Here is a 115,343-nt window from a genome sequence, read left to right as displayed (position 1 = left end):
TCATGCATTTCCGAAGTCGCGTCTCGCGTGGGCCCTATTAGGTGGGCCGCCATCACGTATGCACACAACTTGCTGGAGGGACTCGCCTCGAGGAGGGTTGTCCGTCTGCTGCCGCTGTTCGTTTGCCATGGGCTCTTCTCCGATACCCGCTGCCGGGCGTGTCGCACGTCCGGCGGCGCAGGAAAAGTCGCCTTTCGCTTCCCGGGGGAAGTGAAGGCGCATAAGTCCATGCTCGCTTTACCAGCGCCGCATTCTTTCGCAATCTGCTGCCGGTTCCCAGCGGGCCTTATCAGCAGTGCGGCGAATACGCCGTGTTAAAGCAACCCGGCTATTAAAACATGTCCCCCGCCCGGAACCAAAATTCACCCTGGGGCGTTGAAAGATCAGCCGCTCAAGACCGAGCAGCTGTAGGGTATACGTTGTTCAGTAACCCAACCCTCTACTAAGGAGCACTACATGTCCGATAACAATAAGCAGAACGAAAACGCCAAGGGCAAGGCCGTCGAGGCCACCGGTTCCACCGAGATCGAGCGCTCCGCTGGCGGCCCCGGCCGCACCGTCATCGAAGACAGCGTTGTTAACACCATCGCCGCCATCGCTGCCAGCGAAGTTTCCGGCGTCTACGCGCTGGGTTCCGGCTCCGCTTTCACCGACGCCGTGCGTAACCGTATGCCCGGTGGCGCTGTCCCGAACCAGCACGGTGTGACCACCGAGGTCGGCAAGACCCAGGCTGCCGTCGACGTTTCCATCGTCGCCGAGTACGGCGTTGCCATCCACGAGCTGGCCGGCGCTATCCGCAAGAACGTCACCGACTCCATTGAGCGCATGACCGGCCTCGAGGTCACTGAGGTCAACATCACCGTTCACGACATCCACCTCGAAGACGCCGACGTCCCCGGCGTTGAGGAAGAGACCAACGAGTCTCGGGTGAACTAAGTATGACCAAGCCCGTCGGCGCTTCGGACGCGGCTGAGTACGAAATCGACTCAGACCGCGCCGAGGCCATCTCTCAGGCGGTGCTCGAGCTGCCCTACGTCTCGGACCTCGATAATGGTTCGTACGGCGAAGTTGCGATGCTCTTTCCCCGGCGCCGTGTCGCCGGGCTTCGTGAGCAGGACGGAACCCTTGAGGTTCACGTCAAGCTAGTGGTTGATGTCGAGTCTGCTGGCGATATTCGCCAGCAGGCCGACGAAATCCGCGCTGCCGCTCGAGGCGCCCTTTCCAACGGCGATGACCGTCCTATTGACGTTGTCCTCGCTGCTATCACGACTGCTTCTCAGGAGCAGTCCTCTTCCGGAGGTACTCAATGAAACTGTGGTTAGGCATGATTGTCGGCCTACTGCTGACCCTTATCACCGTGACCGGGGGCTTCGACGCGTTCATCCTCGGCATCGCCCTGGCCGCCATCGGTGCCATCATCGGCGCCCACATGGACGGCATGATCGATCTGCGTTCGGTCTTGGGTTCCCGCGGCGGCAACGGCAGGGGCTAAGCCCATGGCCGAAGTTAATGTTTCCGCGGGTGACGGTCCGGGCGTAACCCGGATCAACACCCGTGCCCTCGACAGATTGGCTCGCGCAGCTATTGCCTCAGTGCCCGGCACAATCGTCGAATCAAAGGGCGGCGGTATCAACTGGTTTGGTACCGACCTGCCCAAGATCGATATCAGTGCCGACGCTACCGGCGCCGTGGTGACTGTCGAAGCCCGTATTGCTGTGCGCTGGCCCTGCCCGGTCGGCCGCGTTGCCCAGTCGGTGCGCGACAGCATCATCACCTGGTTCGATGAAGGCGCTGGCGTTCGCGCCAATTGCGTCAATGTTCAGGTCGAAGCAGCTCGTCCGACCGCCGGCTACGTGCCGGTGTCCCGCGAGCAGCTCGACGCGCGTAGTAATTCCCCGGACTTCGAGCAGCCCCATATTCCTGCTCACCCGGAGATGCACCCGCCGGCCCCGCCGGCTGCGCGCACGATCCGGCACCCCGATATCCGCAGCGTTGCGGTGACCCACCCGGTCACTATTCCGGAGCACGCCCCACTCAAGCAGGTCACGGTGCTGTCCCAGCAGCCGGCCCGCTCTGTGTCGGCGCCCGCCCCGGTTGAGGTCCGGAAACCTGAGGTTATTTCTCACCGCACAGTTGATTCCGTATCCGCGCCCGCTGCCGATGACCTGCGAAGCCCGCAGATTCATCGTCGTGAGGCGAAGTCGGTATCGGCTGCGAAGCCGGTGGAGGTCTACTCCCCCACGGTTCCCGCCCCGCGTGCGCTGCGTTCCCCGGAGATCATTCCCGGTCGCCGTGTCTCGCAGAATTACAACCAGCGCGCTGCGCAGTCAGAGGAGGTCTAAGCGATGAAGGAATTAAAGCCACCGAAGGCTTTGCCCGCATCCCTGTTCTTCTCCCTGCTGTTCATGGTGTTGCTCATCGGTGCGGCCGTGGTTGCTATCCACGACCTGCTGGTGCGCTATGACGTTGCTGGTCGGCCCGAGTGGTTCGAGTGGTTCCTCAACGAGGTGCTCAGCCAGGACTACCGCTGGTTGATTTACACCATTCTTGTGGTGTTCATCATCCTTGGTGTTTTCTCGGTTTTGGCTGCTCTGAAGCCGCGTCGTAAGACGCATCTGCAGACCAATGCCGCACACACCTGGATTCGTCCGATGGATGTGGCTCGCCGCTGCTCGCTGCGTGCCCGTTCGGTTGCTGGTGTATTCACTGCAACCACCGTCGCGAAGCCGAACTCGGTCAAGGTGTCGGTGCATTACGCCGGCAATGACCTTGCTGGCGCTAAGCAGGAAATTGAGCAGGTTGTGACCGACGAGGTCACCACCATCCTGGCTAAGCCGCCGAAGGTCCGTGTTCATATCGCTTCGAAGACGGAGGTCGCACGATGACCAGTACGACTGTTTTCCTCAACCGGTTCGCCGCGTTCCTGCTCGGAGCCGTGCTGCTAGCCGCCGGCATTGCTGGCCTCTACTTCGGTGTCGATGAAGTCATCGATCTGCCGAAGGACGTCGCCTGGTGGGTTCTGCTCATCATCGCCATCGCCAGCATTGTGATTGCGCTCTGGCTGTTCGTGATCAATGTGTCCCGCAAGTCCATCGATACCGTCATTGACGGCGCTTCTGATGGCACTGGCACGCTGATCTACGACCCGAAGATCATTGCCGACGCTGTTGCCAAGGAGCTGGAAACGGCTCCCGGTGTGCGTCGCGCCAATGGTACGACCAAGGTCATTCAGGGCCGTGACACCATTACGGTCACCATTGACCAGCGGCACCGCGCTGACCCGGCTCCTGTCCTCCAGGCATGCGAGCAGGCTCATAAGAATATCCTCGAAGCAGTGGAGAACCCCATCGCGGTTCGCTTCCTGCTTCGCGTCGACGCTGACGACTAATGCTCACGCAGCGACACTAAGCCGCTCTGGCTGCACCACAGCCCCCGTGCTCTTTGCACGGGGGCTGTTCTGTATCCCCAGGTGCCCACAGATGAGGTCTACACGCCCCACACAGCGGCTTTAGAAGACATCCCAGGGCAACTACTCACCCGAGGGTGGCATGCCGGGCTGGTGGGCTGCACAGGACCGCCGGGTAAGGCAGAGGGCTAGAGCCCAAGGTGGCCTCAGAGAGGCCCTGGACATACGAAAACCACCCGCGCCCTGGTGGGGCAACGGGTGGTGAACGTTGTCGCTAGGTGCGGAGCACCTCGCTAGACCAACAGTCTTACTTGTTGATCTTGGTGACGCGACCGGCGCCGACGGTGCGGCCACCTTCGCGGATAGCGAAGCGCAGGCCCTCGTCCATGGCGACCGGCTGGATCAGGGTGACGGACATGTCGACGTTGTCGCCCGGCATGACCATCTCGGTGCCCTCCGGCAGCTTCACGACGCCGGTGACGTCGGTGGTGCGGAAGTAGAACTGCGGGCGGTAGTTGTCGAAGAACGGGGTGTGGCGGCCGCCCTCATCCTTGGCCAGGATGTAGACGGAGCCCTCGAACTCGGTGTGCGGGGTGTAGGCACCGGGCTTGGCGATAATCTGGCCACGCTCGATGTCCTCGCGCTTGATACCGCGCAGCAGCAGACCACAGTTGTCGCCAGCCTCGGCGGAGTCCAGCATCTTGCGGAACATCTCGATACCGGTGACGGTGGTCTTCTGGGACTTTTCCTTGATGCCGAGGATCTCGACCTCGTCGTTGACGTTGAGCTCGCCGCGCTCCACACGACCGGTGGCGACGGTGCCACGACCGGTAATGGTGAAGATGTCCTCGATCGGCATCAGGAACGGCTTGTCGGTCTCGCGGACCGGGTCCGGGATGTTCTCGTCGCAAGCTTCCATGAGCTCGACGATGGACTTGGTCCACTCAGCGTCGCCCTCGAGAGCCTTCAGAGCGGAGATGTGCACGATGGGGGCATCCTCATCGTAATCCTGCTCGGCCAGCAGCTCGCGGACCTCCATCTCGACCAGCTCGATGATTTCCTCATCATCAACCATGTCGCACTTGTTCAGGGCGACGAGGATGTAGGGAACACCAACCTGGCGAGCCAGGAGCACGTGCTCACGGGTCTGCGGCATCGGGCCGTCGGTTGCGGCGACGACGAGGATGGCACCGTCCATCTGAGCAGCGCCGGTAATCATGTTCTTGATGTAGTCGGCGTGACCCGGGGCGTCGACGTGGGCGTAGTGGCGCTTCTCCGTCTGGTACTCAACGTGGGAAACGTTGATGGTGATGCCACGTTCCTTCTCCTCCGGCGCCTTATCGATGGCGTCGAAGGCGAAAGCCTCATTGAGCTCCGGGAACTCTTCGGCCAGCACCTTGGTGATGGCGGCGGTGGTGGTGGTCTTGCCGTGGTCGACGTGACCGATGGTGCCGATGTTAACGTGCGGCTTCGTACGCTCGAACTTCGCCTTCGCCACTGTTAGTCCTCCTGGACGTCATGTGGCCACGACTTTCGTAGCCACGGAATTGTGGGAGCCTACGCATTGGCGCATCCAAACCCCGTTGGGGTGGATTCTCACCGACCCAGCGAAGCCGGATGACGGCATGCGTAGACGTATGTCTTTATTGCCGGTTACCCAATACTAGGGACACGGCCGGTTCATTTCAAACCGCGTATCTACCGACGTTTTCGCCGGCTGATAGCGCCCGCTTCCCCGCAATCAGCAGGGGTAACGGCCGGCTTGAGAACCGTCTCGATTATGAGGCGGTGCCCAGCGGGCCGCTACCCGCCGCCACCTGGAAAACCAGGTGACGGGGGCGGCGTTAAATTACTTACTCACCGGTGCGCTCGGAGATGATCTCCTGAGCAACCGAGGAAGGAACCTCCGCGTAGGAGTCGAAGATCATGGTGTAGTTGGCACGACCCTGCGTCTTGGAACGCAGGTCGCCGACGTAACCGAACATCTCCGACAGCGGCACGAGGGCCTTCACGGCCTTCACACCAGCGCGGTCTTCCATGGAGTTGACCTGGCCACGGCGCGAGTTGATATCGCCAATGACCTCACCCATGTACTCCTCGGGGGTGATGACCTCGACGGCCATCATCGGCTCGAGCAGCACCGGCTTGGCCTTCTGCACGGCTTCCTTCATCGCCATAGAACCGGCGACCTTGAAGGCCATCTCAGAGGAGTCAACCTCGTGGTACTGGCCGTCAAGCAGGGTGGCCTTGATATTGACCAGCGGGAAGCCAGCGACGGTGCCGTACTGCATGGCGTCCTGAATACCGGCGTCGACCGACGGGATGTACTCCTTGGGCACACGACCACCAGTGACCTGGTTGTCGAAGAGGTAAATCGGGGAAGCGCCTTCCTCGACCTCTTCGGCATCGGGGGTGTACGGCTCGAGCGCGATGATGACCTTCGCGAACTGGCCGGAACCACCGGTCTGCTTCTTGTGGGTGTACTCATACTTCTCGACCGGCTTGCGGATGGTCTCGCGGTAGGCAACCTGCGGGGCGCCCACATTGGCCTCGACCTTGAACTCGCGCTTCATGCGGTCCACCAGGACGTCGAGGTGAAGCTCGCCCATACCGCCGATGACGGTCTGGCCGGTCTCGTCGTCAAGACGCACGGTGAAGGTCGGGTCCTCTTCAGCCAGGCGCTGAATAGCGGTACCCAGCTTCTCCTGGTCGGCCTTCGACTTCGGCTCAATAGCAACCGAGATCACCGGGTCCGGGAAGGACATGGACTCCAGCACAACCGGAGCGTCGGGAGCACAAAGAGTGTCACCGGTGGTGGTGTTCTTCAGGCCGATGAACGCGTAGATATTACCGGCCGAAGCGTCGTCAACCGGGTTCTCCTTATTGGCGTGCATCTGGAACAGCTTGCCGATGCGCTCCTTGTGGTCCTTGGTGGAGTTGAGCACCTGGGCGCCGGGCTCCACGTGACCGGAGTAGACGCGCACGAAGGTCAGCTTGCCGAAGAACGGGTGGGCCGCAATCTTGAAGGCCAGGGCCGAGAACGGCTCCTTCGAGGAGGGCTTGCGGTTCATCTCGACGGACTCATCGCCCATCTTGTGACCGTGCACCTCACCGACGTCCATCGGGGTCGGCAGGTAGTCGATGATGGCGTTAAGCAGGGGCTGGATGCCCTTGTTCTTGTACGCCGAACCACACAGCACCGGGTAGATCTCGGAGTTGATGGTCATCTTGCGGATGCCGGCCTTGAGTTCTTCAATGGTGAGTTCCTCGCCACCGAAGTACTTCTCCATGAGCTCTTCGTCGGACTCGGCGACGTGCTCCACGAGCTTCTCGTGGTACTCCGCGGCCTTGTCCTTGAGGTCATCGGGGATGTCGGTGATGGTCGGCTCAGTACCGATCTCGGTCTTGCCGGGCCACATGTAGGCCTTCATCTCGAGCAGGTCGACGACACCGTCGAAGTCATCCTCGGCACCAATGGGCAGCTGCATAACCAGCGGCTTGGCGTTGAGGCGATCGACGATGGTGTCGACGGTGTAGTAGAAGTCAGCGCCGAGCTTGTCCATCTTGTTGACGAAGCAGATACGCGGGACGTCGTACTTCTCAGCCTGACGCCACACCTGCTCGGACTGGGGCTCCACGCCCTCCTTACCGTCGAAGACGGCGACAGCGCCATCGAGCACGCGCAGGGAGCGCTCGACCTCGACGGTGAAGTCGACGTGACCCGGCGTATCGATGATGTTGATCTGGTTGTCTTCCCAGAAACAGGTCACGGCAGCAGACGTAATCGTGATGCCGCGTTCCTTCTCCTGCTCCATCCAGTCGGTGGTCGAGGCACCATCGTGCGTCTCGCCAACCTTGCGGTTGATGCCGGTGTAGAACAGGATTCGCTCGGTCGCGGTGGTCTTACCGGCATCGATGTGAGCCATGATGCCGATATTGCGGACCTTGTTGAGGTCCTTCTTGACGGGAAGTGCACCTTCAGCCACTAGATTCCCCACTCATTTCAGGTTTTGCGGCGGCGTACCAGCCGGTGTGCTGGCAACCACCTCGGTTGCGTTGCTTTATTCATGTTGCCACCAATTTCCGGTGGCGGCGCGTTGACCGCGTCCGGCCGAGGCCGACCGGTACTCGCCGATCCGACCCTGAAATGGGCCGCAACCGACGCTATCAGCGCTATTACCAGCGGTAATGCGCGAAGGCGCGGTTGGCCTCTGCCATCTTGTGCGTATCCTCGCGACGCTTCACGGAAGCACCGAGGCCGTTGGAGGCATCGAGGATTTCGTTGGCCAGACGCTCGGTCATGGTGTTCTCACGACGCTGGCGGGAGAACATCAGCAGCCAGCGCAGCGCCAGGGTGTTGGAGCGGCCCGGGCGGACCTCAACGGGCACCTGGTAGGTGGCGCCACCAACACGGCGGGAGCGCACCTCGAGGGCGGGCTTGACGTTCTCCAGGGCGCGCTTGAGGGTGAGCACCGGGTCGGTACCGGTCTTCTCACGAGTCATCTCCAGAGCGCCGTAGACGATGCGCTCAGCGGTGGACTTCTTGCCGTCGAGCAGCACCTTGTTGATGAGCTGGGTCACCAACGGGGAGCCGTACACGGGGTCATTGACGACGGGACGCTTCGGGGCGGGACCTTTACGAGGCATTCTTACTTCTCCTTCTTCGCGCCGTAGCGGGAACGGGCCTGCTTGCGGTCCTTAACACCCTGGGTGTCGAGGGAACCTCGGACGATCTTGTAGCGCACGCCCGGCAGGTCCTTCACACGACCGCCGCGGACGAGCACCATGGAGTGCTCCTGCAGGTTGTGGCCCTCGCCCGGGATGTAGGCGGAAACCTCGATACCGGAGGTCAAACGCACACGCGCGACCTTACGAAGAGCCGAGTTCGGCTTCTTCGGGGTGGTGGTGTACACGCGGGTGCACACGCCGCGGCGCTGGGGCGAACCCTTCAGCGCGGCGGTCGAGGTCGCCGACTTCTTGTCGTGGCGGCCCTTACGGACCAACTGCTGAATAGTGGGCATGAACCGTCTTTCTGTAGGTCTGGCCCACCTGGCACGACCGGAGTCGCACCACGGGGGCGCTTAATTGGTTCTTCAAAATATGTGTTTGCAGTGCGCTTTTAGGACGCGCGTAACCCAGTCAGCCGCTCTCGCTGGCCTACTGGGTGTAAGTCACTGCTCCCAAACGCTCTTGGGACTAATCAGGCAGAGTAGCGCAACCAGCGTCGATTACCCAAAACGGCTGCGCTGCCACCCCTGCCCCACTCAGGGCTTGCCGACGTTAAACTCGCAGGCCATTGCGGGTTAATGTCCACAAAATGGGGTCTAAACACCGAAATGGTGCAATGCCCTTACTCGCATCCACGCGGGAGCCCTTCGGCGGCGCCCCGAGCGCCGAGGTCGCGAAATACCGAAATGATGTCGGCGCGTCCCGGTAGCAGGACTCGATGGTGTAGACCACATCGTGGGCATTGAGCCGCAGCAACATGGACCGGATTTCCGCGTCGAGCAGATGTGAATCCGCGGCACCGAATTCCAGATCACTATCGCGCCGGTAGGCCGCCCCGTAGTTGGCCATAATCTCAGTCCAGTCGGTATCGCCGCTGAACTCCAGTTCCTGCAGGGTGTCGAATTTCGACAAGGCCACCGCCAAGGGCGGCCGGGCCCCGCCAAGCACCCGCAGCAGGTTATTCAGCACTGTCACGGGGTCCCCGCCCACATGCGGCATGACCACCCGCCCCTTCAAATAGGTGCGGATTCGGCGCACCCCCAGCGGGTCAAAGAGGAACAGCACCGTGTCGGCATGCTGGAAAAACTCCAGCGCAGATGGGTTATCAGGCAGTTGTTCTAAGTCCTCGCCAGCCACATCGCGCAGCACCAGATAGTGTTTGCGCTCACCGCCACCGCAGTCCCAATTACCGATATCGAAGATCAGCGGATCGCGGTGATAGGCGTCGTCGGCAGCCATCCGTGGGGTGGGCCGCAGCAACCCCATTTCGGCGAAAAGGGAATGCTCATAGTGGTCGCGGTAGCGTTGGCCGGTATCCCCCATCGGAATGAGCGGCAGATGGTGTTTCTGCAGCAGCCGGGCTAGTTGTTTGACCACCACGGCGATATACAAGCTCTTGCCCGACGCCCGCGCCCCGGCCATTGCAATGCATATGGTGCCGCTATCGCCCCAGTCAGCCGGCAGGCCCTTATTCTGCTGCAAAAACTGCAGGTACCGGGGGTCACGAATTTCTTTGAAGGTATAGGGGCAGCGAGTTACCGCCCCGGCGGCAGTGGGCATAGTCACTGGCGGTCTCCTTCCGACGTCCCAGGCAGGGCAGTCAGCACCGCGTCGATGAGGTGTTCGGCACCGCAGATATCACCGTCGGCAAGCGCACGCGCAAGCTGCTTATCGACGGCGACCTCAGTGCGCCCGGCAACAGTATCGGCATCACCCAGCACAAGCGCCACCGCACTGGTGGCCCCGGAGCGAATCGCGGCAGGCACAGCGTCCGACACACACCACACCAGCGCCCCAGCACCGCCCTGCGGCTGCTGGCTGGGCAGGTTTTCCAGCGCACCGATCCGACACCGCCCGGCGTGGATTTCCTGGCGCACCACACCAATAAGTTCTGCGCCGGTATCGACGTGGTGAGTGCTGCCGCGACTGTGCACCTCAATGCTGGGCACCTCGGGCAGGGCGGCGATAGTGCCGGCAATGATCTCGGCGGCATAGTCGACCATGGCGGCGACATCAGGGCTCATCATCGACGCGGAAGCGTCCACATGCACAACCACCGGCACGCCGCGCCCGCCGGCCTCGCCGAGGCCAGACCCAGCCGCACCAAGGCGTGCCCGCAACCCCGCACGCACAGTCGCCGCCGGCCCCTCGATAGTGCCGCCGCCGGCACCGGGGGCCGCCACCTGCAACTGGTCCCCATCGACTGTGAGCGTGCCAAGAATGTACTCACCGCACCCATCGACCACAGCGCGGGGCAACTCCACCCCAGTCGCACCTGGGGTACCGAGGCGGCCACGCACCACCCGGGCCAATACCGCCTGGTTGGGACCGAAAACCCCACCGGATTCGGGCCGCACCACAATCTCGAGCACCCCTGTCGGGCGGATGATCTTCACCGCCGAGGCACTCACCCGGTTCACCGTCGCAGCGCCGCGAATATCCACCACAACAGGCTCAGTGCCGCCAATCGGGTGCGCTTCGACATGCACCATTCCACGGGCACTGATCGCAGTAGCCCGGCCAGGGCGTAAAGACATCATCGACATGGTGTTTTCCTCAGTTATCCAGTCAGCCGATCATAGGCGGCCTGGGCAAGCAGTCGGCGCCCATTCGGGCCGGGGGCAGTGGCGAGTTCACCAAGCGCGGCACCTGCGGCCGGGTCGGCGCCAAGACACTCCGCCACGGACGCGGCAACCCCAGCCCGCTGCGCGGCACTGACATATTCGGCGCGCCACCACGGCAAATAATCCACCCCACTGGTGGCGCCATCCCGGCACATCTCCACCAACGCCGCGGCGAGAATCCGCTGCTGGGCGCGCTCGACAAGGGCATCACCGGCCGGGTCAAGGCGCAAAATATCACCCAGCAGGCCGACGCGTTCACCATCAGCACCACACAGGTGCGGGTCAGCGATAACGCTGCGCAGCGTATCCGCACTGATCGCGCGGACCTGCGCGGCAACCAGCGGCGCAAGCGAACACGCCGGTGCGGGATCGGCCGTGGTACCGGCGCGAACACACCGCAGCGGCTGGGCTAGTTCCTGGCGCAATTCCGGACTCGCCTCGGCTACCGCAGCAAGCATTCCCGCCGGGTGCGTGGCGAGCCCACCACCGCCCCCGCTGGCCCCGGTACTCGCAGCCACTGCATCAGCGGCGCTGAAACAGATATTGACCAGCAACTCTGACCACTCCGAGACCTCCAGCTCGGTGCCATCGCTGAGCACAGTGGGCCGCTGACCGTAGATTCCAGTCGCAGGAGAAACAGCGGTATCAACAACAATCACACCAGGCTGGCGGGACGCTTGCGCCATATCCTCCGGCGGGATCGCCACAAGACGCAGATCCTCGTGCAATAACGCGTCCAGGCTGGTTGCACGCTGCCACGAAGAAAACGATATTTCTCGCGCTACCTGCGCCGATGTTGTGTGCAGCAGGGCCGCGATCCATATTTCGGCCTGCTGCGGCGGGCAGGCGATGGCAACCACTGCCCCACTGACCCACGCATCGATAATCGCCGCTAAGACAGCACGCCGGTCCACCGGCCCAGGATCGAAAATAAAAGACCAGACAGCTGCCGCGTCGGCAAGCGGGCCGTCGGCAGGCACCACCGCATCCGGGCGCGCGGCATTGACCTCCACCACCCCGAACGGCGTGCGCAGACAAGGACTGTGGAAACCATCACTAGGCCGCCATTGCCCGGCGGCATTACCGCGCACAATATGGGCCTGGGTATAAATATTGCCCGCACGGCCCGAACCATCCGCCCCAGCCGGAACAGAATGGAAAAACACCCGGTCAGCGCCTCCCCACGGCGCCGGCAGCCACGCGGTGCGACGCGGCAAGCACGCCACCTCAGCAGCCGAAGGATAAGCGGGGATGGGGGTCGTGGTCGCCAACCTGGTCGGCGCCCATTCGGCCAGCCGGGCGATCTCGTCAGGCTGCAACCCCGCCGAGTGGTGCCCCACCGACCACCCACTGGCGTGGCTGGCGTAGGTCAGTACGTCTACCCCGCTCATCGCCGCTTCCCCCACCTGCTGGGCGGCTGGTAAATCCCGGCCGCGGCATCATTATCGACCAGCACCCGGCGGCGGGTGGTGGCGCCGGGCTCATCATCAGCAACGAGGAATAGGCGGAAGAACTGGCCCGGGCGCATCCCACTAAGTGCACTAGCAGGCACCAGCCACGTCGCGGCGGCGGACTGCCCGCCGGCACCAGAAGTCACCCCCGGCAACGTGTCCGGGGCGAGCACCGTCCCGGCCGGCCCGCTGGGCTGGCCGGTGTCTGGGTCCACCGGGATGACCGTGCACACCCCCGCCCCATCGTCGGCGGCGTCGGCAATGCACAACGGCAACCGGTCGGGGTGGTGCACTAACTGCAGCCGGGGCGGATTTACATCAGCAGAACTGTCCGTCCACACCTGAATCCGCAGCGCAGTCGGGTCGGTCAGCATCCGCCACCGGTAGCGACGCAGCCCCGGATAACTCAGCACCGTCGGCTCCGCACTGGTGGTGCGGCCCTGGTACATCACATACGGGGTGAGGATAACGTCATTGCCGTATGGGTTGAGGCCCAGGCGCACCCCACTGTTGTTCTTATAGTCATCGGGTTCTAGGTCAGCTACCCGACGTCGTTGCCCGCCGGTACCGGCCCCCAGATCAGTGATGTCAATACTGACGAAATCCGCGCCCCGCGGCCAGGCGAAAGACACCACCTGAGTATCGATCCGCTCAGCGATCCGGGCCGCAGAAATCGGCTGGACCTGGTGCAAAGCCACCGTGGGGCCGACCGCAACCATCTCCCCGACCTCAGTGACCGGGGTGATATAGACAACCGACCAGGCCTCGGCGGTATCGGCATCGACCGGCCAAATGGTGTCCGCATCGACTGGGGCGCCTTCTTCGCGCGGGCCGACAGTGACCTTCGTCGTGCCTGCGGCGGCAAAAACCTCATCGCGGGCAAGCGCATCAGCAGAAATCGGGCCCTGGCTGAGATCCTCATGCGGATGCCGCTGTGTGAGGTAGACACTGACCGAACCCGCCGGTGGGGCGCACCACGACAACACAATCCGGTCATCGCCGCCGTGCTGCTCGACATCATAAAAATCCAGGCTGACCGGCCGCGTTACCGCCGGAATATCCGCCCTGTGCACAGTACTGGGCTCCCCCAGGTGCCAGCCGCCACTTAACCGCACCACCGGGGTGAACACATACCGCCACGTCCCGCCGCGGGTGGGAGGCCGGTGCGCAAAAGAGGTCTCCTGCACCCCAGAGCCCAACAGGAACTCCGGGGCGTCGGCGGGCTGTGCCGAACCGGCAGGGCTGGCGTGCACCCGCACCGACCAATCAGGCGGCATCGGCGCCCACGACCCCTCAACAACACCCTGGCTGGCGGCGAGCGTAATCGCGCGCACCGGGGCGACGGCGATGGCGTAGCCCACTAACTGCGGCTGGGCGCCGAGGGCGGCGGCGATATCGGGCCCCTGGTGCACCCACACTTGGAAATGCCGGAAACTAACCCCACTGACCTGGGGTTCAACATAAATATGGCCAGTGGTGCACAGCACTTGCTCCCCGGCTTCGGGGGATAATTCCTGCTCCCCGTCCCCGGCAATGACGCGGTAGATGACGTAATCGTGGTCCACCCAATCCGGTGTGTCCCACCGCAGCACAACCTGCTCGGCCCCGCCACTGCGATACGTGGTGAGCGCCAATTCAGCGGCGGCGGACACAGTGGCGCTGTGGTCATAGTCGGCAAAGAGGCTGGGGTCGACGGTGAGGACATCATCCGGGTCCACCGCAGGGGCACTGGACGCGGCGGATACGAAATCCGCCAGCGCCTCGGCGACCTTATTGCGTGCCGACGCAGCCGGCGCCGGCACCGGCACCGGGCCTTCCTCCGGGGTTGGGGTGGGGGTTGGGGTGGGTTCGTGTTCCGGTGTGGCCGCAGGTTCACCAATACCTAACCGCTGCGCCAATGCCGGGGCTAAATGCTGATATCTCGGCGGCAGCGTGCGCCGAATGGCCTCAGTGGAGGTAGCGCCGAGGGCCGCGACCTTATCGATCAGGTACTGCGGCATCCGGGACAGCTCAGCACCGGACTCGGCGGGCCGCTGCGGCTGATGGGGACTGGGCACTGGTGGCACCTCCTAGGGTTAAAACAGGCTGTCGCGCTGACCCGGCAACTCCAAGTCCGGCTCGGCGGTGTGCTGCACTGTAGCCCCAGTGAACCATTCCGGCCGGACACTATGGCCACACTGCACCACAGTCACCGCCTGGGACAGCGTCGCCGCTCGTGGCGCCGCCCCGGACCCGGCGGATAGATCCGGGTAGCGGGCGCACACACTCGCCGCGGGGTCGACCTCTACCGCGCCATGATTGGCGCCACGAGCAGAAACCGCGCCACGGAAAAATCCAGCATCGGTTGTGCCCAGAACGTCGGCAAGCACATCGGCTCGGGAAAGCTCCACCGGCTGGCCATCATCAATGCTGCGCACAGACTCCAGCAACGCCTCGGCCTGCCCAGAGGACACATAACTGGCCACCGCCGGGGACCACACCTGGGCACTATCGCCACGCGGCAGACCATCATCGCTGGCGACTTCCGCCAGCCGGCACAGCACCGAATGCGCACCGGCAGCCGGTTGGCCAAATAACTCCGAACGGCTCGGCACGAACTCGCCGCGCTGCTCCAACTCCGCACTGGCCGCCGCAAGCAGATCAGCAACAGCTATATCCGCCCAATCCGGGGTGAATACCGTCGCCCGGAGGTCCTGCACAGCCCGGCGCATAGCAACAGCATCCGGTTGCGCGGTGCCAATAATGCTGGCCCGAGGCAGCCCCGCCGTCGGCAACAGCGCCGGACGCTCCTCAGCGCAACCAGCACCGAAGGGATGGTGGATGGCCCGGCCAATAATGGTGCTCCACACCTGATGCTGCCGGTAAGCCGCCGCAGCGCGCTCAAGGTCAGTCACGGCAGCAACGAATGCGCCAGCAGCTGCACTGTGCCGGCGCCACACAGCCCGCCGACGTGACACGCGGTCCACCACCGCATCTCGGCCACGGGCGAAAATAGCCAGCTCAGCCAGCAACGCAATAACTGTGGCCACACCCGCAGTGCCCACACCAGCCGCGAACGCCACCCGGGGGCTCAGCAGCGCCGCGGCCAGGCACCCCACCACCACGACCAACCACACCAACAGCACCGCCCGCATGGTGCGCGCCAAGCCACGGTGGGCGGCAGCGTCATCATCACCGGCGAAAGCCCCAAGTGCGGCGCGGGTGGTGAGCACGTCCTTATAGGCCGCGCGGGCGCGGTCCTGGCCGTCCTGGATCGCACCACTTAGACGTTGGCCCACCTGCCAGGCGAAACTCGATGCGTGCTGCTGGCGCCAATTGGTGAACTCGCGTTTTTTCGTGGCAATGGACTGGTCAGTGGTTTGACTGGCCGCGTATTGCAACGCAGCAGCGTAATGGGCGGCCCCATGCGGGTCGACCGGGCTAATAGTTGTCGGGCCGAGGGAGTCCCCCAGCAGCTCCCGCAGGGTTGGGTGGTCGCCGGAAAAACTATCGGCCACATCGGGGGCGGCCAGACCAGGCCGGGGCACCACAACGGGATTGGTATTGCTATCGCGGACCGGCCCGAGACTACTGTCGCGTTCCTTGCCGTCCACCAGGCTTAACGTGGTTGCGGTGTAGGTGCGCCACAACGCTGGCGCAGTCGGGGGCGGCCCGACGACGATGGCGTCACTGGTGCTCAACTGCTCCCGTAAGGACGCGGCCGCATCAGCAACACTGTGCAGGCTCTGTGGGCGCGAACTGGTAAGCACCCGCACGCACGGGTCGGGAGCGGCCGACTCCTCAGCAATACCCAGCGCCCTATGGACCGCGGTGCTGGTTTCGCAATCAGCGGTGGCGGTGGCGGTGTCGAACCACCGGCCTGAGTTACCCAGCACAGCACCGGTGACGTACTCAGTGAATTGGCTAAAAAACCCATCCGCGCCGGCATCGACCCCACCGGGAACAGTGGTCTGGGGTGGCCGGGCGCCTTCGGTCTCAGCGCGGGCCATAAAAGAATCAGCAACCCGACGGTTAAGTTCTGCCGGATTATCGGCGGTAACGATATGGCGACCATCGGCCAGGCGCGGCTGCGGCACCGCTGAGCGCACGTCCAACACCCGCTCCCGCAGTTCCCGCTCGACCTCGGTGGCATCAATATGGCGGTGGAATACCCGCACCAGGCGGGCCGATTCCGCATCAACACCCACCTCCCCAGTCACCGGTGAGGTCTGCGCATCACACACCGGCACCCCGGTGCTATGCGCCCATAATCCCGTCATCCCCACCACAGCAGGGGTGACATAGCGGGCCAAAGCATCCGGACCATCGGCGCGGTACTGCACCTCCCGGGCCGCATCCGGCGCCTCACTGTCCTCCGGGGACACCACCAATAACGTCCACCCAGGCATGGTCGTCGGCGGCTGCTGCGGTAGCGGCAACCGAGGCAGGTACAGATGCACCCGCCGCGCCGCGGCCGGCAAAATATGGTCAATGGCGTCGGTGAAGCCACGCACCCCCGCGGTATCCAGCGTCGAACCGGCCCCATCAGGCTCATCGAGAGCAATGAGCACAACCCGGCCCCGGCCCATCGCGCGGGTGGCGTGGCTTAGGCTCATCCGCCGTACCTGGGCGCCGCCTGCCTCGGCATGCGCAATGCACTCCACCGCCGCTGGCCCTGCCGGGTCCCCGGTGGGATCGACCCAGTACACCGGTGTGGTTAGCCCTAGCGCCGCCATATCCAGCAGACATGACCGCACCGCGCGTGGGCCCGGCCCAGCGCCAAGAACCACAATCGCATCGGACATCAGAACAGGCCTCCGCCGAAGTCCACCCCATCCGGCCCGCCCGGGTCGACCGCGAAGCTACCCGGAACCCCCGGGGCCTGCTCTGGCCGGGTCGCTAAATCCGCGGCCCGGTCCAGGCGGCCCAATAAATCAGTGGCCATACCGAACACATCATCAGCTAAGTCCCGGTACAGCGGCATCTTCGAGGCGTACCGACGGTCGCGCACCTGCGCCCACGGGCGAGCCTGCTCCTCCTGGCCGGGCAGGGCCGCAGCCGCCGCACCGGCCCGGAAATGCGCGGCATTATCACGAGCGGTCTGCAGGGCCTGGCGGGCTGCATCGCGCCGCTGCTCTAATGTCGCGCCCAGCGGACTGCCGGTGGAAAAACGCGGGTCCTCACCAGTACGCAACCACTGCGCCAACAACCTGGTGGCGCTGTGCTCAATGGCACCGGTGGTCGGCTCCCTCGGATTATCGTCATATAACGAGCGCAGCAGGATATAGGGCCGCAGGGAGTCCCCCACCCGGCCACCAACCGGCGCGGTCTGCACATCGGCATAAGCCAACAACACTGACTCAATAATCGCCGGCATCCAGTCGAACCGAGCCTGGAACCGTGACGGCGGGGTCAACAACTGCGGCGGGAAACTCACCCACTGCCCGCCCGAGGGGGTCGCTGCCGGGTCATAAATATGCGCCGCCGCCGTCGGGGTGCCCTCATCAACAATGGTGATCCGGCCAGTAATCATGCCCACAATCCAGCCAGCCACCATCGCCCGGCGCGCATCATCAGTCAACGGCAAGGCAGCCGGCAGCGGGCGGGCGCGGCGCAGATTCCAGAAACCCTCGGTGAGCTCACCGCGAGTACTCCAGTCCTCCATGATGTGTGGGAACAGGGAACTAAACACCACTGGTGAGTAGTTCGGGTAGGAACCAAACACATCAATGCTGAACACCTTGCGGTCATCAGTGCACGCATTATCGAAGGTCGTCAGCGTCGCCTCATCGCGGTACTTATCGGCCACAATGACATCGCGCAGGTCAGTAGCGGCATTGAGCCCAGCCAGGGGGATTTCAGAAAAGTTGAAGTGGTACTCCTCCGCGGACACACCATGCGCCAGACCCAAGGTGGCGGTATCGACCGCAGCCAGCGGCCGGGCCAGGCGCATTGCCTGCACAAACGCGCCCCGCAACCGGGTGACGCGAGCATCATGCTCGGCCTCATTACTGGCCGTGCTCGGGCTCAAATAGGAACGCAGGTCCACACTAATGAACCGGTCGAAAGGCTGATCCGGGCGGGCAATCCACGCCCGCGTGCGCTCCATCAGATCACGCGGGCGCAGCCGGGCGGAAAACCGCGCCGGGCGGGCCTCCCGCTTGTCCTCATTTATCGGTGAGGCCACCAGGTGCTTCGACACCCAACCACTGCGATTGCCGACGGTGATATCGCCCGGCGGTGGGCACAAGGTGTCATGCGGGGCCCGCCGCGCGCCCTGGGTATGCCACTGGCCGGCGATAACCTCCCGGGCGGCGCGGTCAACGGCCTCATCCAGGCTGCGCAGGTCCGGGTGTTCGGCGCGCATTGTGGCGATGAGATGATCCTCATAATCGGCGGCGAACCGGCTGGTATCGCTGACCACAATCTCATTGGCGCTGCCGACGAAACGACGGTTGATCTGCTCATCAGTATCAGCCGGCCAGGCATTGGGTTCGTCAGTGGCAACGTCGGCAAGATTGACGTGCACATCCTGCACCGCCGCGGCCCGGGCCAGGTCAGCGTGCAGGGCATCGAATTCGCGGCGCAGCGGGGCGAGAAGCTCCGGGCGCAGATCCTCAAGCACCGGCACCAGCTGGGCGGCGACCTGCCCCAGGTGATAGTCCTCAAACTGGTCCTGGTAGGCCGCGGCGATAGCGTCGGCAAGCTGGGCGGAGGAAGCTATCGTGCCCCGACCAGACAGCGGCTGCAGCTGCGCCTGAACCTGCGGACCAATAGCGGTGGGGTTCATCCCCCGGCGACTATCGGCAAAGGCCTGCACCGCCGGCAACAGTTCCTCATTGACCAGCGCGGTAACGCGGTCCAATGCCTCACTAGCGCAGGGCACGCCGGTGGTGGACAGCACAGTTTCCATCTGCTCGACCACAGCGTCGGCGAGGAAATCCGCGAAAGCGTGCACTGCGGCATAGGCATTATCCGCCAAGGCGGTATCGACCGGGCGGGCCAGATCCGCCAGGCGGGTGCGCACCAACGCGGCCCATTCGGTGGACTTCATCCCATCACCAGCCGGCAATACATCACGCACCTGGCGGGTTGCGTGGGTGGCCGCCGGGCGGGCGTAGCGGGTGGTGAAGGTACGCGCCAACCACTGTTCGGTGTCCTCAGCCCCCATGCCCCGGTCGAGCCGCTGCGGCAGGGAACAGTTGCCCAGCACGTCGGCAAGCACATCGGCGACCCTGCGGTCGAGCTGTTCTTTTCCGGTGGCCGGATCGGCGGGGTCGATATGGCCGCGCCGTAACCGATCGAAAGCCGCCCGGGCGAGGCGTTGGGCACAGTATTCGGCATAACGGTCGCGTCCCATGGACAGTTGGGCGTAGCCCAGTGAGCCCCACGGAACCTTGTCCCAGGCCACCTTGCTGGGATTACCCCAGCCCAGCACGGACCGGTTACCCGCAGTGGAACCCGTATTCGCCAGGGCATAGGACTTGAAATCTGAGGACGCGGTCTGCGAAGAAACCAGGGCGGCAAGCGCGCGCGCCAACCCGCGGTAGATGGCGTTGGGGGTGCCGTCGCCGAAACGGGCGCGTTGGCCACCCATGCGGGCACCAATGGGGAACAGGCGGGCAAAAGTGCTGTCCTGCGGGGCTCCGGGGAGCCCCATCGCGGAGTACAGGGCCCGGTCGTGGTCAGCGCCGGCACCGGTCTGGGCGGCGAAGGCCTCCCCAAACATTGCCAAGGCATTCGGCCAGGACCCGACCATCTTGTCGCGCGGAATGGCCTCGAACACCTCCGGGGTGAGCATAAAAATCGCGGTGTGCGCGGGTTTCACACTGCCCAGGGTGGACAACAGGCGGGCGACATCGAACACCATCGACGCACCGGAGCCACCAGCCATCGAACCAATAATGATGGTGACTGGCTGGTCATCGCTGGAATCACTGTGTTTGCCGGTGATGGCGTAATTGAGGTCGTTAAGTTCCTGGTTGGTGGACACCAGGTTGAGCCGGTCAATGGCGGCGGTGAGTTCGCGCTGAATTTTGGCGAAATTCTGGATGGTGAGGATGCGGCCAATACCGCGGTACTGGCCGGCACCATCACTGATGGGCGTATTGAGGTCCTCGGGGTTGCGGGTGGCCCAGGTGGCGATCTCACCGAGCGCCCCGGACGCCCCGAGCTGCTCAGTAAGGCCCTGTTCGAAGTCGTTGTAATGCAGGCGGCTGCCGATATCGATATAGGCCCCACCGGCCTGGGCGACATTGGGTAGCCCGTCCGGGCCGGCTTCGGGCACCAGGGGGACGTCAATAGAGACGAACTGCCACGCCGCGGGCAGGGTGCTGCGTTCGGGGTCGACCTGGCGCATGTGGGCCTTGAGCTGGTCCATCATGTAGGCCTGGGTTTTAGCGCCCGAGCCGCCGCAACCAACGACGAGGTATTTCTGCACGATTGTCCCTTCCTTGGGTTTGCCTACAGCTTGGCACCGACGTGGGCCTAGCGACGACCAGAATCGCCGAACGGGTTGGGCCCATTGTCAACGAAACCACCGGTGCGCCTGGCCGGGGCGGTGGGTTCAGGGGCCTGCGTGGCTTTGTCGCCGATCGTTTCCAGACGCTGCGGGGCGTGGGCACGGATATCGGCGACGATAGCGGCTAGCGCCTCGCGCCGGATTCGCTCATCCACTGCCACCACCACTTCCCCAGGCAGAACGAACCAGTGGTTGTGTACCGCCAGCGGCAACTGGGCAGCACCGGCATGCCGGGCACCATCATCGGCAATAGACGGGGTGTGCTCGGCTACTGCCATCGGCGGGCGCAGCGGGTTCAGCCCGCCACGCACCCGCACCTGGGTGCCGGCAAGGTTAATGGACCGGCCGGTGCTGGTGGTGCGTGGGGCGCGCACCACCTCATCGAAGTCGACGGTGAAGACTCCCCCAGTATCGGTGCGCACTAATTCTCCGGCGTGCCGACGCACTGGGATGCGCAGCGCCAGCACGCCCGGGCTGCGCGGAATCCGGCCAGCGAGGTATTTCATGGCGTAGAGCACCACCAGCGGGATGGCCAGCGCCAGCACCAGGGCACCAACTAAGGCGATCCCGAAGACAGTGGTGTTGATGGGCGCGCTGAGCGAACCACGCAGCGGCAGCTGGACGACCTCGGTCGCCCCGGATTCGGAGTCCTGGGCGGTGACCTCAAGCGCGGAGTCAGCTATCACCCGGTCGATGGGATCAGCAGTGCTGGTACGCACAATGATGGTGCCGGTTTCCCCGGGGCCGAGGGTGAGCGGGGCGGCTGCGTCATGGTCGGAGGTGTAGTTCACCACGGCATCACCGACGCTGAATTCCCCATCGTCGATCCACACCGCACCGGGGCCGGTGAACTCGATGGGCGTACTGGCCTCTACTCCGGTCATCTCCAACACAACCGAGCCAGGAAGTTTCGGCGCAGTAGCTGGTGCCACCGAGATAGGTTTTCTAAAAGTCAGCGGCTTCAGGGCAGTGCCAGGCACACCTTCACCTCCGGCGGTGGTGATGAATAAGCTCAGTTCGAGCACCCCGGCCGCCCGGCCGTCGATACTGCTGAACTCGACTTCGCCAGCACCTGAGCGCAGGTCTACCCCACGGGCGATATCGACCGGTGCGGAACCGTCATCTGGGCGCAGCACCGCATCCAGGCGGGCTTGCCCAGCAAAGGCGCGTACCTGCCCGTCGGGGTCGCGGACCTCCACGGGGAGGGAATCGCTACTCGACACGCTCATGGTCTCGGTGTCTTCCGCACCGGGCACAACCAGGGAAAGACCCGGGATGACGGTCAGCACCGCCCGGTAGGTCATCTGCTCAGCACTAGCGTCGGCAATGCGGTAGCCGAAGCTCCACTGCCCTGCCCACTCCCCATCGGCGGCGCGGCGCAGGTCAGCATCCACCATGCCGGGCACCTCAGCATTGCGCTGCACAGTGACCTCAGCGCCTGCGATGCGCTGGGCACCGTCGGCAAGGTCTACTGGTTGCCCACCGGGCGGGGTGAGCGTCGGAATGAGCGCACCCATGGCGATGGTGCGGTCCGGTTGGACGGATAGGCGCACCGGCTGGGTCGATTCGTCGAGGGTGAACCGGTACGGGTCGGTGGCGGGCCCACCATCGCGGACATCATGGGCGCCGTTGGGGATCATGCGGCGAAAAGCGGCGTAGAGCGCGGCGGGCTCATCGGCCTGCAGGTGCACACCATTAGGGGCCTCAGCAGAGCACTGCCCCGCTGCGATGGGTTGCATGGTTTCTGCGGTGTCCGGGCCCAGCCCGATGGTGAATACCCGAATGCCGCTGGAGCGCAGTTTGGCCACCGGCCCGTCGGCTGCGCAGACCGGTTCCATGGGCTGGCCGTAGCTGCTGGCGGTGGGTTGGCCGTCGGAGAAAAACAGCACCGCCCGGCAGGTGCTGGGTCGTTGGGATAGGTCCCGGAAAGCCCCGGCTAGGCCTGCTTCGTAGTTGGTGTATGAACCGTCGGTGCGCTCGGTGAATTCCGCGATAGCAGCGTCGATATTGCTGCCTTGGTCTGTGTGGCGCAGCGTCGTCCAGCCACTGTGGGTGCGGTAATCATCGGCGAACCCGGCAATGGCGACGGAGATATCGGCCCCGGTGGCCGCTGCGTGGGCGGCCATATGGTGAGCGAAGTCGGTGGCCGCCTTCACCCGCACCGCTGATGGGTCGGTGGCTTGTTCCCCAGCGAAGCCGACCAGGGATTCGGATTCGTCCATGACGATGAGAATGTCTGCGGCATGGGCACCGGCGATACACCCAGCGAAAGCCTCTGGGGCATCATTGGGGGCGGGCTGGGCGCTCGCCCCACCAGCAGTTATCGCGCCGACCAGGACTCCGGTGGCCGCTAGCGCCAGTACGCGCCGTGCAGTGCGCTTCAGCATTACAGCACCCCTGTCTTTGCTGCCCACATGGCGATCTCGATGGCGGTGAGCACCACACCGGCCAGCCCCACCACAATCGCTACCCGGTACAACCATTCTTGGGCTGGGGTCGACAGGTAGGGGCCGGCGGCTTGGCGTTGGGTGTCGGCGATGGTGTGCACACCAACGAGCACAAACGTCACCACACCAGCAAGTATCCACCCGGTCAACGCCAGTACGGCCCACAGGGAATCGGTGGCGGTGGCGACCATCGGCGCGGCCGCCCCCAGGCACACACCGATCGCGGCGCTGACTATGGCTGCGCTGACCCAATGCCACGGCCCGGTTATGACCTGCAATGGCGCACTACTGCGGCCTGCGCCTGCGTCGGCGTCGGCGAAGCGGGAGAAACTTTCCGGCTGTGCGGGCTCACCAAACTCTGCCACCTGGGCCTCCTTCACAATCGGCGTCCGCTATTCGCAGCTTTGGGTTTAAGGGTATGTGACCAGCGCCTGCCCAGCCGTGATTTCCCTCGCACCGGGGCTGTGCTGCTGCTACTGAACTACGCTAGAGGTATGGCTACTGATGACGGCAAGAGTCGCCCGCTGCGCGCGAGCGATGATCAGCGCAGCATTGTGCTTGATGAATTAGCCCAGGCCTACGCCCGCGGCCAGCTCACGATGGAGGAGTTCGAGCAGCGCAGCGCGGAGGTGACCGCCTCAGTTACGGTTTCTGATCTCACTGACTTGCTTGCCGACGTCCACGCCGACCCGGATCGCCTGCTCAGCCCGGGCACGGCGGCCTACTCGGACAGGGTGGCGTTGCGGGCGACGCCGACTTTCCCGGTGCAGTCGCAAGCCGCTGCTTCGCTGCCGGTGACTGGGGAAAATTTCGGCCCGACGACCACCGTCGCGTTTTTTTCTGGGGCGGAGCGCACCGCGTCGTGGAACCTGCCGAGGAAGCACACGGCGTGCACACTGTTTGGTGGCGTGGATCTTGATCTCACCAATGTGAGCCTGGAGGCCCAGGAGACCACGGTCAATGTGGTCGCCGTGATGGGCGGGGCGGACATTATTGTTCCCGATGATGTGCGGATCGCGATGGACGGTGTCGGGTTGTTCGGGGGGTTCGATTGTTCGGATCAGGCGGGGGCGCGGCCTATGTGTGAGGTGGCCTCAGATGCGCCGCTGATTCGGTTTACTGGTTGGGCGGTGCTGGGCGGGGTGGATATTGTGCGCCGCCCGGCCCGTCGTTAAGCACTTATCCCGCATAACAAAAATCCGGCCCTGCCTCGATAGTTGAGGCGGGGCCGGATTTTTTGTGCTTAGGCGCTAGGCCTAGTCCATCGGGATATCGTCCAGCGGGACGATCCGGTCAGCGCGGTCGCCGAAGGTATCTTCGTCGCCGTAGAAGCCTTCACCGTACGAGGTGAACGGCACCGCAGCCTGGCGGGCTGCTTCTTCGGTCGGCTCGACGGCGATATTGCGGTAACGGGCGATGCCGGTACCAGCCGGGATGAGCTTACCGATGATGACGTTCTCCTTGAGGCCGATGAGCCGGTCAGAGCGCTTATTGATGGCAGCGTCGGTAAGCACGCGGGTGGTCTCCTGGAAGGAGGCCGCGGACAGCCAGGAATCAGTCGCCAGGGAGGCCTTGGTGATACCCATGATCTCCTGGCGCATCTGGGCGCCTCGGCCACCGGACTTGATGGCCTCACGGGAGGCGTTCTTAGCCTCGGCGTGCTCAACCAGGGAGCCCGGCAGGAACTCGGTATCACCGGCGTCGATGACGGTGACGCGGCGCATCATCTGTCGGACGATGACCTCGATGTGCTTATCGTGGATAGCCACACCCTGGTCGCGGTAGACCGACTGGACCTCTTCAATGAGGTGACGCTGCACACCGATGGCGCCGCGGGTAGCGAGCACCTCATGCGGGTCGGCGGCGCCCTTGGTCAGCTGGAAGCCACGCTCGACATGGTCGCCGTCGCGCAGGGAACGGGTGCGGCCCTCGATGGTGAGCTCAGCAAGGCCCTGACGCTTGGACAGCTTGTCGTAAACAACCTCTTCGGAACCGTCGTCGGGGACGATGGTGACGGTGAAGAAGTGGTCATCCTCTTCCAGGCGGATACGGCCAGTCGCCGAGGCCAGCGGGGCAACATTCTTCGGCACGCGGGCCTCGAACAGCTCCTGGACTCGGGGCAGACCACCGGTGATGTCGCCACCGACGCCACCCTGGTGGAAGGTACGCATGGTCAGCTGGGTACCCGGCTCACCAATGGACTGGGCGGCCACAATGCCCACAGCCTCGCCGATATCGACCATCTTGCCGGTGGCCATGGAGCGGCCGTAGCAGGTGGCACAGACGCCGGTGGCGGTGGTGCACTTGAGCACGGAGCGGACCTTGACCGAGGCGATGCCGTGGTCAAGCAGCGCGCGGATATGCTCCTCGTGCAGGTCAGTACCCTTTTCCAGGATGGTCTTGCCGGACTCGTCCACCACGTCGGCGGCCAGGTAGCGCGCCAGCGCGGAGGTCTCCACGTACGGGTTGCGACGCATCTCGCCGGTCGGCTTGCCGTCGGCACCCAGCACCGGGTCGGCGATCGGGATCTCGACGCCGTCGGAGGTGCCACAGTCCTCTTCGCGGACAATGACGTCCTGGGCAACGTCGACCAGGCGACGGGTGAGGTAACCCGAGTCGGCGGTACGCAGCGCGGTGTCAGCCAGGCCCTTACGGGAACCGTGGGAGTTGTTGAAGTACTCCAGCACCGACAGGCCCTCACGGAAGGAGGTCTTAATCGGGCGGGTGATGTACTCACCACGGGGGTTGGTGACCATGCCCTTCATACCGGCCAGGGAGTGAATCTGGCCCATATTGCCGGCCGCGCCGGACTTCACGATCATCGGGATCGGGTTGTCATCCGGGTACAGCTTCTCGACCTTCTCGCCAACCTCGGCAGTAGCTGCCTTCCACAGGTTGACCAGCGAGTCGTGACGCTCGGACTTGGACAGCTTGCCGCGGCGGAACTTCTTCTCCACGGTGTTGGCGCGCTGCTCGTAGGAATCAAGCAGTTCAGCCTTATCCGGCAGCACCAGCACGTCGGCCATGGAGATGGTCACACCGGAGCGGGTTGCCCAGTAGAAACCGGCGTCCTTGAGCTTGTCGACGGTCTGGGCGACGGTGATCATCGGGTACTTGGCGGCCAAGTCGTTAATGATCGCAGCCTGCGGCTTCTTCGCCATCACAGCGTCAACGAACGGGTAGTTCCACGGCAGCAGGTCATTGAACATGACGCGGCCGAGCGTGGTGTGCGCGGTCCAGGTCTGGCCCTTCTCCCAGCCGTCGGGGAACTGCTCGGCTTCGATCTCTGCGGTCGGACGCAGGTGCGAGATACGCACCTTGATCGGCGACTGCAGGCCGATAGCACCACGGTCGAAGGCCATGATGGCTTCGGCCGGGTTGGCGTACACGCCCTGCTCCGGGGAGTCCTCGGTGGCCGGCTGGTAGGAGCCGGGCAGTTCGGGCTTTTCCAGAGTCAGGAAGTACAGGCCGGTGACCATATCCAGTCGCGGCATAGCCAGCGGCTTACCGGAGGCCGGCGACAGGATGTTGTTCGAGGACAGCATCAGGATGCGGGCCTCGGCCTGGGCCTCTGCCGACAGCGGCAGGTGCACGGCCATCTGGTCACCGTCGAAGTCAGCGTTGAACGCCTCACAGGCCAGCGGATGCAGCTGGATGGCCTTGCCTTCAACGAGCACGGGCTCGAAGGCCTGGATACCCAGGCGGTGCAGGGTAGGTGCACGGTTGAGCAGCACGGGGTGGCCGGTAATAACGTCGTCAAGCACATCCCACACCTCGGGGCGCTGACGCTCAACCATGCGCTTGGCGGACTTGATGTTCTGCGCGTAGGACTTGGCGACCAGCTCCTTCATAACGAAGGGCTTGAACAGCTCAAGAGCCATCAGCTTCGGCAGACCACACTGGTGCAGCTTCAGCTGCGGGCCGACGATAATCACGGAACGACCGGAGTAGTCCACGCGCTTACCGAGCAGGTTCTGACGGAAACGACCCTGCTTGCCCTTGAGCAGATCCGACAGCGACTTCAGCGGGCGGTTACCCGGGCCGGTGACGGGGCGACCGCGACGACCATTATCGAACAGGGCGTCGACGGACTCCTGCAACATGCGCTTCTCGTTATTCACGATGATCTCGGGGGCGCCGAGGTCAATCATGCGCTTGAGGCGGTTATTGCGGTTGATCACACGACGGTAGAGGTCGTTGAGGTCCGAGGTGGCGAAGCGGCCACCGTCGAGCTGCACCATCGGGCGCAGCTCCGGCGGGATCACCGGGATGCAGTCGAGAACCATAGCGGCCGGGTCATTGCCGGACTGCAGGAAAGCAGCGACAACCTTCAGGCGCTTCAGGGCACGCAGCTTCTTCTGGCCCTTGCCGTCACGAATGACAGAGCGCAGCTCCTCGGCCTCAGCGGCCAGGTCGAAGTTACGGATCAGGGTCTGGATGGCTTCTGCACCCATACCGCCGGTGAAGTAATCCTCGTAGCGGTCGACCAGCTCGGTGTAGATACCCTCGTCGAGGATCATCTGCTTCGGCTGCAGCTTGGCGAAGGTCTCCCAGATTTCGTCGAGACGCTGGATTTCGCGGTCGGCGCGCTCACGGATATGGCGCATCTCGCGGTCCGCGGCGTTCTGCACCTTCTTGCGGGCATCGGCCTTCGCGCCAGCTGCTTCGAGCTCGGCGAGGTCGTTTTCCAGGACCTGGGCGCGCTCAGCGAGCTCCTGGTCGCGGTCATCTTCGACCATCTTCTTGTCGACGAGCATGTCGGCTTCAAGAGTCTGCAGGTCGGCGTGGCGAGCTTCCTCGTCCACGCTGGTGATGATGTTGGCCGCGAAGTAAATGATCTTCTCAAGATCCTTCGGAGCCAGGTCCAGCAGGTAACCCAAGCGCGACGGGACGCCCTTGAAGTACCAGATGTGGGTCACCGGGGCGGCGAGCTCAATATGGCCCATGCGCTCACGACGAACCTTGGACTTGGTCACCTCAACGCCACAGCGTTCACAGATGATGCCCTTGAAGCGGACGCGCTTGTACTTGCCACAAGCACACTCCCAGTCCCGGGTGGGACCGAAGATGCGCTCACAGAAAAGACCGTCCTTTTCCGGCTTGAGCGTGCGGTAGTTGATGGTCTCCGGCTTCTTGACCTCACCGCGAGACCAACGACGAATGTCGTCGGCAGTGGCGAGCCCAATACGAAGCTCATCGAAGTTGTTAACGTCGAGCACCTGAATATCCCTTTCCCCCCGCGGCAATAATTATTGCTTTTCGTGCGGGGGATGATGTCGTGCGTTCGTGCGTGACTGTGTTTGTGTGCTTTGTGCTGTAGCGCGTCGGCTGACCGCGCCGAACTCTGCCCGGTTAGGCGGAGTCGGCGTCGGTCCGCTCATCGCGGGACAGGTTGATGCCCAGGGAAGCCGTGGCGTGATCCAGCTCTTCGTCGTCGGTGGTACCAAGTTCCACCGGGACGCCGTCTGCGGATAGCACCTCGACGTTCAGGCACAGCGACTGCAGCTCCTTGAGCAGCACCTTGAAGGACTCAGGTATACCCGGGTCCGGGATGTTATCGCCCTTGACGATTGCCTCATAGACCTTCACACGGCCGACGACGTCGTCAGACTTGATGGTCAGCAGCTCCTGCAGGGTGTAGGCGGCGCCATAGGCCTGCATGGCCCAGACCTCCATCTCACCGAAGCGCTGGCCACCGAACTGGGCCTTACCGCCCAGCGGCTGCTGCGTAATCATCGAGTACGGGCCGGTGGAGCGGGCGTGAATCTTCTCATCAACCAGGTGGTGCAGCTTCAGCATGTACATGTAGCCAACAGACACCGGGAAGGGGAACTTCTCGCCGGAGCGGCCGTCGAACAGTTCGGCCTTGCCGTCCTTATCGACGAGCACCTCACCATCGCGGTTCGGGCGGGAGGAATCCAGCAGGCCAGCAAGCTCTGCGTTCTCCGCACCGTCGAATACCGGGGTGGACACCAGCGAATTAGCCGGCACATCGTGCAGCTCCTGCGGCAGGCGGGAAGCCCACTCCGGATCTCCTTCGATGGACCAACCGGCCTTAGCCAACCAGCCGAGGTGGACCTCGAGGACCTGGCCGATATTCATACGACGCGGCACACCGTGGGTGTTCAGGATGATGTCGACCGGGGTGCCGTCCGGCAGGAAGGGCATATCTTCCTGCGGCAGGATCTTGCCGATAACGCCCTTATTGCCGTGGCGGCCGGCCATCTTGTCGCCGTCCTGGATCTTGCGCTTCTGGGCAACGTAGACGCGAATCATCTCGTTGACACCAGGTGCCAGATCGTCGTCATCATCGCGAGAGAACACGCGCACGCCAATGACCTTGCCGGACTCACCGTGCGGGACACGCATGGAGGTGTCACGCACCTCGCGGGACTTCTCACCGAAGATGGCGCGCAGCAGGCGCTCCTCCGGGGTCAGCTCGGTTTCACCCTTCGGGGTGACCTTGCCGACGAGGATATCGCCGTCGCGCACATCGGCGCCGATGCGCACAATGCCGCGGTCGTCGAGGTCACGGAGCATGTCCTCGCCGACGTTGGGGATTTCGCGGGTGATTTCCTCAGGGCCCAACTTCGTGTCACGAGCATCAATCTCGTGCTCCTCGATATGAATCGAGGTGAGGATGTCATCTTCAACCATGCGCTGGTTGAGGATGATGGCGTCCTCGTAGTTGTGGCCTTCCCACGGCATGAATGCCACGAGCAGGTTCTTACCCAGAGCCATCTCACCATTGGAGGTGCCCGGGCCGTCGGCAAGCACCTGGCCAGCCTCGACACGGTCACCCATATTCACCAGGGGACGCTGGTTATAGCAGGTTCCCTGGTTGGTGCGCTCGAACTTGCGCAGCATGAAGGTATGGCGGCCGCCCTCATCATCCATGATGGTCATGAAGTCAGCGGACACAGTCTCGACCACGCCATCGACCGGGGCGATGATGACATCGCCGGCGTCGTATGCGGCGCGCTGCTCCATGCCGGTACCGACATAGGGAGCCTCGGCACGCAACAGCGGCACAGCCTGACGCTGCATATTCGCACCCATCAGGGCACGGTTAGCGTCGTCGTGCTCAAGGAACGGAATCATGGCGGTAGCCACCGACACCATCTGGCGCGGGGAGACGTCCATGTAGTCAACGGTGGAGGCCTTGACGACCTCGACGTCGCCGCCCTTAATGCGCACCGGCAGGGTCTCGTCGGTGAAGCGACCATCGGGGCCGACCGGCGAATTCGCCTGGGCGACCACGTAGCGGTCCTCTTCATCGGCGGTGAGGTAGTCGACCTCATCGGTGACCACACCGTCAACAACGCGGCGGTAGGGGGTTTCGATGAAACCGAAGGGGTTCACGCGGGCGTAGACCGACAGCGAACCAATCAGACCAATATTCGGGCCCTCAGGGGTCTCAATCGGGCACATACGGCCGTAGTGGGACGGGTGCACGTCGCGGACCTCAAGGCCGGCGCGCTCACGCGACAGGCCGCCGGGGCCCAGCGCAGACAGGCGGCGCTTGTGGGTCAGGCCAGACAGGGAGTTGTTCTGGTCCATGAACTGCGACAGCTGCGAGGTACCGAAGAACTCGCGGATGGCAGCGGAGACCGGGCGCACGTTAATCAGCGTGGTCGGCTGGATGGATTCAACATCCTGGGTGGTCATCCGCTCGCGGACGACGCGCTCCATACGAGACAGGCCAACGCGGACCTGGTTCTGGATCAGCTCACCGACGGTGCGCAGACGGCGGTTGCCGAAGTGGTCGATATCGTCGACCTCGACGGGAACTTCCTTGCCGTCCGGGCTGGTCATGGTCTTATCACCTGCGTGCAGGCGGACCAGGTACTCAATAGTGGTGGCGATGTCCTGCTCGGTGAGGGTCATCTCCTTACCGGCCGGGTCGAGACCCAGCTTGCGGTTGACCTTGTAGCGGCCGACCTTGGCTAGGTCGTAGCGCTTGGCCTTGAAGAAGTTGTTCTCCAGCAGGGCCAGCGCGGACTCGCGCGTCGGCGGCTCACCGGGGCGCTGCTTGCGGTAGATCTCCAGCAGGGCCTCATCGGTATTGGCCACACCATCGTTTTCGAGGGTGGCCATCATGATCTCGGAGTCGGAGAAACGCTCGCGGATCTCTTCAGCGGTCCAACCCAGGGCCTTCAGCAGCACGGTGACCGGCTGACGGCGCTTACGGTCGATACGCACGCCGACGGTGTCCCGCTTGTCGACGTCGAACTCGAGCCACGCACCACGCGACGGGATGATCTTCACCGAGTGCAGCGGGCGCTCGGTGGACTTGTCCATCGTCTCGTCGAAGTAGACACCCGGGGAACGCACCAGCTGCGAAACAACGACACGCTCGGTGCCGTTGACGATGAAGGTGCCCTTCTCGGTCATCATCGGGAAGTCGCCGATGAAGACGGTCTGGCTCTTGATCTCACCGGTTTCGCGGTTGGTGAACTCAGCGGTGACGTACAGCGGCGCCGCGTAGTTGATGTCCTTGTCCTTGCATTCGTCCACCGTGTTCTTCACGGAGTCGAACCAGGGGTCGGACAGGGTCAGGGACATCTTCTGGGAGTAGTCCTCAATTGGGGACAGCTCTTCGAGGATGTCTTCGAGACCACTGGTTACCTGGGCCTCGTCGCCCAGTTCGGCGGCGCGACGGGCGCGCCAATCAGGGGTGCCGATGAGCCACGCGAAAGATTCGCGCTGAAGATCGAGCAACCCCGGAACGGAGATAGGTTCGCTAATCTTTGCGAACGAGTACCTCTTCGAAGCTCCGGGGATTGGGGTCACTGCCTTGGTCTGGCGGGAGACTGCCAAGATGCGTCCTTCCAGCACCTCACGCGGAAGCAAATGACGTCGCGTGCGACGCCCCGTTCCGCTGGGTTTAAGCGTTGAGTAAGCAGGAATTGAATCAGCGTGCGCAGCTAACCATGGCCATACAGACACATGGCGAAACCATCCGAATTAACGGATCAAGAGACACTACGGCACACCTAATTCCAGCGCAACGGACAATGCTATAGCAAAGACGCCGCTATGTCTACTTGACGTAGCGGCACGATTGCCTAGGCCTTAAAAGTGGCTCAACAACGGGTAACGCGAAAAGCGCTGCGGGGTGTGCCGGATAACCGAACTGCGTTATTCACCGTTGTCGCCCGACTCCCGGCGCAGCACGCCAAAGAGCCCGACGAGCGCCAAGATAGCACCGATGACACCAATAACGATGGCCCACACGCTGGTGTTGGGGGTATCAGCAACATCGGCAGCCTGCTCCAGGGCCGCAGTCGAGGCCGTCTGAGGCATCCGGCCATCAAATTTCATCGCGGTAGCAACCCGCTGGCCATCCTCATCTTCCCACCGGGCATCAAGGTCCTCAGCGAGGTCGACGACCAGGCCAGAGGTGCGCTCCACCCACCAGTCACGGGTACCGGAGTACTCCAGATGCACCGGGGTGCCATCAATCTCCCCCTGAGTAATCACCGACTGATAGCGCTTCGAGATATCGGTGGGGGCAATGGTCTGGGTGAAATGCAACACCTCAACGCCCTCGCGGTCCTCAGTGCCCACAAACTCAGCCTCAACGGGCTGCCTCAGCGTGTAGTCAAAGACCGGGTAGTTGCGCTGCTCCACATTGGCGGGGAACTTCGCCCAACTACCGTTCATATCGACTTCCTGCTGCACACCTAAAGGCTGATCGCTAATCGTGGCGGGGCCGGTGGCTTCTCCGGTGAGCCGGTCAATGGTGTACGTCCACACACTGGCATTAACCAGGCCATCAAGCGGGTCCTCTGCGGTCGTCTGATCCGTGATCCGAGTCATGGACACCCCCACCCGTAAGGTGACGGTCTTTTCGTCGGCAGGCTCAATGAACTGCGCGTGGAACTGGCGCCGCACCGGGCCGGTGACCTCTTCCACTTCCCCACCAGGGGCGACCTTGGCGGTCACCGCGTCCTCAGCGACAAGCTGCAACGTGGTGTCCTGCAGGTTCAAGGGCACCTTTGGTTCATCATCAATGACCCGGGGAATAGCGAAGGCCGCGACGATAAACGCCACACCAATACCGATGAGCAAGACGGAGAGCACACGACCGCGAGAAAGCATGACGCCACTCTAGCTGGGTTTGTGGTGTTTGCGAACCATACCCGGCCATTTCTGTGAATCGTTTTCTGAATGCACAACACCCCCGCCACGACCGGAAATCCGGTGGCAGCGGGGGTGTGTAGCCAATGGGGTGCCCGCGTGGGGCATCCCGCAGAGGTGGCAGGTCCTACTTGAGGGAAACCTTGGCGCCGGCCTCTTCGAGCTTGGTCTTGGCGGCCTCGGCGTCGTCCTTGGAAGCGCCCTCGAGGATAGCCTTCGGAGCGGACTCAACGAGCTCCTTGGCTTCCTTCAGGCCCAGGCCGGAGACGAGCTCGCGGACGACCTTAATAACGCCGATCTTCTTGGCGCCGGCATCTTCGAGAACGACGTCGAACTCGTCCTTCTCCTCAGCGGCCGGGGCGTCAGCACCGGCAGCGGCAACAGCGGCGACCGGGGCGGCGGCGGTGACGTCGAATTCTTCCTCGAAAGCCTTCTTGAACTCGGTGAGCTCAACGAGGGTCATTTCCTTGAAGGCCTCGAGCAGTTCATCAGTGGTGTACTTAGCCATGAGTGTTCTCCTGTAAAGAATGATGCGGCGAACGTTGCCGCAGATGTGTGATGTGCGTGGGCCGGGCCCGAGTTACTACTTCTTCTCTTCCAGGGCCGCTGCGAGGCGGGCCACGGAGGAGGTAGGAGCATCGAGCAGGCCGGCGACGTTCGCCAGAACGCCATTGAAGGCACCAGCCAGCTTTGCCAGCGTGGTTTCGCGGTTGTCCATCTCCGCGAGGGCACCGAACTGTGCGGCGTCAATAGCCACACCGTCGACGTGACCGCCCTTGATGACGAGCTTCTTATTGTCATCGGCGAACTTCTTCATCGCCTTCGCAGCGTCGACTGGCTCGCCCTTAATAAAGGCAATAGCAGTCGGGCCGGTCAGATGCTCGTCCAGACCCTCGACTCCCGCTTCAGCAGCGGCGAGCCGGATCATGGTGTTCTTGGCGACGGAGTACGTGACATCGGAGCCAAGTGCACGACGCAGCTCAGTGATTTCAGCAACGGACATGCCGCGGTATTCGGTCAGCACGGTCGCGTTGGCTTCGTCGAACTCCTGCTTCAGGGCCGCAACAGCGGCCTTCTTGGTTTCGTTAACTGCCATGGGTACTCTCGCCTCCTTCCTGGTGTCGGTTATTCCGCCGACGAAGAAGGCCCTACCATGCAAAAACGCCCCGAGCGCAGCGGAAAGCGTCGGGACGCGAGAATCTCGTGTCTACGTTCTTCCCCTACGCGGGCCGCCAACACAGCGTTGGACCTTCACCCCACAAGGATGTGCGGGGAACCGGCGGTCTTCGGTGAATGTGCGGTGACGGAACACCACCTCGGTGCTGTCCATCACGATGCGTTGCGAACAATACCGCGCCACACCATAGAACACAAAATCGCCCCGACTGCGCATAACGGCAGTCGGGGCGATAGGGCCTGGCACCCAGGCGCGGCGGGGAGGGGTTTTAGGCCTCTTCGCCGGTGTAGTTCTTCACGACGGTGTTATCGACCGGGATGCCCGGGCTGTTGGTCGCCGAGAGGGTGACCTTCTTCAGGTAACGACCCTTGGAGGAAGCCGGCTTCAGGCGAAGCAGCTCATCAATGAGCGCACCGTAGTTCTCGGCGAGCTGCTCGGCGGTGAAGGAGGACTTGCCGATGAGGGCGTGCAGGTTAGCAGCCTTATCGACGCGGAAGGAGATCTTGCCGCCCTTGATGTCGGTGACAGCCTTGGCAACGTCGGTGGTGACGGTGCCGGTCTTCGGGTTCGGCATCAGACCACGGGGGCCGAGGACGCGAGCGACGCGACCAACCTTGGCCATCTGGTCGGGGGTGGCGATAGCGGCGTCGAAATCGGTCCAGCCGCCCTGGATCTTCTCGATCAGCTCGTCGGTGCCGACCATGTCAGCGCCGGCCTCTTCGGCCTTGGTGGCGTTTTCGCCAGCGGCGAAGACAACCACGCGCACGGTCTTACCGGTGCCGTTGGGCAGGGAGACGGTGCCGCGGACCAGCTGGTCGGCCTTACGGGGGTCGACGCCGAGGCGGATGGAGACATCCACCGACGGGTCGTGGGACTTGGCGGCTGCGATGTCCTTCACGAGCTTGGTGGCCTCGATCGGGGAGTAGATGCGACCTTCGTCGATCTTCTCGAGTGCGGCCTTATATGCCTTGGAGTTCTTGCTCATGTCACATTCCAATCACGTACTTGGAGTTGTGGTACGGGCCGTAGCTGGCTCTCCCACAAATGGATTTGGTGTGCCGGTTGGCACGCGTCACAAGACTTAGGAGCCTTCGACGGTGATGCCCATGGAGCGGGCGGTGCCGGCGATGATCTTCGCGCCAGCTTCGATATCATTGGCGTTGAGGTCCGGCTTCTTCTGCTCGGCGATCTCGCGGCACTGATCCATGGTGACGGAACCGACCTTGTCGGTGTGCGGCACGCCGGAACCCTTCTGCAGGCCAGCGGCCTTCAGCAGCAGCTTGGCTGCCGGCGGGGTCTTGAGCTTGAAGTCGAAGGAGCGGTCTTCGTAGACGTTGATCTCGACCGGGATGACGTTGCCGCGCTGGTTCTCAGTCGCCGCGTTGTACGCCTTGCAGAACTCCATGATGTTGACGCCGTGGGCGCCGAGGGCCGGACCGACCGGCGGTGCCGGGTTGGCCTGGCCAGCCTGGATCTGCAGCTTAATAACTGCCTGAAGCTTCTTCTTGGGGGCCATGTTCTTCCTGTTTCCTCGTATTCTTCGCCGCGGCACCGGACTCGCCGGGTACGGCCGACGCGGTGTGCTTCCGCGGCGCGGATCGATGGTGCACAGCACACTGGACTGCTTGCCGACGTACCGGTCTGCTGCTTATCCCCGGTGACTTTTCGGGAATAAGCGCAGCCAGACAGCGGATTGTCCAGCTCCCTTGCTGGTCAGTGACCTCACAATGGGCGTGCGCATGCACGAACGGACAGTGTACGCCGACTACGGCTACCTGCCCAAACTGCTACTGGTCTAATCCAGCTTTTCCACCTCGTCGAGACCAAGCTCGACTGGGGTTTCACGACCAAAGATGGACACCAGGGCCTTGATTCGGCCGGTGTTGTGATCGATCTCGTTGATGGTCGCGGCAACCGATGCGAACGGGCCGGACAGAATCGTGACGGACTCGCCGACCTCGTAATCGATCTTCGGCTTGCTGGCTTCGGGCTGCGGGGCCACAGCCACGGCTGCTTCGGCCTCGGCGGCGTCCTGAGACTTCGTGACGGTCTCCTTCGGCATCAGGAACTTCGCGACCTCACGGATCTTCACCTGGGTCGGGTGGCCCTCAGAACCCACGAAAGAGGTCACGCCGGGGGTGTCTCGCACCACCGACCACGACGGGTCATCAAGTTCCATGCGCACCAGCACATAGCCGGGCAGCAGCTTGCGCTTGACGATCTTGCGCTTACCGTCGCGCAGCTCTTCGACCTCTTCGATCGGGACAACAACCTCATGGATCTGCTCATCCACACCCATGGTCTGGGCGCGCATCTCCAAGTTGGTCTTCACCTTGTTCTCATAACCCGAGTAGCACTGGATGATGTACCAATCACCCTTGCGGCGCTTGAGTTCACGCTGGAACTCACGCAGCTTGCGGCGGTACTCCGCTTCCGGGTCTACCTCAGCGTCGTCGGCAGGCGCATCGGCGGCGTCGCCGTCGGCAGGCACGGTGGCTTCCGCACTGGCCTCGGCGGCACCGTCAATACCGGCAGTGCCCGGCTCAGCATCAACCTGCGGCTCAGACTGGGCCTGCTGGGCCTCATCCTCGCCATAGGACTCCTGGGCGGCATTGATCAGCGCGTCGCCCAGGGAGGAGCCGGAAGCCTTCTCCTCAGAATCAGAGAACATGTTGTTCCCATCGGTCATGGAAATCATCCTTCACAGCTAGTTCGGCAGCCCCACCCATAACGGCCAGGGCGACCAAAGATTAATCCCGCCTACCGTGAGACGGTGGCGGGATAAAACGTCGTTAGAGCCGAAGTATAACCCAGAAAGGCACTAAGACCCGAAAACGGAGGAGACACCTAGGCTTGCGAGGGTATCGACACCCCACACCAGCAAAAGCGTGAAAGCCAGGAACAGCAGCACAACGACGGTGTAGACAATCATCTGCTTGGTGGTGGGCCAGATGACTTTGCGCAGTTCGGAAATAACCTGCGAAAGGAAAGTAATCGGATTGCCGCCGGAACCTTCAACGGAACCTTCCTGGCGGCGGGCCGGACGCGCGGCGCGTGTCGATGCGGTGCCTTCGACCTGGCGCTTGCCGGAGGGGCGTGCGCTGGTGGTGCTGTTGTGCTCGGCCACGGGACTCCTCGTGCTGTGCGTTGGTTGGATTTGCAGGGGCGACAGGACTTGAACCTGCAACCTGCGGTTTTGGAGACCGCTGCTCTGCCAGTTGAGCTACGCCCCTTCATCCGCAAAACTGCGAACGAATCCCAACCCTAGCACGGGGGCCGGTTGAGGTAGGTGACTGCGTCACCAGTAGCGATGGGGGGGATCGAACCCCCGACCTCACGATTATGAGTCGTGCGCTCTCACCATCTGAGCTACATCGCCGCAGTCCGTCTGCGCACTCCCCGGCGAACCGGTGCGGTCATGGACGGGGCGCACAAAAGAACAGAGCCCCCTGACAGAATCGAACTGTCGACCTTTTCCTTACCATGGAAACGCTCTGCCGACTGAGCTAAGGGGGCGTGGTTTCTCGCTTCCGACTCACCACTTTCGCAGTGCGCCGTGCGCTGAAGCCTCCGAAAGATTAACCAACAGCTAACGCTTAGAGCAAATCACCAGCGCAACGGCGGTTTTCTCACGCATTTATGTGTACCACGGTGTACTTATCCGCACCCGGTACGCACAACGCTTGCCCTATTCGGGCCTTCGCGCCCCTCACGCTGCCAGTATTGCGGGCATGTCCGGCTTCCCTACCCCGCCCCAGACAACACAAAAGGCGCCGCGTGGAATAACGTCCACGCGGCGCCTCAGGTGGTGCCAGATGATGGATTCGAACCAACGTAGGCAAAGCCGACGGATTTACAATCCGCTCCCTTTGGCCGCTCGGGCAATCTGGCGAAAAACCCTTTCGGGCGCGTTCCCTCTCGGGTGCGCATCACATGCTACACCAGAGGCCGCGAGTCAAAGCAAATCCGCAGCGCAACCAGGTAATCTACGCGCACTTTCAGCACCGTTGTCGGGCGGTTTAGCCCACCCGGTCGGCGGTGTAATCAAGTACGCGGCGCAGCGCGGACTTGGCCGGGATATCGGGCAGGTCGGCGATAGCGGCCTCGGCGCGTTCGGAGTACTTGCGTACGTCGGCAAGCGCCCGCTCAGCACCATTGGATTTGGAGAGCAGGCCCAGTGCTTCGTCGACAAGCCCATCGTCGGTGACCGGCCCGGTGAGGATCTCGCGCAACCGCGCACCGACAGCGGTATCCTCCCGCATGGCGTAGAGCACCGGCAGGGTGAACACGCCTTCACGCAGGTCCGTGCCGGGGATTTTGCCGGATTCGTCTTCCTTTGAGGAGATGTCGATGATGTCGTCGACAATCTGGAAGACCATCCCGACATTATGTCCGTAGTCAGACAGCGCCCGCACAGTGGCTTCATCAGCCCCGGCGTGCTTGGCGCCGAGGTGGCCGGCAGTGGCGATGAGCACACCGGTTTTTTCCTCGATGACCTTCAGGTAGTGCTCGACTTGGTCGCCGCCTTCGGGGCAGCCCAGGGATTCGCGCATCTGGCCGGTGACCAGGATTCGGAAGGTCTCAGCGAAGTGGGCCACCGCGTCGGTACCCAACTCGGCCAGCAGGTGTGAGGCCGAGGAGAACAACAGGTCGCCGGCGAGGATGGCGACGGAGTTATTCCAACGGGCGTTGGCGGAAGGAACACCGCGGCGCATGTCGGCTTCGTCCATGACGTCGTCGTGGTAGAGCGTCGCAAGGTGGGTCAGTTCGACCACGGTGGCGGCGGTGATGACGTCAGGCGAGTCTGGGTGTGTGCCGAATTGCGCAGCAAGCACAGCCAGCATGGGGCGGAAGCGTTTGCCGCCGGCGGCTGCGAGGTGGGTGACGTGTTCGGTGAGGAAGTCTTCGCCGCGGCCGAGTTCGCCGTCGATGCGTTCTTCGCAGGCCTGCATGCCGGCGGTGATAGTGGCTTCCAGTTCCGGGTCCCCTAGTGAAACGCTGGCAATACCTCGCCCACCTGTGCGCTGGGCGTTTTGAGCCTTGCTGCCGGCGGTAAGCATATAAGGGGTCCTGCCTCATCGGGTCTGGGGTTAACGTATCGAATCTAGCGTAATCTACGCCTGCCGGAGATCCTTTATGAACTCTCGTTGCGGACTTAAGACTCTCGGTTAGCCTGTGCCAATGAGCATTTCCGACGCTGCTGCCGCGCCCCCTGCCGTGCCCGCCGCTGTGGATGTGGTGGTTGTAGGTGGTGGCCCTGCTGGTTCAGCCGCCGCGATTCATGCCGCCCGGGCGGGTTTATCGGTACTGGTGGCTGATGCCCGCGAGTTTCCGCGGGATAAGACCTGCGGTGATGGGCTGACTCCGCGTGCGATTGCGGAATTGCGTCATCTTGGGCTTGCCGACGATGTCGTCATAACGGCGCGCAATAAGGGCCTGAAGTTGCATGGGTTTGGCCGCGATGTGACTGCACCGTGGCCCGATGGGGCGTTCCCGCAGGTTGGGGCGGCGATGGCCCGGCGCGAGTTCGATGCGCTGTTATTGGGCTATGCCGCCGAGTGCGGTGCCCAGGTCCTTGATGGGTATTCGGTGGTCGATGTCCATCGGCCGAGTGTGCGCACGGTGTCGCATGTGACGTTATCTGGCCCGGATGGCTCTCATGAGGTGCGCCTGCGTCATCTGATTGTGGCGGATGGGGTCCGCTCCCCCGTCGGTAAGCAACTGGGCCGTACGTGGCACCGCGACCATGTGTTTGGGGTTGCGGCGCGCTCGTACTGCACCACGGACCGGTGTGAGCCGTGGATCCATTCGGATGTGGAGTTGCGTGACGACGAGGGCGCCACCCAGCCCGGCTATGGCTGGATTTTTCCGTTGGGGGCCGATGAGAACGGCACCCAGCGGGTGAACCTGGGGTGTGGGGCGTTGGCGACGCAGCAGCGCCCGGCGCGGACGAATGTGAAGAAACTGCTGCGCCACTACGCGGGCCAGCAGCAACACCAGTGGAATCTCGGGGAGCCGCAGGATGTGACCTCGGCGTTGCTGCCGATGGGCGGCGCAGTCACTGGGGTGTCCGGTGTGAACTGGGCGTTGATTGGTGATGCGGCGGCGTTGGTGAATCCGCTCAATGGTGAGGGCATTGATTATGCGTTGGAGTCGGCGCGCCTGGTGGTGCGGCAGATAACGGCGGCGGTTGGCGACCCCGATGGGTTGTACTACGCCTGGCCGGCGTTGCTGCGCCAACACTATGGACCAGCGTTTTCGTTGGCGCGGCGGTTGGCTGGTTTGCTGACCATTCCCGGGTTCTTACCGGCGGCGGGCCCGGTGGGCATGGGGGCGCCGTGGGGTGAGCCGGTGATGGCCACAGCGGCGCGACTGATGGGCAATCTGGTCGATGAGTCGGACCGGGATGTGGTGGCCCGGCTGTGGCGCGCTGCGGGCCGGGTTTCGGCGGTCGCCGATACCCGCCAGCCGTGGGAGTAGCTGTTGGTGGCTGCTAGTCCGGTTTGCGGGCGGAGTGCATTGCGGCGATGCCGCCGGTGAGGTTTTGCCAGCCGCAATCGACCCAGCCGTTGGTGTTAATCAGGCGGGCCAGGGCTTCTTGGTCCGGCCAGGCGCGGATGGATTCGGCGAGGTAGACGTAGGCCTCCGGGTTGGAGGAGGCAGCGCGGGCGATACCGGGTAGCGCGGCGAGTACGAGGTTTTTGTACACCGCGGCCAATGGTGCCCAGGCGGGGGTGGAGAACTCGGCAACGGTGAGGCGACCGCCGGGTTTGGTGACCCGCGCCATTTCGCGCAGGCCGGCGGCGGGGTCGTTGATATTGCGCAGTCCCCAGGTGATGGTGACCGCGTCGAAGCTCTCATCGGCAAATGGCAGGTGCATGCCGTCGCCGCATACTTTCGGCACGGGGCGGTGCGCGCCGGCTTTGAGCATGCCGCGGGAGAAATCGCAAGCCACGCACCAGGCGCCGTTGTCGGCTAGCGCGATGGTGGAGATGGCGGTGCCGGCGGCGAGGTCGAGGACGCGTTCGCCGGGCCGGGGTGCCAGCCGCTTGGTGATGCGGCGGCGCCAGTAGCCGTCGAGTCCGGCGGTCATCACGGTGTTGGTGATGTCGTACCGCTTACCGACGGCGTCGAACATGGACGCTACTTCAGCGGGTTTTTTCTGCAGATCTGCCCTTGCCACGCAGGCCAGGCTACACGCCTGGGCGGGATTAGCGGTCGAGGCGCAACCAGGAGCGCAGGTTAGCTGCTAGTGCTACGCCGACGAACCGGCCCCGTCGGCGCAGGTGGCGCTTAGTGGACTTGGGAGTCTTCGCGAAACCGGGACTCAACGTCGGCCACCTCCGCGTAGTGGGACATCAACTCGTCGCCAAGCGCCTCCCAGCTGCGGTTGGCGACTGCGGCACGGCAGGTGGCGCGCAGGGCGTTGGAGGATGCCGCGCCGGTCCAGCGGTCCACGGCGTCGCACACAGTGTCGGCGAAGCTGTCCACCTCGAGCAGTTCCCCGTCGATACCGGGGTGGATGAGGTCGCGGGGGCCGCCCGCATTGGGGCCGATGGTGGGCACCCCGGAGGCGTGGGCTTCTTGGATGGTCTGGCAGAAGGTTTCCCATTCGCCGGGGTGCACGAAGCAGTCGAGGCTGGCGTAGGCCTCGGCGAGTTTGTCGCCGCCGAGCTGACCGGTGAATACGGCATTGGGCATGCGGTGTTCCAGGTCGGCACGGGAGGGGCCATCGCCGACGATGACGAGTTGAATATCGTCGCGGGCGTCGAGCTGCTCTAGGCGGTGCACGTTTTTCTCGGCGGCCAGACGCCCGACATAGCCGACGATGGGGTGGCCCTCGGGGCTCCACTGGCGGCGCAGTTCTTCATTGCGGTTCATCGGCTGGAAGCGTTCCAGGTCCACCCCGCGGCCCCAGTGGTGGATGCGTTTAATGCCGTGGCTTTCCAGGTCCGCGATGGTCGGCGAGGAGGGCGCGAGGGTACGACTACAGCTGTTGTGGATGGCCTTCGTCCAGTACCAGGCGAAAGTGGACATCAGCGACAGCCGGTAGTTATTGGCAAAACCGGCGACGTCGGTCTGGTAGATGGCGATGCTGGGCACGCGCAGGGCGCGGGCGGTGAAGGCCCCGGCGGCGCCGAGGACGAACGGGGAGGCCAGGTGAACCACGTCGGGGTGGAATTCGCGGATGGAGGTGGCAACTCGGCCATGCGGGACACCGATCGGCAAAGAATCAATCAGCGGCACCATCACCGTCGGCACGCGCACAATCTCGAAGCCTCGGTAAGACTCGATTTCTTCCTGGAAGGCCCGGGCCCCCGGTGCGATGACCAACGCCTCGTGGCCATGTTCGGCCAGGTAGTCAAGGACTCGGAGTACCGAGTTGGTCACACCGTTCATATTCGGGAGGAAAGACTCCGCCACAATCGCCACTCGCATACGCACAGCCTCCCAATCCCCGTTCACTAACGCGTTATCGCTCGGTGTCGGCGACACTATCGGTAAGTGAACGTCGGGTAGCCCGAACGCTGAACCACCACACCGGTGCCGCCAGGATGAACCCTCCCAGTAGGACGGAGACCGCAGGCAGAATAGCCAACGACCACCCTCGGCCCTGTACCCGCACTAAATCGGGGTTCGTCCGGTCATACTCAACCCGCACGCGTTGGCCAGGTTCAAGACCCACCGGGTAGAGCACCCCCACGGGCGGGGACCGGTATTCGCCGCTCTCATCAACAAAATCGACAGTGGTGCGCACAATGCTGACACTGCGCACCTCCGCAACGGCATTGCCGGTATGGGCGTCAATAGCGCGCCCCGACGACCACGCTCCCCACACCAGGCCCGCGCACGCAGCAGCCAAGGCTAACAGGAACACCAAAATGAACTGGCGCACCCGGCGTGGCCACCGAGACGGCCCCGAGTCGCGGGGGCCACGGACAGTGGGGATAAACCGGGCCATGACTAGCTGTGCCCCGGTTCGGCGCAGCCGGGGTGGCGCAGTTCGTGGTGCAGACTGCGCCGGGTGGTGCGGCTGGTGCGCAGTTCGACGACCCGGATGCCATCAACATCGGTATCGGGGTGCAGCAACTGCAGGGCTTCGCTGAGGGTGCTGGCCCGGCTATAGGCCACCCCATAGGCATCGCACAGAGCGGAAATATCCGCATCATGCGGGGTTCCGAAGACCCGCTCGAACTGGCTGCGCAGCGGCTCGGCACCGGCTTCGAGAATTTCGAAGATGCCGCCACCATTATCATTCGCCACCACGATGGTGAGGTTTTCCGGGCGGGGGTCATCAGGCCCAATGAGCAGAGAGCCGGCGTCGTGCAAGAAGGTCAGGTCCCCCATCAACGCGATGGTGCGCGGTGGGCGAATCTCGTCGGGGTGCGCCCGGTCGCTGGCCAAGGCCATGCCGATGGCGGTGGCAATAGTGCCGTCAATACCGGCGGCGCCCCGCCCCGAGTAGACACGCACCGCCGGGAAGGGCAGGCCGGTATAGGCGCAGTCACGCACCGCGCTTGAGGACCCGAGCACCACGGTGTCGCCGGTGCGCAGACTGTCGGTGAGTGCCGCTGCCGCGTGCAGGCCGGTAAAGCCGTAGGAATCGTCGGCAACTGCATCACGCACTACCCCCACAGAAGCAAGGGATAACTGCTCACACTGGTCTAGCCACTGCTGGGGTTGTTCCCCCACCAGCTGCACCTGCGGCACCGTGCGGTGGGCGCAGGCCCCTAAGTCCGCGTAGTCGGCGGCGCCCGGAAGCCCACCATTGGTGACCACCGTGATATCAATATCGGTCCTGCTCAGCAGTTGTGCCACAGCCCGGTGCAGCGTCGGCCGGCCAAGCACAATGATCTGCTGCGGCGGGACCGGCACGGACTGGCTGCCCAGGGCCGCTGCCGCCAAGGGGTGCACCGGGCAGTTCGAGACCGCTGGTGCCGACGGCTCCGCGATGGTCGGCAGCTCGGCGAGTTCCGGCAGGTCGGGGGCGTGGTCGCCGGCGATGACCAGCGTGGGCCGGGAAATATCGACCGTATGCACCGGCCGGCGCGGCGGCTGGCCCAGATGCTGGATATCGGTCCAGGTGGCGCCGTCGGCACGCCCGGGGGCAGTGTCGGCCAGCACATCATCATCAGGCACCAGCGGGTCGTCGAAACGCACATTGAGGTGCCCCGCACCGCCACGGCCAGGCTGCAGCATCGCGGCAATGAGCTTATCGACGGTGGCGCGCAGGCGGGCTTGAGCGCCAGCACTCAACGCAGCGGTGGCGTCAATATCGTGCGTGACGACGCTGGCGTCATCGAAAAGATGAGCCTGGGCGATGGTCTGGTTGGCGCCATACCCGTGGAACCAGGCGGGCCGGTCGGCGGTGAGAGCCAAGACCGGAATACCGGAATAGGTGGCCTCCACCATCGCGGGCAGTAAATTAGCCACGGCAGTACCAGAGGTCGTCAGTACCGGGGTGGGGCGCTGTGTTGCTGCTGCTAGGCCGAGGGCCAAGAACGCGGCACCCCGCTCGTCCATCCGCACATGCAGGCGCAGCCGCCCTTCTGCTTCTGCGCGGGCACATTCGCGGGCCAGGGGCGCAGAGCGCGACCCTGGGCACACGATGGCATCGCGCACGCCGGCGCGGATCAGCTCATCGACGATAACCGCCGCGGCAACTGCGGCCGGGGCACTGCTGGGTTCTGCCATGTCGTTAAGGGTATCCGGTCGCTATAGCGCGCCGGTATCGGATCACATCTGAAGTGGCTCCTATTGCCTGCGCAGCACCTCAGCGCACGCTTCTACTCGCTCACACCACCACCGGCGGCGTGATTCCGGGGCGGCGAATTCGACCAGCGCGTCCCGGTCCGGTTCCAGGGGGCAGACCTCAAGCTGACCATCGACAATGCGCCGGGGCGGACACACGTCATGCTCGAATAAGGCCCCGGTGGCCAGTCCCGCCGGGGCGGGGTCCGGCAATGAGGCGGCGGTGATCAGCCCGGCGTACATACCCACCGCCGAGTCCAGGGCAGAGGACACCGTCACATCGAGTCCGTGCTCGGCCAGCTGCCCGGCAAGGTCTAAAAATGCCTTCGGCCCGCCCATAGGCGCGGCCTTGAGCACTGCCACGTCGGCTGCGTCGGCACGCACTACTTCCCAGGGGTCAGCGGCGCGGCGGATGGACTCATCAGCGGCGATCCGCACTGGCAGTTCTTCGGCCCGGCAGCGGCGGCGCACTTCGGCAAGCTCGGCGACGCTGGGGCAGGGCTGCTCGATATAGTCCAGTGCACCATCGGCGGTGAGTTCGCGCAGTGCGGTCATGGCTTCTTCCACAGTCCAGCCACCATTAGCGTCGCAGCGCACCTGCATGTTCGGGCAGGCGGCGCGCACCGCGGCGACTCGGGCGATGTCTTGCTCGAGGGTGCTGTCCCCGGCGACTTTGACCTTGGCGACGCTCGCCCCTGGGTAGCGGTTGAGGATATCGGCGACATTATCGGCCGGAATATCGGGCACGGTGGCGTTGATCGGCACCCACCGGTGGCGCGGGGTGGGCAGGTCGCCGCGCCAGATGGAGACGCAGCTGCGCAGCCAGTTGGCGGCTTCTGGGGGTTGGTATTCGGGGAAGGCGCCGAATTCGGCCCAGCCGTGCTCACCTTCGACGAGAAGCAGTTCGCGGGTGGTGATGCCACGAAATTTGGTGCGCATGGGCAGCGCGACGACGTGGGCGCAATCAAGGAATGTTGCTACTTCTGCCGGGTGCATATCTGCCACGCTACCGGCCGGTGGCGCGCGTGCTGGCTACCCTTGTTTTATGACTGATTCCCCATTCCGTCCCGAGCAGTGGGCTGTGGTGCCCGGCTTCGAGGATCTGACCGATATCACCTACCACCGGCATACCGGCGAGGGGCGCGCTAATGGCATTGTGCGCATCGCTTTTGACCGCCCGGAGGTGCGTAATGCCTTCCGCCCGCACACGGTTGATGAGCTGTACCGGGCTGTGGATCATGCCCGGCGGTCGCCGGATGTGGGCGTGGTGCTGCTCACCGGTAATGGCCCGTCGCCGAAGGATGGTGGCTGGGCGTTTTGTTCCGGCGGTGACCAGCGTATTCGGGGCCGCTCGGGGTACCAGTACGCCGGCAGCCACGACAGTGATGTCATTGCTGCCGATGAGTCTTCGGTTGATACCGCCCGGGCGAAGGTCGAGGGCGGTCGGCTGCACATCCTGGAGGTGCAGCGCCTGATCCGCACCATGCCGAAGGTGGTTATTGCGGTTGTGAATGGTTGGGCTGCTGGTGGTGGCCACTCACTGCATGTGGTGTGTGACCTGACGTTGGCTTCGCGTGAGCATGCCCGGTTTAAGCAGACCGACGCCGATGTGGGCAGCTTCGATGCCGGTTATGGTTCGGCGTACCTGGCGAAGCAGGTGGGCCAGAAATTTGCCCGCGAGATTTTCTTCCTGGGCCGCTCCTATGATGCGGAGACCATGCACCGGATGGGCGCGGTGAATGAGGTCGCCGATCACGCGGACTTGGAGGACACTGCGGTGGAGTGGGCGCGGGCGATTAATGGCAAGTCGCCGACGGCTCAGCGGATGCTGAAATTCGCCTTCAACCTCACCGATGATGGCCTGATGGGTCAGCAAGTTTTTGCTGGTGAGGCCACTCGCCTGGCGTATATGACCGATGAGGCTGTGGAAGGCAAGGAGGCGTTTTTGGAAAAGCGCGCCCCGAACTGGGAGGAGTTCCCCTTCTATTACTAGGTCGGCCTAGCTGGGTGCTTGGCTGGCTGGCGATATGCCAATGGGCCCGCTTCCTCATTGTTGAGGAGGCGGGCCCATTGCTGTGGCGGGCTTAGGTGCCGTCTACAGGTGCGCAGTGATTACTCACCGGCGGGGACGGAGCCCTGAATGATGTCGACGATATCGGAGGAGCCGACGGGCAGCTCACCGAAGTAGGTGCGGGGGTTGAGGCCGCGCGGGAACCATTCCTTCAGCGGAACCGGGATCAGGGCCTGGTTCGGGGCGACCGGGACGTCGGTGGCCGGCTGGGTCGGGTTGGTGGCGATGGTGTTCTGGATCCAGTCCTTCTGCGGGGTGGTGGCAGCGTGGATGAAGTAGCCACTGGAGGTCACCGGGACCAGGATGCTACCGGAGATACCCATGGACAGGACGCCAGCGATCTTGCCGTCGACAAACAGCGGTCCGCCGGAGTCACCCTGCTGGAGCTTGGTGGGCAGCTCGGACTGGGTCAGGTAGCCAAGGCCGTCGCCGAACTCGGGCTGATTGACGTTGTCGCGGACGGTGACGGTGTCAGTCGGCAGGTAGTCGAACTGACCCTGGCCCAGCGGGGACCAGCCGTAGACGCGAGCCTCGGTTTCCGGGGCCGGATTGGTGGTGGCGATCTCCGGGTAGTAGCTCAGGCCCATGTCCTCGGTGACGTGAATCAGGGCGACATCGCCAACCGGGGCAACTTCCCAGTGGTTGATCTGGAAGCGGGCCGGGTCTTCGCCCTGGCCAACGAGCACGTTGCCGGCGAAGGTGTCGGTGTCCTCAACACAGTGGTGGGCGGTGACGACCCACTGCGGGGCAATCGCGGTGCCGGTGCAGGCAGCAGCGCCACCCTCGTTGTCAACGGCGATCTGGAGCCGGACGACGGCCTGAGCCTCACCGGATTCTTCGTCAGACCAGTCGGCCCAAGCGAGGGCGCTGGCGGGGGCGGCGGCCAAGCCGATGGATACAGCGGCGGTGGCCGCAACAGCGGCAGTACGACGGAACATGTAGTGGACCTCTCTAAAAATGCAAAAGCGTGGGATTCACACTGTGTATCGGAGGTTACCCTAATGCGTTACACCCTTACGAGGGGAAAAATCCGCACCTCCATTTGACAGCAATACCACTTTTGCCCCACTGGTAACTCCTACCCCTCTGGCCACACAGGTAGACTGCTGCCATGTCTCGCGCCCTGGCGGAATTACCGGTACCTACTGGCCCAGCAGTCACCGGAATCCTGGATTCACTCTCCGATGCACTCGCCGGAAAAACCTCACTTCTGCCCACCCCGATAGCGCATCCCGAACGAGCCCAATTACTGCGCGAAACCCAACGCGTCGGACAGCCCATTGATAGCGATATCGCCCTTATAGCCTGCACTTCCGGCTCCACCGGCACCCCTAAAGGCGCCCTGCTGTCGCCGGCCAATCTCACCGCCGCCATCGAAGCCACCCACACCCGCTTAGGCGGCGACGGGCGTTGGCTACTGGCCACCCCAGCGGACCATATTGCGGGCCTGATGGTGCTCCTGCGCAGCCTCCATGCGGGCTTCACACCTGAAGTGATTGATCTCACAGGTGGTTTCTGCCCCGGTACGCTCTGTTCAGCTATCACCACAATGGCCGGGCCCAGGCGCTACCTATCCCTGGTGCCACTCCAACTCGCCAAGGCACTCACCCACCCCGGCGCCACCGAGGCTCTCGCAGAACTCGACGCCGTCCTCGTCGGCGGCCAAGCAATCGCCCCCGACCTCCTCGCCCGCGCCCGCGAAGCCGGCATCACGGCGGTCACCACCTACGGTTCCTCCGAGACCTGCGGCGGTGTGGTCTACGACGGCCAACCACTCCCCGGAGTCACAGTGGGGCTCAGCGCCGGCCGGCTCACCCTCACCGGGGCTATGGTCGCCCGCGGCTACCGCACCGGAGACCACCCGGATCTAGCTCATGGCACATTCACCACCAGCGACCTTGGCGCCATCGCCGCCGACGGGCAGATCAGTGTCCTTGGCCGCGCCGATGACATGATCATCTCCGGCGGCCTGAAACACCTGCCCCGCGATGTCGACGCCGCCCTCACCGACCTGCCCAGCATCTCTGCAGCAGCCACCGTCGGCATCGCAGACGACCATCTTGGCCAGGCCATGGTGAGCCTCGTGGAACTTGCCGACGGCGCCTCCATCACGCAGGCCCGCGCCGATCTGGCCGCCCAGATCCCTGATAAACACTCCCGGCCGCGCGCTATCTACCCCGTGTCTGGGCTACCAACCCTGCCCAGCGGCAAAATAGATCGGGCCGCGGTGCGCCACATCGCCGCGCAGCAGTACAACCGGAAGGACGCATGAGCACCCACCACTCCCCCACTGTCCGCGACTGGTTAGGCGCCGCCCGCCCCCACACCTGGGGAAATGCCTTCGCACCGGTGCTGGCGGGCCTAGCCGCCACCATCACCCACGACGATATTTCGCTCCCCCGGGCGCTTCTGGCAGCAGTGGTGGCCTGGGCGCTCATTATTGGCGTGAACTTCGCCAATGACTATTCCGACGGTGTCCGCGGTACCGACGATGACCGCACCGGGCCAACCCGCATCACCGCCGCTGGTGTGGTGCAGCCACAGACGGTGAAATATGCCGCCTTCGCCGCTTTCGCGGTCGCAGCGGCAGCAGGTATCACCTTGTCGCTACTATCCGCCTGGTGGCTCATCCTTATCGGCGCGGTGTGCATCCTGGCCGCCTGGTTCTACACCGGCGGGGACAACCCCTACGGCTACCGGGGCCTGGGCGAAGTGGCGGTTTTCATTTTCTTCGGCCTGGTGGCCGTTATGGGTACCGAGTTCACCCAGTCCGGCCGAATCTCGTGGGTGGGTCTATTACTGGCGATCGGTATGGGCGCCATCTCCGCCTCAGTCAACCTTGTCAATAACCTGCGCGATATCCCCACTGATACCCAGGCCGGCAAGGTCACTCTCGCAGTCCGCTTGGGCGACGCCAACACTCGTACATTGTGGCTGGCTCTGGTGTTAACCCCAGTGGTTGTCACCATCATCATTTGGCTGCTGGGGCACCCAACGGTCATCCTCAGCCTCGTCTTTTTTGCGCGGTTACCCATCGCCACGGTGCGATCCGGGGCGCAGGGCACCAAGCTCATTCCGGTGTTGGGCCAGGTTGGTCAGGTTATGACCGCATGGGCCGCGTTGGCGCTACTCACCCTATGGCTGCCGACTGTGCTGTAGGTCCTAGTCCTCTTCTCGGTCGGCGAGCTCAGCGCGCACATACTCCTTATGCGCCTTGCGGTTCGCTGCCCACCTGGCCATTGCCGCATTGGCATTGGCCTGCAACCGCGGGAAAACGAATACCGACAGCGGCATGGCAATAATGAGGGCGAGTACGGCAAGCACCGCCATCGGCACATAGGCACCGACCAGCGACGAAATCAACGCCAACAACAAGGTGAGGGCGATCAGCAGTGCGATGCGGGCCAGGAGGTACCACGCCACCGGCCCGGCGACGCCGGACGAGGCCGCTGGCGTGGTGTTTTCGGTGGTGTCTTTAGCTGCAATGCTCACGCGGTTAGTCTACGTATCAAGCAACGACTAGGAGGTGCCAGGTGGGCCGGATTCTCATTCTTCTGCTCATCATCGCTGCGGTGGTGCTGTTATGGAAAGCCTTCGGCCCCGGCGCAGATATCTACCGTCGCAATAACACCAGGCCAGCGACTCCACCGCCGCCGAAAGGCCCGGATGATGATGAGGACTTCCTCTGGCAACTGCGCAAGAAAAACTATGAGGAAAAGCGCCGGCAGCAGCAGGATAAGCCTGACGACGACCACCCCGACGGCCACGCCACCTGAGCGTTATACATCCTTGCCGCGCCGCAAAAGTTGCGTGAGATACGCCCCATAACTGGACTTGGCCTGCGCCTTAGCGGCGGCGGCGAACTCGGTGTCACTTAAATACCCCATCCGCCAGGCGACTTCCTCCGGGCACCCAATCTTCAACCCTTGGCGCTGCTCAATGGTGCGCACAAAATCACCGGCAGCCATCAGGGTCTGTACCGTGCCGGTATCCAACCAGGCAGTCCCGCGCGGCAGAATCTCCACCTTGAGGCGCCCCTGCTGCAGATACGCCCGGTTGATATCGGTGATTTCCAGCTCCCCGCGTTCCGACGGCGCAAGCCCGCGGGCAATATCGACCACACCGCTGTCGTAGAAGTACAAACCCGGTACCGCGAAATTCGACCGTGGGTGGGCGGGTTTTTCCGCAATGGACGTCGCCCGCCCGTCGGCATCGAAATCGACTACCCCATAAGCACCCGGGTCAGCGACCCAGTAGGCGAAAATCGCGCCGCCATCAACGTCGTTAAAGCGACGCAGCTGGGTGCCCAGGCCCGCTCCGTAGAAAATATTGTCGCCAAGCACCAGGGCTACCGAGTCATCACCAATATGGTCCGCGCCGATAATGAACGCCTCGGCTAGCCCGCGCGGGGCGTCTTGGACCGCGTAGCTCAGCGACACCCCGAACTGGGAACCATCACCTAAGAGCCGGTGGAACTGCGGCGCGTCTTCTGGGGTGGTGATGATGAGAATATCGCGCACCCCGGCCAGCATCAGTGTCGACAGCGGGTAATAAATCATCGGCTTGTCGTAGACCGGCACAAGCTGCTTGCTCACCCCAATGGTGATCGGCCGCAGCCGAGTGCCCGTACCGCCGGCCAGGATGATGCCCTTCATGGCCTAGGCCTCCCCCATCGACTCTGCCCACATATTGCGCAGGTCATTCTCGTAGGCCCGGCAGTCTTCCCACCGCGGCAGCCTATCGCCGAGCGTGCCGACGGTGGGGGCTGCCTGGTCTTTTTTCGACAGCACCCGCGGCATGCCGCCCAGGATAGCGTCAATATCGATACCCAGATCGGGGTCGTCAATACTGACCGCATGTTCGGCATCAGGGTTATAGCCGGTGCTGGTGAGGTAGGCGATAACGGTGGTCTCATGGGCGACGAAAGCGTGGCCGACACCCACAGGCAGGTACACCACCTTCCGGCTGTCCCCGCCGAGTTCCACGGTGATGTGCTGACCGAAGGTGTCCGAACCGCGACGTAAGTCAACGATGATGTCGGTGGCGCGGCCCGAGGGGCAGGTCACCAACTTCGCCTGCCCGGGCGGCACATCGGCGAAGTGGATGCCGCGCACCACCCCGGCTGCCGAGGTGCTCATATTGGCCTGTTCGGGGATGAACGGGTAGCCCAGGGCCTCGGCGAAGGCGTCAGCTTTGAACCATTCGTGGAACGCACCGCGGTTATCTGAGTGCACCACGGGGTCGAAGGTGAAGACGCCGGCCAGTTCGGTGGGCTGATAGGTGCCTCGAGTGCTCATGGCCTCAGGTTAGCGGCGATTCGGTGGTCGCGTACTGAGCCTCGGCGGCGGCGTAGGCCGGACGCCACCATTGTTCGTTATCCCGGTACCACTGCACGGTATGCGCCAGGCCGGTGGCGAAGTCACTGTGTGCCGGCGCCCACCCCAGCGCCCGAGTCGAGGCGGGGTCAATGGCATAACGACGGTCATGGCCGGGCCGGTCAGTGACCCGAATGAAATCATCGCGACTACGGCCAAAGCATTCCAGCAGGTCACCGGCGACGTCGATATTGGCGCGCTCCCCATCAGCACCGATGAGGTAGGTCGCGCCGATCTCGCCATGATCCAGGATGGCCCACACCGCATCATTGTGGTCGTCGACATGGATCCAGTCGCGAATATTGCGCCCATCGCCGTACACCCGCGGGACCTGGCCGTCGATAAGCCCACAGATCTGGCGGGGAATGAACTTCTCCGGGTGCTGCCGGGGGCCGTAATTATTCGAACAACTAGAGATCGTCGCCGCGGTGCCATGGGAGCGCACCCAGGCGCGAACAAAATGGTCCGCAGCAGCCTTCGACGCCGAATACGGGCTCGACGGCCGGTACGGGGAATCAGGGGTGAACCGGGCCGGGTCATCAAGGTCCAGGTCCCCGAACACCTCATCGGTGGAGATCTGGTGAAACCGCACCCCATGCCGGGTGGCGGCCTGGAGCAGCGTCACAGTGCCATTGACATTGGTGGTGACGAAGGGGTCAGCGTCGGCAAGCGAATTGTCGTTATGCGACTCGGCGGCGAAATGCACCACCACATCCACGCCTTTGGTGAGCGTATCGACCAGTTCCTCATTTCGGATATCACCGCGGATGACCTCGCACAGCTGCGTGCCGTCAGTATCGCGGAGATTGTCCTCATGGGCGGCGTAGGTAAAAGCGTCGAGCACCGTGACCTGCGCCTCCGGGCGAGTGGCCAGGGTGCGGCGAACAAAATTGGAGCCGATGAACCCGGCGCCACCAGTAACGAGAATCCGCATGGGCGCTAGTCTAATTGCCCCGGCTTGTGCTCAGCACGGTGTTCATCCGGGTCGGTGTTGTCCCCCGAGTTGTCCCCCGCACCGTGCACCTCATCGCGCAGCTGCTGCACCTCATCGCGCAGCGCCCGGATCTCCTGCAGCATTTCCGCATCACGGGCAGCGTCATCACCATTGGATACCTGCTGGACCAGCCAGGACGCCACAGTCGCGGTGACAATACCGACAAGGGCGATACCGCTGATCATCAGCAACGCGGCAGTAACGCGCCCCTCGGAGGTCACCGGGGCGATATCGCCATAGCCGACGGTGGTGACCGTCACAATGGACCACCACAGCGCATCCCAGAAAGAGTTCACATCACTCGCCGGGTCGGAACGCTCTGCGGAGTAAATGGTCAGCGAACCCACCAGCAACAGCAACACCGTGGAGGCCACGGTGTACATCGCCACTGTCACACGTACCGACGAGGCAGAAAACCGCTGGGCCAGCACCAGCACGCTCACCACACGCAGGATGCGCAGTGGCCGGAACATGGGCAGAACCACCAGCGCCAACTCATGCAGGTGGCGAATGAACCAACTGCCGCGCTCCTCGGCAAGCCCTAAGCGCACGAAATAGTCGATGGCGAAACAGGCCCACACCAGCCACATGCCGGCATCAGCAATGCGGGTCAGCGTGGAACCGGCAGTACCCAGCGAGGACCAGGCGTAGAGCAGCAGAAAGATGACCGAAAGCAGCAGCAGCGGCCCTTCGGCACGACGCTCCCACCGCTCACGCTTGGACAAATCCGGTGAAATCGTGGGGCGGAAAATCGAGTCCAGAACGTCTTTGACAAGCTGCCACATGCTGCGGGTGCGTTGCTTAGCTTTCGAAGGCATCAGAATACGGTCAACCTCGGCAGGGGTCGGGGACTTAGGACGTTAGCTGGTCTCCATGAACACGCCAGTAGGCCACTGCGTGCAGCAGCAACACCAAGAAACCACCGTAGAACAGCAAGGTGGCGGCCACATCGGCAACTGTTGACAGGTCCAGGCCCCAATCCAATAGGGCCATCACCGAGCCGACCAGCAGCAAACCAATCGACAGCCGGCGCGCAATGGGGTGCGCCAGGCCCACCACCCAGGACTCCGGGAAAAGCCCGGCCAACGCCAGGATGACACCAAGGCCAATGGTGGGTTCACCCAGCCCACCGGGGGCCATCAGAGTGAACAGCACACCGACGGAGATAAGAAAAGCGGCAAGCGCTCCGATGCGTCCCATTAGTTCAACCCCGCGTAAGAATGCAGGCCGGAGACGACCATATTGATGAAGAACAGGTTGAACACCATCGTCGCGAAGGCCACGACATTGATCCACGCCGCCAGGTGATTACGCCACCCCGACGTAGCGCGGGCGTGGAGATAACCGGCGTAGAGAATCCAGGTGATGAAGGAGGTTGTCTCCTTCGGGTCCCAACCCCAAAAGCGACCCCAGGCGGCCTCGGCCCAGATGGCACCGAAAATCACGCCCAGGCCGAAAATCGGGAAAGCCCAGATGGCGGTGCGGTAGGCGATGGTGTCCAGGGTGCGGGCACTGGGCAGCGGCCGGGCCAAGGCCCCCAACCACCCGGATTCCTTCCCCAAAGGCTGGTTCATGCGCAGCAGGTACAGCACCGAGGCCACACCGGAGAGCAAGAAAATCGACGCGCCGACAACCACCGTGGAAACGTGGATCGGGAACCAGAAGGACTTCAGTGCCGGCACCACTGGCGCCGATTCGGCGTAGAGCTCCGTGCCGCCGTAAAACATCAGCCCCACAACCGGGGTGAGCAGGAACGGCCAGAACACGCGCAATTCATTACGGCGCAGCACACCGGCGGCGATAATCATGGCCACCAGGGTGAAGACGGCAACGTACTCGTACAGGTTGCCCCACGGGAACCTGGAGGCAGAAAGGCCACGCAGCACCACCGCAGCAAGGTGGATGGCGATACCCAGGTAGAGCACCATCTCGCTCATTGAGCCAAGGCGGTCGACCTTATCGGAGCGGATATGGTCATCTGCCGAGGCTTCTGCACGGGCTTCGAGCAGGGCTTTGCACCGCACGTAATAGGCGATGAACAGCAGCAGGGCCACCGCGTAGACGACGAAGGCTGACTTAAAAGACAGGTCCGACGCGTCCGCGAGGGTCTGGTTAACGGGCATAGGGCCACTCCATCGGTGATTTGGAGCAATAAGGATACGCCCTACGGTAGCGCGGCCAGCGGCACTGCCAAAAGCTCAGCTACCCAGCGCTGTCCACGACGCCGGCCAGAACTACTCTTCTTCGGGTTCTTCCCGCCCCGTCACCGCGCGCACGAACTCCTCGAACTCACTGCCCCAACCGGCCCGGTCAGTGCGGGAAAGACCACCGAACTCGACGTGGGTGGTGCCATCAGCATTATCCCGCAACCGCACCCACACCCGGCGGCGCTTAATCAGCAGCGACACCACCAGCCCAGAGAGCATCATCGCAGCGGCCAGCAGCACGAATTTCTGGGTGGGGTCGTGGGCAACCTGAAGGTTGACGAATTCCTTCGCGCCGAGGAACTCCAATTCCGTGCCGTCATCAAGTGTCACCGACTCACCGGCTTTGAGGTTGACGCGGGTGAGTTTCTCCAACTGGCCGGAGTGCATCAGGGACCGGTCCAGGCTGAACAGATCCTGGCTGCGGCCAGTATCCAGGCCCGCATCACCACGGTAGACATCAATGGCCACCGCAGGGTCGGTCAGCTCCGGGTAGGAGGAGGACAGCAATTCGCCCTTTTCCCCGGTGAACTGGGCGGTCGGGGCGAACAGGCCCTCAATGGCGATCTGGTGCTGGCGACGCTCGTACAGGTCCGGGTACGTCCCGGGTGGCGGGTCGAACCGCAGCGCACCGGAAGACAGGAAGAAGGTCGGGTCATCGGGGCGGAACTGCACAATATCGGTGCGCGATTCCCCTTCTGGCCAGGTGATTTTAAAAGCCGGTGCGAAACCGTGGCCCTGCAGGTAAACCCGGTCGCCGTCGATCCGTAGCGGGTGGTTAACCGCCAGGGTGTACGGCGTCCACTCCGATACCGGTTTGCGCAGGGAATCAGCGTCGGCATAGCGAATCCGGGAGGTGAACATCTCGGCCTGGCCGGTGGGCAGGTACTCAGCCTTAAAATCCTCAACCTGCACACAAAACGGGGTAAGCCCAGTGCCGTCGAAAAGGTTGCCGTAGCGCAGCGAGTCATAATTCGCCGCCGCGGTATTACAAAACGGCTGACTGGTGGCGGCTGCCACCTCAGGCCCGGAAATATCGTCCCCGGTGGGGGTGAGCTGGATGACCTGGCCTTCGTAGTACACCAACCGCCCGGCGGCGATGGTGAGCAGCAGCACCACCAAACCCAGGTGGAAAACGAGGTTGCCGAATTCGCGCAGGTAACCGCGCTCAGCGGAGATGGACAGCGCCCCGGCCCGGTCGTCTTCGGCTGCGGTTTCGGTGGTATGCCACTTGCGGAGGCGGTGGATGACGTCGGCACGCACCTCATCAATAGGCTTGCCGACGGTGTCCTCGTCATGCATCGGAAGCCGGCCGAGATTACGCGGCGCGCGAGTCGGCGGGGTGCGCATGGCCTTGTAGTGCTCCCAGGCGCGCGGCAGGATACAGCCCACCAGGGACACGAATAGCAGCACATAGATGGCGGTGAACCACACCGACGAGAACACGTCGAATAGCTGCAGTTTGTCGAAAACCTCGGCCATAGTGCCGTTGTTTTCCAGGTATTCGTAGACCTTCGCCTGGTTCAGTGAGCGTTGCGGCAACAGTGCCCCAGGCACGGCGGCGAACGCCAGCAAGAACAGCAGGATCAGGGCGGTACGCATGCTGGTTAGCCAACGCCATGCTGCGCGCACGGGGCGCATCAGTAATGCGCGGGAAGAACCGGGCATGAGGGGGCCGTCCTTAGTAGTCGGGGCGCGACAACACTAGATGGGGCTAGTGGCGTCGGTAGCGAATGTGGATTGGATCCAGGATACGAACACGTCCCAGGTACCCGTCAGCAGGGCCACACCAACGGCAACGAGCATCACACCGCCGATGACCTGGATGGTGCGGGAGTGCTTACGCAGGACATCCACCCCACGCATCGCAGAGACCGAACCAATCGCCAACAGCACAAAAGGCAAACCCAGGCCCAGGCAGTAGGCGATGATGAGGGCAATGCCGCGTGCGGCGGTCCAGCCGTCGGTGCCAGCGGCGATCGACATGATGCCCATCAGCGTCGGGCCCAAACACGGGGTCCAGCCGAGAGCGAAAATCGCGCCGAGCAGTGGCGCGCCCAACCAGGTAGCTAGGCGCCGCGGGGACATGCGGGTATCGCGCTGCAGGGCGGGGATGAAGCCCATAAAAGCCAGGCCCATGATGATGGTGATAATGCCGCCGGCGGTGGTCAGCGTCGACTGGCTGATCCGCAGCGCGGAGACCATGCCGAATACGGTGGCCGACCCCAGCACGAAAATAACCGTGAACCCGGCAACAAACGCCAGTGCGGCCAGCCCGGCGCGGGAGCGCGCCTTGGGACTATTCGAGCCTGCGGCCCCGGCCAGGCCAGTCAGGTAGGACACATAGCCTGGCACTAGGGGGATCACGCAGGGGCTGGCGAAGGACACCAGGCCCGCGGCGGCAGAGGCCAGCAGGGCCAGCAGGATGGGTCCGGTGGTGACGGCATCAGAGAACTGCTCCCCGATGGAGCCTGCTTGGGCGAGGACGGTAATCACTGCTCGGCTGCGACCTTCTGGATGATGTCTTTCAGTTCATTCTGATCGGTGGCTTTGAGCAGCACCATGGCTGGGCGGTGCTGCCGATCCAGGATGACCGTGGTGGGAATCACCGACGCTGGCAGCCCACCCATCGCGGAGGCGTTAACGAAGGGCGGGTCGTAGATGGAGGGGAAGGTCAGCCCATTATCGTCGAGGAAATCAGCGGCGGCCTGGCGCACATTATCGCGCACGTTAATGCCCAAAACGGTGCCGATTCCGTCGTCCTGCATCCATTCGTGCACCACTTGCAGGTCATCGGATTCGGCTCGGCATGGCCCGCACCACTGCCCCCAGGCGTTGAGCACAACGACCTGTCCTTCATAGTCGGACAGGTGTAGTTCCTTATCGGGGTTGCGCACACTGGGCCCGTAGATCTCCCCGACGGGCTGGCGTTGCTCCGGCGGGTATTCGATCTGGTTCTGTCCACCTGGGGAGACGAATTCGAATTCCCCGCCGATGGCGACCGCGTCGTGGCCGACGGTGTCGTCTGCGCCGCAGCCGACCAGTGTGGCCGCGCAGGCGGCAGCAACCGCAGTCACAGCGGCGGTGCGGGTGAATGATGTGCGCAGGGTCATCAAATGACCTCCAATATGGGTGGGGACAGCAGGCCGGTGGTGCCTAAATATTCGCGGCGGGTTCGGCGTAGCGCACGCCGATGATGTTCTCGCCTTGGAAGATCAGCGAGGTTACCGAAGCCAGCTCGCATTGCCTATTAGCGGGGTTATGCGCCAACGGTAATTCCCGGGCCCGGCGGGCGGCGGCGACGACGCAGAGCTGGTGGGTCACCAGGATCGCTTCGTGGCCTTCGGCGGCGGCGCGGGCCTCGGCGATGACCTCGAAGATACGGTCCGCGATATCGGTATAGGGCTCGCCCCAACTGGGGATGGAGGGTTTACGCAACCGCGGCCAATACTTCGGGTTCCACAACTGGGAGCGCAGGCCCTTAATCCGCATCCCCTCGAAACTATTGCCTGCTTCGATGAGCTTGTCGCGGACCTGCGGTTCCAGGCCCACGACCTGACTGATCGGGGCGGCGGTTTCCCGGGTGCGCTCCAGTGGGGAGCAGTACAAGGCGGTGACGTCGTGGTTGGCGAAGGACTCAGCGGTTTTATGGGCCTGGTCGACACCACGGCTGGATAGGTGGTAGTCCGGCAAGCGTCCGTAGAGGATCTTGTCCGGGTTGTGGACCTCACCGTGGCGCACCAGATGTACGACGGTGCGCGGGGAATGAACGCTCACTTGTCCTCCGGGGTTGCGGCTGCGGCGGCTGCGGCGGCGTGCTGGGCCGCGCGTTCGATAATGGCAAAGTCATCATCGCTGAGTGCGGAGGAAACGAACCAGGTCTCGAATGCGCTCGGCGGGGCGTAGACACCGCCCTGCAGCAGGGCGTGGAAGAACGCCGGGTAGCGGAAGGTGTCCGCGGCCTGCATATCTGCGAAATTGTGTCCCTGGCCTTCGGCGAAGCGCACCGACAGCATCGTCGCGGCGCGCTGCATGTGGTGGGCCACTCCGGCCTTATTCAGCGCACTATCGAGAATATCGGCCAGTCGGTCCGCGTTGGCGGTGACCTTGTCGTAGACCTCGTCGGTAGCTGCACGCAGGCTGGCCAGGCCAGCGGCCACGGCCACAGGATTGCCGGACAGTGTCCCTGCCTGGTAGACGGGTCCTTCGGGGGCGAGATACGCCATGATTTCGGCCTTGCCGCCGAAGGCTGCTGCGGGCAAACCACCGGAGACGACCTTGCCGAAGGTGGTGAGGTCACCGGCGACACCGTCGACACCCCACCAGCCGGAGCGGGAGGTACGGAAACCAGTCATGACCTCGTCGATAATCAGCAGCGCGCCATGCTCATGGGCGATCTCACGCAGGGCGGCATTAAAACCGGGCTTCGGGGCGACAGTGCCCATATTGCCCGCAGCTGCCTCGGTAATAATGCAGGCAATTTCTCCTTCATTGGCGGCGAAGGCTTCCCGAACCGCAGCAAGGTCGTTATAGGGCACCACGATGGTGTCGGCTGCGCTCGCGCCGGTAACACCCGGCGAATCCGGCAGGCTGAACGTCGCCACACCGGAACCAGCGGAGGCTAATAGGGCGTCAACATGGCCGTGGTAGCAGCCAGCGAATTTCACGATCTTGGCTCGGCCGGTGTAGCCGCGGGCCAGGCGCACCGCGGACATGGTGGCCTCGGTACCAGAGTTGACCAGGCGGACCTGGTCGACGGAGGTGCGGCCAATAATCTCCTCGGCGAGTTCGACCTCACCGGAGGTGGGAGTACCAAAAGACAGGCCGCGGGTGGCAGCTTCGGTCACCGCGGCGACCACATCGGGGTGGGCGTGGCCCATCAGCATGGGCCCCCAGGAGCTGACTAAGTCGACGTAGTTATTGCCGTCAACGTCGGTAAGCCGGGAGCCTTTAGCGGAGGCGATGAAGCGTGGGGTGCCGCCGACGGAGTGGAAGGCACGCACCGGCGAGTTCACGCCGCCGGGGGTTGCCTCGTGGGCGCGGCGGAACCACGCGGCGGAGGCTTCGGTGGGTTGCTGGTCGTTCGCGGTGAAAGTCACGACCCCCATGGTAGGGAAGGCCCGGACAACGGGGCCAACCGACGCCGCTGCATCCAGCGTGAACGCCACTCAATCCAGAGTCCGGCAGCCACCATCGATACCGCCGCCATCAACGGCGGCAACAGCCCGCATACCGACGCCACCAGCGCCACCACGTTATAAATCCAGGCGATGAGGATATTGGAATCCATCGTGGCGCGGATCTTGCGGGCCAACACAATTGCCTGCGGCACACTGCACACAGTCTTGCGCAGCGACACCACATCGGTGCTGTTGAGGTCGCGGGTTGCCGCCGAATCGTCATCATCCATCAGCAGCCCAATATCGGCCACCCGCAGTGAATCGGACACATCAGCGCCGCCGACCATGACGACAGTCTCACCACCGGAACGAATAGTGCGCACCGCACCGGCCTTCTGGGAGGGCACCACACCAGCCATGACACGGGAAATACCCAGCCGGTCCGCCAGCCGGCGGGCCACCGGATAAGCATCACGGGTGATCATGATGGTGTCCACACCCATTGCTTCAAGCTCATCGACGGCGTCGACAGCGTCGGGTTTGACCTCCTGGGCCACGGTGATGACACCCCGGGTCTTGCCGCGCCAGGACACCACCAGCGGCGTGCCACCGGATAGGGCAGCTACTGCGGTGCGCTCATCGAGGGCGGTGAGGTCACGGGGACGCCAAATGCTGGCTTCTACCGTGCGCAGGTCCACCGAACCGTCGGCATGCTGGACGGGAATATCCACCTGGCCGGTAAAGGAACCACTATCGGTGATGGTGGCCTGCCGGATCTCAATCCAGTGCGGGATGCCATCGCTGGTGGAATCCGCATCGCGGGCCTGGCGGCAAGCCTTCACAATCGCCATCGAGGTGGGGTGATCTGATTCCATCACCAACGCGCCAGCAACACGCAACACCAATTCGGGGTTCTCCCCGGGCGCCGGGGCGATGGTGACCACATGCATTTCGCCCTCAGTCAGCGTGCCGACGCGGTTGAACATCACCGCATTAGCCTCCGCCAGGGTGCGTACTGTCTCCGCATTACGCAGCAGGATGCCTTCATGCGCACCGGCGAGGATGCCCAGGCGCAGCACGATGGAGGTAGACATAGCCAGGGCCACCGGGGCCACACACGCCAGGGTCGATAGCGCCACCGAGAACGCACCGCCGGGGGTCCCGGTGATAAGCCACCACACACCGAAAGCAACCACGGCCAGGCCCAGCGCGACGGGCACCAGGGTGGAGGCGGCGCGCACCGCGGTCTGGTGCGCGGCGTCTTCTTCGCGGATAGCGCGGCGCACCCAGCGCAGCAGCATCGCCGCGCGGGTCTTCGAGCCAGTGCGGTGGACACGGATTTTCAGTGTGGCCCCGTGGTTGACGCTGCCGGCCCACACCTTGGAACCGACCTTGACTTCCTCCGGTTCCGGGGAGCCGCCGACGAGGGAAGCATCCACCGGGGACGAACCACCGATAACAGCGCCGTCGACGGGGATGATCTGCCCGGGTGGGACCAGCAGGTCCTCGCCGATATTGAGTTCGGAAATGGTGACCCGGCGCTTGCGGGGCTTAGCGCTGGGGCCGGATTTACGGACCACGGTGACAACCCGATCCGAGGGAATCCGCAGTGCCCGAATCAGCGCGCCGGAACGCACCCGGTTATAGCGGGTGAGCAGGCGGCCACCGAGCAGCAGCACGGTCACCCCGCAGGCCACGTCGAAGAACAGTTCGCCAGATATTGAGCGGTCGTAGTTAAAGGCGAACCAGGTGGGTTCATTATGGAAGCCGAAATGGCGTGCGTCGGTGAATACCAACTGCCCCATCGACCACAACCATGCGCCCAGGATGGCAACTGCGGAGGCCTCATCCAGGGCCGACATATTGCGCCGTAGCGCACCGACCATGGCGCGGTGGAACGGCCACGCACCCCAGAGCACAACCACCGTGGACAGCCCGGCGACCACGAATTGCCAACCGTCGAATTGCCACTTTGAGTACAACGACAGTGCGATAACAGGGATGGTCAGAATCAGCGACACAATGAAGCGCAGCCGGGTGACCAGCTCGCGGGCGGTGAAGAGCACCTCTCCCCCACCGGAGGCTTCCCGCAGCGCCGCTTCCTGACGCCGGGTGCGGTCGGCGGCGAGCTGCTGGGCGGCGGCGGGTACCGCAGGCCGACGGCGCGGTTTGGTATCTAGTCGGGTGGCGCGCCGACGCAGCGAGGACCGGGTCAGGTAGGCGGTGAGGCCTTGTTCATCGAGAACGTCGATGAGCTGATCGGGGGTGACGACGTCGGGGGCGGTAATCCAGGCCCGCCCGGTGTCGTAGACAACAGTGGCGGTGACCCCAGGGATTTCCTGAAGGGCTTCTTCGGCCGCGGCGGCGTCCATGGCTTCGGTCATACCGGTGACGACCATGCCGAAGGAAGTACGGGAGGTGCCGAAACGTCGGGCGAGGCGTTCCTGCGCTGACTCGTCCTCGCTGTCTCTGCGGGGCGAGCGGATTTTGCGGGCGGCTGCTTTGGCCTCGGCGATGGCGACGCTGACGCGCTCGTCGATGCGTTCTAGCTCTTCGACGCGCGCATCAAGTTCGCGTTCACCTTTGGTTTTTTCAGTACTTGTTCCCATTGGCTTAATTCCGGTACGGGGAGCGCATGTAGTTATAGAGCGTCACTGAGCCCATGGTCATCAGGACGAAGGGCACCGCAGCCCACGGTTGCACCGCGCGGGTGATCATGCCAAAAGCGGTGACCACAATAACCACGGCAAGGGCGGTGAGAATGACCATGCGGCGGGCCTTGGTGGTGTCCGCATTCGGGATGGCGGCAACAATGACGAAGCCGACGATGAGCCCCACGATGCCGACAATCAGGATGTCTTGGGCGGTGCGGGCCGGGGCGCTGGAGCGGTCGAGGGTCAATAACGCCGCACCGACGGCAACCTGGGCGAGCGCACCGATCATCAGCAGCCAGTACCAGGATGGCCGGGCGGGGCTGTGCGCCTGCGGGGGTTTCGTCATTTTTCGGAGTCCTTCTGCGCGGAGTCCTTCTGCGCGGTGTCCTTCTGCGCGGCGGCGGTTTTCGGGGTGTCTTTGGGCTTCAATGGGCCGGTACACCACTGCTGGGACTGCTTGGCAGAGGCCAGGACAAGACCTGCGGCGGCGGCACATGCGGAGGCGACGGTGAGGGCACTTTCGGCGTAGCGCAACCACACCGGCCCGCCGGTGCCGGTATCGGCACCGAGCAACAGCATGAGCGTGTTGAAGATGAGGTAGAAGCTGGCGCCGATGAGCACAATGCGCGCCCAGTTCGCGCCTCGGTTGACCATGGTGGTCAGCCACGCGAAAACACCTGCGACGATGGCGATGAACAGGAACTGGAAAACCGCCCCGGTTTGGGCAACCATCACCAGGTCGGCGCTGTCTAGTGCCCCGATGGAGTCATTCATCCATGGGGTTTGCGAGACGTTGTCCATGAGGTGACCAGGGTCGATGAATATTAAGACCGAGGTGACGATAGCGGCCACGGTCTGTAGCGCGCAGGTGGCCAGCCAGGCTTGGCGGGCGCCGACGATTTGTTCTGGCGGGTGGGTGGTTGCCTTATTCGGAGTGGTCACTACTGCTGTTCTCCAAGTCGTCGAGCAATGTCTACCGCAGCATAGGTCAGCACCTGGTCGGCGCCGGCGCGGCGGATAGACAGGATGGCTTCCATCATTGCGGCGTCGCGGTCGATCCAGCCGCGTTCCCCGGCGGCGTGGATCATGGCGTATTCACCGGAGACTTGGTAGGCGGCCACCGGCACCGGGGATGCGTCTGCGACTTCGCGCAGCACATCAAGGTATGCCATGGCCGGTTTGACCATCACAAAGTCCGCGCCTTCATTGATGTCCAGCTCGACTTCGAGCAGGGCTTCACGTCGGTTAGCGCTGTCCTGCTGGTAGGTGCGGCGGTCACCTTCGAGGGAACTTCCGACGGCTTCGCGGAATGGCCCGTAGAAGGCGGAGGCGTATTTCGCGGAGTAGGCCATGATGGCCACGTCCTGGTGCCCGGCGGCGTCGAGGGCGGCGCGGATGGCGGCGATCTGGCCATCCATCATTCCTGAGGGGCTGATGATGTGGGCGCCTGCTTCGGCCTGGGCTACTGCCATTTCCTGGTAGCGCACCAGGGTGGCGTCATTATCGACGATGGTTTCACCGCGGTCGTTGGTTACTAGCACGCCGCAGTGGCCGTGGTCGGTGAACTCATCCAGGCAGGTATCGGCCATAATCAGCACGTCATTGCCGAATTCGGCGCGCAGTGCGGCGATAGCGCGGTTGAGGATTCCGTTCGGGTCGCTCGCGCCGCTGCCGACGCCGTCTTTATCTGCGGCGCGGGGCACACCGAATAGGTCCACGCAGGCGATTCCGACGCTGATGGCTTCGCGGACCGCTTCGATGAGGGAGGCCTCGGTGTGCTGCACGACCCCAGGCAGCGAGCTGATCGGCGCCGGCTGGTCAATGCCGTCGGCGACGAACATCGGCAGGATGAGCTGCGCTGGGGTGATGGTGGTCTCGGCGACCATGCGGCGCATCACCGGGGTGGTACGCAGCCGACGAGGGCGACGTACTGGGGTTGGTACAGGCTGTGCGGCGGACTGACTCATGCCCACCACGATACGGCCCACTACTTGTTTGCCGCTTTGCGACGTCGCTTCTTCCGCGGCGGAGGCAGCTGACCGGCCGCCCGCAGCTGTGCCACGTGCTCGGCCAAGGCGTCGACCAAATCCGGCACCGTGGCGCGTTCGGGCTGCACATCCACGCGCAGCCCGTACTCGCGGGCGGTGGCCGCAGCCATCGGCCCGATGCAGGCGATGATGGTGCGCGCATGTGGCTTACCGGCGATGCCGACGAGGTTCTTCACCGTTGAGGAGGAGGTGAAGCACACGGCGTCGAAACCGCCTGTTTTGATCATGTCGCGAATATCAGCGCTGGGCGGGGCGGCGCGCACGGTGCGGTAAGCGGTGACGTCATCAACTTCCCAACCGAGGTCCACAAGACCGTCGACGAGCACATCGGTGCCGATATCGGCCCGCGGCAGCAGCACCCGGTTGACCGGGTCCATGCCCTCGATGAATTCGGGGAATACGTCAACAATGCCTGCGGCATTCTGGCGGGTTTCGTCGGGAAGCAACTCCGGCACAATTCCGAGTTCCCTAATGGCTTCAGCGGTCTTATTGCCCACCGCAGCGATGCGGATACCGGCGAAACCGCGGGCGTCCAGACCAAATTCGGTGAGTTTGTCCCACACGGCGTGCACCGCATTGACAGAAGTGAACACAACCCACTGGTAGGAGCCGTCAATGAGGCCCTTAATGGCGCGCTCCATCTGGGCGGGGCTACGCGGCGGCTCAATGGAGATTGTCGGCACTTCTACCGGGATGGCGCCGTGGGCGGCCAGGCGGGCGCTCATCGGGCCGGCCTGGGCCTTAGCGCGCGGCACCAGCACATTCCAGCTGTACAGGGCCCGGTTTTCCCACCAGGAATACTTCGAACGGTCATCGACGCCCTTGCCCAAGGTGACTACCAGCGGGCCGGTGAGATCCCCGTCGAGCTGGGCGAGCGTGCCCAGGGTGACGTCGTAGGTGCGCTGCAGCCGGGTGGTGCCGTGCACGGTGACCGAGGCCGGCAGGTTCTTCGACAACCCACGCGAGGACAGCTCACCGACGATAGCGCCGAGGTCATCAGCAACGGCCTGCAGCACCAGCGGCTGCGGGGCGCTGGCCAGTTCATCCCAGTCCAGGTCAGCGCGGGCAAGATCGGTTTCGGTGTAGGTCGACCCCAGGGCGATGCCGGCGAACGCTGGCACTGTGGACGGCACGGACATGCCGGGCACGATCTGGAATTCCACACCGCTGCGGGCAACAGCATTGATCTCGGCGAGCACATCGTCATTGGTGAGCGGATTGCCCGCAACGAGACGGATCACATCGTGGCCCGCTTGTGCCTCGGCAACCATCGCCGCGCACATCTCATCTGCGGTTTCTAGTGGTTGACGCAGTTCCGCAGCGGTCGGCTTCGGTGGGCGCGGGGGTTTGCGTCGGGCACCAGAGGCCTTGGCTTCTTCACAGAGGCGCTCGTATTCCTGCTCGGCGGCGTCGAGTTTAGCGGCCGGGACAGGAAGTTCGGCTGCTACAAGCCCGCGCACACCACTGAGGACCGCCTCGTCGATATAGGCGATCGCGGTATGTTCGAGGACCTCACGGGCACGCAGGGTGAGCAAGTCCGGGTTGCCCGGACCAGCGCCGACGAACAGGATGCGCCCTGCGGGCGTGGTGCGGTCGGTGCTCATAAACAGTGTCGACTTCTCTTCTCGGGGAAACTAGGTCAAAGGTGGGCGGTGTCGCGCCCACGAAAATCGGCAGCGCCGGTCAGCGCAGTGTGTCGCCCATGACCTCATGGGCGCCTGCCTCAAGCAGACGTTGACCAATGAGAGTACCCAGTTGAACGGGTTCAAGGACATTTCCGGTAGCGGTGCGCACGATACCGGCTGTGCCGTCAATCGCGAAGACGCCGGCGGTCAACACCAATTCATCGCCCCCATTTACGTGTGCATAGGCACCCACCGGGGCAGTGCAACCAGCCTGCAAAACTTCCAGAACCTGCCGTTCGGCCACAGCTCGCGCATGGGAGTGCGGATCATCTAATTCGGCAACGGCAGCAACCAATTCCGAATCGCTGCTCCGGCACTCCACAGCCAACGCGCCCTGGGCGGGGGCGGGCATAACATCACTGATAGCGAGGCTTTCCGCCGCCCGGTTAAGACGGCCGGTGCGCTCTAAACCAGCGCGGGCGAGCACTACCGCATCCAGATCTTCATGGACCCGGTTCATGCGGGTGTCGATATTGCCGCGCACTGGGCGCAGGTCCAGGTCCGGGCGGATAGCAAGCAGCTGGGAGACCCGGCGCGGCGCGGAGGTACCCACCGCGGCACCGTCGGGAAGCTCTCGGAGGGTGGCGTTATTGCGCGAAACCAATACTTCGCGGGCATCGACACGCGGGGGTACCGCGGCGATGGTGAGATCGGCTTCGCCAGCCGTGGGCAAGTCCTTAAAGCTGTGTACCGCAACGTCGCAATCACCATTGCGCAAAGCCAAACGCAGCGCCTGGGTGAACACACCGACGCCGATCTTCTGCACCGGATCATTGCGGTTATGGTCGCCAGCGGTTTTGATAATCACCAATTCGGCGGGGTGCCCGTTGGCGATAAGGGCATCGCGCACGTGCCCGGCCTGGGTCATTGCCAGTTCCGAGCCGCGGGTGCCGATACGAATAGTGCGCTGTGCGTCCGTTTCGCGCGAATCAGACACGGTAGCCTCCGGCCTCTGGTCGAGTGATGCTGTCATTGGGCAGCAACAATTCTCCCATACGGCCGGTGACCATGAGATCCGCTGGAATATCGGTGTCGCTATGCAGCCCCGCAGCAGTGTCGAGCGGAAGGTCAAACAGGCGCTGCAAGGCGGCGGCATACGACGGGCCGCCAGGGCTGGCGGAAAGCTTCTTGACCTGCACGGTCGGCACATGCAGCAGCTTGTCGACAACACGGTTGACAGCGCGGGTGACTTCCGCGCGTTCGCGGTCGCTGAGATCCGGGGTTTTGGTCTCGAGGCGACTCAGCTCAGCGGCGACGACCTCACCGGCCCGCTGGCGCAACGCCTTGACCGTGGGGGCGACTTCCATTGCCCGCTGGGCGTTGAGATAAGCGCTGAGTTCCTCGGAAACAATAGCGCGGGCGGCGGCCTCATCGTCCTGGTCTAGCTCGTCGAGAGACTGCAGCTGCAGGTGCTCGATATCGAACAGGGAGACACCGGGGATCTCGGCGACACCATCGGAGACATCACGCGGCATAGACAGGTCCACCACAGCCAGCGGGCGGGTGCCCCGGACAGTCATGACGGCTTCGACCTGCTCCCGGGAGACCACAGGGCCAACTGAGCCAGTAGCAGAAATCAGGATATCTGCGTCGGCAAGCGCGCTGACATAATCGGCCAGGGCAATACCTTCGGCAGCCACACCGGCCTCAATGGCGTGCTCAGCAAGGGTCTGGGCGCGGTTGACGGTGCGGTTGGCGATGGTGATCTTGTCGATACCGCAGCGGCCCAGATGGGTTGCGGCCAATGAACTCATCGCCCCGGCGCCGAGGACAACCGCATTACGGCCGTTCAGGGCGTCGCAGGCATCGGGCTCAGTGCCGGTCTGCAGGGTGCGGATAGCGTCGGTAAGCGCCACCGACACCATCGAGGTGCCGGCCTCATCAATACCGGTTTCGGTGTGTACCCGCTTACCGGTGCGCAGTGCCCGCTGCGCAAGATCGTGGATAGCGGAACCGGCGGTGCCGCATTCATCAGCTTCGGTGTAGGCGGCGCGAATCTGGCCGATAATCTGCTGCTCGCCCAGGACCATCGATTCCAGGCCACTGGCGACGGCGAAGAGATGCTCGGCGGCACCCTCGGCGTAGCGGATGTAGAGGTACGGGCTGATGTCGTCCATCTCGTAGCCGGTGCGGTCAATGATCTCGCCCATGACGGCGGCCAGACCTGCGTGGAAACCGGTACAGGTGACGTAGTACTCGACGCGGTTACATGTGGCCACGAGCATGGCCTCATTAATGGCGTCTTCGCTAATCAACCGATTGAGGGTAGCGGGACGCTCGGTCCCACCAACAGTAACCCGTTCAAGGACGGGCACGGGCGCAGACCGATGAGACATACCCACGAGTAACACACTCACGGAGCAAACCACCGCTATCCGTTTTCTCTTACGCCCGGCCGGCATCTATGCCGGGCTCACTTGTGGCCATAAGGCTAACCCGCCGCTAACGCCGGAACAAACGAGGCAAAACTACGGTGTCCAGGTCAGGTAACCCTGACTTAGCACTGTTCAAGGGCCTCATAGAGCTCGTCATCATCAAGCTCCCAGCACGCGATTTCCTCATCATCGACCAGTACCACCGGCACCCGATCGCCGAATTCAGTCGCCAGGGACGGGTCGGAATCAACGTCGGTAAGCACAAACTCGGCGCCGCATTCAACTGCGATCGGTTCAGCCTGGGCGGCAACGCGCACACATGAGCCGCATCCTTGCCGAGTAAGCACTGTCACAGTGGGCATGTGGGGCGCTCTCCTTGCCGATTTGGTGCTGTTTGGTGCTGTTTGGTGCTGTTCGGTGCCCGGGGCACCTGCCTGCGTGCGCTCGTATTCTACGCCGCAGCGCCGCTATTGCCCGCGGCACTCGGTGCGCTGCACGACGTTTTGTCCCACCGAGGCATACGATATGGGGCGCATTACCTCCGGGAAAGGAATCCACGTGCACCAAGCCCACCACGGCCGCGAGCAGCTCTTTAGCGGTGACCCGCTGGCCGACCTTCTGCCATCACAGGGCGCAGTGCGTAATTTCTTGGAAAACGTCGCGCTCAAACCCCTAGGGCCGGAATCGCAGCGCGCCGCTGGTGAAGCTGCCGCACTCAGCGCCCTAGCCCAGCAATACGACGTCAATTACGAAGAGCTCGTCTCTGGCTTCCGCTCAGTAGCTGGCGCCTCAGCGGCGGCGAGCAGTACAGGCAATTTCGTCGACCCCGGCGACCCCGACCTGCCCCGCGATGAGGGCGCGGCGGCGTTTTTCGACGTGGACAACACCATGATTCAGGGCGCCTCCATTGTGTCCTTTGGTTTTGGCCTCGCCAAGCGCGGCATGTTCCCGCCAACGGATATCGCCACCATGTTCTGGAAGCAGCTGAAATTCCGGGTCAGTGGTTCGGAAAACGCCGACGATGTTGCCGAAGGCCGCGAACAGGCGCTGGAGTTCATCAAAGGCCTGCGTGTTGCCGATGTTGTCGAGATGGCTGAAGAAATCTTCGACCAGTCGATGCATGACCGTATTTATGAAGGCACCCGAGAGCTGGCGGAAATGCACCTACAGGCCGGCCAAGAAGTGTGGCTGGTCACCGCTACCCCGGTGCAGCTCGCCCAGATCATCGCCAACCGGTACGGGTTCACCGGGGCGCTCGGCACAGTCGCCGAAGTCGATGACGAAGGGATGTTCACCGGCCGGCTGGTGGGCGATATTTTGCACGGGCCTGGCAAAAAGCACGCGGTAGCAGCACTGGCGGCCTACCGGGACTTAGATTTGGCGCGCTGCACCGCGTATTCAGATTCGGCCAATGATGTGCCGATGTTGTCGATGGTGGGCACTGCTGTGGCCGTCAACCCGGACCACCGGCTGCGTGCTGTTGCCAAGGCCCACGACTGGCCGGTGCGTGAATACCGGCCGCTGCGCCGGATCACCCAGAAAGCGCGCACCCCGAAGGGGGCCATTGCGTCGCTGGGGTTGGCCGCTGCTGCCGGCGCCGGGATTATTTTAGCTTCCCGACGCTAGTAAAACGCGCTGCGCCGGGTGCGTAGCCGGCTGAGCAACTGATTGTGGATCTGGCCGCGCACATCGTCGGCAAGCCCTAACACCGAGACTGGGTCAGTGGCGAGCTGCTCGCCGGTGAGTTCCTCGGCAGCTTCGACAGGTTCCATGATCTCCGCGCGGTACTGCGCCGCCCATTGGCGGGCGTCGACTGGCTCGAGGAAATCAATCGTCCACTTCGATGGCAATGGCACCAAACCCAGTGGCCCAAGCCACGGGAAAAACGGTGTGGTGGGCAGATAGGGAATGCCGAGGTCTTTAGCTGCCGAGCGGGCAACGTCGGCAAGCATTTCGGTGAGCGCTTCCCGACGTTTGCGCCCTTCCGCGCCGAGGAAAAACACCGGTAGTTCACTGATCGGGCCGCGGGCGCCGGTGCCGATCATGTCAGTCAGGCCGTAGACGAGGTCTGCGAGGGCCTCGTCGAAGGATGCGGCGCCTTCGGACTGGCCGCCGGTGGTGCGGGCCGCGTTATTGCCGATGGTCGCCGGGCCGCGCAGCAACGAACCCAGCTGGGGGTAGATCTCCTCGGCGCCGGTGATCGCCACCGGGACGATGGGTACGTCGTGGCGTAAGGCCAGCGCCGCGAAACCGCCGCGGCCGAAGCGCTGCAGTTCATAGCGCTGCGAGTAGGGCTTGCCGAGTCCGCGGTAGCCCTCGGGGAAATCGCTGACCAGCCAACCGCCGCGTAAGAGGGAATGCGCGGCAGCGGGGTCAGCGCGTACTGCACCGATAGTGCGGGCGATATCGGAGATACCTGGCATGGTCCAGGCGACGTCTCCGGCGAGTACCCGACTCCAGCGGCCGCTGGCGCGGTAGACGGCGGTCTGCACCATGAATGCGTCGATGGGCAGATTGCCGGAGTGGTTCGACACCAGCAGGCCCGCAGTACCTTTGGGGAGATTGTCGGTGCCGGTGACATCCACGCGGAACCAGGAGTCGTAGAGCGGCGCAAGCGCGGGCAGCCACACTGACTCCACGAAGTCCATGTCGAGGCCTTCGGTCATGATGCAGAGGATACCTGGTTGTGCGGATACGGCTCGGCCCGCGCTGCGCCCCAGGTAATTGGGGTGCGGCGCGGGCCGGTTGAGCGCGTCGGCGTGTTTACTTGCCGAGCTTACGACGCTGCACGCGGGTGCGGCGGAGCATCTTGCGGTGCTTCTTCTTGGACATACGCTTACGACGCTTCTTGATGACAGAACCCATTGGCTCGTCCTCGCTTCCTATGTGCTGTACATGCGGGCAACTGGCGCCCCCGATGACTGCGGATATCGCCGTCACCGGTGGCAGCCGAGGCTACGTTGGCCACTCGACTGTCAGTTAATGGGCCAATCATAGCTGCACCGCCCACACACCGAAAAAATTGGGTGCGGACGGAGGGCGTCGCACGTTTGCGCAACGCCGGGCAGAACAGAGGGGCCGCGTGGTTATCCTGCGCGGAAGGAGGAGGGCTTGAGGTATTCCTCAACTGCAGTCTCGTGCACGCGGAAAGACCGACCCACGCGCACTGCTGGCAACTCTCCGGAGTGTACAAGCCGGTAGACGGTCATCTTGGAGACGCGCATGATCTCCGCGACCTCCGCAACCGTCAAGAACGTTCCGTTTTCGCTGTTCGCCATTTATCTGAATCCCTTCAACGCACGCTCCGCGCCGCAGGCTTCCCCTCCTGCGGTGGTGAAACACGCGCGTGCTTCCATCACCCTACCGTTAACAGTGGGGCAATTGCGATATAAGGGGAAAAAGAGAGCAAAGTTATCCATGTCACCGAAGACACGAAAGTAGTCTCATGTGACGCGCAGCGCGTGGCTAAGCAGGCCCCTACTCGACCTGGCCAAGCTCGACTGACCGGTCATGACAGGCCTGCATCGCCGCGTAGACCGCACCCCGCAGCCCATGCTCATCCAAAGCGCGAGTGGCCGCGACAGTAGTACCCCCAGGTGAGGAAACATTCGCGCGCAACTGCACCGGGTCAACGCCCTCAGCGGCAAGCATCTCTGCGGCACCGGCCATAGTTTCCACAGCAAGGCGCTGGGCCTGGTCCCGACTAAGCCCCAGGCTCACCCCGCCATCACACATGGCCTCAATGAACTGGAAAAAGTACGCCGGGCCGGAACCGGAAATAGCGGTGACCGCATCCATCTGGGCTTCGGTGACCTTCTCGACCACACCGACCTTGCTGAGCAACTCGGCAACCATGTCGAGGACCTCAGCACTGGCGAAACGGCCCGGCGCGATGGCGCTGACGCCGCGCCCGACGAGCATTGGCGTATTGGGCATCACACGCACCACCGGAGTGCCGGCGGCCATGATGTGCTCGAGGGTCTCCAGAGTCAGTCCTGCGGCCATAGAGACCACCACAGGGTCGCCCTCAGCTTCATCGAGCGGGGCGGCGATGGATTCCAGCGCAGCACTGACATCATGCGGCTTGACGCAGATGAAAACCACATCGGCCTTTTCAGCTGCGGTGGGGGCGTCCTGGGACGCGGTGACGCCATACTGCTCGCCGAGTTCTTCAGCGCGGCCAGGCAGTGCGTCAGCGACGTGGATTCGATTCGGGGGCACATCGCCATCGATCAGGCCACCAATGAGGGCCGTGCCGATCTTGCCGCCACCAATTACTGCAATGCGTGTCATGGGGGCCAATAGTGCCAAACCCGCCCACGCCTTGCGAGGCGGGGCGGGTTCGAATGGGGGTGTACGAGAAGCTGAGCGTTGTTAACGCAGCATCAGCAGGTATGGGCCGAAGGTGAGCAACAGCCCCACCACACCGGCCAAAATCGGCGTGAGCTTATCGCGCTTACGCCGCACCGTATTGGCGATGAGCACCATCACGACGGTCACCGCAAGGGCGGCGACACCAGCGGCGATAGTGGGCATCTGGGCCCAGGCCCAGGTGAAGGCGACGAAGAGGAATGCGCCGGCAACCAGGCCGACGATGACCTGGATAACAAGCAAGGCGATGGAGAGGGAATTGTCTTCTTGCTCTTCCTCGTCCAGCTCGACAGGTTCTACGTATTCGGCACGGTCGTCGTCGACGTGGTCGTCAGCACCGTGGTCGTCGACGTCGTCGTCAGCGGGCTGCGGCGCTGCGCGGTTGACCTCGTCGGCCATACCGGGCACCTCTGCGGTAGCGGTCGTATCAGCATGCGAGGACCGCGGCTCAACCGACTCGGTGGTCTTTGCTGCTGCAGCGCTCGCAGCAACGGCACCTGCCCCAGCTGCGGCGGCACCGGTTGCGGCAGCACCTGCCTTGGGCTTATCAGCCTCGGGCTTTTCTGCTGCTGGCTGCTTGGTGTCCTTCGGCTCCTGCGGTGCGTCCTCGTCGGGGATGGCCGGCTGGATATCGGTATTGGCCTCTCCCGGAGGGGTGACCTTGGGCTTGGCTGCGGGCTGCGGCTGCTTCGGCTGCTGCAAGCCAAGGATGTCCTTGACGGTGTAGCCGGGCTCAGCGACGGGGGTGGTGCCGTCCTTGGCGTCGTTGAATGCGGTCAGCGCCAGGGTTATCTCGTCATCATCGGGATTGGTGTCGATGACGATGGGGTTGGCGGGCACTGCAGCCGGCACGTTGAACGCGGAGGCGAATTTCGTAGCAGCGGGGGCAGCAGCCTTAGCCTCGGGCTTCGGTGCCGGCTTAGGCTCCGGCGCGGGCTTCGGCTTCGGTTCCGGCTTGGCCGCAGCCTTCGGCGCGGGTTTAGTCGCCGCCTTAACCTCGGGCTCCGGCTTCGGCGCGGACTTCGGTTCCGGCTTCGGCGCGGGCTTGGAGCCAGCTTTCGCGGCAGGCTTTACCTCCGGCTTGGACTCGGCCTTCGGCGCTGCCGGAGCCTTATCGTCGGATGGAGCCTCAGTAGTGGCCGGGTCGTCGGCAGCATGGGCACCACGACGCGGGCCGGGAGCATCAACACGACGCTGGCTGCCCGTAAGGTCGGCGACGGAAACACCGCCTTCTTCCAGGCTGCGACGACGCCGACGCGGCCGGTCTGCTGCCGGCTCTTTACCAGCACGGGCCATCAGCTCGGCGACGGTGAGCTTCTCCTCGCTCATCTCAACCCTTTCCGTCAAGGTCACTGTCCAGGCGGCGCAGAATAATTCCCTCGCGCAGCGCCCACGGACATATCTGAACCTGTTCCAAACCCAATGATCGCATACTTGCTTCGGCGACAAGGGCGCCTGCAACTATCTGATGCGATCGGTTAGCGCTGACACCTTCGAGTTCGGCTCGGTCAGCGGCAGTCATACGGGAAATAAATGCGATTAATTGCCGCAGGCCAGCGGCGGTAAGTGTGCGTTTTACGCGGGGCCCGGCAGAACTTGGCGCCGCACCAGTCAAACGCGCCAAAGTTCGGAAAGTTTTTGATGTTGCTGCGGCCACATCTGCCTCACCAAGGCTCTTTAAGTGTCGCGCGGGCTCGACTAATTCGGCATCGATATAGTCGCGCAGCAACGCAATCTTCTTGCGATCTGGCGGGTCAGTATCGAACCACTCATGGGTGAGTCGGTTCGCGCCGAGAAGCAACGAGTAGGCCACTTCGGGGTCCTCGTCGGAACCAGCAGTCAGCTCCAGGGAGCCGCCGCCGATATCGAGGTTGACGATCCGCCCGGCTGACCAGCCGAACCACCGTCGCACAGCCAAAAAGGTCAGGCGCGCCTCGTCCTCACCGGAGAGAATACGCAGCCGAATGCCGGTTTCTTTCTCCACATGGTCGAGCACTTCGTCGCCATTTTCGGCATCACGAACCGCTGAAGTGGCGAAAGAGATCATCTCCTCGCACTTCATTTGTTCAACGAGTCCGCGGGCCTCATCGACATACTTCGTGAGTTTGTCGATGCCCTTTTTGCTGAGCTTATTGTCCTCGTCGAGGTACTCAACCAGCTTCATCGTCGATTTCACGTCGCTCATTGGGGTGGGGTGACCGCCTCTACGGGCGTCCACCATCACCAAATGAACGGTATTACTGCCAACATCCAACACACCTAAGCGCACGCCCAACAGGTTAGACGGTCTACCGTGTCTCAGTGTGAATCAGTCCCAGCCCCAGCCCGGTCGTGGCGACCAGCCCTCCCCCGCCGAAGTCGCCGAGGACTACCCCCGTGAGTGGTTCGAGTTCACCAACCCGGAGGACCCGTTACACCTCATTACCTGCGATATCACGTGGCTACTCTCCCACTACCAATGCGCATTCGGCACTGACGCCTGCCCTGGTATTGAGCCAGCAACCGCCGACGCAGGATGTTGTATCCACGGCGCGTTCCTCTGCGATGAAGACGACCGCGACCGCGTCGTGAACGTCGTCGAGCGCATGGATCTCGATCCGCGCGAACCCGACCCGGATATTCCCGGCGACCCCGGCGGGTGGTGGCAAAACCGCCCAGATGGCACCGACGCCTGGTTCGACACCATCGAAACCACCGACGAAGAACCCCTCGAGCCGTGGCTGGAGTGGGACGAGTTGGAAAACGACGACGGCGAACTTGAGCCCGCACTGCGTACCGCGCGGGTGAATGGGGCCTGCATTTTCGCCAACCGCCAAGGCTGGCCAGGCGGGCGTGGGTGTGCGCTGCACCAGTGGGCGGTGGCAAACGACGTTGACTATGTCGAAGCGAAACCCGATGTGTGCTGGCAAGTGCCGCTGCGGCGGCTGGAGGATTGGGAAGAGCGCCCCGACGGTCAGGAAATTCTGCACACCACCATCACCGAGTACGACCGGCGGGCCTGGGGTGGCGGCGCCGAATTTCATTGGTGGTGCACCGGCGCACCGGCCACTCATGCCGGCGGGGTGCCGCTGTACCGCAGTTCGGAACGGGAGCTGCGCGAACTCATTGGCGACGCTAGCTACGAGGTGTTGGCGGCTCACTTACAGCAGCGCGAAAAAGCTGGCCGGGCCGGGGCTTTTGGGCCCTCCGGCTACCCGCTGTTGGCGATCCATCCGGCCACCCGAGCCGCATTGGAAGACGCCTCCCCGGACGAGGTGTAGCCCCGGGGGCGGGGAGGGTTTATTCCTCGTACTTATAGCCCAGGCCGCGCACGGTTACCAGGTGCTTCGGCTTGGAGGGGCTGGCCTCAATCTTGGAGCGCAGCCGCTTGACGTGCACATCCAACGTTTTGGTGTCCCCGACATAGTCCGCGCCCCACACCCGGTCGATGAGCTGACCGCGGGTGAGCACGCGACCACTATTGCGCAGCAGGTATTCCAGCAGGTCAAATTCTTTCAGCGGCATCTGCACTTCCTCGCCGTCAACGGTGACGACGTGGCGTTCCACGTCCATGACCACACGGCCGCCGTCGAGAATATCGTCGCCTTCGAGCGGCTCGTCGTAGATATCCTCGGGCATGCCGCGGCGCAGCACAGCGCGGATACGGGCAATGAGTTCACGCGAGCTATAGGGCTTGGTGACGTAGTCATCGGCACCGATTTCAAGCCCCACGACCTTATCGATCTCACTGTCACGGGCGGTGACCATGATGACTGGGACGGAGGACTTCTGGCGCAGGGTGGTGCAGACCTCAGTGCCGCTCATCCCGGGCAGCATTAAGTCCAGCAGCACAATATCGGCAGGTTCCGCATCGAACAGCGCCAATGCCGACGGCCCATCCTCGGCCACACGTACCCGGAATCCCTCCTTACGCAGGAGGAAAGCAAGTGGCTCAGCTAGTGCAGCTTCGTCTTCAACAATGAGGACAGTGGTCACGCAGCAGATCCTTCCTATTTCGGCGCAGGAAGTTCGATGGTGAAGGTCGAGCCCGTTCCTGGCCTACTCCATATCTTAACGGCCCCGTCGTGGTTTGCGACGACATGCTTGACAATGGCCAAACCCAGCCCGGTGCCGCCGGTCGCCCGCGACCGTGCTTTATCGACGCGGAAGAAGCGCTCAAAGATGCGTTCCTGGTCGGCAAGAGAAATACCGATCCCACGATCGGTGACCCTGATGGCGACGGTGTCGGCATCAGACTCGATACAACTAATCGACACCGGGGTGCGGTCAGGGGAGTAATTCACGGCATTGGACACCAGGTTCGATACCGCAGTCACCAGCAGCGCTTTATCGCCGTACACCCGCAAGCCCTCGGGGCAATCCCACGAGACTTCCGTGCCGGCATCCTCGGCCTGCATCTTGGTGCGACTGATCGCAGCTTTGACGATATCGCTGACCTCCAGCAGCTCCATATCGGGCAGCTTCTCCGCGCCCTGGAGTTTCGATAACGAGATCAGTTCGGTGATCATCGTCGATAACCGCTGGGTCTCCCGGGTAATTGAGGCGCCGAAGTGCTCCACCGCATCCGGGTCGCCCTTCGCCTCAACTAGCGCTTCCACCAGCAGAGATAAAGCACCGACGGGGGTTTTCAGCTCATGGGACACATTGGCGACGAAGTCCCGGCGGGCCGATTCCATGCGCACCAGTTCGGACTCGTCATAGCCGTAGATGACCACAAACCGTTTATCTGCGGTGCTCAGCGGCGCGACGATGGAGCGCACATACGTATCCGGGCCGCCCTCCCGGCGACCCGGCAAGACCAGGTTGATGGATTGTTCCTCACCGGTGTCAAAGACTTTGAGCGCAGCATCCCAAGCGCGCGGATGCAGGGTGCGCTCATAGACCAGACCCAGTGTGTGCGCCTCCTGGTTGGACAGCACCACATCCTTGGAAATATCGACAACGACGATGCCTGTCGGCGCGCCTTGTACGGATAAGTGCAGCACCTGCCCGATGGTGCTGACCCGTTGCCGGTGCTGCTGAGCAAGGGAGTCAGTTGCTGCAGCACTGGGCCGCTTTTTGCCGATGAATGTGTACACACCAGCAGTCACCGCAGCGCCGATGGCTGCTGCGACGATGGCGAGACCTATTTCCAACACGCCGACTACCCTAATGCGGCAGCCCCGTTGTTACCTGTTGAGCAGATAACGACGGGGCTGCGCGATGACCGTGGGCAGTGCCAGTTGCTACTTATTGCCCTGGTTGGCAACAGCGGCGGCACCAGCGGCAGCGGCCTCAGGGTCGAGGTAATCACCGCCGGGGTTTTCCACCTCGCCCTTATCGTTGAAGCGGTACACCAGCGGAATACCAGTGGGGATATTCAGGCCGGCGATGTCATCGTCGGAGATATTGTCCAGGTGCTTCACCAGTGCGCGCAGCGAATTGCCGTGCGCGGCAACCATGACAGTCTCACCGTTTTTCAGGCGCGGCAGGATCTCTTCTTCGAAGTAGGGCACGAAGCGCTTAACGACGTCGAGCAGGCACTCCGTCTTCGGCACCTGGTCCAGGTCGGCGTAGCGGGGGTCGTCGGACTGCGAGAACTCAGCGCCGTCCTCCAGCTCCGGGGGCGGGGTGTCGTAGGAACGACGCCAGGACATGAACTGGTCCTCGCCGTACTTCTCCTTGGTCTCTGCCTTATTCAGGCCCTGCAGGGCGCCGTAGTGACGCTCATTGAGACGCCAGTCACGAATGACCGGGATCCAGCCGCGGTCAGCGACATTGAGGGCCATATTGGCGGTGTTAATGGCGCGGCGCAGCAGGGAGGTGTACAGCACCTCCGGCTTCAGACCAGCCTCATTAAGCAGCTCGCCGGCGCGCACTGCTTCAGCGCGGCCCTTATCGGTGAGGTCAACATCGACCCAGCCGGTGAACTGGTTAGAAGCGTTCCATTCGCTCTGGCCGTGGCGGACAAGAATCAAGGTTCCGGTGCTCATAGTGTCAATTGTGCCGAAAACCTGGCCAGCTCGCTGTGGGTTTGGGCCTACTTCGGCACCGGGGCGCCACCACCGCGCGCAGCCCCACCAGCGTTACCCCCATTTGTTCCACCCGAGTTCTTCTTCGGCTCTTCCAAAAGGTGCCGGAAGGCCTCCAGGTTGCGGGTGGGTTCACCCCGGTCATTACGCCATTCCCACTCACGCCGGATCGACTCCATGAAGCCACGTTCCAGAATGGAGTTGAAATCCCCATCCGCGGTTTGCAGCACCTGGCCGAGCACCCGGTCGAGGTCATCGTCGGAAAGCTCGGCAGGCAACTGCCCCACCAGGTAGATATCGCCGCGCGCATCCAGCGCGTAGCTGACCCCGAATAGACGACGATTCCGCTCCAGCAGCCACTTATGGACAACCTCAGGCTTTTCCTCCGGCTTACGGCAGACAAAAGCCTCCACCCGCAACGAATCCGGGGCGGGGGTGAGTGCCACAGTGGTTTTCAGCTTGCGGGTACCGCGCAATTCCAGCACCACGACACCATTGGTGACGGTGTGCTCAATATCGATCCGGTCCAGCTGGGCGGCGAGATTGGTCAGCGCGTCATTCGTTTTTGTCATCGTGGTCGCCTCCTGAGGCTGATGGGTGAGCTCACGGTTGTTGGCCAGGGGCGGTTAGCCCTCGCCGGGAATATCGCCACCGCCGCGCCGCGGCAATTTGCCCACTGCGGCGTTGGTCTGCGCGATGACCTGATCGTAGACGTCATACAGGCGCTGGGCAGTGGCCTCCCAGGAATAATCCGCCGCGTGCTTAGGCGCCGCCAGCGACATGCCACGCCGAACAAGGTCGTCGACCAGCAACTCCTCCAAGGCATCGGCCCAGGCAATCTCGTCGTGGCCGTCGACAAGCAGCCCGGTCTGCCCTTCCCGAACCGCCACCGGCAGCCCGCCGACGTTGGCGGCCACCACTGGGGTGCCGCAGGCCTGGGCTTCCATCGCCACCAGCCCAAAAGACTCGTTATGGCTGGGCACGGCGACAATATCGGCGGCGCGGTAGAGGTTGACCAACTCCTCCGGCGGGCGGGAAGGCATAAACCGCACCTGCTCATTCACCCCCAGCTCAGTGGCGAGCTCAAGGAACTCGTCGGGGCGCTGCACACCTGTGCCCGAAGGGCCACCGCAGATAAGTACCCGCAGGTTGCGGTCGGGGTCGCGGCGGAATAACTCGGCGGTGGCGCGCAATAAGACTTGCGGGCCTTTCAGGCGCTGTAGCCGGCCGACGAATAACACCACCCGGGAGTGCAGCGGGACGCCCAGTTCCCGGCGGGCGCGCTCAGTGGCGCGATCTGAACCAGGCGAAAACAGCCCGATATCCACGCCCGGGGGGATGACCACAATTTTGCTTGGGTCAGCGTCGTAATGCCCAAGAAGGTTCTTATATTCCTCGTCGGTGTTGACCACCATGCGGTCTGCGTTATCGGCGATCTGTTGCTCACAGATCCGGCGTGACTCCGGCTCCGGCTTATCCCCAATAGCCCGGTGTTCATTCTTTACCGCCCCTAGGGTGTGCGCAGTGTGCACCAGCGGCACCTGCCACAGATCCCGCAGTAGCCAGCCCACCTGGCCAGAAAGCCAGTAGTGGGAGTGGATGAGGTCATAGTGGATGCCATTGCGGCGGATGAAGGCCAACATGCCTCCGGTGAAGGCAGCCAGCTGGGTGGGTAGTTCGTCTTTGGTGAGGCCCTCGTAGGGGCCAGCAACGATATTGATGACCCGCAGGTTCTCGGCGACCTGGACGATATCGCCCTGGCTGGGGCGGGTGGCGCGGGTGAAGATATCCACCTGGTGGCCTTGGCGGGCGAGTTCCAGGCTGCTGCGCAGGATATAGACGTTCATGCCGCCGGCATCGCCGGTACCGGGCTGCTCCAGGGGTGAGGTGTGCATCGAAATAGCAGCAATCCGCAGTGGGGTGCTGGCGGCGCCGGGCTGGTTGGAATCCATGTGACCAGCATGCACCCCCATTCCCCAGCTGACTACCCTACGGTCGCGTAGGGTGGGTGAAAAGGCGTCAGAAAGCCACTTCTACATACAGAGGAGAACTCATGACCCAGTCTGACCACGTGTGGCTGCAGCATTATCCAGAATGGACAGACGCGCACTTAGATTATGGTGACACCACGCTCACCGAGGTCTACCACAACGCCATCACCACGTGGCCTGACCGGCCAATGCTCACGTTCTTCGGCCGTAGCCGCACCTACGCCGAAGCTGACGCCTTGGTTCGCCGCGCCGCCGTCAAACTCCACGAACTCGGTGTTCGCCAGGGTGACCGCGTCGCCCTGCTGATGCCGAATTGCCCACAGCACGTCGTTGCCTACTTCGCGGTGCTCAGCCTTGGCGCCACCGTCGTAGAGCACAACCCCCTCTACACCGCACATGAGTTGCAGGGCCCATTCCAGGACCACGCCGCAACCATCGCTATCTGCTGGGACAAGATCACTCCGGTGCTCGACGAGCTGGTGGAAAAAACTCCGCTGGAGACCGTCATCCCGGTCAATATCATCGATGACATGCCGTGGAAGCTGCGCATGGCACTGCGCCTGCCCATCGGCAAGCTGAAAGAGACCCGCGAAAAGCTCGGCACTCCAGATACACGTACCCGCCCCGACCTGTTCGGTGGGGTGTTAGCGCCGTCCGACGCCCCGCAGATGCCGACTCCGCCGCGCCCCATTAGCGCCGACGACCCGGCTGTGATCATGTACACCTCGGGCACCACGGGGGAACCGAAGGGTGTGGAACTCACCCACCGCAACCTGGTCGCCAACCTGATGCAGGGCAAGGCCTGGGTGCCGAAGCTGGGTGAGCGACGCGAGGTCGCCCTGGCTGCGCTGCCGATGTTCCACGCTTATGGCCTGACCATTGTCACCAACGTGTCCGTCTTCGTCGGCGCCGAGCTGGTCATGGTGCCCGCCCCGGAAATGGACCTCATCATGAAGGTGCTCAAGCACAACCGGCCCACCTGGGTCCCGGGCGTACCGACGCTATACGAGAAGATCATTGAGGAAGCCGAGGCGCGGAAGGACAGTTTGAAGGGCATCCGCTTCGCTTTCTGCGGTGCTTCCTCGCTGCCGGTGCGCACTGTTGAGAAGTGGGAGAAACTCACCGGCGGCAAGCTGGTGGAAGGCTACGGCCTGACTGAGACTTCCCCGATTGTGGTCGGCAACCCCATGGACGGTTCGCGCCGCCCGGGCTATGTGGGTATCCCCTTCCCGGACACCGAAGTCAAAATTGTCGACCCCGACGATCCGAATAAGGATCTGGGCTTCGATACGGAAGGCGAGCTGGTGGTGCGCGGCCCGCAGGTATTCAACGGCTACCTCAACCGGCCCGATGAGACGAAGAAGTCCTTCACTGACGACGGGTTCTACCGCACCGGCGATATTGGTGTGATGGAAAGCGACGGCTGGATTCGCCTGGTGTCCCGCCTGAAGGAAATCATCATCACCGGCGGTTTCAACGTCTACCCGGCTGAGGTCGAAGAGGTCTTGACCGATCACGACGATATCCTCGATGCCGCCGTGGTCGGCCTGGAGAAGTCCGACGGTTCGGAGCTGGTCTGTGCGGCCATCACTCTCGACGGCGGCGCCCGGCTGGATACCGAAGACTACCGCGAGCACTGCCGGAAGAACCTGACCCGCTATAAGGTGCCGCGCGCTTTCTTCCACCTCGATGAGCTGCCGCGCGACCAGATGGGCAAGGTGCGCCGGCGCGACGTCAAAGACGTGCTGCTCAAGCGCCTCGAGAATAAGAACAAGTCCGTCGACGACTTGGTGCGCTAGCCCCCTGCCCTAGGCGTCGATGTCGACCCCGACCCACACGGGTTCGGGGACGAGGCGCACACCGAAGACACTGGCCACTCCCCCGCGGACCTCGCGGGCGAGTGCCACCAGGTCTGCTGTGGTCGCCCCACAGCCACGGTTGGTCAGCGCCAGAGTGTGCTTAGTCGACAGCCGCACCGGGGCTCCCTGCCCCGGGTAGCCCTTGGTGAAGCCGGCTCGTTCAATGAGCCACGCAGCCGACAGTTTGACCCGCCCCGGCCCCGCCGGGTGCACGGGCATGCTGTCGGCTTCATCGTCTCCACAGTGATGCACCACACGGGTATGCACATCCGCCAGTTCGGCCTCATCAATGATGGGGTTGGTGAAAAAAGAACCCGCCGACCAGGTGTCATGGTCCTCAGCGTCGAGCACCATGCCCTTGCCGCGGCGCAGCGCCAGCACCTCTTCACGCACCCGCGCAGCCGGGCGGCGTACCTCACCGGCCTGGGCTTCTGTTGGGCTCACGCCAAGTCGGCGAGCCAATTCGCCATAGCGCAGTGGGGCGCTCAGGCCGTCGGCACGCAAGCGGTACCGCACCGCCAGCACCACCGCACGGTTGGTGAATTTGAGGTTGGAGTAGCGGTAGGCCAAGTCCAGGGCGTCGGGGGTGACCCACTCGACCTTGCCGGTCGTGCGGTCGAATAGCTGCACGGAGTCCAGGATCTGGGCGACTTCGACGCCATAGGCGCCGACATTTTGAACCGGGGTGGCCCCGGCGGAACCGGGAATACCCGACAGGCACTCCATGCCGCCAGCACCTGCTGCAACAGCGGCCTTGACGACGTCGTCCCAGACCGCACCGGCTTCAGCGAAGACAACAACATCATCGCCATCGCGGGAGATTGTGACCTCATCGGCTTCGATAACAACTGCGACCAGATCGTCGAGTTCATCGCCGACAACCAGGTTCGATCCGCCACCGACGATGAGCAGCGGGGTTTTTTGGGCATCGAGGCTGCGCACATTATCGACGATGGATTCGACCGTCGGGCAGCGCAGAACCGCAGTTGGGGCGCCGCCTAGGCGCAGGGTGGTGAGATCTGCGAAGGTGGTTTCGCACATCCCAGCAGACTGTTTAGTATTTTTGAGTGAAATAACTACTTCCTCTGCGTTAGTATTCCGGGCATGGCTACACATACCGATACCCAGTCCCCGATCAACCATCCTGCGGAAAAAGTTTACGCCGCTCTGGCCACGAATGAATACTGGACCCAGCTCGTCGACGCAATGCCCGGCGAGAACGGCGAAGTGACTGTCTTCAACGATTCCGGCGATGGCGTCGAGGTCGAACTGAAGCAGCAGATGCCGACCGATATGCTGCCCGAGCAGCTGCGCGGCATGGTCCCCGCCAACCTGACGGTCACCCGTCGCGAGACCTGGACCGCCCTGAACGATGACTCCGCCTCCTCCACCCTCTCCGGTGATGTCGACGGTTTCCCGGTCAGCTTCAGCGGCACCCGCACCCTGTCCTCCGACTCCCTGGCCACCAGCGTTGATATCAACGTCAACATCCCGATGATGGGCGGCATGATCGCTCCTAAGGTCGCCGAGGCCATGAAGCAGATCTTCGCCCGCGAGGTCGACAACCTCAACGACTACGTCGCAAAACAGTCCTAGGTCGCCGCACGCACCTATAGTGGGCGCGTGGCTCAACGACATTCATCCCGAACCCCGGCCATTGTGCTGGGGTCGGTTCTTGCTATCACCATCGTCCTCGTCATCGCTGAGATTGCGCTGCGTGTGCATATCTCCGGCGTTGTTGATGAGGAGTTCCGCACCGCCCCACCACAGCAGGGCGTGACCGTGCAGCAGGACACTGAGACGTCCTTCGGCGCCTTCCCGCTGCTGCTCGACCTCATCACCGGCACTATCGACGAAATCGACGTGGTCTCCCCCTCCACCCTCGACATCCAAAATGCCGACGCTGCTGGCGGGGCGGTGCCGAGTGTGCGGGGTGTGCCCGCCGCGACGACGACGCTCTACAACGTCAGCGTCGGCAACCCGGAAGAGTCCGTGGCCGAGCGGGTGCGCATTACCGCCACTATCCCGGCCGAGCTCATCATGGCCGAGGCCAACCTGAACCGGCCCGCCCCGCAGGGTGATTCCATCCTGGACAACATCACCGGGGAAGTCACTCGGATGAGCGCAGTGCGCCCGGACCCGGCACGTGGGGTGTTAGTGGCCGAGTTCGCCCGCGGCGCCGCATCAGTGGATATTCTCCCGGTGGTGCGCGACGGGCAGGTTGTCGCCGAGGTCAGTGGCGGCGATATTGGGGGGTTGTCTGCCGACGGTGTGGTCGCCACCATCGCTGATGCCGCAGTCGCCGAACCGACCGCTGCTATCAACGATGACCTGCTGCAGATCACCGCAGTACGCGTGACCGATGAGGGCTTAGCAGTCGACTTGGAAGGCACCAATATTGCGGTGACAGCGCTGCGCACCATCGACTACTCCCGCGAGTGATTACCTTGCTCAGCTAGACTTCGCAGAATGAGTAATTCGCCGTTGGCGCAGCCTGCGCGTGCGCCCCAAGAGCGCCAGTACATCCTCACCCTCGGATGTCCCGATTCCACCGGCATCGTGGCCAAACTATCCGGTTTCCTCGCCGAGATCGGCGCCTGGATTACCGAAGCGCACTTCTTCTCCGACCCGGAGTCCGGCTGGTTTTTCACCCGCCAGGCAGTGCGTGCCGACGAGCTGGACTTAACCCGCGAGGAGCTCATCGAGAAGATGCGCCCCATCGTGGAAGAACTTGGCGTCGACGGTTCCCCGGTGCGCTGGCGAGTCACTGACACCGGTGTCCGCAAAAAGGCGGTCATCCTGGTGTCGAAGGAAGGCCATTGCCTGCAGGACCTGCTGGGCCGGGTCGACCAGAACGATTACCCCATGGATGTCGCCGCGGTCATCGGCAACCACCGGGTGCTAGAACCGCTGGCGCAGGCGCACGATATTCCGTTCCATTACGTGCCGTTCCCCAAGGACGCCGTCGGCAAGCGAGCCTCCTTCGATGAGGTCGCCAAGCTGGTCAATGTGCACAACCCGGATGCGGTGGTGCTGGCCCGGTTCATGCAGATTCTGCCACCGGACCTGTGTGAGATGTGGGAAGGCCGTGCGATCAATATCCACCACAGCTTCCTGCCCTCGTTTATGGGTGCCCGGCCCTACCACCAGGCGCATCAGCGTGGTGTGAAACTCATCGGCGCTACCTGCCACTACGCCACCCAGGATCTCGACGACGGACCCATTATTGAGCAGGACGTCATCCGTGTCTCGCATAAGGACACCCCGCGCGATATGCAGCGCGAGGGCCGCGACGCGGAGAAGCAGGTACTCGCCCGTGGGTTGCGTTGGCACCTGGAAGACCGCGTGCAGGTCTACGGCAACCGCACTGTCGTATTCGACTAGGACGGCGCCTGCTGTCTTTCCCAGGTCTTGGCTTACCTGCCGGTTGTGGTCGCTTTTGGCCACCCCGGCGGGCGCGTTCACAACAGTCTTTAAAAGAGTAGTGAACTAACTAGGTTTTCACCCCTGGGCGTTAGCGAGCAGATCCTTGATCTGCGGACGCACGTCAAACCAGTAGATACCGGTAATCACCATGCCGGCAATCATCGGAATACCGAGGAATAACTGGCTCAGCAGCGGAACCAGCAGGAATACCGCAGAGCCACCCAGCAGACCAGCCCACACACCTCGGGTGCGCCGGTCGGCGGCATCGAAAGCATCGGGCCGGGTGGTCAGCACCAGAATCACGCCAATGAGGGCGAAGATGCCGACAATAAACGGCAGCCCGATCTGGAAGAACATCGCGATACCCCAGTGGATCTGGGTCAGGATGCTGCCCTGGGGTGGGAGAAAGAAATTCACTACTGGTTATCCTCATCCGAAGTCAGGTCATTGCGCTGATCCTGCGCCTCAGCCTCGTCGGCGGCCACATCAGCGTCGACCTCGGCAGCGTCGGCAGCGCGGGCGGCCTCTTCGGCAGCCACGGCTTCCTCAGCAGCCAGGGTGGCTTCTTCGTCGACAGCCTCAGCGGCAACAGCAGCGTCGGCGGCGGCAGCAGCACGGGCGGCCTCGTCAGCTGCGGCAGCGGCCGCATCAGCGGCAGCAGCAGCCCGCGTTGCGGCGGCGGAGACATTCTCAACATCATCCGGGTCGAGGTCAATGACCTCACCATCACGGGCAGCGGCGGTCTGCTGACGCAGTGCACCAAGCAGGCTTTCGGTGACATCAGCGGCGTCCTTCAAGGCACCCTGCAGGCGATCGGTCACGCCCTCGTCGGTAATGCGACGGCGCAACTCCTCACCGGCCTCCACCAGCGGGCGGGCGGCTTCCTGAGCCAACTCATCGACCGTATTGGACAGCATCGAAGCCGCAGAAGTACGGCCGGAGCGGGGCACGCGGATGCCCAGCACGTCGGCAAGCCCCAAGGGACCGCGGCGACGTGAACCTTCCTGGCCCCCATCGGTGGGCTCACTCTCGACGGTGTACAGCGGATTGTCCGGGTCATTGGGGCGGCCGTTGGGATTGCGGCGCAACCGGCCGGTGGGCAACTTCACCGTCTGCAGATTGGAGTGCACAGTCTCCTCACCGACCTCCGCGAGCTCCCGGTAAATGCGGGTGGCCTGTTCCAGGTAGGACTCGGTGAGCTCCCGGACCTGCTCCGGGCGCAGCTGAGACAGCCGGGCCTCCAGGTCATCAGGCAACTCGGAGGCCTTTGCGAAGGTGGCGTCACCAGCGCGCTGAGTCCGTTCCACATTCTCATTGAATGCCTGCTGGGCTGCGGTGATGAGCTTGGTGTAGGCCTCGCGGGCGCGCTCTGCGGCGGCCTCGGAGGACTCGGTGGCGCGCTGCTGGGCGTCCTTCACAGTTTCCTCATTACGCACGCGCTCGCCGATCTCGCCGAGCATCTCTACGGTACGAACGCCGGCGCCAAGCCATGCGTAGACCGGGGTCTTGAGGAACTCCACGGCGTCACGCAGACCGCGCTCATTATTGGAGGAATTCGTGGTGTTGTCGTCATTGTGGTCAGTCATGGCAGCTCCTTAGGGAAGGTGAAATCACCGCTCGTGCCTATCGCGAACCACTGTACCGGGGTTTTTAACCACCGAAGAGCAGAGTGGAAATGGTGTAGATACTAAGCCCCGCCAATGAGCCCACCACAGTGCCGTTAACCCGGATGAACTGCAGGTCACGGCCGACCATGAGCTCAATCTTGGCCGACGCCTCATCGGCGTCCCAGCGGTGCACGGTCTCCGAAATAATGGAGGTGATCTCCCCGCCATAGTTGACGGCGATGAAATGCACACCACCTTCAATACGCCGGTCAATGGCTGCACGCAGCTCCGGGTCCTCATTGACCCGGTGGCCATAATTACGGGCCGTTTCGGTGATCTTGCGGCGCAATAGCGACTCCGGGTCGCGGGCAGCGTCAATAAGCGCTTCTGAGGTGGCCGCCCAAATGCGCTGCGGGGCGTTGTGCATCGGCGCCGACCCCATCAGGTCGGTCTTTATGTCCTCGACCTTGGCGATGGTGGTGGGGTCGTTTTGCAGGTCGACGGCGAGCTTAGCCAGGAAGCGGCGAATACCGATACGAGCCTCGTGGTCGTCCTCAGTTTTCACGCGCCACGTCCAGTCGACAAGCTCGCGGTGAACCCGGTCGCCAATGAGGTCATTGAGGAATGACGGGGCCCACTCCGGGGCGCGCTCCCCCACCATCCGACCAATCAACGGCTCGGCACCAATGGCTTTGCGGTGCAGCCACTCGGCGAGCTGCTGGACGATGGGTTCGGTGCGGCCCTCGTCGATAAGCTGTTGCAGCACCCGGCCCGTCGGCGGGCCCCACTCCGGCTCGGCAAGACGGTCGATGAGCGCAGCCTGGATGATGAGCTCCGCGTCGCGGGGATCAAGTGCTTCTAAGGCATTGCCGACGAATTTTCCTGCCTCAGCGGAGACCAACTCAGCATTGCCGGGCTCAACTAACCACTGGCCGATTTGCTCGGGCAGGTTAGCTTGCCGGACGCGTTCCACAATGAGTGCCGGGTTGAGAAAATTCTCCCCAACAAAATCCGCCAAGGCGGTGCCGACCTGGTCTTTTTTGCGTTTGATGATTGCCGTGTGCGGGATCGGAATGCCCATCGGGTGATGGAATAACGCAGTAACAGCGAACCAGTCGGCTAAGGCGCCGACCATGCCAGCCTCGCTAGCTGCGCGAACATAGCCCACCCACGCAGCCACCTGGGTGCCGTTGCTCTGTGCGGAAGCTTCCATCCACCGGCAGAACAAGTAAATGCCGGTGGCGAGGATGAGCAGGGACAGTGCGAAAGCTTTGCTGCGGCGCAGTTCGCGGCGTTTGCGGGCCTCATTTTCCGGTGAGGGGCCGGGAACCGGGAGGCTGCCGTCGGCACGCTGCTGTGGTGCAACGGTGTCCGGTTGGGCGATGGTGTCAAGGCTGCGGTGTGAGGCCATGGTCTTATTATCCGCCTGCTGGGGTGCTTGGTGTGAATACAACTGCACCCCCAACTCGCGTGAGTCGGGGGTGCAGCGCGGCACTGAGGTGCGTACGAGGTGCCGCCAGGAGGTGTTCTACTGCCTAGTGGCCCACGTTGTGGGTCTTGCGGTATTCCTTGTAGTCCTTACGGCCAAGGTGGATCAGGAAGAAACCGAACAGGTCCATCGCCAGGGCCAGGGCTAGGCCTCCCCACATAATGAGGCTGGCAGGGAAATCATCGCTCTGCCCAACCCATTCGCCGGCTTCATTGATGTAGCCGACCGTGTGGGCGCTGTGCGTGTCGAAGACGGTCACGCCAAGACCGAACACGAAGATGCCCCATGCCGCCAGTGAAGCGAGGATGAAGCCCATGCCAATCCAGGTCTTCGACTTGTGCAGCGATGAATATTCCGCGTTCAAGCTCTGCGGGTGGTAGCCCTCGACGAAGTGCTCATCACTTCCGTACTGGGCAGTGGTGCTGGCCATTGTTGTAGTCCTTCCTGAAGGTCCCGCTTAAGGATTCCTTAAGCTTAGTCGTCCTTGTTGCGGAACGCCGCACGGGCTCGTTCCTTGTTGATAGAAGCAACCGCAGTCAGGGGGATACCGGCCGGGCAGACATCGGCGCACTCGCCGTACAGCGAGCAGGGGCCGAAGGTGGTTTCCACCTGGTCAACCATCTTGCGGGCGCGCTTGCCGCGCTCCTGCTTACCCATCGGCAGCATGGACAGGTGCACCAGCTTGGCGCCGGTGAACAGGTGTGCCGCGCCATTGGGGCAGGCGGCGACACATGCGCCACAACCGATGCAGGCCGCGTGGTCGAGCGCAAGCTCAGCGGTCTGGTGGTTGACGTGCAGCGTATCGGCATCCGGGGCGGTGCCGGCCATAACGGAGACGAAGCCGCCCTTTTCCATAACGCGGTCCAGCGCGGAACGGTCCACGACCATATCGCGAATAACCGGGTATGCGGCAGAACGCATCGGCTCAATCTTCAGCGAATCGCCGTCGTTGAACTGGTGCAGACGCTGCTGGCAGGCCGGGGCGTTCTTGCCCGGGCCGTGCGGGCGACCGTTGACGTTGAGGCCACAGGTGCCACAGATACCTTCACGGCAGTCAGAGGCGAAGGCGAAGGGTTCTTTGCCTTGCTCGACATAACCAGAATTGACGTGGTCAAGCAGCTCCAGGATGGACATCTCGGGCACGGCGTCGTCGACGTCGACGCTCTCGAAATGTCCCTCTGCCTCCGGGCCTGCCTGACGCCAGATCTCAAGATGGAGTTTCATTACTTGTAGTTCCTTGTCATCAGCGGGACGGCCTCGAACGTGAGGGGCTCAGCGTGGCGAATGAGCTCGTTGGACTTCAGGTCCCAAGACGGGCCACGGTCGCCGCGCTCCCAGGCGGACACGAAGCACCAGTTCTCATCGTCACGCTGGGCTTCGCCTTCATCATCAATATGGTCCTCGCGGTAGTGAGCACCGCAGGACTCGTCACGGTCCAGTGCGTCGACGCACATCAACTCACCGAGGTCGAGGTAGTCGGCGACGCGGTTGGCGTATTCGAGCTGCTGGTTCATCTCATCGGGCTCACCCGGGATGAACAGGTCCTTCCAGAACGCATCGCGGATCTTGCGCACGTTCTCCAGGCCTTCAGCCAGGTCTTCCTTATTACGAGCCACACCACAGACGCGGTAGAGCTCTTCGCCGAGCTGGCGGTGGAAGTACTCAGCACCGTGTTTACCGCCGATGGACATCAGCTTGTCCAGGCGGCTCTTGGCGCGGTTGACCGCTTCGGTTGCCTCCGGGGCATCCTCAGCGAGTCGGTCGGTGCCCAGCAGCGGGCCGAGGTAGTTCGGCACTGCGAAGGGCAGCGTGAACCAGCCGTCAACCGAGGCCGACAGCAGGGAGTTCGCACCAAGACGGTTAGCGCCGTGGTAGGTCCAGGAGCACTCACCACCGGTGAACAGACCCGGGATGGAGGTCATCTGGTTGAAGTCGCTCCACAGGCCACCCATGGTGAAGTGGCAGGTCGGGGCGATACGCATGGGGACCTCGTAGGCGTTTTCGCCCGTGGTCTCCTCATACATCTGAATCAGGTTGGAGTAACGCTCCCGGATGGTGTCCTTGCCCAGGCGCTCGATCGCGTCGAGCAGGTCCAGGAACACCGAGTTCTTCAGCGGGCCGACGCCGTAGCCGGCGTTGATCTGCTGAGCGTTGGCACGCGAGGCGACGTCACGGGGCACCAGGTTGCCGAATGCCGGGTAGCGGCGCTCCAGGAAGTAGTCGCGCTCATCCACCGGAATCTCGGCGGCGGCGCGCTCGTCGCCCTTCTCCTTCGGGGTCCAGATGCGGGCGTCGTTACGCAGCGACTCCGACATCAGGATGGTCTTGGACTGCCAGTGCGCATTGACCGGGAGGCCGGTCGGGTGGAACTGGATGAACGACGGGGATGCGAAATATGCACCCTGGTCGTAGGCACGCATGATGGCCGAAGCGTTGGAGTTCTTCGCCAGCGTGGACATGTGGTAGACGTTGCCGTAACCGCCGGTGGCCAGCACAACTGCGTGGGCAGTGTGTGCGGTGAGTTCACCGGTGATGAGGTTACGCATCACAGCACCCTGGCAACGACCGTCGGCGACGATGATGTCGACGAGCTCGTTGTGGGTCCACATCTCGACGTTGCCGAGACCGATATTGCGCTGCAGGGCCGAAGCGGTCGACAGCTGCAGCTGCTGGCCGGTCTGGCCACGGGTGTAGTAGGTACGGGAGACCTGCACACCACCGAAGGAACGGGTGGCCAGTGCGCCGCCGTACTCACGGGCGAACGGGGCGCCGATGGCGTTCATGTGGTCAATGACGCGAACGGACTCGACGGCCAGGCGCCAGCAGTCGTTCTCCCGGCAGCGGTAGTCGCCGCCCTTAACGGTGTCCTTCACCAGTCGGTAGGCACCGTCGTTATCGACCTTCTTGCCACGGGCGGAGTTCACGCCACCCTGTGCCGCAATGGAGTGCGCACGACGCGGGGCGTCGTGGTAGGTGAAGGCGTGCACGTCGTAGCCGAGCTCACCGAGGGCCGCAGCTGCGGCGCCACCGGAGAGGCCGGTGCCGATCACGAGGATGCGGAACTTACGACGGTTCAGCGGGGAGACCAGGTTGTAGTGGTCCTTCTGGTACTCCCAGTGGTCCTTCATAGAGGCTTTATCACCGGGGCTGTGATCGGTGAGGACGCCACCGATCTTCACACCGTCGACGCATGATTCGGGCGCCTGGAAGTCAGAAACTTGAGTTGAAGTCATTGTCTTAATCCCTTTTCAGACCTAGCTGACCACGCCAGTCAAGACGGCGACCGGGATGGCGATGTTGCCGACAACCACGAGCAGCGGAAGCAGGCCGGACAGGAACAGAACCACCTGGCGAGTGCGGTGACCGGTCACGCCGAGGTCACTGGAAGCAGTCCAGAGGCCGTGCGAGAGGTGCAGCAGCAGGGCCAGCTGAGCGATGACGTACCAGATAGCGACGAGCGGTCGCGAGAACGAGGCGATCACATTGGCGTAGGCCTCGCCATGCTCGAACACATCCGGGGCGGCCGGTTCGGCACCGATGGTCAGGTCCAGCAGGTGGAAGATGATGAAGGCCAGCAGCACAACGCCGGTGACGATCATCGAGCGGGCAGTAAAGGTATTCCAGCTGGAAACCATGCCCTTGCGGCGGAACTTGCCGCGCGATTTGCGGCCACGGCCGTGCAGCGCAAAGGCGCCGTAGACGTGGAGAATCAACGCGGTCAGCAAGACAATGCGGAAGATCCACAGCACACCCTCATGCGGGATGGCCGGCGCACCGACGGCACGCAGGAATTCCGCATAGGCGTTGAAGTGCTCTTCGCCAGTGAAGATTTTCAGGTTGCCCAGCATGTGGACGATAACGAACAACCCGAAAATGATGCCCGTAATGGCCATGATGAGTTTCAGGGCCCAGGACGGGACTTTTGGCTGCTCACGCAGCGGATCGGTCGTGATTTTACCGTGGGCGACTGCCTCACGGTTAGAGCTAGTAACAGTCATGGCACCTCCAGTGTCATGTTCACTGTAATTTCCCTGAGGCCCAGAACACCATTCTCCCCCCATTTTGGTGAGGATTTTCACAGGTTTCCCCACGTAAGGGCGTTTCTTTGTCAGGTAAGCCGATCCTTATAGACGAAAGGCACCCATTTACGGTATATCTGGCCCGTTTATATTTGAAGCCTTACCTTAGGGTGCTTTCCGACGTTATGTGCTGCGCGCGCACCCACCTAGTCCCGAATCGACACCGTCATCGGTTCCTTATCGACAATCACCTGGTGGCCGGCGATATCAATCGGACCCAAGGCGTAATCGCCCTCCTCCAGCACCACCTCAACGGAGTGCCGGCGCACCGTGACCCGCATACGACAGCCACGAATAGTCACCCGGTAGGTCAGCCCATCCCATTCCTCCGGCAACTTCGGGTTGATGGTGAACTTCCCGCCGTGGTCGCGGAAACCACCAAACCCGTACACCAGGGACTGCCACACGCCACCAGCAGAAGCCACGTGGACACCATCGGCAGTGTTGCCATGCAGATTCGCCAAATCGACGTACAGGCCGCGATAGAAGAAGTTCAACGCGGACTCGTTGTACCCCACCTCAGCGGCGACGATGGACTGCACCACAGCCGACAGCGTTGAGTCACCGGTAGTCAGCGGGTCGTAGTAGTCATAATCGGCGCGTTTTTGCTCATCGGTGAACTGATTACCGCGCAGGAACAACGCCAACACCACGTCGGCCTGCTTAATGATCTGGTGCCGGTAAATGGTCAACGGGTGGTAGTACAGCAACAACGGCCGCTTCGGGCCCACCTCCGGGTCGTCGAGCTGCCACCGCTGCCGCAGCAAAAACTGGTCATCCTGCGGGTGAATGCCAAGTTCCTCATTGAACGGGATGTACATCCGGTCCGCGGCCTCACGCCACTCGGCGACCTCAGCGTCGTCAATCTTGTGGAAATGCTGAGCCTTGCGGAAATCATCCGGCCGCTCCCGACGCATCTGGTCGACCACATCAGCGGCCGCGCGCAGGTTAAATTGGGCCATCACGTTGGTGTAAAGGTTGTTATTCACCACCGTGTTGTATTCATCCGGCCCGGTCACTGAATGGATCTGGAACTCCGAGCGGTTATCGGTGAAAAAGCCCAACGACATCCAAAACCGAGCCGTCTCAATGAGCAACTCAATGCCCTGCTCAAGCAGGAAATCAACATCACCAGAAGCGTGCACGTACTTCATCAGCGCATACGCAATATCCGCATCAATGTGGTACTGCGCAGTGCCCGCGGCGTAATACGCCGAGGACTCCTGGCCATTAATCGTGCGCCACGGGAAAAGCGCACCATCATGCGCCAACTCATCAGCACGATCCCGGGCGGCATCAAGCATATTGCAGCGGAAACGCAAAGCATTCCGGGCAAATGTCGGCGAGGTGTACGCCAAAAACGGCAGCACATAAATCTCGGTATCCCAGAAATAATGCCCGCCATACCCCGTGCCGGTCATGCCCTTAGCAGGAATGCCCTGCACCTCAGCGCGCGCAGAAGCCTGCAACAGCTGGAACAGGTTCCACCGCACCGCCTGCTGCAACTCCGGCTGGTTATGGATAACAACGTCGGAACGCTGCCAGAACCGCTCCAGCCACTCCCGCTGATTCTCCTGCAACCTGGCGACACCAACCCGACGGGCACGGTTGAGCGTCCGCGAACAACGAAACGCCAACTCCTCGCCATGCACATGCCGCGACGAGTGATAAGCAACGTACTTATCCAGCCGCAGCACCGTCCCCTTCGGGGCGCGGACCTGGTAAATAATCGCGGCCGTATCTTCCTCGGTGTGCTGCTCCCAATTCGGAGTAATCCGGGTGCCATCGGGGGCCGTGACCGAAATATCGTGACTCATCGAGCACGCCACAGTCATCCCCGACCGAGCACACCGGTAGGCCAACGTCGCCCGGCCGCCCCCGCTCTCACTCTGGAACGTATCAAGCAACACCCGCTCATCAAGCGCCTCCGCCCGGCGCGGGTCCAGGTCATTGCCCTGGGCGGCCTGCTTGTCGTAGTACTCATCCTTGCCGTCCTGACGGTTCAGGATCTGCGAGCTAATCGTCACAGCCGCATCCGAATCAAGCAGTTCCACCTCAAGCGACATCAGCGCCAGATGCTTCTCCTGCAGCGACACCATGCGCTCAGACTTCACCCGCACCTTCTTGCCGCCCGGGGTGCGCCACAGCACATCACGGCGCAAAATACCGTCCCGGAAATCAAGACTGCGCTCGTACTCATTGACCTCAGCCGAGGCCAGGCGCAGCGGCTCATCGTCGATATACAGCCGCATCGCCTTCGCATCAGGGGCGTTGATGATGGTCTGCCCCTCACGCGCCAAACCGTAGGCATCCTCGGCATGCCGAATCGGCCAGGTCTCATGCAGCCCGTTAATAAACGTGCCGTGCTCAGCGCTATCGCGGCCCTCCGGCGGATTCGCGCGCATCCCGAGATAACCATTGGACAGCGCAAACAGGGTCTCACTGAGCCCCAACGGCAGCCCCTCGGCAATCGTCTCCCGCAAGCACCACTCGTCGACCGGCATAATATCCCGGTCCAGCAGCTTGCCGACGTCAATGCCGTCATGGTGCACATCCGCCCGCGACACGGGGAAATGGCGGCGCGCCCGACTCCGGCTCGATGGAACCTCCTGCTGCTTATCCCCGCTCATCGGACCAGCTCCGCCAGGTCAGACACGACCTCGTCGGCGCCAGCGTCGGAAAGCTGATCGTGGCCCGCTCCCCGATCGACACCAATGACATGACCAAACCGGCCAGCCGCACCGGCCTTCACGCCACTAATCGCGTCCTCCACCACAGTGGCGTCCATCGGCTCCACACCTAACGCAGTCGCGGCGAAAAGGTACGTATCCGGGGCAGGCTTGCCAGCCAACCCCTTCTCGTGGGCGACATTGCCATCCACAATCACCTCAAAACGATCCACCAAACCAGCGGCAGTAAGCACCTCCTGCGCATTGCGCGAAGAACTCACCACAGCCACCTGCGGCGGACTAGGCAAAGCAGCCAAATAATCCAGATACCGCACCGAACCCGGGAAAGGCTCAATCCCCTCCCGGACACGCTTCAAAAACTGCTCATTCTTACGCAAGCCCAAACCGGTGACCGTGTCATCCTCCGGCGAATCGTCGGCGCCACCGTCGGGAAGCTCAATGCCCCGCGACGCCAACAACGACCGGATGCCCTCATCTCGACGGCGACCATCGAGATGCTCGTAATAATCAGCCTCCGAATACGGCGCCACATCCCGGCCCTCAAGGAAACGCCGAAACATATCCCCCCAGGCAGCTTCATGAAAATCAGCGGTGGGGGTAAGTACCCCATCAAGGTCGAACAACACAGCCCCGTGGTGGGTGGTCTCCATGCGCGAGTCTCCTCGTTTGTGCGTTCAGCACGCGGGTACATAGTTGACGGTATTAACCCTAACTGGCGAACGGACATACACATGCACAAAGGGCCGCCGACTGGCGCTCGAATGCGCCGCCGACGGCCCTTTAAGCAGGCAGGCTAGTGATTAGTCCTGGTCAATGCCCTCGCGCTTCTTAAATTCGAGGCGGGAGCGGTGCAGAATCGGCTCGGTGTAGCCGGAGGGCTGCTTGGTGCCCTCCAGGATGAGCTCACGGGCAGCCTGGAAACCGATGGAACGCTCAAAGTCATCACACATCGGCAGGTAGTTCTTATCGCCTTCATTCTGGCGATCGACCACCGCAGCCATCCGCTTGAGCGCATCCTCAACCTGGTCAACGGTGATGACGTCGTGCTCAATCCAGTTAGCCAGGGTCTGGGAGGAAATACGCAGTGTAGCGCGGTCCTCCATCAGGGCGACATCGTTGATATCCGGCACCTTGGAGCAGCCAACGCCCTGCTCAACCCAGCGGATGACGTAGCCCAGGATGGACTGGCAATTGTTATCCAGCTCGTTCTGGCGCTCCTCCTCGGACCAATCAGCCGACGGGTCGACCGGGATGGTCAGCAGGTCACCGAAGGTGTCGCGACGGCCGTCGGCGATCAGCTTGTCCTGAACACCGAAGACATCCACCTCGTGGTAGTGGGTGGCGTGCAGCACAGCACCGGTCGGGGACGGAACCCACGCGGTAGAAGCGCCCTGCTTCGGCTGGCCAATCTTCTGGTCCAGCAGCTCGGCCATCTGCTCGGTCATGGCCCACATGCCCTTACCGATCTGGGCCTTGCCCTGCAGGCCATGTGCCAGGCCAGCGTCGACGTTGTTGTCCTCGTAGGCCAGCATCCACTTAGCGGTCTTCTGCTCCGCCTTGCGGTACATCGGGCCAGCGGCCATCGAGGTGTGAATCTCGTCGCCGGTGCGGTCCATGAAGCCGGTGTTAATGAACACCACGCGCTCCGAGACCTCCTTGATGCAGGCATCGAGGTTGACCGAAGTGCGGCGCTCCTCGTCCATGAGGCCCACCTTCATGGTGTTGCGCTCCAGACCCAACAGGTCCTCGACGTCGGCGAAAAGCTCGCTGGTGAAAGCAGACTCGGCCGGGCCGTGCTGCTTCGGCTTCACGATGTAGATGGAGCCCTCGCGGGAGTTGCCGCGGGCATTGTTCTTATCCAAGCCCGGGATGGCACAGATCGGGGTGATGACGGCATCCATGATGCCCTCGAAGATCTCGTTGCCATTGCGGTCCAGGATGGCGGGGTTGCGCATCAGGTGACCGACGTTGCGCACCAGGTTCATGGAACGACCGTGCAGCTTAACCTCATTGCCCTCAAGGTCGGTGTAGCTGCGGTCGTCATTGATGACGCGCTTAGCGGGCTTGCCGCCCTTGGTGATGTCGAGCTCGAGGTCACCGACATTCAGGCCCAACCAGTTGGTGTAGCCAAGAGTCTTGTCGGCCGCGTCAACAGCTGCGACAGAGTCCTCCAGGTCCATGATGTTGGTCACCGCGGCCTCGAGGGTGATGTCCTTCACGCCGGCCTTATCGGTCTTACCGATCGGGTGCTCCGGGTCGATCTCAAGCTCAATGTGCAGGCCATTGTGCTTGAAGTAGAAGGACGACGGCTGCTCCTTATCGCCGGTGTAGCCGACGAACAGCTCCGGATTAGCGAGCTTGGTATCAGCACCATTGACGGTAGCGACCAGGGCGCCATCCTTAATGGCGTAATTCTCGACGTCGGCGTGGCTACCGTCGGCAAGCGGCAGTGCCTTATCCAAGAAGTCACGACCCCAGGCAATAACGCGGTCACCGCGGACCTTGTTATATCCGCCCTTACCCTTCTCGGCACCGCCTTCCTCAGAAATGGCATTGGTGCCGTACAGAGCGTCGTAAAGCGAGCCCCAGCGAGCATTGGTGGCGTTAATAGCAAAACGGGCATTAAGCACCGGCACCACCAGCTGCGGGCCAGCGGTAGCGGCAATCTCTTCGTCGACATTGGCGGTGGTGACCTGGAAATCGCCCGGGTCCTCAGCCAGGTAACCAATCTCCTTCAAGAAGGAAACGTAACGATCCTGATCCTGCTTGCCAGGATTCTCGCGGTACCAATCATCAACCTTCGCCTGGAGCTCATCGCGCTTGGCGAGCAGCTCCTCATTACGCGGGGTGAACTTCTCGACGATATCGCCGAAGCCCTGCCAGAAGGCGTCCTTATCAGTGATCTTCGCCGCCGGGAGGGCGGTGTCGTTGACGAAGTCGTACAGAACCTTAGCGACCTGGAGGCCGCCGACGGTGATGCGCTCAGTCATGTTTCTCCTTCATAAGAGGTTGTTCACGGGCGCTCTAAACTGCGCCAATCTCGTGCGCTGCGGACCGGAAGACCTACAGCTGAGTACGCAACAGGCGGCGGCTGCTACAACATGCGAAACCGACACGCCCGCTCGCGATGAACCCCACTGTATGTGAATCACGGTTAAAGCGAAGGGTATTTGCCTCCTCGCCCCCAGTCCACCCCCAAACCGGATTCCTGAAATAGTTGCCGAATCGGTGACGCATAAAAAAGACGCCCCACCATCCGGGGGTAACACGACACCGGGGGTAAAGCGCGGGAGCAGTGCAGTGACCATCACGGCATCCGGCGTGGCCTGGAAAAATGGCCTCTTTTAGCGGTTATCCGGGGCTAATAGCGAAAAAATCGGCCTATCCCTCCTATGAACGAGGCTATACGGATCCTTGCATCTTGACGGGCACGCAGATCTCGAACATCATGAAGGCAGGGCACGCGGTTGCCCGAACCTGCCTCACACAGCAGCACCGTTCGACCGCGATGTCTTTTCCGGACCCCAAGACGACGTGCGTGCACGTCCTTGGAAGCGTCCACTCCACCGAAGTCAGAACATAAGGAAGTGACAACGGATATGTCGAACGTTGGCAAGGCCCGTACCGCCCAGGAAATCCAGAAGGACTGGGACGAAAATCCCCGCTGGAAGGGCATCACCCGCAATTACACTGCCGAGCAGGTCGCCGAGCTGCAGGGCAGCGTCGTGGAGGAGTCCACCCTGGCCCGTCGTGGCGCTGAGCTGCTGTGGGAGGGCGTCAACGTCGATGACGACTCCTACATCAACGCCCTGGGTGCCCTGACCGGCAACATGGCCGTTCAGCAGGCCCGCGCCGGCCTGAAGGCCGTCTACCTCTCCGGTTGGCAGGTCGCTGGCGACGCCAACCTGGCTGGCCACACCTACCCGGACCAGTCCCTGTACCCGGCCAACTCCGTCCCGGCAGTTGTCCGTCGTATCAACAACGCCCTGCTGCGTGCCGACGAGATCGCCCGCATCGAAGGCGACGACTCCGTCGACAACTGGCTGCTGCCGATTGTCGCTGACGGCGAGGCCGGCTTCGGTGGCGCCCTCAACGTCTACGAGCTGCAGAAGGCCATGATCCAGGCCGGTGCCGCTGGTACCCACTGGGAGGACCAGCTGGCCTCCGAGAAGAAGTGCGGCCACCTCGGTGGCAAGGTGCTGATCCCGACCCAGCAGCACATCCGCACCCTGACCTCCGCTCGCCTGGCTGCTGACGTGTCCAACACCCCGACCGTCATCATCGCCCGTACCGACGCCGAGGCCGCCACCCTGATCACCTCCGACGTTGACGAGCGTGACCAGAAGTTCATCGAGGGCGACCGCACCGCTGAGGGCTACTACCGCGTCAAGAACGGCATCGAGCCCTGCATCGACCGTGCGAAGTCCTACGCTCCCTACGCCGACATGATCTGGATGGAGACCGGCGTTCCGGACCTCGAGCTCGCCAAGAAGTTCGCCGATGGCGTCCACGAGGAGTTCCCGGACCAGCTGCTGGCCTACAACTGCTCCCCGTCCTTCAACTGGTCCGCACACCTCGAGAAGGACGAGATCGCCAAGTTCCAGAACGAGCTGGGCAAGATGGGCTTCAAGTTCCAGTTCATCACCCTCGCCGGCTTCCACGCCCTGAACTACGGCATGTTCGATCTGGCCTACGGCTACGCCCGCAACCAGATGACCTCCTTCGTCGACCTGCAGAACCGCGAGTTCGAGGCAGCCAAGGAGCGCGGCTTCACCGCCGTCAAGCACCAGCGCGAGGTTGGCGCCGGTTACTTCGACCGCATCGCCACCACCGTCGACCCGCTGTCCTCCACCACCGCCCTGAAGGGCTCCACCGAGGAGGGTCAGTTCCACTAAATCAGCGCTCATAGCGAGCTCCGGCTCGCTCGCTGATTGTGGTTGACACCGCACAGCGCCCCCGCACCAGGACTTCCTGGTGGCGGGGGCGCTTTCGTGTGCGGGGTGGGCGGTGCGGGCGGCGCGGTCGCCCCCGGCCTCTCCTCGCCCTGTCTCACCCTGCCCTCGCCGCAGATCCGTACGAATTGCGCAGAGCCGTACGGAATTTCGCACGGATCTGCGCAATTGGTACGGGTTTGCGTTGTGGAGCGCTGGGCAAGGGCCGGGACGCGGGTAGGTCGGCGTTTCGCTCGCCCTGCCAGGTCCGCAAGTGGGCAAGGAGGCGCGGTGGCAGCCTTCCCCGGGCTGCCACCGACCTTCCACTGGGTCTCGTCACAGATCCGTACGAATTACACAGATCCGTACGGAATTTCGCACGGATCTGCGCAATTGGTACGGGTTTGCGCAACCCACAGGCACACAAGGCCGCACTTGGCCAAGGAGCTAGACAATCCTCAGGCGCGCAGCGACCTCCTGCACCACGTCAAAGGCCTCCTCGACACCGAGCCATACGACTCGCTCGGCCGGACCGGCCTCGGCCCACATGCGGGTGCGGCAGCAGAAGTCGGCACGCAGGTCATTGCCCGGCAAAAAGGCTGCCGGCAGGGTGACCAGGTCACTGTCGCGGAAGCCAGAGATGCGCCCATCGGCAATGGTGAAGCGCACGGGTTCGCCGGTTGCGGGACACGTGGAGGCCAGCTCGAGCGGGCCGTCGAGGATGAGGCCGGCAAGCATGGCGTCGAAAATGCACCAGGTCCAGGCCTGGCCGTCGGCATGCGAGATGGCGTGATCGGTGGGGTTGGTGCTGATGAGGCTGCCGGCGACGCGGTCGCCATCCCATTCGGTGCAGGGAAAGTTGCGGATAGTGGTGGCGTCGGCGCCGAAGTCGGTGGGGTCGACGGTGGTGCCGCCTTCTCCCCTGGCCAGGGCGCGAGCGAGGTCGCGCCAGACGGTGGCGGTGTTATTGCGGGTGTAGCCGAAAGCCTCGTCGAGGCGGGTGGTGAGCAGGTCGACGAGCTCGGTGCGGGTCAGCGTTGAAGTAGTCACCCACTTAGCTTAACGGGAATAGTTTTCGTTAAGTAGCGGGGGTCGCGTCAGCCGCCGAGACGGAGGACGTCATCCGCCCGATCCTGCAGCCGCGGGTCGTGGGTGACGGCTATAACGGAGCCGCCGGTGCCGACGTGGCCGCGGACGTGGTCGGCGAGGAGGTCGGCGTTGGCGTCGTCAAGCGCCGACGTCGGTTCGTCAAGCAGGAGGATCGCCGGGTCCTGGATGGCCAGGCGGGCCAACGCCACACGGTGACGTTCACCGCCGGAGAGGCTGCCGGCCCGGCGCGACAGCAGATCGGCGGGCAGGCCGAACGCGGCCAGCGCCGTGGTGAGCGCCTCAGTCTCGCGAGCTGCCGCGCGGCCGAGGATGGCGAAGTTCCGACGAACGCTCCAGGTCGGGACGATGCCGGCGTTCTGGAAACAGTAGCCGATGGTGTGGCGCAGATGCTGGCGCTTCTCCTTCGCGGCGAACCGGCTCAGGGCGCGCTGTCCAAACCGGATCTCGCCGGAGTGGACCGGAACCAGGCCCCCGAGAGCGAGCAGCAGACTAGTCTTGCCGCAGCCGCTGGGCCCGGTGACGGCGAGGAAGGACCCGGGCTCGAGGGTGAAGGACAGGCCCTCCCAGAGAATCCGGTCGTCGACGGAGTAGGCCAGGTCCTCGGCGCGAACGACGGGTGCGGTGGTAACCATGTCAGATCTCCTCGAGAGCGATGACGGTGGTGGAACGGAAGGACGCGGCGAGCACGATGGCGACCACGGTGGCGATGACCGCGCCGACCACCGGGCCGATGAGGGCCGCGGGGGCGAACTCCGGCGCGCAGGTCAAGGCACCGGCTGCGGCGAGGAGCGTCGCCGCCACACCAGAGACGGCGACGGTGCCACCATGGATGCGGGCGAACCCGTCACCGACGCACCGGCGCAAGAACACCTGGGGCCGCCGGATCCGGGCCAATGCCCAGGCGGCGATGGCGGTGGCCAGCACAGCGACGCCGGAAGCGGCGACCGCTCCCGCCAACCGGGCCAGCTTCTGCATGTCACGGCGATCGGCATCGCGTGCCGACATCTCCGCGACGGACTCGACCCGAATGACGACGTCAGCGGTTCCGGCCCGGCGAACGAGGTCACGGTAGCGTTCCGCGTCGTCGTATGCGATGGCTGTCGCCAACTGCACCGGGTCGAGCACTGTGGGCGGATCGGGAATGACGACGAGCACCGGGTTGCGGCGGAAGGAGTCGCCGGGCTGGAAGTACCGGTAGTCGAGCAGGGGCACGACCACGTCATCGTCGTAGGTCTTCCCGGTTATCGCTGGCGGCTGCCCGTCGCCGCGCAACTCCGCCCAGAACTGGGTCATCTCACCTAATTCGGTGGCAGTCAGCGGCGTGCCCGAACTGGGGTTGGACGGGGTGACGATCGTGACGCCGTCGTCGGCGACACGGTCCAGTAGATCCGGGCGCCAGGCCGCAAGAAATGCGGTGTCGATGAGCACGGCCTCGCCGCCACCGTAGCCTTCCACCGGTGCGGAGAGCATCGCCCGGTCTTCGGCGTACATGGCCCGGGTCACCTCGCCGAGCTGTAGATCCGACGTAGCGGCCCGGGCTCCCCGGACCTCGTAGCCCATCACCGGCACAATCACATCGGGATGGGCCGCCCGCCAGGCGTCAGCGTCGGCGGCATCGGCGGCGAGCTGCCGAACCGCCTGGACATCGCGCATGCCGTAGCCGCAGATACCGACGGCGACGACAGCGACGGCGCCTGCGACAAGGCCGATGGCGCGCACGGGTACGACGCCGGCAATCCGTTCGGGCAGGCGCAGGCCCGCGGAGACGATAAGGCCCAGCGCCATGCCGCACCCCACGGCGGCGAATGCGGCGACACCGAGCACCGCCGCGGCACCCATGAGCCCGTCGGCGGCTGAGCGCCCCACGTCAAGCGCCACGACAACGCCGAGCGCCAGCAGCGGCGAGGCTGCGGCGACGGCGGCTGCGACGGGGACCGTGGCAAGGACCGGCCCCCATCGCCGGATCAACGGCATCCCGGCGGCTCGCTGCAGGCTCCGAGACCGCAGCATCCCGGAGACGATGAGCATGCCGATGAGCCCCAGGATCATCACCGACGGCACCATCGCCGCCGTCCAGCCGGAGCCGACGGTGCCGCCGAGGATCCACGGCACGAGTGCACGCCCCGCGACGATGGAGGCTTCGACCCCCGCCGCGTCCAGATCCTCAACTACCGGCGCCATATCCTGCGCTGACCCGAAGGAGGAGTACGTGCCCGACGCCGGGCCTGCCCCGGGGTGCGGTCCGACGAGCCGAACGGGGTCCAGACCGGGATATGTCACCGCGTGCCAGTCGGACGCGTCGTGCGCATCTGGTGATGGGTACACCTCGTAGCCGGCTCCGGCGGGATCGTGGTGGTACAGCGTCACACCATGACGTTCGGTGGAGGCCATAAGCAGCTCGGTGACCCGCTCATGTGCGCTGGGGTCCCCGAGATTTTCCACGACAATTCGGCTTTGCGCTCCCAGCGGAGCCTCCAGGGCGGCATCGGCGAGGTAGAAGTGGGCGCCGGCGGCGCCGGCAGCGCCCAGGAGGACGGCGAAGACGGCGAGCAGCGCATCCCACACAAGTTCGGGGCGCGCTGCCCGCCGCAGTTCAGGCTTCATCAGCAACGACCCCGGCACCACCTAGAAGTGGCCGGGCTTGCAACCCCTGCAGTAAGAGCCTTTCTCATCATTTGCACTGCCCTCATCTCCTTCCCGGCTGGAGATTTTTCTTGTGTGGAACCAAATTTACGTCGATCCCAAAAAACATCAACCCCTACTACCCTGGCCGCCCCCGGCACCCGCCGAGACGCGGCAAGCACGACGGACGGGCCCCGCGGACGGTACGACGACCGATCCGCGGGGCCCGTCAGGAGCTCGGGAACCCGGGTTTACAGGTTGATCATGTGGCCTGCGATGCCCTCGGCGGCTTCCTTCATTGCCTCCGACATCGTCGGGTGGATGTGCACGGTACGGCCGATCTCATTCGTGGTCAGCTCGTACTTGTGGGCCAGCACCAGCTGCGGCATGAGCTCGGAGACGTTGGCACCGACCATGTGGCCACCGACCAGTTCGCCGTATTCGGCGTCGGCAATGAGCTTGACGAAGCCCACCGGCTCAGCCAGGCCCTGCGCCTTGCCGTTGGCGGAGAACGGGAAAGTCGCGACCTTCACCTCGCGGCCTTCTTCCTTGGCCTTTTCCTTGGCCTGCTTCTCGGTCAGGCCGAAGGAGGCGACCTGCGGGTTGCAGAAGGTGGCGCGCGGCATATTGATGTAGTCGCCGGCCTCGATGGCTTCGGTTTCTTCGCCGGCCATATGCTCGGCGGCGACAACACCCTGGTGCTCGGCGACGTGCGCGAGCTGCAATTTCATGGTGACGTCACCGATGGCGTAAATATTGTCGACGTTGGTGCGCATGTACTCGTCGATCGGGATCTCGCCGCGTTCGCCGACCTCAACGCCGGCTTCTTCCAGGCCGATATCCTTCGTGCGCGGCGCGAAGCCGATGGACACCATCACACGGTCGACGGTGAGGGTTTGTTCCTTGCCGCCGTCCTTGGCTTCGATGGTGACCTCGACGGAGTCGCCGTTGTCGGTGACGGAGGTGGTGGCGTGGCCAGTGAGTAGCTTGACGCCGAGCTTCTTGTATTCCTTGGCGATGGCCTTGGAGGTGTCTTCGTCCTCGTTGGGCAGTACGCGGTCCATGAATTCGACAATGGTGACGTCAACGCCGTAGTTGGCGAGCACGTAGGCGAATTCCATGCCGATGGCGCCGGCGCCGACGATGACCATGGAGTCGGGCAGTTCGTCGGAAAGAATCTGCTCTTCGTAGGAGACGATATTGCCGCCCAGTTCGACGCCGGGCAGGGATTTCACGACGGAACCGGTGGCGATGATGCAGTTGTCGAAGGTGACGGTGGTGCCCTTATCGTCGCCTTCGGTGATTTCAATGGTGTTGGCGTCAGTGAAGGCGCCGCGGCCATTGATTTCGTCGATCTTGTTCTTCTTCATCAGGTAGTGGACACCCTTGACGATGCCCTCGGATACCTTGCGGGAGCGCGAGTGGGCGACGTCGTAATCCATCGACACATCGCCGGAGATGCCGAAGGTCTTCGCCTGATGGTTAATGATGTGCGCCACTTCGGCGTTTTTGAGCAGTGACTTCGAGGGGATGCAGCCCACGTTGAGGCACACCCCGCCCCAGTACTTCTGCTCCACCACAGCGACCTTGAGGCCAAGCTGGGACGCACGGATAGCGGCGACGTACCCACCGGGGCCGGCGCCTAGGACAACGAGATCATAATGTTCAGCCACGGTGACCAGATTACGCGGAACCGTTGGAGTGCAACACTGTCACCGCTGATTTCGGCTGATTGGTCGACTCGAGGGTCGCTTGCCGACGTGACGGGCTAGAACAGGCCGATGAGGTCTTTGAACTGGGCGATGGCTTCGGCGAGGTTGTGTACTGCGGGGCCGAGGGCTTCGGAAATGGTGGTGAAAATGGTTTCGTGGGGCAGCATGGTGTCCTTTCATTTCTCACCCAATAGTGGGCGATACGCTTAAAAAAGTTACCGGTGTGGCACGTGTGACTCAAGACTAGAGGCTTTCCGACGTCTTCGGCTGCGGCGCAAGATGTCCACAGCCTGGGAAAAGTCACACCGTTGGGGATGTCATTTTGATAAAGAATCGGGTACAGTTTGCGACGATCCCACGGGCTGGGTGTCAGTGCCGCTGTTATCCCTGTTGGCCTGCCACTTCGGCTCTGCGAACCAGGAGAGTCTCTTTATGCGTTTCCGTCATCCCCGCTTGACCGCCGCTGTCGCAGCTGCCGCCGCAACGATGCTGCTGCCTGTTACCGCCGGTGCTTCCTCGCTACCGAACCCGGAGCTGACCGAGGGTTTGAATTCCCCGGAGGTCCCGGCGACAGCGCACACTGTGCAGACCCGCGAGGCCAAGGTGGGCTATGACCCGGAGCGCGAGGTGCCCGGCGCTGAGCTGCTCGAGGGCCGCGATAACGTCACGCAGCTGTGGGCGCATTCGCCGTCGATGCAGCGCAATATTCCGATCATCTGGAGCCACCCGGCCGGCGCCGAACCGACGGCACCGCGGCCGACGTTGTACGTGCTCAATGGCGCTGATGGCGGCAAGGGCCGCGCAACCTGGATCGCCCAGACCGACATCTTGGATTTCTTCCAGGATAAGGACGTCAACGTCGTTATCGTGCAGGACGGCGCGTACTCGTACTACACCGATTGGGTGAATCAGGACACTGACCTGGGACGTCAGTACTGGGAGACGTTCTTGACCCGCGAGCTGCCCGGCCCGTTGGAGAACCTCATTGGTGCCGACGGCCAGAAACGCGGCATTGTGGGTATGTCCATGTCGGCTACCTCGGTGCTGAACTTCGCCGCCCACGACAATTCCACTTATGACGCGGTTGGTTCGTTCTCGGGCTGCGCCGCGACCTCGGACCCGGCTTCGGCTTCTTTCATTGAGCTTGTGGTCAACCGCGGTGGCGCTTCGGGCCGCGATATGTGGGGCCAGTGGCCGAATGAGCTGTGGAAGGCTAATGATTCTTTGATCAACGCAGGTGCCTTGGCTGGTGTGCCGTCGTTTATTTCCAATGGTTCGGGCCTGTGGGGCGAATGGGACACCACCGCTAACCCGAATATTGATTCAGAAGTTTCGCTGATTGCCCAGCGTTCCCTCGGCTCGGCCATCGAAGCCGCCACCAACCAGTGCACCCACGATCTCAAGGTCCGCATGGATTCCTTGGGTGCGTCGGACAATGTCATCTGGGACTTCAATAACGTCGGCACCCACTCCTGGGGCTACTGGCAGGATGACCTGCACCAGTCTTGGGACCAGCTATTCTCCCGCGAGCTGTACTAACCGCATAGCCCGCAGCCACAGCTGCCCTGCGGCCCGCCTGTTGTATAACGCAACCGGCGGGCCGCGGTTATTTGTAGCCTGGGCTGCATGACTGATTTCTTGGATCCTGCGGCTGTGCCTGAGTGGCTCGATGACATCACTGGGGAGCGCGCCCTGCAGTGGGCGGCTGGCTGGTCAGATGAGACGTCGCAGAAATGGGACTCGGCTGCCCGCACGCAGTTGCAGGCCAGAATCCAAAACGCCCTCGACGCCACGGATCGTATTGCCATGCCGGTTCGTCGCGGCGAGTACCTCTATAACTACTGGGTCGATGCTGAGCATCCCCGCGGCCTGTGGCGCCGCACCACGTTAGATTCCTTCACCGCCGGGGCGGAGGACCCGCAGCACACTCAGTGGGAGACGGTTCTCGATGTCGATGCGCTTGCCGACGCAGAAGGCGAGAACTGGGTGTGGAAGGGCGCCCAGGTGCTCCGGCCGAGCTTTGACCGCGCGTTGATTCGGCTTTCTCGCGGCGGTGCTGATGCCACGGTGGTCCGCGAGTTTGATCTCACTAGCTGTGCTTTTGTCACTGAGCAGCCGTTCACGTTGCCTGAGGCGAAGTCGGAGTTGAGTTGGATTGATCGTGATGAGGTGCTGGTTGGCACGGATTGTGGCGCCGGTTCGCTGACGAGTTCGGGCTACCCGCGTCAGGTGCGTCGTTGGCGCCGCGGTACGGATGTGGCGCAGTCTGAGGTGGTTTTCGCTGGCCACGAGGATGATGTGGCGGTTGCTGGGTGGTTCGATACGACGGAGGGGTTCCGTCGGTTGTTTGTGGAGCGGGCGAAGGATTTTTATCTGTCGCGTCGTTTTGTGGGCACTGATGATGGTCTGCAGATTATTGAGGTCCCGGAGGATTGTCGGGTCTCGGTGCACCGCGAGTATGTGGTGTTGCTGCCACGTACCGATTTCGCTGGTATTCCCGCTGGCGGCATGGGCGTCGGCAAGCTTGATGACTGGTTGGCAGGCGGCCGCGATGTGGAGGTGCTGTTTACTCCGGATGCGCATACGTCGCTGCAGTCGGTGGCGTGGACGCGGGATTATCTGGTGCTGACGGTGCTGCGTGATGTGGCCACTGAGCTTGAGCTGCGTCGGGTGGGTTCGTGGCAGCCGGTGGAGTTGCCGGGGGTGCCGGAGCAGGCGACGGTGCAGGTCATTGGCACTGATTCGGAGCATTCGAATGAGTTGTGGCTGCATGCGGCGTCGGCGTTGAAACCGCCGACATTGCTTCGGGCTGAGCTTGCCGACGCTGGCGCCGACCCGGATTCCGGTACGGCCCTGACGGTGCTGCGTCAGGCCCCGGGGCGCTTCGATTCGTCCGGGATGACCACGCAGCAGCATTGGGCGGTGTCTGCGGATGGCACTCGTATTCCGTACCGGGTCACGGGTGTGCTCGACGGGGCGCCGAAGCCGACGTTGGTGCATGCCTATGGTGGTTTTGAGGTCTCCCTGGTGCCTGGTTATGCCCCGGTGACGGGTGTGGCGTGGCTGGCCGGTGGTGGGTTGTCGGTGCAGGCGAATCTGCGTGGTGGCGGTGAGTTCGGGCCTGGGTGGCATTCGCAGGCAGTGCAGCTGAATCGTCGGAAAGTTTATGAGGACCACCAGGCGGTGCTGCGGGACTTAGTCGAGCGCGGCTACACCACCGCCGAGCAGTTGGCGGTACGCGGTGGGTCCAATGGTGGGCTGCTGACCGCGGTGTGCCTGACCAGTTATCCGGAGTTGGTGGGCGCGGTGGTGTGCCAGGTGCCGTTGGCGGACATGATGCGGTATCACCGATTGTCGGCGGGGGCGTCGTGGATGGCGGAGTACGGCAACCCGGATATCCCGGAGCAGCGGGCGGCTATTGCGGAGTATTCGCCGGTGCAGCGGGTGGCTCGGGCGACGGATCGGCAGTACCCGCCGGTGTTGGTGACAACATCAACCCGCGATGACCGGGTGCATCCTGCCCATGCCCGGTCGTTGGCGTATTTGCTGGCTGAGGCTGGTCAGGATGTTGATTATTGGGAGAATATTGAGGGCGGCCACGGTGGGGCGGCGGATAATAGGCAGGCTGCTTTTGCTGAGGCGTTGATCTATTCCTGGCTGTGGCAGCGTATTGGTCAAGCGGGGCCTGCGACCGGCTAGGGTGGCTGAGGTGATGAACGCCTCCACGAACCCGTACACCGGGATCCCTTTCAACCTGGGGTTCCGGGTTGACCAGTACGTCCTGGACCTGGACTACCGGGTGGGGCCAAATCGTCTGCGGGCCACCGCCGAGCTGCATATCGAGTTCTCCACGGAGTTGGATCGGATCACCCTGGATTTCGCTGATGTGCTTGGTGTGAGTGCGGTGTCTGCACGTGCCGACGCCCGCGGCGCTGCGGTGTCGGTGAAGTCGTTTAAGCAGTCTGGGCGTAAATTGCGGGTCATTTTTGACCGCGAGTTAACGACCGGTGAGACGTTGACCTTGACGGTGCGCTACGCCGGTAATCCCGCTCCGGTGGATTCACCGTGGGGCGAGCTGGGGTGGGAGGAGCTGACCAATGGTGCGTTGGTCGCCTCCCAGCCGACGGGGGCGGCTTCCTGGTTCCCGTGTGATGATGACCCCGAGGTCAAGGCGCATTACGACATTTCGATCACCTGCGATGCCCCGTACACGGTGGTGGCCACTGGTCGCCCCCATCGGCCGCAGCGCGCCGGTGGTTCGCGGAAGAAGTGGCGGTTTACCAGCAATGAACCCATCGCCAGCTACTTGGTGACTATCCATATCGGCGAGTTCACGTCTTTTACGGTGCCCTGTGCGTCTGCCCCGGTGACGGTGTGGTGTGTGCCGGAGGTGCTGGATCGCGCCCGGGTTGATTTCGCCGATCAGGGCCGCATGCTGGACTTTTTCGCTGAGACTTTCGGCGCCTACCCGTTTGCCGACTACCAGGTCATTGTGGTCGGCGACGAGTTGGAGATTCCCCTTGAGGCCCAGGCCATGTCGAGTTTCGGCACCAACCATGCCACTGGTGAGCACACGTGGCGTCGTCTTATTGCCCATGAGTTGTCGCACCAGTGGTTCGGTAACAGCGTCGGGCTGGCCCAGTGGCGCGATATTTGGCTCAATGAGGGGTTCGCTTGTTATTCGGAGTGGTTGTGGGCTGAGCATGATGGCCAGTGCAGTGCCGACGAGTTAGCCCGCGAGCATTACCGCCGCCTCGCGGAGTTGCCGCAGGACATCCTCATTGGTGACCCTGGCCCGCAGTTGATGTTCGATGACCGGTTGTATAAGCGCGGGGCCCTGTTTGTGCATGCGTTGCGGTTATTGCTTTCCGACGAGTTGTTCTGCGAGGTCGTGACACAGTGGACCACCCAGAATCGGCATTCTGTGGTGGACGCGGTGGATTTCCGCACCCTGGTTACGGCGACGTGCCGGGAGCACGGCGTGTCCGTCGGCACGCTGGATGAGCTCTTTGATTCCTGGCTGGCGCACACTGCCTTGCCGGGCTTTCCGACGGGGGCGCGCTGATGCGGTGGCTGACGGTAGCGACGATAATTGCCGCGATTGGCAGTTTCGCGGTGCTGTTTTTGTCCGCGTGGACGCTCGGCACCCGGATGAACCTGGAGTTCACGGCGTATTGGGGGTTGTTTTTTGCGCTCACTGGTGTGCTTGGTGGGCTGATGCAGGAGACCACTCGCGCGGTGGGCTCAGAACGGGCGGCGGTGGCTGCTATTCCGACGACGGCGCCGCTGGCCGAGGAGTTCCTCGACGGGCCTGCCGACGCTAGCGGCGACGCGGACGCCCCGCATACCGGTGCCCGCCCGATTGTTATTGCCGCTGGTGTCGCCGCCTGCACTTTCGCGATTTTCGTGCTTACTGGCCCATTGTGGATGCACCTGATTGTTGCTGACCACGTCGGCTGGGCAGTGGTGTTATTGGCGGCGGGGCTGTCCTCCTATGCCATGCAGGCTGCGGTGTCGGGACTCCTGGCTGGTGCTGGCCTGTGGGGCCATTATGCAGCGCTTATTGTGATCGACATCCTGGTCCGGGTGGTGCCGGCAGCATTGGCGTTCGTTTTCGGTTGGGGCCTGGTGGCTTTTTTGTTGATCACCGTGGTCGGTGCCGCGAGTTGGGTGCCGCTCGTGCTGGCCAGCCCAGCGGCCCGGCGGGCTGTGCGTGGTCGCGCCGATGTGCCGGCCCGGCGTTTCGTTGTCCTGATGGTCACTGCGATGGGCGCCTCGGGGGCGTCGGCGTTGCTGGTGACGGGTTTCCCCACACTGGTGAAGTTGGCTGATGATTATGGTGCGTCCGGTGCGGGCCCGCTGTCGGAGCACACTGTGCCGGTCGCGGCTGTCACTGCTGCTGGTATTGCCTATGCGGTGAGTCTCACCCGCGCCCCGTTGCTGATGCCGTTGGAGAAATTCCAGAACGCCATCATCGTGCATTTTGTTCAGTCCACTTCCCAGCCTTTCGCGAGCCTGTTGCGCCCACTGGGCCTGTTGGTTGGTTTTGGTGTGTTCGGTGCGTGTGTGGCGTGGCCGGTGGGCCCGTGGATTCTGCAGATTTTGCCTGGTGACTACATGATTCCTGGTGTCGGCCTGTTCGCCCTCACCATCGGTGCGACCACCACGGCAGTATTGATGGTCACCGGCTCAGTGATGCTGGCAACAAATCATCATCGTGCGTATCTGGTGGGTTGGATCGCGGCGACCGCTATCGCTGCGGCGCTGCTTTTCGCCCCGGGGGCGTTGTTGTGGCGTACTGCGGCGGCACTCATCATTGGTCCGCTGGCTAGTGCGGTTTCGCACCTGGTGATCCTCCGTCGGGACACCACTGCCGTAGCCTGAGCGCCATGAGCACCAACGATGTGACCGTGTTGATGACGGTGTACGCCAAGATTGCCCCGGCGCATCTTCGGGCTGCGCTGCACAGCATCTGGGACCAGACCATTGGTGAGGTGCCGGTGGTGTTGGTGATCGACGGCCCGATTCCGGATGCGCTTGCCGACGTTGTCGCCACCGAAGCCGCCGCCCACGACAGTCTGCGGGTAGTGCCTTTAGCGCACAATATTGGTTCTGGCCCGGCTAGTCAGGCGGGCTTGGAGCTGGTGACGACACAGTGGGTTGCCCGGTTGGATTCGGACGATATTGCGCTGCCGGAGCGCCTGGAGCGCCAGCTCAATGTGGCGATGCTGGGTGGGGTGGATGTCGTCGGCACGGCCTTGGCGGAGTTCGATGATGCTGCGCTCAGCGCTGGTGCGGCCCCGCATGAGGCCATTATTGGTATTCGTCGGATGCCGCCCACCCACGACGAAATCGCCCGCTACGCCCGAATGAATTCCCCGGTGAATAACCCGTCGGTACTGCTGCGCACCGCTGCTGTGCGCACTGCTGGGGGCTACCGGGATCGTCCGATGATGGAGGATTATGACCTCTACGCGCGGCTGCTGGCCACCGGTGCGCGGTTTGTGAATATGGAGCAGCCGCTGACTTTATTCCGTGGCGGTGATGCGATGCTGCGGCGGCGCAGCAGCCGGGGCATGTTGACCGCTGAGCGGCGGATGCAGGCCACGCTTGTGGACTGTGGTGTGGTCTCCCGCCCCCGGGCGTTGGGGAACCTTATTGTGCGTACCGCGTACCGCCTATTGCCGACACAACTGTTGCGCAGGGCAAATCGGGTGTTGTTTCACCGCAGATAAATGCCGGACACTGTCTAGAGTGAGGGGCACTATGCATCAGTCCGATTTGGGTAGTTTCGCCGATACTTGGCTGATCGTGCCCTGTTTCAATGAAGGCCAGGTCATTCGGGAAGTGCTCAGCGATGCGCTGCGGACATTCCCGAATATCGTCGCCGTCGATGACGGCTCCTCCGATAATTCCGCCGCTGAGATTCATGCTGCCGGTGCGCATTTGGTGCGGCACCCAGTCAATCTTGGTCAGGGCGCGGCGCTGCAAACCGGGGTGGAGTACGCCCGGGCGCAGCCGGGGGCAAAGTTTTTCGGCACTTTCGACGCCGATGGCCAGCATCAGACCAAGGATATGGCCGCCATGGTGGAACGGTTACGCGCCGATGAGGCCGATATTGTCGTCGGCACGCGCTTTGCTCACGGCCAGGACGCCGGCGAGGTGCCGTGGCTGAAGCGGCTGGTGCTGCG

Annotated in this window: 99 protein-coding genes and 4 tRNA genes (1 of these 103 running past the window's edge); 25 read left to right on the top strand and 78 right to left on the bottom strand. The window is 63.2% G+C overall.

Annotated elements, in window-relative coordinates; all coding sequences use genetic code 11:
• Window positions 1-456: 456 nt before the first annotated feature.
• Genes KRX51_RS01550 through KRX51_RS01525 form a run of 6 tightly spaced genes read left to right on the top strand, consistent with a single transcriptional unit; the run spans window position 457 to window position 3,388 of the window.
• Entirely contained in the window at window positions 457-936 is a 480-nt protein-coding gene (locus KRX51_RS01550) for an Asp23/Gls24 family envelope stress response protein (protein ID WP_218361196.1), read from the top strand.
• Between the two features lie 2 nt (window positions 937-938).
• A complete protein-coding gene (locus KRX51_RS01545) occupies window positions 939-1,310 on the top strand; it encodes a hypothetical protein (protein ID WP_218361195.1) in 372 nt (123 codons plus the stop codon).
• Complete coding sequence (locus tag KRX51_RS01540; protein WP_218361194.1) at window positions 1,307-1,492, top strand: DUF2273 domain-containing protein; 186 nt, start codon at window positions 1,307-1,309, stop codon at window positions 1,490-1,492. The genes KRX51_RS01545 and KRX51_RS01540 overlap by 4 nt, the downstream gene beginning before the upstream one ends.
• Window positions 1,493-1,496: 4 nt before the next feature.
• Window positions 1,497-2,342: a hypothetical protein gene (locus KRX51_RS01535; RefSeq protein ID WP_218361193.1), complete on the top strand. Its 846-nt coding sequence runs from the start codon at window positions 1,497-1,499 to the stop codon at window positions 2,340-2,342.
• Between the two features lie 3 nt (window positions 2,343-2,345).
• Window positions 2,346-2,885 (top strand): DUF6286 domain-containing protein, encoded by a 540-nt coding sequence (locus tag KRX51_RS01530; RefSeq protein WP_218361192.1) that lies wholly within the window; start codon window positions 2,346-2,348, stop codon window positions 2,883-2,885.
• On the top strand, window positions 2,882-3,388 hold the full coding sequence (locus KRX51_RS01525) for a hypothetical protein (protein WP_218361191.1): 507 nt from the start codon (window positions 2,882-2,884) through the stop codon (window positions 3,386-3,388). Before KRX51_RS01530 ends, KRX51_RS01525 begins: the two co-directional genes overlap by 4 nt.
• Window positions 3,389-3,713: 325 nt before the next feature.
• Here KRX51_RS01525 and tuf read toward each other — a convergent pair whose 3' ends face one another.
• The 12 genes from tuf to KRX51_RS01465 form a co-directional block, all read right to left on the bottom strand.
• Window positions 3,714-4,904, bottom strand: a complete 1,191-nt coding sequence (gene tuf, locus KRX51_RS01520; RefSeq protein ID WP_218361190.1) for an elongation factor Tu — start codon at window positions 4,902-4,904, stop codon at window positions 3,714-3,716.
• Between the two features lie 355 nt (window positions 4,905-5,259).
• A complete protein-coding gene (gene fusA / locus KRX51_RS01515; RefSeq protein WP_218361189.1) occupies window positions 5,260-7,392 on the bottom strand; it encodes an elongation factor G in 2,133 nt (710 codons plus the stop codon).
• Between the two features lie 190 nt (window positions 7,393-7,582).
• The gene (rpsG, locus tag KRX51_RS01510) at window positions 7,583-8,053 is read right to left on the bottom strand and encodes a 30S ribosomal protein S7 (protein ID WP_218361188.1); all 471 of its coding nucleotides are present in this window, start codon (window positions 8,051-8,053) and stop codon (window positions 7,583-7,585) included.
• A gap of 2 nt (window positions 8,054-8,055) precedes the next feature.
• Window positions 8,056-8,427: a 30S ribosomal protein S12 gene (gene rpsL, locus KRX51_RS01505; protein ID WP_035121347.1), complete on the bottom strand. Its 372-nt coding sequence runs from the start codon at window positions 8,425-8,427 to the stop codon at window positions 8,056-8,058.
• A 259-nt stretch (window positions 8,428-8,686) separates the two neighbouring features.
• Window positions 8,687-9,694 carry a hypothetical protein gene (locus KRX51_RS01500; protein ID WP_370625042.1) on the bottom strand — a complete coding sequence of 336 codons (1,008 nt, stop codon included), beginning with the start codon at window positions 9,692-9,694 and terminating at the stop codon, window positions 8,687-8,689.
• Between the two features lie 2 nt (window positions 9,695-9,696).
• A complete protein-coding gene (locus KRX51_RS01495) occupies window positions 9,697-10,680 on the bottom strand; it encodes a hypothetical protein (RefSeq protein WP_218361186.1) in 984 nt (327 codons plus the stop codon).
• Between the two features lie 14 nt (window positions 10,681-10,694).
• Window positions 10,695-12,149, bottom strand: a complete 1,455-nt coding sequence (locus KRX51_RS01490) for a hypothetical protein (protein WP_218361185.1) — start codon at window positions 12,147-12,149, stop codon at window positions 10,695-10,697.
• Window positions 12,146-14,266 (bottom strand): hypothetical protein, encoded by a 2,121-nt coding sequence (locus KRX51_RS01485; RefSeq protein WP_218361184.1) that lies wholly within the window; start codon window positions 14,264-14,266, stop codon window positions 12,146-12,148. The genes KRX51_RS01490 and KRX51_RS01485 overlap by 4 nt, the downstream gene beginning before the upstream one ends.
• Window positions 14,267-14,284: 18 nt before the next feature.
• A complete protein-coding gene (locus KRX51_RS01480; RefSeq protein ID WP_218361183.1) occupies window positions 14,285-16,993 on the bottom strand; it encodes a hypothetical protein in 2,709 nt (902 codons plus the stop codon).
• Window positions 16,993-20,628 (bottom strand): tubulin-like doman-containing protein, encoded by a 3,636-nt coding sequence (locus KRX51_RS01475; RefSeq protein WP_218361182.1) that lies wholly within the window; start codon window positions 20,626-20,628, stop codon window positions 16,993-16,995. Before KRX51_RS01475 ends, KRX51_RS01480 begins: the two co-directional genes overlap by 1 nt.
• Window positions 20,629-20,675: 47 nt before the next feature.
• Window positions 20,676-23,096 (bottom strand): vWA domain-containing protein, encoded by a 2,421-nt coding sequence (locus KRX51_RS01470; RefSeq protein WP_218361181.1) that lies wholly within the window; start codon window positions 23,094-23,096, stop codon window positions 20,676-20,678.
• Window positions 23,096-23,521: a hypothetical protein gene (locus tag KRX51_RS01465; RefSeq protein WP_218361180.1), complete on the bottom strand. Its 426-nt coding sequence runs from the start codon at window positions 23,519-23,521 to the stop codon at window positions 23,096-23,098. Before KRX51_RS01465 ends, KRX51_RS01470 begins: the two co-directional genes overlap by 1 nt.
• 129 nt (window positions 23,522-23,650) lie before the next feature.
• On the opposite strand from KRX51_RS01465, the gene KRX51_RS01460 reads away from it, so the two are divergent.
• On the top strand, window positions 23,651-24,331 hold the full coding sequence (locus tag KRX51_RS01460; protein ID WP_218361179.1) for a DUF1707 domain-containing protein: 681 nt from the start codon (window positions 23,651-23,653) through the stop codon (window positions 24,329-24,331).
• Window positions 24,332-24,412: 81 nt separating this feature from the next.
• On the opposite strand, the gene KRX51_RS01455 is transcribed toward KRX51_RS01460, so the two are convergent.
• The 14 genes from KRX51_RS01455 to KRX51_RS01390 form a co-directional block, all read right to left on the bottom strand.
• Window positions 24,413-28,375, bottom strand: a complete 3,963-nt coding sequence (locus KRX51_RS01455) for a DNA-directed RNA polymerase subunit beta' (RefSeq protein ID WP_218361178.1) — start codon at window positions 28,373-28,375, stop codon at window positions 24,413-24,415.
• A gap of 133 nt (window positions 28,376-28,508) precedes the next feature.
• Window positions 28,509-31,994 (bottom strand): DNA-directed RNA polymerase subunit beta, encoded by a 3,486-nt coding sequence (locus tag KRX51_RS01450; protein ID WP_218362210.1) that lies wholly within the window; start codon window positions 31,992-31,994, stop codon window positions 28,509-28,511.
• 303 nt (window positions 31,995-32,297) lie between these two features.
• On the bottom strand, window positions 32,298-33,260 hold the full coding sequence (locus KRX51_RS01445; RefSeq protein ID WP_218361177.1) for a DUF3068 domain-containing protein: 963 nt from the start codon (window positions 33,258-33,260) through the stop codon (window positions 32,298-32,300).
• 166 nt (window positions 33,261-33,426) lie between these two features.
• Window positions 33,427-33,807, bottom strand: a complete 381-nt coding sequence (gene rplL, locus KRX51_RS01440) for a 50S ribosomal protein L7/L12 (protein ID WP_218361176.1) — start codon at window positions 33,805-33,807, stop codon at window positions 33,427-33,429.
• Between the two features lie 75 nt (window positions 33,808-33,882).
• The gene (gene rplJ, locus KRX51_RS01435; protein ID WP_218361175.1) at window positions 33,883-34,395 is read right to left on the bottom strand and encodes a 50S ribosomal protein L10; all 513 of its coding nucleotides are present in this window, start codon (window positions 34,393-34,395) and stop codon (window positions 33,883-33,885) included.
• Window positions 34,396-34,744: 349 nt separating this feature from the next.
• Window positions 34,745-35,461, bottom strand: a complete 717-nt coding sequence (rplA, locus tag KRX51_RS01430; protein ID WP_218361174.1) for a 50S ribosomal protein L1 — start codon at window positions 35,459-35,461, stop codon at window positions 34,745-34,747.
• Between the two features lie 96 nt (window positions 35,462-35,557).
• Window positions 35,558-35,992, bottom strand: coding sequence for a 50S ribosomal protein L11 (rplK, locus tag KRX51_RS01425; RefSeq protein ID WP_218361173.1), 435 nt, complete (start codon window positions 35,990-35,992; stop codon window positions 35,558-35,560).
• Between the two features lie 279 nt (window positions 35,993-36,271).
• Entirely contained in the window at window positions 36,272-37,165 is an 894-nt protein-coding gene (nusG, locus tag KRX51_RS01420) for a transcription termination/antitermination protein NusG (protein ID WP_218361172.1), read from the bottom strand.
• 132 nt (window positions 37,166-37,297) lie between these two features.
• Window positions 37,298-37,603: a preprotein translocase subunit SecE gene (gene secE, locus KRX51_RS01415; protein WP_218361171.1), complete on the bottom strand. Its 306-nt coding sequence runs from the start codon at window positions 37,601-37,603 to the stop codon at window positions 37,298-37,300.
• Between the two features lie 33 nt (window positions 37,604-37,636).
• A tRNA-Trp gene (locus KRX51_RS01410) sits at window positions 37,637-37,709 on the bottom strand.
• 72 nt (window positions 37,710-37,781) lie between these two features.
• Window positions 37,782-37,855: transfer RNA gene (locus KRX51_RS01405), tRNA-Met, on the bottom strand.
• A 64-nt stretch (window positions 37,856-37,919) separates the two neighbouring features.
• Window positions 37,920-37,992: transfer RNA gene (locus tag KRX51_RS01400), tRNA-Thr, on the bottom strand.
• A 290-nt stretch (window positions 37,993-38,282) separates the two neighbouring features.
• Window positions 38,283-38,367, bottom strand: a tRNA-Tyr gene (locus KRX51_RS01395).
• A 128-nt stretch (window positions 38,368-38,495) separates the two neighbouring features.
• Entirely contained in the window at window positions 38,496-39,536 is a 1,041-nt protein-coding gene (locus KRX51_RS01390) for a polyprenyl synthetase family protein (RefSeq protein WP_218361170.1), read from the bottom strand.
• 121 nt (window positions 39,537-39,657) lie between these two features.
• Between KRX51_RS01390 and KRX51_RS01385 the strand changes: the two genes are divergently transcribed.
• The gene (locus KRX51_RS01385) at window positions 39,658-40,956 is read left to right on the top strand and encodes a geranylgeranyl reductase family protein (RefSeq protein ID WP_218361169.1); all 1,299 of its coding nucleotides are present in this window, start codon (window positions 39,658-39,660) and stop codon (window positions 40,954-40,956) included.
• Window positions 40,957-40,969: 13 nt separating this feature from the next.
• On the opposite strand, the gene KRX51_RS01380 is transcribed toward KRX51_RS01385, so the two are convergent.
• The 5 genes from KRX51_RS01380 to KRX51_RS01360 all read right to left on the bottom strand — a co-directional run bounded on the left by KRX51_RS01380 (window position 40,970) and on the right by KRX51_RS01360 (window position 46,224).
• Complete coding sequence (locus KRX51_RS01380) at window positions 40,970-41,659, bottom strand: demethylmenaquinone methyltransferase (RefSeq protein WP_218361168.1); 690 nt, start codon at window positions 41,657-41,659, stop codon at window positions 40,970-40,972.
• 110 nt (window positions 41,660-41,769) lie between these two features.
• Window positions 41,770-42,915 (bottom strand): glycosyltransferase family 1 protein, encoded by a 1,146-nt coding sequence (locus KRX51_RS01375; protein WP_218362209.1) that lies wholly within the window; start codon window positions 42,913-42,915, stop codon window positions 41,770-41,772.
• Window positions 42,916-42,949: 34 nt separating this feature from the next.
• On the bottom strand, window positions 42,950-43,438 hold the full coding sequence (locus KRX51_RS01370; RefSeq protein WP_218361167.1) for a DUF3592 domain-containing protein: 489 nt from the start codon (window positions 43,436-43,438) through the stop codon (window positions 42,950-42,952).
• A gap of 2 nt (window positions 43,439-43,440) precedes the next feature.
• A complete protein-coding gene (menD, locus tag KRX51_RS01365; protein ID WP_218361166.1) occupies window positions 43,441-45,171 on the bottom strand; it encodes a 2-succinyl-5-enolpyruvyl-6-hydroxy-3-cyclohexene-1-carboxylic-acid synthase in 1,731 nt (576 codons plus the stop codon).
• Between the two features lie 60 nt (window positions 45,172-45,231).
• Window positions 45,232-46,224: an o-succinylbenzoate synthase gene (locus KRX51_RS01360; RefSeq protein ID WP_218361165.1), complete on the bottom strand. Its 993-nt coding sequence runs from the start codon at window positions 46,222-46,224 to the stop codon at window positions 45,232-45,234.
• Window positions 46,225-46,273: 49 nt separating this feature from the next.
• Between KRX51_RS01360 and KRX51_RS01355 the strand changes: the two genes are divergently transcribed.
• Window positions 46,274-47,221, top strand: a complete 948-nt coding sequence (locus KRX51_RS01355) for a 1,4-dihydroxy-2-naphthoyl-CoA synthase (RefSeq protein WP_218361164.1) — start codon at window positions 46,274-46,276, stop codon at window positions 47,219-47,221.
• 119 nt (window positions 47,222-47,340) lie between these two features.
• Here KRX51_RS01355 and KRX51_RS01350 read toward each other — a convergent pair whose 3' ends face one another.
• Window positions 47,341-48,237 carry a trypsin-like serine protease gene (locus tag KRX51_RS01350; protein WP_218361163.1) on the bottom strand — a complete coding sequence of 299 codons (897 nt, stop codon included), beginning with the start codon at window positions 48,235-48,237 and terminating at the stop codon, window positions 47,341-47,343.
• Between the two features lie 173 nt (window positions 48,238-48,410).
• On the opposite strand from KRX51_RS01350, the gene menE reads away from it, so the two are divergent.
• A complete protein-coding gene (gene menE, locus KRX51_RS01345) occupies window positions 48,411-49,571 on the top strand; it encodes an o-succinylbenzoate--CoA ligase (protein ID WP_218361162.1) in 1,161 nt (386 codons plus the stop codon).
• Entirely contained in the window at window positions 49,568-50,458 is an 891-nt protein-coding gene (locus KRX51_RS01340) for a 1,4-dihydroxy-2-naphthoate polyprenyltransferase (protein ID WP_218361161.1), read from the top strand. Before menE ends, KRX51_RS01340 begins: the two co-directional genes overlap by 4 nt.
• Window positions 50,459-50,461: 3 nt before the next feature.
• Here KRX51_RS01340 and KRX51_RS01335 read toward each other — a convergent pair whose 3' ends face one another.
• Complete coding sequence (locus KRX51_RS01335) at window positions 50,462-50,791, bottom strand: DUF4229 domain-containing protein (RefSeq protein WP_370624965.1); 330 nt, start codon at window positions 50,789-50,791, stop codon at window positions 50,462-50,464.
• A gap of 41 nt (window positions 50,792-50,832) precedes the next feature.
• On the opposite strand from KRX51_RS01335, the gene KRX51_RS01330 reads away from it, so the two are divergent.
• On the top strand, window positions 50,833-51,075 hold the full coding sequence (locus KRX51_RS01330) for a hypothetical protein (protein WP_218361160.1): 243 nt from the start codon (window positions 50,833-50,835) through the stop codon (window positions 51,073-51,075).
• A gap of 3 nt (window positions 51,076-51,078) precedes the next feature.
• Here the strand turns inward: KRX51_RS01330 and rfbA are convergent, their stop codons facing one another.
• The 19 genes from rfbA to KRX51_RS01235 form a co-directional block, all read right to left on the bottom strand.
• Window positions 51,079-51,954 carry a glucose-1-phosphate thymidylyltransferase RfbA gene (gene rfbA / locus KRX51_RS01325; RefSeq protein ID WP_218361159.1) on the bottom strand — a complete coding sequence of 292 codons (876 nt, stop codon included), beginning with the start codon at window positions 51,952-51,954 and terminating at the stop codon, window positions 51,079-51,081.
• A gap of 3 nt (window positions 51,955-51,957) precedes the next feature.
• Window positions 51,958-52,596 (bottom strand): dTDP-4-dehydrorhamnose 3,5-epimerase family protein, encoded by a 639-nt coding sequence (locus KRX51_RS01320; protein ID WP_218361158.1) that lies wholly within the window; start codon window positions 52,594-52,596, stop codon window positions 51,958-51,960.
• 4 nt (window positions 52,597-52,600) lie between these two features.
• Complete coding sequence (rfbB, locus tag KRX51_RS01315; protein ID WP_218361157.1) at window positions 52,601-53,608, bottom strand: dTDP-glucose 4,6-dehydratase; 1,008 nt, start codon at window positions 53,606-53,608, stop codon at window positions 52,601-52,603.
• 5 nt (window positions 53,609-53,613) lie between these two features.
• Window positions 53,614-54,486: a potassium channel family protein gene (locus KRX51_RS01310; RefSeq protein WP_255549337.1), complete on the bottom strand. Its 873-nt coding sequence runs from the start codon at window positions 54,484-54,486 to the stop codon at window positions 53,614-53,616.
• 34 nt (window positions 54,487-54,520) lie between these two features.
• Window positions 54,521-54,868 (bottom strand): hypothetical protein, encoded by a 348-nt coding sequence (locus KRX51_RS01305; protein WP_218361156.1) that lies wholly within the window; start codon window positions 54,866-54,868, stop codon window positions 54,521-54,523.
• Window positions 54,868-55,791 carry a c-type cytochrome biogenesis protein CcsB gene (gene ccsB, locus KRX51_RS01300; protein ID WP_218361155.1) on the bottom strand — a complete coding sequence of 308 codons (924 nt, stop codon included), beginning with the start codon at window positions 55,789-55,791 and terminating at the stop codon, window positions 54,868-54,870. Before ccsB ends, KRX51_RS01305 begins: the two co-directional genes overlap by 1 nt.
• Before the next feature lie 111 nt (window positions 55,792-55,902).
• Entirely contained in the window at window positions 55,903-57,540 is a 1,638-nt protein-coding gene (locus tag KRX51_RS01295) for a cytochrome c biogenesis protein ResB (protein WP_255549336.1), read from the bottom strand.
• Window positions 57,541-57,576: 36 nt separating this feature from the next.
• The gene (locus KRX51_RS01290) at window positions 57,577-58,365 is read right to left on the bottom strand and encodes a cytochrome c biogenesis CcdA family protein (RefSeq protein WP_370625041.1); all 789 of its coding nucleotides are present in this window, start codon (window positions 58,363-58,365) and stop codon (window positions 57,577-57,579) included.
• Window positions 58,365-58,985, bottom strand: a complete 621-nt coding sequence (locus KRX51_RS01285) for a TlpA disulfide reductase family protein (RefSeq protein WP_218361154.1) — start codon at window positions 58,983-58,985, stop codon at window positions 58,365-58,367. Before KRX51_RS01285 ends, KRX51_RS01290 begins: the two co-directional genes overlap by 1 nt.
• A 43-nt stretch (window positions 58,986-59,028) precedes the next feature.
• Window positions 59,029-59,649, bottom strand: a complete 621-nt coding sequence (locus tag KRX51_RS01280) for a histidine phosphatase family protein (protein ID WP_218361153.1) — start codon at window positions 59,647-59,649, stop codon at window positions 59,029-59,031.
• Window positions 59,646-60,980 (bottom strand): glutamate-1-semialdehyde 2,1-aminomutase, encoded by a 1,335-nt coding sequence (hemL, locus tag KRX51_RS01275; protein WP_218361152.1) that lies wholly within the window; start codon window positions 60,978-60,980, stop codon window positions 59,646-59,648. The genes KRX51_RS01280 and hemL overlap by 4 nt, the downstream gene beginning before the upstream one ends.
• Window positions 60,968-63,601, bottom strand: a complete 2,634-nt coding sequence (locus KRX51_RS01270; protein ID WP_218361151.1) for a cation-translocating P-type ATPase — start codon at window positions 63,599-63,601, stop codon at window positions 60,968-60,970. Before KRX51_RS01270 ends, hemL begins: the two co-directional genes overlap by 13 nt.
• 4 nt (window positions 63,602-63,605) lie before the next feature.
• On the bottom strand, window positions 63,606-63,992 hold the full coding sequence (locus tag KRX51_RS01265) for a hypothetical protein (protein WP_218361150.1): 387 nt from the start codon (window positions 63,990-63,992) through the stop codon (window positions 63,606-63,608).
• Window positions 63,989-64,588: a hypothetical protein gene (locus KRX51_RS01260; protein WP_218361149.1), complete on the bottom strand. Its 600-nt coding sequence runs from the start codon at window positions 64,586-64,588 to the stop codon at window positions 63,989-63,991. Before KRX51_RS01260 ends, KRX51_RS01265 begins: the two co-directional genes overlap by 4 nt.
• A complete protein-coding gene (gene hemB / locus KRX51_RS01255; protein ID WP_218361148.1) occupies window positions 64,588-65,613 on the bottom strand; it encodes a porphobilinogen synthase in 1,026 nt (341 codons plus the stop codon). Before hemB ends, KRX51_RS01260 begins: the two co-directional genes overlap by 1 nt.
• A gap of 20 nt (window positions 65,614-65,633) precedes the next feature.
• Window positions 65,634-67,298, bottom strand: a complete 1,665-nt coding sequence (locus tag KRX51_RS01250) for a uroporphyrinogen-III synthase (protein WP_218361147.1) — start codon at window positions 67,296-67,298, stop codon at window positions 65,634-65,636.
• Window positions 67,299-67,377: 79 nt separating this feature from the next.
• Complete coding sequence (hemC, locus tag KRX51_RS01245) at window positions 67,378-68,316, bottom strand: hydroxymethylbilane synthase (protein WP_370624964.1); 939 nt, start codon at window positions 68,314-68,316, stop codon at window positions 67,378-67,380.
• Window positions 68,309-69,781: a glutamyl-tRNA reductase gene (locus KRX51_RS01240; protein ID WP_255549335.1), complete on the bottom strand. Its 1,473-nt coding sequence runs from the start codon at window positions 69,779-69,781 to the stop codon at window positions 68,309-68,311. The genes hemC and KRX51_RS01240 overlap by 8 nt, the downstream gene beginning before the upstream one ends.
• A gap of 95 nt (window positions 69,782-69,876) precedes the next feature.
• On the bottom strand, window positions 69,877-70,116 hold the full coding sequence (locus tag KRX51_RS01235; protein WP_218361145.1) for a glutaredoxin family protein: 240 nt from the start codon (window positions 70,114-70,116) through the stop codon (window positions 69,877-69,879).
• A 196-nt stretch (window positions 70,117-70,312) separates the two neighbouring features.
• Between KRX51_RS01235 and KRX51_RS01230 the strand changes: the two genes are divergently transcribed.
• Entirely contained in the window at window positions 70,313-71,380 is a 1,068-nt protein-coding gene (locus tag KRX51_RS01230; RefSeq protein WP_370624963.1) for an HAD family hydrolase, read from the top strand.
• On the opposite strand, the gene KRX51_RS01225 is transcribed toward KRX51_RS01230, so the two are convergent.
• The 6 genes from KRX51_RS01225 to KRX51_RS01200 form a co-directional block, all read right to left on the bottom strand.
• On the bottom strand, window positions 71,377-72,420 hold the full coding sequence (locus KRX51_RS01225) for a 1-acyl-sn-glycerol-3-phosphate acyltransferase (protein WP_218361143.1): 1,044 nt from the start codon (window positions 72,418-72,420) through the stop codon (window positions 71,377-71,379). The two genes, KRX51_RS01230 and KRX51_RS01225, sit on opposite strands and share 4 nt — an antisense overlap.
• A 97-nt stretch (window positions 72,421-72,517) precedes the next feature.
• Window positions 72,518-72,619 carry a 30S ribosomal protein bS22 gene (locus KRX51_RS01220; protein ID WP_003855542.1) on the bottom strand — a complete coding sequence of 34 codons (102 nt, stop codon included), beginning with the start codon at window positions 72,617-72,619 and terminating at the stop codon, window positions 72,518-72,520.
• A gap of 221 nt (window positions 72,620-72,840) precedes the next feature.
• Window positions 72,841-73,032 (bottom strand): helix-turn-helix domain-containing protein, encoded by a 192-nt coding sequence (locus tag KRX51_RS01215; RefSeq protein ID WP_218361142.1) that lies wholly within the window; start codon window positions 73,030-73,032, stop codon window positions 72,841-72,843.
• A 199-nt stretch (window positions 73,033-73,231) separates the two neighbouring features.
• On the bottom strand, window positions 73,232-74,047 hold the full coding sequence (gene proC / locus KRX51_RS01210) for a pyrroline-5-carboxylate reductase (protein ID WP_218361141.1): 816 nt from the start codon (window positions 74,045-74,047) through the stop codon (window positions 73,232-73,234).
• An 81-nt stretch (window positions 74,048-74,128) separates the two neighbouring features.
• Window positions 74,129-75,454, bottom strand: coding sequence for a hypothetical protein (locus tag KRX51_RS01205; RefSeq protein ID WP_218361140.1), 1,326 nt, complete (start codon window positions 75,452-75,454; stop codon window positions 74,129-74,131).
• Window position 75,455: 1 nt separating this feature from the next.
• Window positions 75,456-76,394, bottom strand: a complete 939-nt coding sequence (locus tag KRX51_RS01200; RefSeq protein ID WP_218361139.1) for a Ppx/GppA phosphatase family protein — start codon at window positions 76,392-76,394, stop codon at window positions 75,456-75,458.
• 34 nt (window positions 76,395-76,428) lie between these two features.
• Between KRX51_RS01200 and KRX51_RS01195 the strand changes: the two genes are divergently transcribed.
• Window positions 76,429-77,385, top strand: coding sequence for a hypothetical protein (locus KRX51_RS01195; protein WP_218361138.1), 957 nt, complete (start codon window positions 76,429-76,431; stop codon window positions 77,383-77,385).
• Window positions 77,386-77,404: 19 nt separating this feature from the next.
• Here KRX51_RS01195 and KRX51_RS01190 read toward each other — a convergent pair whose 3' ends face one another.
• From KRX51_RS01190 to mshA, 5 genes are all read right to left on the bottom strand, one after another.
• Window positions 77,405-78,100 (bottom strand): response regulator transcription factor, encoded by a 696-nt coding sequence (locus tag KRX51_RS01190; protein WP_218361137.1) that lies wholly within the window; start codon window positions 78,098-78,100, stop codon window positions 77,405-77,407.
• A gap of 14 nt (window positions 78,101-78,114) precedes the next feature.
• The gene (locus tag KRX51_RS01185) at window positions 78,115-79,263 is read right to left on the bottom strand and encodes a sensor histidine kinase (RefSeq protein ID WP_370624962.1); all 1,149 of its coding nucleotides are present in this window, start codon (window positions 79,261-79,263) and stop codon (window positions 78,115-78,117) included.
• Window positions 79,264-79,350: 87 nt separating this feature from the next.
• A complete protein-coding gene (locus KRX51_RS01180; protein WP_218361136.1) occupies window positions 79,351-80,097 on the bottom strand; it encodes a phosphoglyceromutase in 747 nt (248 codons plus the stop codon).
• 47 nt (window positions 80,098-80,144) lie between these two features.
• A complete protein-coding gene (locus KRX51_RS01175) occupies window positions 80,145-80,708 on the bottom strand; it encodes a YbjN domain-containing protein (RefSeq protein WP_218361135.1) in 564 nt (187 codons plus the stop codon).
• 54 nt (window positions 80,709-80,762) lie between these two features.
• Window positions 80,763-82,052, bottom strand: coding sequence for a D-inositol-3-phosphate glycosyltransferase (mshA, locus tag KRX51_RS01170; RefSeq protein WP_218362201.1), 1,290 nt, complete (start codon window positions 82,050-82,052; stop codon window positions 80,763-80,765).
• 137 nt (window positions 82,053-82,189) lie between these two features.
• Here mshA and KRX51_RS01165 point away from each other — a divergent pair, with 137 nt between their 5' ends.
• Window positions 82,190-83,926, top strand: a complete 1,737-nt coding sequence (locus tag KRX51_RS01165) for a long-chain-fatty-acid--CoA ligase (protein WP_218361134.1) — start codon at window positions 82,190-82,192, stop codon at window positions 83,924-83,926.
• Between the two features lie 9 nt (window positions 83,927-83,935).
• Here the strand turns inward: KRX51_RS01165 and KRX51_RS01160 are convergent, their stop codons facing one another.
• A complete protein-coding gene (locus KRX51_RS01160) occupies window positions 83,936-85,027 on the bottom strand; it encodes a UDP-N-acetylmuramate dehydrogenase (RefSeq protein ID WP_218361133.1) in 1,092 nt (363 codons plus the stop codon).
• A gap of 63 nt (window positions 85,028-85,090) precedes the next feature.
• On the opposite strand from KRX51_RS01160, the gene KRX51_RS01155 reads away from it, so the two are divergent.
• The 3 genes from KRX51_RS01155 to purU are packed head-to-tail and all read left to right on the top strand — an operon-like array spanning window position 85,091 to window position 87,370.
• Window positions 85,091-85,582, top strand: coding sequence for a DUF2505 domain-containing protein (locus tag KRX51_RS01155; RefSeq protein ID WP_218361132.1), 492 nt, complete (start codon window positions 85,091-85,093; stop codon window positions 85,580-85,582).
• 27 nt (window positions 85,583-85,609) lie between these two features.
• Entirely contained in the window at window positions 85,610-86,428 is an 819-nt protein-coding gene (locus tag KRX51_RS01150) for a DUF2993 domain-containing protein (RefSeq protein WP_218361131.1), read from the top strand.
• A gap of 27 nt (window positions 86,429-86,455) precedes the next feature.
• Window positions 86,456-87,370, top strand: coding sequence for a formyltetrahydrofolate deformylase (gene purU / locus KRX51_RS01145; protein WP_218361130.1), 915 nt, complete (start codon window positions 86,456-86,458; stop codon window positions 87,368-87,370).
• Between the two features lie 117 nt (window positions 87,371-87,487).
• Here purU and KRX51_RS01140 read toward each other — a convergent pair whose 3' ends face one another.
• The 10 genes from KRX51_RS01140 to KRX51_RS01095 all read right to left on the bottom strand — a co-directional run bounded on the left by KRX51_RS01140 (window position 87,488) and on the right by KRX51_RS01095 (window position 100,267).
• Window positions 87,488-87,829, bottom strand: a complete 342-nt coding sequence (locus KRX51_RS01140; protein ID WP_370624960.1) for a DUF2516 family protein — start codon at window positions 87,827-87,829, stop codon at window positions 87,488-87,490.
• Window positions 87,829-88,998 carry a hypothetical protein gene (locus KRX51_RS01135; protein ID WP_218361129.1) on the bottom strand — a complete coding sequence of 390 codons (1,170 nt, stop codon included), beginning with the start codon at window positions 88,996-88,998 and terminating at the stop codon, window positions 87,829-87,831. Before KRX51_RS01135 ends, KRX51_RS01140 begins: the two co-directional genes overlap by 1 nt.
• Window positions 88,999-89,062: 64 nt before the next feature.
• Complete coding sequence (locus tag KRX51_RS01130; protein WP_218361128.1) at window positions 89,063-90,430, bottom strand: DUF445 domain-containing protein; 1,368 nt, start codon at window positions 90,428-90,430, stop codon at window positions 89,063-89,065.
• Between the two features lie 124 nt (window positions 90,431-90,554).
• Window positions 90,555-90,938, bottom strand: a complete 384-nt coding sequence (locus KRX51_RS01125; RefSeq protein ID WP_218361127.1) for a hypothetical protein — start codon at window positions 90,936-90,938, stop codon at window positions 90,555-90,557.
• 44 nt (window positions 90,939-90,982) lie between these two features.
• Window positions 90,983-91,732 carry a succinate dehydrogenase/fumarate reductase iron-sulfur subunit gene (locus KRX51_RS01120; RefSeq protein ID WP_218361126.1) on the bottom strand — a complete coding sequence of 250 codons (750 nt, stop codon included), beginning with the start codon at window positions 91,730-91,732 and terminating at the stop codon, window positions 90,983-90,985.
• On the bottom strand, window positions 91,732-93,741 hold the full coding sequence (locus KRX51_RS01115) for a fumarate reductase/succinate dehydrogenase flavoprotein subunit (RefSeq protein WP_218361125.1): 2,010 nt from the start codon (window positions 93,739-93,741) through the stop codon (window positions 91,732-91,734). Before KRX51_RS01115 ends, KRX51_RS01120 begins: the two co-directional genes overlap by 1 nt.
• A gap of 21 nt (window positions 93,742-93,762) precedes the next feature.
• Window positions 93,763-94,506: a succinate dehydrogenase cytochrome b subunit gene (locus tag KRX51_RS01110; protein ID WP_218361124.1), complete on the bottom strand. Its 744-nt coding sequence runs from the start codon at window positions 94,504-94,506 to the stop codon at window positions 93,763-93,765.
• A 227-nt stretch (window positions 94,507-94,733) separates the two neighbouring features.
• The gene (locus KRX51_RS01105) at window positions 94,734-97,217 is read right to left on the bottom strand and encodes a glycoside hydrolase family 65 protein (RefSeq protein WP_218361123.1); all 2,484 of its coding nucleotides are present in this window, start codon (window positions 97,215-97,217) and stop codon (window positions 94,734-94,736) included.
• Window positions 97,214-97,927 carry an HAD family phosphatase gene (locus KRX51_RS01100; RefSeq protein WP_218361122.1) on the bottom strand — a complete coding sequence of 238 codons (714 nt, stop codon included), beginning with the start codon at window positions 97,925-97,927 and terminating at the stop codon, window positions 97,214-97,216. The genes KRX51_RS01105 and KRX51_RS01100 overlap by 4 nt, the downstream gene beginning before the upstream one ends.
• A gap of 150 nt (window positions 97,928-98,077) precedes the next feature.
• A complete protein-coding gene (locus KRX51_RS01095) occupies window positions 98,078-100,267 on the bottom strand; it encodes a malate synthase G (protein ID WP_218361121.1) in 2,190 nt (729 codons plus the stop codon).
• 609 nt (window positions 100,268-100,876) lie between these two features.
• On the opposite strand from KRX51_RS01095, the gene aceA reads away from it, so the two are divergent.
• Window positions 100,877-102,172, top strand: coding sequence for an isocitrate lyase (aceA, locus tag KRX51_RS01090; protein ID WP_218361120.1), 1,296 nt, complete (start codon window positions 100,877-100,879; stop codon window positions 102,170-102,172).
• A gap of 483 nt (window positions 102,173-102,655) precedes the next feature.
• Here the strand turns inward: aceA and merB are convergent, their stop codons facing one another.
• The 4 genes from merB to lpdA form a co-directional block, all read right to left on the bottom strand.
• Entirely contained in the window at window positions 102,656-103,258 is a 603-nt protein-coding gene (gene merB, locus KRX51_RS01085) for an organomercurial lyase (RefSeq protein ID WP_218361119.1), read from the bottom strand.
• 47 nt (window positions 103,259-103,305) lie between these two features.
• Window positions 103,306-103,950, bottom strand: a complete 645-nt coding sequence (gene ccmA / locus KRX51_RS01080; RefSeq protein ID WP_218361118.1) for a heme ABC exporter ATP-binding protein CcmA — start codon at window positions 103,948-103,950, stop codon at window positions 103,306-103,308.
• Window position 103,951: 1 nt separating this feature from the next.
• On the bottom strand, window positions 103,952-105,922 hold the full coding sequence (locus KRX51_RS01075) for a hypothetical protein (RefSeq protein WP_218361117.1): 1,971 nt from the start codon (window positions 105,920-105,922) through the stop codon (window positions 103,952-103,954).
• 269 nt (window positions 105,923-106,191) lie between these two features.
• Window positions 106,192-107,613: a dihydrolipoyl dehydrogenase gene (lpdA, locus tag KRX51_RS01070; RefSeq protein WP_218361116.1), complete on the bottom strand. Its 1,422-nt coding sequence runs from the start codon at window positions 107,611-107,613 to the stop codon at window positions 106,192-106,194.
• Between the two features lie 471 nt (window positions 107,614-108,084).
• On the opposite strand from lpdA, the gene KRX51_RS01065 reads away from it, so the two are divergent.
• The 6 genes from KRX51_RS01065 to KRX51_RS01040 all read left to right on the top strand — a co-directional run.
• On the top strand, window positions 108,085-109,191 hold the full coding sequence (locus tag KRX51_RS01065) for an alpha/beta hydrolase family protein (protein ID WP_218361115.1): 1,107 nt from the start codon (window positions 108,085-108,087) through the stop codon (window positions 109,189-109,191).
• Window positions 109,192-109,278: 87 nt separating this feature from the next.
• Window positions 109,279-111,351: a prolyl oligopeptidase family protein gene (locus tag KRX51_RS01060; protein WP_218361114.1), complete on the top strand. Its 2,073-nt coding sequence runs from the start codon at window positions 109,279-109,281 to the stop codon at window positions 111,349-111,351.
• A gap of 13 nt (window positions 111,352-111,364) precedes the next feature.
• Complete coding sequence (locus KRX51_RS01055) at window positions 111,365-112,717, top strand: M1 family metallopeptidase (RefSeq protein ID WP_218361113.1); 1,353 nt, start codon at window positions 111,365-111,367, stop codon at window positions 112,715-112,717.
• Window positions 112,717-114,036: a hypothetical protein gene (locus KRX51_RS01050; RefSeq protein ID WP_218361112.1), complete on the top strand. Its 1,320-nt coding sequence runs from the start codon at window positions 112,717-112,719 to the stop codon at window positions 114,034-114,036. Before KRX51_RS01055 ends, KRX51_RS01050 begins: the two co-directional genes overlap by 1 nt.
• A gap of 5 nt (window positions 114,037-114,041) precedes the next feature.
• Window positions 114,042-114,887, top strand: a complete 846-nt coding sequence (locus KRX51_RS01045; RefSeq protein WP_218361111.1) for a glycosyltransferase — start codon at window positions 114,042-114,044, stop codon at window positions 114,885-114,887.
• A 31-nt stretch (window positions 114,888-114,918) separates the two neighbouring features.
• Window positions 114,919-115,343 carry the 5' portion of a glycosyltransferase family 2 protein gene (locus KRX51_RS01040; RefSeq protein WP_218361110.1) on the top strand. The gene runs 283 nt beyond the window's last position, so only the first 425 of its 708 coding nucleotides appear in the window; it begins with the start codon at window positions 114,919-114,921; the stop codon falls past the right edge of the window.

The organism is Corynebacterium sp. TAE3-ERU12 (genome assembly GCF_019209905.1).
Classification (GTDB): domain Bacteria; phylum Actinomycetota; class Actinomycetes; order Mycobacteriales; family Mycobacteriaceae; genus Corynebacterium.
The sequence above is the reverse complement of the archived record's forward strand: the minus strand, read 5'-3'. Positions and strand labels throughout refer to the sequence as shown.

Coding starts and splice junctions, on each gene's coding strand:
- KRX51_RS01550 (WP_218361196.1), top strand. CDS start 457: ATGTCCGATAACAATAAGCAGAACGAAAACGCCAAGGGCAAGGCCGTC.
- KRX51_RS01545 (WP_218361195.1), top strand. CDS start 939: ATGACCAAGCCCGTCGGCGCTTCGGACGCGGCTGAGTACGAAATCGAC.
- KRX51_RS01540 (WP_218361194.1), top strand. CDS start 1,307: ATGAAACTGTGGTTAGGCATGATTGTCGGCCTACTGCTGACCCTTATC.
- KRX51_RS01535 (WP_218361193.1), top strand. CDS start 1,497: ATGGCCGAAGTTAATGTTTCCGCGGGTGACGGTCCGGGCGTAACCCGG.
- KRX51_RS01530 (WP_218361192.1), top strand. CDS start 2,346: ATGAAGGAATTAAAGCCACCGAAGGCTTTGCCCGCATCCCTGTTCTTC.
- KRX51_RS01525 (WP_218361191.1), top strand. CDS start 2,882: ATGACCAGTACGACTGTTTTCCTCAACCGGTTCGCCGCGTTCCTGCTC.
- rpsG (WP_218361188.1), bottom strand. CDS start 8,053: ATGCCTCGTAAAGGTCCCGCCCCGAAGCGTCCCGTCGTCAATGACCCC.
- rpsL (WP_035121347.1), bottom strand. CDS start 8,427: ATGCCCACTATTCAGCAGTTGGTCCGTAAGGGCCGCCACGACAAGAAG.
- KRX51_RS01500 (WP_370625042.1), bottom strand. CDS start 9,694: ATGCCCACTGCCGCCGGGGCGGTAACTCGCTGCCCCTATACCTTCAAA.
- KRX51_RS01495 (WP_218361186.1), bottom strand. CDS start 10,680: ATGTCGATGATGTCTTTACGCCCTGGCCGGGCTACTGCGATCAGTGCC.
- KRX51_RS01490 (WP_218361185.1), bottom strand. CDS start 12,149: ATGAGCGGGGTAGACGTACTGACCTACGCCAGCCACGCCAGTGGGTGG.
- KRX51_RS01480 (WP_218361183.1), bottom strand. CDS start 16,993: ATGTCCGATGCGATTGTGGTTCTTGGCGCTGGGCCGGGCCCACGCGCG.
- KRX51_RS01470 (WP_218361181.1), bottom strand. CDS start 23,096: ATGCTGAAGCGCACTGCACGGCGCGTACTGGCGCTAGCGGCCACCGGA.
- KRX51_RS01460 (WP_218361179.1), top strand. CDS start 23,651: ATGGCTACTGATGACGGCAAGAGTCGCCCGCTGCGCGCGAGCGATGAT.
- KRX51_RS01445 (WP_218361177.1), bottom strand. CDS start 33,260: ATGCTTTCTCGCGGTCGTGTGCTCTCCGTCTTGCTCATCGGTATTGGT.
- rplL (WP_218361176.1), bottom strand. CDS start 33,807: ATGGCTAAGTACACCACTGATGAACTGCTCGAGGCCTTCAAGGAAATG.
- rplJ (WP_218361175.1), bottom strand. CDS start 34,395: ATGGCAGTTAACGAAACCAAGAAGGCCGCTGTTGCGGCCCTGAAGCAG.
- rplA (WP_218361174.1), bottom strand. CDS start 35,461: ATGAGCAAGAACTCCAAGGCATATAAGGCCGCACTCGAGAAGATCGAC.
- rplK (WP_218361173.1), bottom strand. CDS start 35,992: ATGGCCCCCAAGAAGAAGCTTCAGGCAGTTATTAAGCTGCAGATCCAG.
- nusG (WP_218361172.1), bottom strand. CDS start 37,165: ATGACCGATGGGAACAACATGTTCTCTGATTCTGAGGAGAAGGCTTCC.
- KRX51_RS01390 (WP_218361170.1), bottom strand. CDS start 39,536: ATGCTTACCGCCGGCAGCAAGGCTCAAAACGCCCAGCGCACAGGTGGG.
- KRX51_RS01385 (WP_218361169.1), top strand. CDS start 39,658: ATGAGCATTTCCGACGCTGCTGCCGCGCCCCCTGCCGTGCCCGCCGCT.
- KRX51_RS01375 (WP_218362209.1), bottom strand. CDS start 42,915: ATGCGAGTGGCGATTGTGGCGGAGTCTTTCCTCCCGAATATGAACGGT.
- KRX51_RS01370 (WP_218361167.1), bottom strand. CDS start 43,438: ATGGCCCGGTTTATCCCCACTGTCCGTGGCCCCCGCGACTCGGGGCCG.
- menD (WP_218361166.1), bottom strand. CDS start 45,171: ATGGCAGAACCCAGCAGTGCCCCGGCCGCAGTTGCCGCGGCGGTTATC.
- KRX51_RS01360 (WP_218361165.1), bottom strand. CDS start 46,224: ATGCACCCGGCAGAAGTAGCAACATTCCTTGATTGCGCCCACGTCGTC.
- KRX51_RS01355 (WP_218361164.1), top strand. CDS start 46,274: ATGACTGATTCCCCATTCCGTCCCGAGCAGTGGGCTGTGGTGCCCGGC.
- KRX51_RS01350 (WP_218361163.1), bottom strand. CDS start 48,237: ATGTTCCGTCGTACTGCCGCTGTTGCGGCCACCGCCGCTGTATCCATC.
- menE (WP_218361162.1), top strand. CDS start 48,411: ATGTCTCGCGCCCTGGCGGAATTACCGGTACCTACTGGCCCAGCAGTC.
- KRX51_RS01340 (WP_218361161.1), top strand. CDS start 49,568: ATGAGCACCCACCACTCCCCCACTGTCCGCGACTGGTTAGGCGCCGCC.
- rfbA (WP_218361159.1), bottom strand. CDS start 51,954: ATGAAGGGCATCATCCTGGCCGGCGGTACGGGCACTCGGCTGCGGCCG.
- KRX51_RS01320 (WP_218361158.1), bottom strand. CDS start 52,596: ATGAGCACTCGAGGCACCTATCAGCCCACCGAACTGGCCGGCGTCTTC.
- rfbB (WP_218361157.1), bottom strand. CDS start 53,608: ATGCGGATTCTCGTTACTGGTGGCGCCGGGTTCATCGGCTCCAATTTT.
- KRX51_RS01310 (WP_255549337.1), bottom strand. CDS start 54,486: ATGCCTTCGAAAGCTAAGCAACGCACCCGCAGCATGTGGCAGCTTGTC.
- KRX51_RS01305 (WP_218361156.1), bottom strand. CDS start 54,868: ATGGGACGCATCGGAGCGCTTGCCGCTTTTCTTATCTCCGTCGGTGTG.
- ccsB (WP_218361155.1), bottom strand. CDS start 55,791: ATGCCCGTTAACCAGACCCTCGCGGACGCGTCGGACCTGTCTTTTAAG.
- KRX51_RS01295 (WP_255549336.1), bottom strand. CDS start 57,540: ATGCCCGGTTCTTCCCGCGCATTACTGATGCGCCCCGTGCGCGCAGCA.
- KRX51_RS01285 (WP_218361154.1), bottom strand. CDS start 58,985: ATGACCCTGCGCACATCATTCACCCGCACCGCCGCTGTGACTGCGGTT.
- hemL (WP_218361152.1), bottom strand. CDS start 60,980: ATGGGGGTCGTGACTTTCACCGCGAACGACCAGCAACCCACCGAAGCC.
- KRX51_RS01270 (WP_218361151.1), bottom strand. CDS start 63,601: ATGGGAACAAGTACTGAAAAAACCAAAGGTGAACGCGAACTTGATGCG.
- KRX51_RS01265 (WP_218361150.1), bottom strand. CDS start 63,992: ATGACGAAACCCCCGCAGGCGCACAGCCCCGCCCGGCCATCCTGGTAC.
- hemB (WP_218361148.1), bottom strand. CDS start 65,613: ATGAGTCAGTCCGCCGCACAGCCTGTACCAACCCCAGTACGTCGCCCT.
- KRX51_RS01250 (WP_218361147.1), bottom strand. CDS start 67,298: ATGAGCACCGACCGCACCACGCCCGCAGGGCGCATCCTGTTCGTCGGC.
- KRX51_RS01240 (WP_255549335.1), bottom strand. CDS start 69,781: ATGCCGGCCGGGCGTAAGAGAAAACGGATAGCGGTGGTTTGCTCCGTG.
- KRX51_RS01235 (WP_218361145.1), bottom strand. CDS start 70,116: ATGCCCACTGTGACAGTGCTTACTCGGCAAGGATGCGGCTCATGTGTG.
- KRX51_RS01225 (WP_218361143.1), bottom strand. CDS start 72,420: ATGACCGAAGGCCTCGACATGGACTTCGTGGAGTCAGTGTGGCTGCCC.
- KRX51_RS01220 (WP_003855542.1), bottom strand. CDS start 72,619: ATGGGTTCTGTCATCAAGAAGCGTCGTAAGCGTATGTCCAAGAAGAAG.
- KRX51_RS01215 (WP_218361142.1), bottom strand. CDS start 73,032: ATGGCGAACAGCGAAAACGGAACGTTCTTGACGGTTGCGGAGGTCGCG.
- proC (WP_218361141.1), bottom strand. CDS start 74,047: ATGACACGCATTGCAGTAATTGGTGGCGGCAAGATCGGCACGGCCCTC.
- KRX51_RS01205 (WP_218361140.1), bottom strand. CDS start 75,454: ATGAGCGAGGAGAAGCTCACCGTCGCCGAGCTGATGGCCCGTGCTGGT.
- KRX51_RS01180 (WP_218361136.1), bottom strand. CDS start 80,097: ATGAGCACCGGAACCTTGATTCTTGTCCGCCACGGCCAGAGCGAATGG.
- KRX51_RS01175 (WP_218361135.1), bottom strand. CDS start 80,708: ATGACAAAAACGAATGACGCGCTGACCAATCTCGCCGCCCAGCTGGAC.
- KRX51_RS01165 (WP_218361134.1), top strand. CDS start 82,190: ATGACCCAGTCTGACCACGTGTGGCTGCAGCATTATCCAGAATGGACA.
- KRX51_RS01160 (WP_218361133.1), bottom strand. CDS start 85,027: ATGTGCGAAACCACCTTCGCAGATCTCACCACCCTGCGCCTAGGCGGC.
- KRX51_RS01155 (WP_218361132.1), top strand. CDS start 85,091: ATGGCTACACATACCGATACCCAGTCCCCGATCAACCATCCTGCGGAA.
- purU (WP_218361130.1), top strand. CDS start 86,456: ATGAGTAATTCGCCGTTGGCGCAGCCTGCGCGTGCGCCCCAAGAGCGC.
- KRX51_RS01135 (WP_218361129.1), bottom strand. CDS start 88,998: ATGACTGACCACAATGACGACAACACCACGAATTCCTCCAATAATGAG.
- KRX51_RS01130 (WP_218361128.1), bottom strand. CDS start 90,430: ATGGCCTCACACCGCAGCCTTGACACCATCGCCCAACCGGACACCGTT.
- KRX51_RS01125 (WP_218361127.1), bottom strand. CDS start 90,938: ATGGCCAGCACCACTGCCCAGTACGGAAGTGATGAGCACTTCGTCGAG.
- KRX51_RS01120 (WP_218361126.1), bottom strand. CDS start 91,732: ATGAAACTCCATCTTGAGATCTGGCGTCAGGCAGGCCCGGAGGCAGAG.
- KRX51_RS01115 (WP_218361125.1), bottom strand. CDS start 93,741: ATGACTTCAACTCAAGTTTCTGACTTCCAGGCGCCCGAATCATGCGTC.
- KRX51_RS01110 (WP_218361124.1), bottom strand. CDS start 94,506: ATGACTGTTACTAGCTCTAACCGTGAGGCAGTCGCCCACGGTAAAATC.
- KRX51_RS01105 (WP_218361123.1), bottom strand. CDS start 97,217: ATGAGCGGGGATAAGCAGCAGGAGGTTCCATCGAGCCGGAGTCGGGCG.
- KRX51_RS01100 (WP_218361122.1), bottom strand. CDS start 97,927: ATGGAGACCACCCACCACGGGGCTGTGTTGTTCGACCTTGATGGGGTA.
- KRX51_RS01095 (WP_218361121.1), bottom strand. CDS start 100,267: ATGACTGAGCGCATCACCGTCGGCGGCCTCCAGGTCGCTAAGGTTCTG.
- aceA (WP_218361120.1), top strand. CDS start 100,877: ATGTCGAACGTTGGCAAGGCCCGTACCGCCCAGGAAATCCAGAAGGAC.
- ccmA (WP_218361118.1), bottom strand. CDS start 103,950: ATGGTTACCACCGCACCCGTCGTTCGCGCCGAGGACCTGGCCTACTCC.
- KRX51_RS01075 (WP_218361117.1), bottom strand. CDS start 105,922: ATGAAGCCTGAACTGCGGCGGGCAGCGCGCCCCGAACTTGTGTGGGAT.
- KRX51_RS01065 (WP_218361115.1), top strand. CDS start 108,085: ATGCGTTTCCGTCATCCCCGCTTGACCGCCGCTGTCGCAGCTGCCGCC.
- KRX51_RS01060 (WP_218361114.1), top strand. CDS start 109,279: ATGACTGATTTCTTGGATCCTGCGGCTGTGCCTGAGTGGCTCGATGAC.
- KRX51_RS01055 (WP_218361113.1), top strand. CDS start 111,365: ATGAACGCCTCCACGAACCCGTACACCGGGATCCCTTTCAACCTGGGG.
- KRX51_RS01050 (WP_218361112.1), top strand. CDS start 112,717: ATGCGGTGGCTGACGGTAGCGACGATAATTGCCGCGATTGGCAGTTTC.
- KRX51_RS01045 (WP_218361111.1), top strand. CDS start 114,042: ATGAGCACCAACGATGTGACCGTGTTGATGACGGTGTACGCCAAGATT.